Origin of the sequence: Cytobacillus sp. T106, from assembly GCF_040492155.1 — a bacterium.
Classification (GTDB): Bacteria; Bacillota; Bacilli; order Bacillales; family Cytobacillaceae; genus Bacillus_AB; species Bacillus_AB infantis.
Genome location: NZ_JBEUMK010000001.1, coordinates 630,477 through 744,825 on the forward strand (window position 1 = coordinate 630,477; position 114,349 = coordinate 744,825).

The 114,349-nt window shown below is 46.6% G+C and carries 120 protein-coding genes, 1 other RNA gene and 1 riboswitch (2 of these 122 only partly in view); of the genes, 103 read left to right on the forward strand and 18 right to left on the reverse strand.

Going from position 1 to position 114,349, the window contains the following annotated elements; all coding sequences use genetic code 11:
- The 12 genes from ABU165_RS03155 to ABU165_RS03210 all read left to right on the forward strand — a co-directional run.
- Nucleotides 1-558: the 3' portion of a YpbB family protein gene (locus ABU165_RS03155; RefSeq protein ID WP_009794806.1), read on the forward strand. It extends 507 nt beyond the left edge of the window; only the last 558 of its 1,065 coding nucleotides appear in the window; its start codon lies off the left edge, out of view; its stop codon occupies nt 556-558.
- Entirely contained in the window at nt 536-2,035 is a 1,500-nt protein-coding gene (locus ABU165_RS03160) for a RecQ family ATP-dependent DNA helicase (protein ID WP_318059506.1), read from the forward strand. The genes ABU165_RS03155 and ABU165_RS03160 overlap by 23 nt, the downstream gene beginning before the upstream one ends.
- Nucleotides 2,036-2,044: 9 nt before the next feature.
- On the forward strand, nt 2,045-2,671 hold the full coding sequence (locus ABU165_RS03165; protein WP_009794808.1) for a CPBP family intramembrane glutamic endopeptidase: 627 nt from the start codon (nt 2,045-2,047) through the stop codon (nt 2,669-2,671).
- Nucleotides 2,649-3,374, forward strand: coding sequence for a LysM peptidoglycan-binding domain-containing protein (locus tag ABU165_RS03170; RefSeq protein WP_224951445.1), 726 nt, complete (start codon nt 2,649-2,651; stop codon nt 3,372-3,374). Before ABU165_RS03165 ends, ABU165_RS03170 begins: the two co-directional genes overlap by 23 nt.
- A 631-nt stretch (nt 3,375-4,005) precedes the next feature.
- The gene (locus ABU165_RS03175) at nt 4,006-4,464 is read left to right on the forward strand and encodes a YpbF family protein (protein WP_094767139.1); all 459 of its coding nucleotides are present in this window, start codon (nt 4,006-4,008) and stop codon (nt 4,462-4,464) included.
- A gap of 118 nt (nt 4,465-4,582) precedes the next feature.
- Nucleotides 4,583-5,215 carry a CBS domain-containing protein gene (locus ABU165_RS03180; protein WP_022544146.1) on the forward strand — a complete coding sequence of 211 codons (633 nt, stop codon included), beginning with the start codon at nt 4,583-4,585 and terminating at the stop codon, nt 5,213-5,215.
- A gap of 57 nt (nt 5,216-5,272) precedes the next feature.
- On the forward strand, nt 5,273-5,650 hold the full coding sequence (locus ABU165_RS03185) for a hypothetical protein (RefSeq protein ID WP_187445348.1): 378 nt from the start codon (nt 5,273-5,275) through the stop codon (nt 5,648-5,650).
- Nucleotides 5,651-5,677: 27 nt separating this feature from the next.
- Nucleotides 5,678-6,460: a metallophosphoesterase gene (locus ABU165_RS03190; RefSeq protein WP_009794814.1), complete on the forward strand. Its 783-nt coding sequence runs from the start codon at nt 5,678-5,680 to the stop codon at nt 6,458-6,460.
- A 100-nt stretch (nt 6,461-6,560) separates the two neighbouring features.
- Nucleotides 6,561-7,466, forward strand: coding sequence for a MerR family transcriptional regulator (locus ABU165_RS03195; RefSeq protein ID WP_022544144.1), 906 nt, complete (start codon nt 6,561-6,563; stop codon nt 7,464-7,466).
- 137 nt (nt 7,467-7,603) lie between these two features.
- The gene (locus ABU165_RS03200) at nt 7,604-8,191 is read left to right on the forward strand and encodes a genetic competence negative regulator (RefSeq protein ID WP_148949138.1); all 588 of its coding nucleotides are present in this window, start codon (nt 7,604-7,606) and stop codon (nt 8,189-8,191) included.
- A 369-nt stretch (nt 8,192-8,560) separates the two neighbouring features.
- Nucleotides 8,561-9,838: a Glu/Leu/Phe/Val family dehydrogenase gene (locus ABU165_RS03205; protein ID WP_009794817.1), complete on the forward strand. Its 1,278-nt coding sequence runs from the start codon at nt 8,561-8,563 to the stop codon at nt 9,836-9,838.
- Between the two features lie 150 nt (nt 9,839-9,988).
- Entirely contained in the window at nt 9,989-10,960 is a 972-nt protein-coding gene (locus ABU165_RS03210; RefSeq protein ID WP_148949139.1) for a YpdA family putative bacillithiol disulfide reductase, read from the forward strand.
- A 35-nt stretch (nt 10,961-10,995) separates the two neighbouring features.
- On the opposite strand, the gene ABU165_RS03215 is transcribed toward ABU165_RS03210, so the two are convergent.
- Nucleotides 10,996-11,973 (reverse strand): asparaginase, encoded by a 978-nt coding sequence (locus ABU165_RS03215; protein ID WP_035403076.1) that lies wholly within the window; start codon nt 11,971-11,973, stop codon nt 10,996-10,998.
- 171 nt (nt 11,974-12,144) lie between these two features.
- On the opposite strand from ABU165_RS03215, the gene prsW reads away from it, so the two are divergent.
- The 9 genes from prsW (at nt 12,145) to fni (ending at nt 20,173) form a co-directional block, all read left to right on the forward strand.
- Nucleotides 12,145-12,834: a glutamic-type intramembrane protease PrsW gene (gene prsW, locus ABU165_RS03220; protein WP_022544141.1), complete on the forward strand. Its 690-nt coding sequence runs from the start codon at nt 12,145-12,147 to the stop codon at nt 12,832-12,834.
- Nucleotides 12,835-13,074: 240 nt separating this feature from the next.
- Nucleotides 13,075-13,926, forward strand: a complete 852-nt coding sequence (gene sleB / locus ABU165_RS03225; RefSeq protein ID WP_094767141.1) for a spore cortex-lytic enzyme — start codon at nt 13,075-13,077, stop codon at nt 13,924-13,926.
- A 14-nt stretch (nt 13,927-13,940) separates the two neighbouring features.
- Complete coding sequence (gene ypeB, locus ABU165_RS03230) at nt 13,941-15,290, forward strand: germination protein YpeB (protein WP_094767142.1); 1,350 nt, start codon at nt 13,941-13,943, stop codon at nt 15,288-15,290.
- Between the two features lie 183 nt (nt 15,291-15,473).
- Entirely contained in the window at nt 15,474-16,133 is a 660-nt protein-coding gene (locus ABU165_RS03235; protein ID WP_009794823.1) for a flagellar brake protein, read from the forward strand.
- A gap of 62 nt (nt 16,134-16,195) precedes the next feature.
- Complete coding sequence (locus ABU165_RS03240) at nt 16,196-16,375, forward strand: YpfB family protein (RefSeq protein ID WP_022544140.1); 180 nt, start codon at nt 16,196-16,198, stop codon at nt 16,373-16,375.
- Nucleotides 16,376-16,527: 152 nt separating this feature from the next.
- Nucleotides 16,528-17,208, forward strand: a complete 681-nt coding sequence (gene cmk, locus ABU165_RS03245; RefSeq protein ID WP_009794825.1) for a (d)CMP kinase — start codon at nt 16,528-16,530, stop codon at nt 17,206-17,208.
- The gene (locus ABU165_RS03250; RefSeq protein ID WP_009794826.1) at nt 17,205-17,786 is read left to right on the forward strand and encodes a lysophospholipid acyltransferase family protein; all 582 of its coding nucleotides are present in this window, start codon (nt 17,205-17,207) and stop codon (nt 17,784-17,786) included. Before cmk ends, ABU165_RS03250 begins: the two co-directional genes overlap by 4 nt.
- 161 nt (nt 17,787-17,947) lie before the next feature.
- On the forward strand, nt 17,948-19,105 hold the full coding sequence (gene rpsA, locus ABU165_RS03255; protein WP_170939398.1) for a 30S ribosomal protein S1: 1,158 nt from the start codon (nt 17,948-17,950) through the stop codon (nt 19,103-19,105).
- A 12-nt stretch (nt 19,106-19,117) separates the two neighbouring features.
- Complete coding sequence (gene fni, locus ABU165_RS03260) at nt 19,118-20,173, forward strand: type 2 isopentenyl-diphosphate Delta-isomerase (RefSeq protein WP_318059505.1); 1,056 nt, start codon at nt 19,118-19,120, stop codon at nt 20,171-20,173.
- An 840-nt stretch (nt 20,174-21,013) separates the two neighbouring features.
- Here the strand turns inward: fni and ABU165_RS03265 are convergent.
- On the reverse strand, nt 21,014-21,157 hold the full coding sequence (locus ABU165_RS03265; protein ID WP_009794829.1) for a YpzI family protein: 144 nt from the start codon (nt 21,155-21,157) through the stop codon (nt 21,014-21,016).
- A 106-nt stretch (nt 21,158-21,263) separates the two neighbouring features.
- On the opposite strand from ABU165_RS03265, the gene ABU165_RS03270 reads away from it, so the two are divergent.
- The 32 genes from ABU165_RS03270 (at nt 21,264) to ABU165_RS03425 (ending at nt 50,252) form a co-directional block, all read left to right on the forward strand.
- On the forward strand, nt 21,264-21,872 hold the full coding sequence (locus ABU165_RS03270) for a YphA family membrane protein (RefSeq protein WP_009794830.1): 609 nt from the start codon (nt 21,264-21,266) through the stop codon (nt 21,870-21,872).
- Complete coding sequence (locus ABU165_RS03275; protein WP_009794831.1) at nt 21,869-22,759, forward strand: YIEGIA family protein; 891 nt, start codon at nt 21,869-21,871, stop codon at nt 22,757-22,759. The genes ABU165_RS03270 and ABU165_RS03275 overlap by 4 nt, the downstream gene beginning before the upstream one ends.
- Nucleotides 22,749-22,934, forward strand: coding sequence for a capping complex subunit for YIEGIA (locus ABU165_RS03280; protein ID WP_009794832.1), 186 nt, complete (start codon nt 22,749-22,751; stop codon nt 22,932-22,934). The genes ABU165_RS03275 and ABU165_RS03280 overlap by 11 nt, the downstream gene beginning before the upstream one ends.
- Before the next feature lie 189 nt (nt 22,935-23,123).
- Nucleotides 23,124-24,434, forward strand: coding sequence for a ribosome biogenesis GTPase Der (der, locus tag ABU165_RS03285; RefSeq protein ID WP_009794834.1), 1,311 nt, complete (start codon nt 23,124-23,126; stop codon nt 24,432-24,434).
- A 15-nt stretch (nt 24,435-24,449) separates the two neighbouring features.
- A complete protein-coding gene (locus ABU165_RS03290) occupies nt 24,450-25,502 on the forward strand; it encodes an NAD(P)H-dependent glycerol-3-phosphate dehydrogenase (RefSeq protein WP_094767145.1) in 1,053 nt (350 codons plus the stop codon).
- 304 nt (nt 25,503-25,806) lie between these two features.
- The gene (locus ABU165_RS03295) at nt 25,807-26,010 is read left to right on the forward strand and encodes a DUF2768 domain-containing protein (RefSeq protein WP_009794837.1); all 204 of its coding nucleotides are present in this window, start codon (nt 25,807-25,809) and stop codon (nt 26,008-26,010) included.
- 30 nt (nt 26,011-26,040) lie between these two features.
- Nucleotides 26,041-26,754, forward strand: a complete 714-nt coding sequence (locus ABU165_RS03300) for a hypothetical protein (protein WP_094767146.1) — start codon at nt 26,041-26,043, stop codon at nt 26,752-26,754.
- 230 nt (nt 26,755-26,984) lie between these two features.
- Complete coding sequence (spoIVA, locus tag ABU165_RS03305; RefSeq protein WP_009794839.1) at nt 26,985-28,463, forward strand: stage IV sporulation protein A; 1,479 nt, start codon at nt 26,985-26,987, stop codon at nt 28,461-28,463.
- Between the two features lie 1,008 nt (nt 28,464-29,471).
- Nucleotides 29,472-29,744 (forward strand): HU family DNA-binding protein, encoded by a 273-nt coding sequence (locus tag ABU165_RS03310; RefSeq protein WP_009794840.1) that lies wholly within the window; start codon nt 29,472-29,474, stop codon nt 29,742-29,744.
- Between the two features lie 239 nt (nt 29,745-29,983).
- Nucleotides 29,984-30,550, forward strand: a complete 567-nt coding sequence (gene folE / locus ABU165_RS03315) for a GTP cyclohydrolase I FolE (RefSeq protein WP_009794841.1) — start codon at nt 29,984-29,986, stop codon at nt 30,548-30,550.
- A 73-nt stretch (nt 30,551-30,623) separates the two neighbouring features.
- Complete coding sequence (gene mtrB, locus ABU165_RS03320; protein ID WP_022544139.1) at nt 30,624-30,860, forward strand: trp RNA-binding attenuation protein MtrB; 237 nt, start codon at nt 30,624-30,626, stop codon at nt 30,858-30,860.
- A 252-nt stretch (nt 30,861-31,112) separates the two neighbouring features.
- On the forward strand, nt 31,113-31,943 hold the full coding sequence (locus tag ABU165_RS03325; RefSeq protein ID WP_035403033.1) for a heptaprenyl diphosphate synthase component 1: 831 nt from the start codon (nt 31,113-31,115) through the stop codon (nt 31,941-31,943).
- A gap of 5 nt (nt 31,944-31,948) precedes the next feature.
- Nucleotides 31,949-32,653, forward strand: a complete 705-nt coding sequence (locus ABU165_RS03330) for a demethylmenaquinone methyltransferase (RefSeq protein ID WP_094767147.1) — start codon at nt 31,949-31,951, stop codon at nt 32,651-32,653.
- A 128-nt stretch (nt 32,654-32,781) separates the two neighbouring features.
- On the forward strand, nt 32,782-33,744 hold the full coding sequence (hepT, locus tag ABU165_RS03335; RefSeq protein WP_094767148.1) for a heptaprenyl diphosphate synthase component II: 963 nt from the start codon (nt 32,782-32,784) through the stop codon (nt 33,742-33,744).
- A gap of 92 nt (nt 33,745-33,836) precedes the next feature.
- The gene (ndk, locus tag ABU165_RS03340) at nt 33,837-34,283 is read left to right on the forward strand and encodes a nucleoside-diphosphate kinase (protein ID WP_094767149.1); all 447 of its coding nucleotides are present in this window, start codon (nt 33,837-33,839) and stop codon (nt 34,281-34,283) included.
- A 138-nt stretch (nt 34,284-34,421) separates the two neighbouring features.
- On the forward strand, nt 34,422-35,195 hold the full coding sequence (locus ABU165_RS03345) for a CheR family methyltransferase (protein ID WP_009794847.1): 774 nt from the start codon (nt 34,422-34,424) through the stop codon (nt 35,193-35,195).
- Nucleotides 35,196-35,454: 259 nt separating this feature from the next.
- Nucleotides 35,455-36,627, forward strand: a complete 1,173-nt coding sequence (gene aroC, locus ABU165_RS03350; protein WP_009794848.1) for a chorismate synthase — start codon at nt 35,455-35,457, stop codon at nt 36,625-36,627.
- Nucleotides 36,627-37,718 carry a 3-dehydroquinate synthase gene (gene aroB / locus ABU165_RS03355; protein WP_148949142.1) on the forward strand — a complete coding sequence of 364 codons (1,092 nt, stop codon included), beginning with the start codon at nt 36,627-36,629 and terminating at the stop codon, nt 37,716-37,718. The genes aroC and aroB overlap by 1 nt, the downstream gene beginning before the upstream one ends.
- Entirely contained in the window at nt 37,715-38,080 is a 366-nt protein-coding gene (gene aroH, locus ABU165_RS03360) for a chorismate mutase (protein ID WP_009794850.1), read from the forward strand. Before aroB ends, aroH begins: the two co-directional genes overlap by 4 nt.
- Before the next feature lie 102 nt (nt 38,081-38,182).
- Nucleotides 38,183-39,283: a histidinol-phosphate transaminase gene (gene hisC / locus ABU165_RS03365; protein WP_009794851.1), complete on the forward strand. Its 1,101-nt coding sequence runs from the start codon at nt 38,183-38,185 to the stop codon at nt 39,281-39,283.
- Between the two features lie 67 nt (nt 39,284-39,350).
- Complete coding sequence (locus tag ABU165_RS03370) at nt 39,351-40,457, forward strand: prephenate dehydrogenase (RefSeq protein WP_318059504.1); 1,107 nt, start codon at nt 39,351-39,353, stop codon at nt 40,455-40,457.
- 27 nt (nt 40,458-40,484) lie between these two features.
- The gene (gene aroA / locus ABU165_RS03375) at nt 40,485-41,774 is read left to right on the forward strand and encodes a 3-phosphoshikimate 1-carboxyvinyltransferase (RefSeq protein ID WP_101550181.1); all 1,290 of its coding nucleotides are present in this window, start codon (nt 40,485-40,487) and stop codon (nt 41,772-41,774) included.
- 237 nt (nt 41,775-42,011) lie between these two features.
- A complete protein-coding gene (locus ABU165_RS03380; protein ID WP_101550180.1) occupies nt 42,012-42,911 on the forward strand; it encodes a hypothetical protein in 900 nt (299 codons plus the stop codon).
- 125 nt (nt 42,912-43,036) lie between these two features.
- Nucleotides 43,037-44,302, forward strand: a complete 1,266-nt coding sequence (locus ABU165_RS03385) for a tetratricopeptide repeat protein (RefSeq protein ID WP_022544137.1) — start codon at nt 43,037-43,039, stop codon at nt 44,300-44,302.
- 49 nt (nt 44,303-44,351) lie between these two features.
- Entirely contained in the window at nt 44,352-44,900 is a 549-nt protein-coding gene (locus tag ABU165_RS03390; protein ID WP_035401136.1) for a ReoY family proteolytic degradation factor, read from the forward strand.
- A 120-nt stretch (nt 44,901-45,020) separates the two neighbouring features.
- Nucleotides 45,021-45,488 carry a YpiF family protein gene (locus tag ABU165_RS03395; protein ID WP_129611981.1) on the forward strand — a complete coding sequence of 156 codons (468 nt, stop codon included), beginning with the start codon at nt 45,021-45,023 and terminating at the stop codon, nt 45,486-45,488.
- Nucleotides 45,489-45,635: 147 nt separating this feature from the next.
- Nucleotides 45,636-46,142 carry a QcrA and Rieske domain-containing protein gene (locus ABU165_RS03400; protein WP_022544136.1) on the forward strand — a complete coding sequence of 169 codons (507 nt, stop codon included), beginning with the start codon at nt 45,636-45,638 and terminating at the stop codon, nt 46,140-46,142.
- Between the two features lie 3 nt (nt 46,143-46,145).
- The gene (gene qcrB / locus ABU165_RS03405) at nt 46,146-46,820 is read left to right on the forward strand and encodes a menaquinol-cytochrome c reductase cytochrome b subunit (protein ID WP_009791280.1); all 675 of its coding nucleotides are present in this window, start codon (nt 46,146-46,148) and stop codon (nt 46,818-46,820) included.
- A 44-nt stretch (nt 46,821-46,864) separates the two neighbouring features.
- On the forward strand, nt 46,865-47,632 hold the full coding sequence (locus ABU165_RS03410; protein ID WP_009791279.1) for a menaquinol-cytochrome c reductase cytochrome b/c subunit: 768 nt from the start codon (nt 46,865-46,867) through the stop codon (nt 47,630-47,632).
- A 244-nt stretch (nt 47,633-47,876) separates the two neighbouring features.
- Nucleotides 47,877-48,470 carry a lipoprotein heptaprenylglyceryl N-acetyltransferase LhaT gene (gene lhaT, locus ABU165_RS03415; RefSeq protein ID WP_009791278.1) on the forward strand — a complete coding sequence of 198 codons (594 nt, stop codon included), beginning with the start codon at nt 47,877-47,879 and terminating at the stop codon, nt 48,468-48,470.
- 238 nt (nt 48,471-48,708) lie between these two features.
- Nucleotides 48,709-49,512: a sporulation protein YpjB gene (ypjB, locus tag ABU165_RS03420; RefSeq protein ID WP_022544135.1), complete on the forward strand. Its 804-nt coding sequence runs from the start codon at nt 48,709-48,711 to the stop codon at nt 49,510-49,512.
- 62 nt (nt 49,513-49,574) lie between these two features.
- Nucleotides 49,575-50,252, forward strand: coding sequence for a zinc metallopeptidase (locus ABU165_RS03425; protein WP_094767156.1), 678 nt, complete (start codon nt 49,575-49,577; stop codon nt 50,250-50,252).
- A gap of 70 nt (nt 50,253-50,322) precedes the next feature.
- Here the strand turns inward: ABU165_RS03425 and ABU165_RS03430 are convergent, their stop codons facing one another.
- Nucleotides 50,323-51,228, reverse strand: coding sequence for a YitT family protein (locus ABU165_RS03430; protein WP_009791274.1), 906 nt, complete (start codon nt 51,226-51,228; stop codon nt 50,323-50,325).
- 201 nt (nt 51,229-51,429) lie between these two features.
- Between ABU165_RS03430 and ABU165_RS03435 the strand changes: the two genes are divergently transcribed.
- The 18 genes from ABU165_RS03435 (at nt 51,430) to ABU165_RS03520 (ending at nt 67,699) form a co-directional block, all read left to right on the forward strand.
- Nucleotides 51,430-51,765, forward strand: a complete 336-nt coding sequence (locus ABU165_RS03435; protein ID WP_022544132.1) for a nucleotide pyrophosphohydrolase — start codon at nt 51,430-51,432, stop codon at nt 51,763-51,765.
- An 11-nt stretch (nt 51,766-51,776) separates the two neighbouring features.
- Entirely contained in the window at nt 51,777-52,577 is an 801-nt protein-coding gene (dapB, locus tag ABU165_RS03440; RefSeq protein ID WP_101550178.1) for a 4-hydroxy-tetrahydrodipicolinate reductase, read from the forward strand.
- Between the two features lie 14 nt (nt 52,578-52,591).
- Entirely contained in the window at nt 52,592-53,008 is a 417-nt protein-coding gene (gene mgsA / locus ABU165_RS03445) for a methylglyoxal synthase (RefSeq protein WP_022544131.1), read from the forward strand.
- On the forward strand, nt 53,005-53,721 hold the full coding sequence (gene bshB1, locus ABU165_RS03450) for a bacillithiol biosynthesis deacetylase BshB1 (RefSeq protein WP_318059503.1): 717 nt from the start codon (nt 53,005-53,007) through the stop codon (nt 53,719-53,721). The genes mgsA and bshB1 overlap by 4 nt, the downstream gene beginning before the upstream one ends.
- Complete coding sequence (bshA, locus tag ABU165_RS03455) at nt 53,718-54,854, forward strand: N-acetyl-alpha-D-glucosaminyl L-malate synthase BshA (protein WP_009791269.1); 1,137 nt, start codon at nt 53,718-53,720, stop codon at nt 54,852-54,854. The genes bshB1 and bshA overlap by 4 nt, the downstream gene beginning before the upstream one ends.
- A 1-nt stretch (nt 54,855) precedes the next feature.
- Nucleotides 54,856-56,046, forward strand: a complete 1,191-nt coding sequence (locus tag ABU165_RS03460) for a CCA tRNA nucleotidyltransferase (protein WP_311224685.1) — start codon at nt 54,856-54,858, stop codon at nt 56,044-56,046.
- The gene (locus ABU165_RS03465) at nt 56,031-57,014 is read left to right on the forward strand and encodes a biotin--[acetyl-CoA-carboxylase] ligase (protein ID WP_009791267.1); all 984 of its coding nucleotides are present in this window, start codon (nt 56,031-56,033) and stop codon (nt 57,012-57,014) included. Before ABU165_RS03460 ends, ABU165_RS03465 begins: the two co-directional genes overlap by 16 nt.
- Nucleotides 57,015-57,295: 281 nt before the next feature.
- The gene (panB, locus tag ABU165_RS03470) at nt 57,296-58,132 is read left to right on the forward strand and encodes a 3-methyl-2-oxobutanoate hydroxymethyltransferase (RefSeq protein WP_009791265.1); all 837 of its coding nucleotides are present in this window, start codon (nt 57,296-57,298) and stop codon (nt 58,130-58,132) included.
- Complete coding sequence (panC, locus tag ABU165_RS03475) at nt 58,129-58,977, forward strand: pantoate--beta-alanine ligase (RefSeq protein ID WP_224952040.1); 849 nt, start codon at nt 58,129-58,131, stop codon at nt 58,975-58,977. The genes panB and panC overlap by 4 nt, the downstream gene beginning before the upstream one ends.
- Nucleotides 58,978-58,998: 21 nt before the next feature.
- Nucleotides 58,999-59,382 (forward strand): aspartate 1-decarboxylase, encoded by a 384-nt coding sequence (panD, locus tag ABU165_RS03480; RefSeq protein ID WP_009791263.1) that lies wholly within the window; start codon nt 58,999-59,001, stop codon nt 59,380-59,382.
- A gap of 211 nt (nt 59,383-59,593) precedes the next feature.
- The gene (gene dinG / locus ABU165_RS03485) at nt 59,594-62,398 is read left to right on the forward strand and encodes an ATP-dependent DNA helicase DinG (protein WP_318059502.1); all 2,805 of its coding nucleotides are present in this window, start codon (nt 59,594-59,596) and stop codon (nt 62,396-62,398) included.
- Nucleotides 62,399-62,474: 76 nt separating this feature from the next.
- Nucleotides 62,475-63,323: a ComEC/Rec2 family competence protein gene (locus ABU165_RS03490; RefSeq protein ID WP_022544127.1), complete on the forward strand. Its 849-nt coding sequence runs from the start codon at nt 62,475-62,477 to the stop codon at nt 63,321-63,323.
- Nucleotides 63,324-63,566: 243 nt separating this feature from the next.
- Nucleotides 63,567-63,737, forward strand: coding sequence for a YpmA family protein (locus ABU165_RS03495; RefSeq protein ID WP_009791259.1), 171 nt, complete (start codon nt 63,567-63,569; stop codon nt 63,735-63,737).
- A gap of 14 nt (nt 63,738-63,751) precedes the next feature.
- Nucleotides 63,752-64,225: a cell wall elongation regulator TseB-like domain-containing protein gene (locus ABU165_RS03500; protein WP_094767165.1), complete on the forward strand. Its 474-nt coding sequence runs from the start codon at nt 63,752-63,754 to the stop codon at nt 64,223-64,225.
- Nucleotides 64,226-64,256: 31 nt separating this feature from the next.
- Nucleotides 64,257-65,441: a pyridoxal phosphate-dependent aminotransferase gene (locus ABU165_RS03505; protein ID WP_035401134.1), complete on the forward strand. Its 1,185-nt coding sequence runs from the start codon at nt 64,257-64,259 to the stop codon at nt 65,439-65,441.
- A 227-nt stretch (nt 65,442-65,668) separates the two neighbouring features.
- A complete protein-coding gene (locus tag ABU165_RS03510) occupies nt 65,669-66,376 on the forward strand; it encodes a DnaD domain-containing protein (protein WP_318059501.1) in 708 nt (235 codons plus the stop codon).
- 145 nt (nt 66,377-66,521) lie between these two features.
- Nucleotides 66,522-67,169, forward strand: a complete 648-nt coding sequence (nth, locus tag ABU165_RS03515) for an endonuclease III (RefSeq protein ID WP_009791255.1) — start codon at nt 66,522-66,524, stop codon at nt 67,167-67,169.
- Entirely contained in the window at nt 67,169-67,699 is a 531-nt protein-coding gene (locus ABU165_RS03520; RefSeq protein WP_318059500.1) for a YpoC family protein, read from the forward strand. The genes nth and ABU165_RS03520 overlap by 1 nt, the downstream gene beginning before the upstream one ends.
- A 38-nt stretch (nt 67,700-67,737) precedes the next feature.
- Here ABU165_RS03520 and ABU165_RS03525 read toward each other — a convergent pair whose 3' ends face one another.
- Nucleotides 67,738-70,488: a PBP1A family penicillin-binding protein gene (locus ABU165_RS03525; protein ID WP_318059499.1), complete on the reverse strand. Its 2,751-nt coding sequence runs from the start codon at nt 70,486-70,488 to the stop codon at nt 67,738-67,740.
- Between the two features lie 34 nt (nt 70,489-70,522).
- The gene (gene recU, locus ABU165_RS03530) at nt 70,523-71,134 is read right to left on the reverse strand and encodes a Holliday junction resolvase RecU (RefSeq protein ID WP_094767168.1); all 612 of its coding nucleotides are present in this window, start codon (nt 71,132-71,134) and stop codon (nt 70,523-70,525) included.
- 139 nt (nt 71,135-71,273) lie between these two features.
- On the opposite strand from recU, the gene ABU165_RS03535 reads away from it, so the two are divergent.
- From ABU165_RS03535 to ABU165_RS03545, 3 genes are all read left to right on the forward strand, one after another.
- Complete coding sequence (locus ABU165_RS03535; protein WP_318059498.1) at nt 71,274-72,260, forward strand: DUF2515 domain-containing protein; 987 nt, start codon at nt 71,274-71,276, stop codon at nt 72,258-72,260.
- A 708-nt stretch (nt 72,261-72,968) separates the two neighbouring features.
- Entirely contained in the window at nt 72,969-73,232 is a 264-nt protein-coding gene (locus ABU165_RS03540) for an exodeoxyribonuclease VII small subunit (protein ID WP_094767170.1), read from the forward strand.
- A gap of 89 nt (nt 73,233-73,321) precedes the next feature.
- Nucleotides 73,322-73,690: a YppE family protein gene (locus tag ABU165_RS03545; RefSeq protein WP_240683980.1), complete on the forward strand. Its 369-nt coding sequence runs from the start codon at nt 73,322-73,324 to the stop codon at nt 73,688-73,690.
- An 83-nt stretch (nt 73,691-73,773) separates the two neighbouring features.
- Here ABU165_RS03545 and ABU165_RS03550 read toward each other — a convergent pair whose 3' ends face one another.
- A complete protein-coding gene (locus ABU165_RS03550) occupies nt 73,774-73,980 on the reverse strand; it encodes a YppF family protein (protein WP_022544120.1) in 207 nt (68 codons plus the stop codon).
- 190 nt (nt 73,981-74,170) lie between these two features.
- Between ABU165_RS03550 and ABU165_RS03555 the strand changes: the two genes are divergently transcribed.
- The 3 genes from ABU165_RS03555 to ABU165_RS03565 all read left to right on the forward strand — a co-directional run bounded on the left by ABU165_RS03555 (nt 74,171) and on the right by ABU165_RS03565 (nt 78,120).
- Nucleotides 74,171-74,716, forward strand: coding sequence for a YppG family protein (locus ABU165_RS03555; RefSeq protein ID WP_009791245.1), 546 nt, complete (start codon nt 74,171-74,173; stop codon nt 74,714-74,716).
- A 151-nt stretch (nt 74,717-74,867) separates the two neighbouring features.
- On the forward strand, nt 74,868-75,731 hold the full coding sequence (locus tag ABU165_RS03560) for an ABC transporter permease subunit (RefSeq protein ID WP_009791244.1): 864 nt from the start codon (nt 74,868-74,870) through the stop codon (nt 75,729-75,731).
- Complete coding sequence (locus ABU165_RS03565) at nt 75,724-78,120, forward strand: ABC transporter permease subunit (protein ID WP_009791243.1); 2,397 nt, start codon at nt 75,724-75,726, stop codon at nt 78,118-78,120. Before ABU165_RS03560 ends, ABU165_RS03565 begins: the two co-directional genes overlap by 8 nt.
- 115 nt (nt 78,121-78,235) lie before the next feature.
- Here the strand turns inward: ABU165_RS03565 and ABU165_RS03570 are convergent, their stop codons facing one another.
- The 3 genes from ABU165_RS03570 to ABU165_RS03580 form a co-directional block, all read right to left on the reverse strand.
- Nucleotides 78,236-78,715, reverse strand: a complete 480-nt coding sequence (locus ABU165_RS03570; protein WP_224952031.1) for an Hsp20/alpha crystallin family protein — start codon at nt 78,713-78,715, stop codon at nt 78,236-78,238.
- A gap of 88 nt (nt 78,716-78,803) precedes the next feature.
- Nucleotides 78,804-79,721: a peptide ABC transporter permease gene (locus tag ABU165_RS03575; RefSeq protein WP_094767173.1), complete on the reverse strand. Its 918-nt coding sequence runs from the start codon at nt 79,719-79,721 to the stop codon at nt 78,804-78,806.
- The gene (locus ABU165_RS03580) at nt 79,718-80,620 is read right to left on the reverse strand and encodes an ABC transporter permease subunit (protein ID WP_094767174.1); all 903 of its coding nucleotides are present in this window, start codon (nt 80,618-80,620) and stop codon (nt 79,718-79,720) included. Before ABU165_RS03580 ends, ABU165_RS03575 begins: the two co-directional genes overlap by 4 nt.
- Nucleotides 80,621-80,873: 253 nt before the next feature.
- Between ABU165_RS03580 and ABU165_RS03585 the strand changes: the two genes are divergently transcribed.
- The 9 genes from ABU165_RS03585 (at nt 80,874) to ABU165_RS03625 (ending at nt 90,666) form a co-directional block, all read left to right on the forward strand.
- Nucleotides 80,874-83,177 (forward strand): DEAD/DEAH box helicase, encoded by a 2,304-nt coding sequence (locus tag ABU165_RS03585; RefSeq protein ID WP_311224691.1) that lies wholly within the window; start codon nt 80,874-80,876, stop codon nt 83,175-83,177.
- Nucleotides 83,161-84,474: a ribonuclease H-like domain-containing protein gene (locus tag ABU165_RS03590; protein ID WP_009791236.1), complete on the forward strand. Its 1,314-nt coding sequence runs from the start codon at nt 83,161-83,163 to the stop codon at nt 84,472-84,474. The genes ABU165_RS03585 and ABU165_RS03590 overlap by 17 nt, the downstream gene beginning before the upstream one ends.
- 380 nt (nt 84,475-84,854) lie before the next feature.
- Nucleotides 84,855-85,178 (forward strand): CotD family spore coat protein, encoded by a 324-nt coding sequence (locus tag ABU165_RS03595; protein ID WP_022544119.1) that lies wholly within the window; start codon nt 84,855-84,857, stop codon nt 85,176-85,178.
- Nucleotides 85,179-85,287: 109 nt separating this feature from the next.
- The gene (locus ABU165_RS03600) at nt 85,288-85,848 is read left to right on the forward strand and encodes an SLOG family protein (RefSeq protein WP_009791233.1); all 561 of its coding nucleotides are present in this window, start codon (nt 85,288-85,290) and stop codon (nt 85,846-85,848) included.
- A gap of 85 nt (nt 85,849-85,933) precedes the next feature.
- Entirely contained in the window at nt 85,934-86,236 is a 303-nt protein-coding gene (gpsB, locus tag ABU165_RS03605; protein ID WP_009791232.1) for a cell division regulator GpsB, read from the forward strand.
- Nucleotides 86,237-86,317: 81 nt separating this feature from the next.
- Nucleotides 86,318-86,706: RNase P RNA component class B (rnpB, locus tag ABU165_RS03610), an RNA gene on the forward strand.
- A 182-nt stretch (nt 86,707-86,888) separates the two neighbouring features.
- On the forward strand, nt 86,889-88,043 hold the full coding sequence (locus ABU165_RS03615; protein ID WP_101550154.1) for a THUMP domain-containing class I SAM-dependent RNA methyltransferase: 1,155 nt from the start codon (nt 86,889-86,891) through the stop codon (nt 88,041-88,043).
- Nucleotides 88,044-88,125: 82 nt separating this feature from the next.
- Entirely contained in the window at nt 88,126-88,293 is a 168-nt protein-coding gene (locus tag ABU165_RS03620; protein WP_009791228.1) for a hypothetical protein, read from the forward strand.
- Nucleotides 88,294-88,743: 450 nt separating this feature from the next.
- Entirely contained in the window at nt 88,744-90,666 is a 1,923-nt protein-coding gene (locus ABU165_RS03625; protein ID WP_094767178.1) for an ATP-dependent DNA helicase, read from the forward strand.
- 176 nt (nt 90,667-90,842) lie between these two features.
- Here ABU165_RS03625 and ABU165_RS03630 read toward each other — a convergent pair whose 3' ends face one another.
- Nucleotides 90,843-90,968 (reverse strand): hypothetical protein, encoded by a 126-nt coding sequence (locus ABU165_RS03630; protein WP_353762555.1) that lies wholly within the window; start codon nt 90,966-90,968, stop codon nt 90,843-90,845.
- A 105-nt stretch (nt 90,969-91,073) separates the two neighbouring features.
- Here ABU165_RS03630 and ABU165_RS03635 point away from each other — a divergent pair, with 105 nt between their 5' ends.
- Entirely contained in the window at nt 91,074-92,606 is a 1,533-nt protein-coding gene (locus ABU165_RS03635) for a carboxypeptidase M32 (protein ID WP_094767179.1), read from the forward strand.
- A 65-nt stretch (nt 92,607-92,671) separates the two neighbouring features.
- Nucleotides 92,672-93,580 (forward strand): DMT family transporter, encoded by a 909-nt coding sequence (locus tag ABU165_RS03640; protein WP_318059497.1) that lies wholly within the window; start codon nt 92,672-92,674, stop codon nt 93,578-93,580.
- 122 nt (nt 93,581-93,702) lie between these two features.
- Here ABU165_RS03640 and ABU165_RS03645 read toward each other — a convergent pair whose 3' ends face one another.
- The 3 genes from ABU165_RS03645 to ABU165_RS03655 are packed head-to-tail and all read right to left on the reverse strand — an operon-like array spanning nt 93,703 to nt 96,035.
- The gene (locus ABU165_RS03645) at nt 93,703-95,355 is read right to left on the reverse strand and encodes a b(o/a)3-type cytochrome-c oxidase subunit 1 (RefSeq protein ID WP_318059496.1); all 1,653 of its coding nucleotides are present in this window, start codon (nt 95,353-95,355) and stop codon (nt 93,703-93,705) included.
- The gene (locus ABU165_RS03650) at nt 95,352-95,834 is read right to left on the reverse strand and encodes a cytochrome c oxidase subunit II (RefSeq protein ID WP_022544115.1); all 483 of its coding nucleotides are present in this window, start codon (nt 95,832-95,834) and stop codon (nt 95,352-95,354) included. The genes ABU165_RS03645 and ABU165_RS03650 overlap by 4 nt, the downstream gene beginning before the upstream one ends.
- A gap of 51 nt (nt 95,835-95,885) precedes the next feature.
- Nucleotides 95,886-96,035: a hypothetical protein gene (locus ABU165_RS03655; protein ID WP_009791219.1), complete on the reverse strand. Its 150-nt coding sequence runs from the start codon at nt 96,033-96,035 to the stop codon at nt 95,886-95,888.
- A 446-nt stretch (nt 96,036-96,481) separates the two neighbouring features.
- A riboswitch (purine riboswitch) is annotated at nt 96,482-96,583 on the forward strand.
- Between the two features lie 121 nt (nt 96,584-96,704).
- On the opposite strand from ABU165_RS03655, the gene ABU165_RS03660 reads away from it, so the two are divergent.
- From ABU165_RS03660 to ABU165_RS03670, 3 genes are all read left to right on the forward strand, one after another.
- Nucleotides 96,705-97,301: a xanthine phosphoribosyltransferase gene (locus tag ABU165_RS03660; RefSeq protein ID WP_101550145.1), complete on the forward strand. Its 597-nt coding sequence runs from the start codon at nt 96,705-96,707 to the stop codon at nt 97,299-97,301.
- Complete coding sequence (locus ABU165_RS03665; RefSeq protein WP_009791217.1) at nt 97,298-98,605, forward strand: nucleobase:cation symporter-2 family protein; 1,308 nt, start codon at nt 97,298-97,300, stop codon at nt 98,603-98,605. The genes ABU165_RS03660 and ABU165_RS03665 overlap by 4 nt, the downstream gene beginning before the upstream one ends.
- Nucleotides 98,606-98,700: 95 nt before the next feature.
- Complete coding sequence (locus ABU165_RS03670; RefSeq protein ID WP_318059495.1) at nt 98,701-99,153, forward strand: DUF6376 family protein; 453 nt, start codon at nt 98,701-98,703, stop codon at nt 99,151-99,153.
- A gap of 38 nt (nt 99,154-99,191) precedes the next feature.
- Here ABU165_RS03670 and nadR read toward each other — a convergent pair whose 3' ends face one another.
- Together nadR and pnuC are read right to left on the reverse strand one after the other, a co-directional pair.
- Nucleotides 99,192-100,229, reverse strand: a complete 1,038-nt coding sequence (nadR, locus tag ABU165_RS03675) for a multifunctional transcriptional regulator/nicotinamide-nucleotide adenylyltransferase/ribosylnicotinamide kinase NadR (RefSeq protein ID WP_318059494.1) — start codon at nt 100,227-100,229, stop codon at nt 99,192-99,194.
- Nucleotides 100,226-100,921 (reverse strand): nicotinamide riboside transporter PnuC, encoded by a 696-nt coding sequence (gene pnuC, locus ABU165_RS03680; protein WP_101550143.1) that lies wholly within the window; start codon nt 100,919-100,921, stop codon nt 100,226-100,228. Before pnuC ends, nadR begins: the two co-directional genes overlap by 4 nt.
- 174 nt (nt 100,922-101,095) lie before the next feature.
- On the opposite strand from pnuC, the gene ABU165_RS03685 reads away from it, so the two are divergent.
- A complete protein-coding gene (locus ABU165_RS03685) occupies nt 101,096-101,236 on the forward strand; it encodes a hypothetical protein (protein ID WP_009791213.1) in 141 nt (46 codons plus the stop codon).
- Nucleotides 101,237-101,347: 111 nt separating this feature from the next.
- Nucleotides 101,348-102,121, forward strand: coding sequence for an SDR family NAD(P)-dependent oxidoreductase (locus ABU165_RS03690; RefSeq protein WP_318059631.1), 774 nt, complete (start codon nt 101,348-101,350; stop codon nt 102,119-102,121).
- A gap of 77 nt (nt 102,122-102,198) precedes the next feature.
- Here ABU165_RS03690 and ABU165_RS03695 read toward each other — a convergent pair whose 3' ends face one another.
- Nucleotides 102,199-102,648, reverse strand: coding sequence for a chemotaxis protein CheX (locus ABU165_RS03695; protein WP_022544113.1), 450 nt, complete (start codon nt 102,646-102,648; stop codon nt 102,199-102,201).
- A gap of 380 nt (nt 102,649-103,028) precedes the next feature.
- Between ABU165_RS03695 and ABU165_RS03700 the strand changes: the two genes are divergently transcribed.
- The 8 genes from ABU165_RS03700 to ABU165_RS03735 all read left to right on the forward strand — a co-directional run bounded on the left by ABU165_RS03700 (nt 103,029) and on the right by ABU165_RS03735 (nt 112,208).
- On the forward strand, nt 103,029-104,114 hold the full coding sequence (locus ABU165_RS03700; protein ID WP_318059493.1) for a type III polyketide synthase: 1,086 nt from the start codon (nt 103,029-103,031) through the stop codon (nt 104,112-104,114).
- A 1-nt stretch (nt 104,115) separates the two neighbouring features.
- The gene (locus ABU165_RS03705; protein ID WP_009791208.1) at nt 104,116-104,691 is read left to right on the forward strand and encodes an isoprenylcysteine carboxyl methyltransferase family protein; all 576 of its coding nucleotides are present in this window, start codon (nt 104,116-104,118) and stop codon (nt 104,689-104,691) included.
- A 351-nt stretch (nt 104,692-105,042) separates the two neighbouring features.
- The gene (locus ABU165_RS03710) at nt 105,043-108,693 is read left to right on the forward strand and encodes a dynamin family protein (RefSeq protein ID WP_318059492.1); all 3,651 of its coding nucleotides are present in this window, start codon (nt 105,043-105,045) and stop codon (nt 108,691-108,693) included.
- Nucleotides 108,694-108,697: 4 nt separating this feature from the next.
- Nucleotides 108,698-109,447 carry a nucleotidyltransferase domain-containing protein gene (locus ABU165_RS03715; protein ID WP_318059491.1) on the forward strand — a complete coding sequence of 250 codons (750 nt, stop codon included), beginning with the start codon at nt 108,698-108,700 and terminating at the stop codon, nt 109,445-109,447.
- Between the two features lie 6 nt (nt 109,448-109,453).
- On the forward strand, nt 109,454-109,666 hold the full coding sequence (locus tag ABU165_RS03720; RefSeq protein WP_318059490.1) for a hypothetical protein: 213 nt from the start codon (nt 109,454-109,456) through the stop codon (nt 109,664-109,666).
- Nucleotides 109,641-110,480: a sulfurtransferase gene (locus ABU165_RS03725; RefSeq protein WP_318059489.1), complete on the forward strand. Its 840-nt coding sequence runs from the start codon at nt 109,641-109,643 to the stop codon at nt 110,478-110,480. The genes ABU165_RS03720 and ABU165_RS03725 overlap by 26 nt, the downstream gene beginning before the upstream one ends.
- A gap of 91 nt (nt 110,481-110,571) precedes the next feature.
- Nucleotides 110,572-111,180: a hypothetical protein gene (locus tag ABU165_RS03730; RefSeq protein ID WP_009791203.1), complete on the forward strand. Its 609-nt coding sequence runs from the start codon at nt 110,572-110,574 to the stop codon at nt 111,178-111,180.
- A gap of 128 nt (nt 111,181-111,308) precedes the next feature.
- Complete coding sequence (locus ABU165_RS03735) at nt 111,309-112,208, forward strand: 5'-3' exonuclease (protein ID WP_035401106.1); 900 nt, start codon at nt 111,309-111,311, stop codon at nt 112,206-112,208.
- A 53-nt stretch (nt 112,209-112,261) separates the two neighbouring features.
- Here ABU165_RS03735 and sspL read toward each other — a convergent pair whose 3' ends face one another.
- Entirely contained in the window at nt 112,262-112,399 is a 138-nt protein-coding gene (gene sspL, locus ABU165_RS03740) for a small, acid-soluble spore protein L (protein ID WP_022544111.1), read from the reverse strand.
- A 118-nt stretch (nt 112,400-112,517) separates the two neighbouring features.
- On the opposite strand from sspL, the gene ABU165_RS03745 reads away from it, so the two are divergent.
- Both ABU165_RS03745 and ABU165_RS03750 read left to right on the forward strand, forming a co-directional pair.
- Nucleotides 112,518-113,015, forward strand: a complete 498-nt coding sequence (locus ABU165_RS03745; protein ID WP_009791200.1) for a divergent PAP2 family protein — start codon at nt 112,518-112,520, stop codon at nt 113,013-113,015.
- Nucleotides 113,016-113,044: 29 nt separating this feature from the next.
- Entirely contained in the window at nt 113,045-113,314 is a 270-nt protein-coding gene (locus ABU165_RS03750; protein ID WP_101550137.1) for a DUF6123 family protein, read from the forward strand.
- Between the two features lie 146 nt (nt 113,315-113,460).
- Here the strand turns inward: ABU165_RS03750 and ABU165_RS03755 are convergent, their stop codons facing one another.
- Nucleotides 113,461-114,349, reverse strand: partial view of a DMT family transporter gene (locus ABU165_RS03755; RefSeq protein ID WP_311224697.1) — the 3' portion only. The gene runs 35 nt beyond the window's last position; 889 of the gene's 924 nt are visible here — the last part of the coding sequence; the start codon falls outside the window, past its right edge — the gene reads right to left on this strand; it ends in the stop codon at nt 113,461-113,463.

Consider the following 114,349-nt stretch of genomic DNA (forward strand, 5'->3'; position numbering starts at 1 on the left):
CTTTATGGTGAGCTGGAGGCTTTGCTGGAATCATACAGAGAGACCGATCCTTCTATCATTGTCCTAAGGCTTACTGGTGCCGGCCATATTGGCCTGACATCTGAACAGGCAGCTGAGGCTATGAATTTTGACAGCGATTATTACCGGTTCTGCTTCCTGTCCATCCTGCACTATCTGATTGTTCGCATCATGGAAGACCGCAGCAGCTTTCCTGTCCTCCGGTTATTATTTACCGGCGAAGAGTCATCCATTCCGCTGACACAGTCCGCGCAGAAGACGTATATGATGCTGAAGCAGGGTGTTTGCCTGGACAAGATCATTCAGGCAAGGGGACTTAAAAGAAGCACAATAGAAGACCATATTGTAGAGCTGGCTCTGAATGTAGAGGGGTTCAGCATCGATCCCTATGTACAGGCCGAAAAGCAGGAACTTATCAGGAGTGCAGCCATGAATGCCGAGTCACGGCAGCTTAAGCATATCAGGCGGCTGGCAGGCGGTGCGGAGTATTTTGAAATAAGGCTGGTGATGGCCAAGTATGGCGACGGAAATGATGCTTGAAAAAGAGCTCCATAGATATTTCGGCTTCTCATCTTTTAGAAAAGGGCAAAGGGAGGCCATTTCCTCCATCCTGGATGGACGGCATACACTGGCAATGCTTCCGACCGGCACAGGGAAATCCATCTGCTACCAGCTGCCGGGCTACTTGCTTGAGGGCACTGTTCTCATCGTTTCGCCGCTCCTTTCCTTGATGCAGGACCAGGTAGAACAGATGAAGATGAACGGTGAAAAAAGGGTCGTTGCACTCAACTCATTTTTAAGCTTTGAGGAAAAGCGCTGGGCTTTTGACAGCCTTCAGAGCTTTAAATTCATCTTTATTTCTCCTGAAATGCTTAATACAGCTTCTGTGCTCAATATGATCAAGAAGCTGAGGATTGCATTATTTGTAGTAGATGAAGCCCATTGCATTTCACAGTGGGGCTATGATTTCAGGCCGGATTATCTTCGCCTTGGCGAAACTAGAAAACAGCTTGGCAGTCCGCTGACACTGGCACTGACAGCTACCGCGACACCCGAGACAGTAAATGATATCATTTCAAGGCTTGAGGTGGAAAGCTGTGAGCAGGTCATTTCTTCTGTGGACAGGCCCAATATCAGCCTGACTGTCGAGAAGCACAGCGGCTACCAGGCAAAGGCATCAAGGCTGCAGGAACTTGTTCAGCTGTTCAGCGGACCGGGGATTATATATTTTTCCAGCAAGAAAATGGCCGAACAGGCAGCTCTGTCTCTAAAAGAGAAATGCTCAAAAAAGGTGATGGCCTACCATGGCGGGATGGATCAGGAAAGCCGTATCCTGATCCAGCAGCAATTTGTAAACGGCCAGATTGACATTGTTTGTGCCACAAGTGCTTTCGGCATGGGGATCAACAAAAGCGATATCCGTTTTGTTGTCCACTTCCATATGCCTCTCCAGCTGGAGTCCTACCTGCAGGAGATCGGGCGGGCCGGAAGGGATGGCAAAGCAAGCGCCGCCGTCCTTCTTTGGGCGCCGGGTGATGAGCAGCTGCCCCTGCAGCTTGCTGAAGCTGAGCTTCCTTCTGAACACCAGGTTGATTACGTTTTCTCCTTGCTTAAAACGCAGGGGCTTGGCGCTTCAGAGCTGTCAGAGAATGAAAAAGAATTCCGCCTGCCTGCAGGGCTGACCGACATCCAGTGGCGGGTGCTGACCGAGCTTTCTGACAGGCTGCGGGATGAGGGAGCGGACAATCTTCCTGGCAGGATCAATGAGTTTCTCCGCAGAAGGGTCCTTATAAAAAACGGGCAAATTGCGGAAGTGGGCCGCTGGATCCATTCGAAATCATGCCGGAGGGAAAAAATCGCAGAATATTTTCAGGAAGGCAAAAAGCCTGAAAATCTTTCCTGCTGCGATATTTGCGGTCTGGATCTGGAAAAATATTTTGGACAGGCAGAGGAATCTTCCGGACTGGCCAGGGCTGGCTGGAAAGAACTCCTTGCCGGAATGCTAATCAATAAGTGAGCGATCATAATGAAAAAAAAGCATATGGAAATAATCAAGGAATTATCCGATAAAGACCTCTTGTTCCACTTGTATGCAACACAGCTGCTGCTTCTTGCGATATCCGCGATTCTTGGCTTTATATTATTTAATGATTTTTCTTCCTTTTTCGACTTGTTTTTTTGGGAAGATTTAAATATTTTATATATAGGGGCAGGTGCCGGAATTGCGGTTGTTCTGGCAGACCTGCTGTTGATGAAAATCGTTCCTGCTTCTTACTATGATGATGGCGGCCTTAATGAACGGATATTCCGGAACCGGAACCCTTTGCATATTGCTGTCATTGCAGCTATTGTCGCTTTTTGTGAAGAGCTGCTGTTCAGGGGGGTCATTCAGACTCACTTCGGGCTGCTGGTTTCAAGCATTATCTTTGCAGCTGTCCATTATCGCTATTTATTTAATTGGTTCCTGTTTGTCAATATTATCGTATTGAGCTTTTTAATCGGGATCATTTATTTAAAGACAGGCAATCTAGCTGTCACGATCGTAATGCATTTTCTGATTGATTTTTTACTGGGCATCTCCATCAGATATCGGAAGCAGGACAATATAGAGGAAACAGGAAGGGATTTGGATGAACAGAGAGGATCCTTATAGAGACCAGGCCGAACGCCTGCGAAAGAAAATAGACGGCGGTACAGAACAAAAGGACAGAAAGAAAGAAGCGCTCCCCCCGAGGAGCAGCCTTCACCATCAAAAGAAGAAAAAGACTAAATGGAAGCTGAAATATCCGGTCATGAGCCTGCTGGCCATCTTCTTTATTCTGCTGCCCATTGCAATATTCAGCATATATACCTCCATGGACAATGAGCCTGGCGGAGAGGCTGCAGAAGCAAGCAAGACGAGCTACGAGACGGTGGACTTTGGCGAGACAGCCGATGAGCCGGCGGCAGCAGGGGAGCAAACGGCGGAAGAGGAGAAACAAGCTGCAGCTGGCGAAGAGCAGGCAAAAGATTTAAATAAAGATACCGCCCAAGAAGAAAAACAGGATTCAAGCACTTCAGAGCTGGAGAAGAAATCATCTGATGCAGCGGCTGTTGAAACTGGTGCGAAAGAACCGGAAAATACAGCAGATAAAGAAAAAGCTGCCGGTGAGGTCCAGGCCAAGCCCGCACCTGAACAGAAGGAAACCTCTGGAGAGTTCGTTACACACACAGTACAGCCGGGCGAAACGATGTTCAGAATTTCAATGAAATACTTCAAGTCACAGGACGGGATAGAAATCATCAGGCAGGCAAACGGTCTGTCCGGCAATGAAATCCACGTGGGACAAGTATTGAAAATACCGCAAAACCAGTAATGCCGGTACCTTGAAGGGCCGGTTTTTTTGTTGTTTGCAGCGAATTGGAACCTTCTGTGCGGACAAAAGGAGTCAGAGGGTTTTAGTGAAGCGGACTAACACCCTCTGTGCGGGAAAAAGAGAAACAGAGGGTCTTAGTGAAAGGGACTAGTACCCTCTGAACGGGAAAAAGAGAAACAGAGGGTCTTAGTGAAGCGGACTAGTACCCTCTGTAAGGAAAAAAGAGAAACAGAAGGTCTTAGTGAAAGGGACTAGCACCCTCTATGCGGAAAAAAGGGAACCAGAAGGTCTTAGTGAAAGGGACTAGCACCCTCTATGCAGAAAAAAGGGAAACAGAAGGTCTTAGTGAAGCGGACTAGCACCCTCTATGCGGAAAAAAGGGAACCAGAAGGTCTTAGTGAAAGGGACTAGCACCCTCTATGTGGAAAAAAGGGAAACAGAAGGTCTTAGTGATGCGGACTAGCACCCTCTATGCGGGAAAAAGGGGAACAGAGGGTCTTAGTGAAGGAGACTGGCACCCTCAGTTATTTACAATGCGTCTTATGCTTGCCGGGGCTGACCAAGCGCCATCCGCCTTTCGATAGAATATCCCCCCGGACAAACTCATATAATGGCAGGGGAGGGGGATTGTATGGAAACAACAATTCAAATGCTGGATGAGCGGACAGATCAGGCTGCAAGGCAGATGCTGCAGAAGGTAGTAGAGCGGAAACGCAAGTTTGACAAATACAAAGCCAGACATCTTGCAGTCATGTGGGCAGGGGTTTTTGTGTCCTTTTTTTATCTGATTTATTTATATTATACGGTTATGGAACCCTATTCGTATTCGTTTGCTAGCATGTTTTCCGCCTTCGCATCGAACAGCGCCAATCTTTATTTGCTCTTTTTAGCAGGAGGGCTTTACGGGACAATGAATCTTTTTAAGGAGAAAAAGGACAAGGCTGAAAAGGAATATCATGCACTGCGATGCGAAATCGTGGACAGAAGCAAGGATCTCTGGAAAAAGGAAGAGGAATGGAAAAACCGTCATATCGTATTCGAAATGATGAAAAAAAACTATGATATAAATCTTTACCATGAAAATAAATAGCTGGGAAAAGATCAGCATCACAGAATTGCCTTTAATTAAAAATAAGACACCCTAAAATAAAGGAATCTGGCAGAAAACAGGGAATATATATGGATGTCAGTTTTTTGGGGGGATGGCCATGTTTGTCAAAAGCGTTATGATTCCTAAACACTCGTGCTATACGATAGGCTCCGATGAGACGCTGCAAAGTGCTCTTGAGCAGCTTGAAAAGCATCAGATCGACGGCCTGCCGGTGCTGGATGGAGAGAAATATGCCGGCATCATCACGAGGTACGGAATTTATGAAAGCTATTTTAATTCCAATCAGGAAAAAGAGACATATTTAGAAGGGACAAAGGTCAGGGACATTGCGGATCATAGGGAAGTGGTCCTCCGCGGCAATGAGATTTTTGAAAGGCTTCTCCTTGACCTTAAAGACTTCCCGCTGCTTGCGGTTGTGGATGCATCAGGCAAATTCCTCGGCGTAGTGACCCGCTTCGATGTTATGGTCCAGTTTCAATCGGCATTTGGAACCAACCGTCCCGGGGTAAGGATTGCTTTTACATCGGTCGAAACAGAGGGAAGGATTGCCAGGCTTTCCGAAATTGCCAGGCATTTCCATGAACATATCATTTCTCTAGTTACATTCGACGAAACAGATAAGCTGGTCCGCAGGATCGTCATGAAAATAGAAAAGAAAGATAATATTGATAAATTCATCAAGAAACTGGAGGAATCCGGATTCAGGGTGTTGGATATTCATGAAGATTAGATAAGTAAAGCACAAACACTGCCCTCTTTCATACATTGGTGTGGGAGGGATTTTTTTGTGCTTTTCTTTATGATCAGGCTGCTGTCGGGTTTTTTCAGCGGCTTTCTATTTATGATTTGGCTGCCTGTTTCACTTCCGGCTAAGCCTGGTGCCGCACTGGCACAGCTGCTTTTAAGCCCCGGGGAATTCCTGGCAGCTGCATTTGCCTTCAGCATCAGCTTTATGAGTTTTGCCTCATGCCTGAAAGCGGGACTTGAAACCGGAAGGCGGCTGGGTGGCAGGGCAGCGTCAGGGTTTGTGGCCGCAGCCGGCATCACAGCTTTGCTGGTCTGCTTTCTGGGATTATTTTTTATGGGGTTTTGGAAGGCATTCCTGCTTTTCATTTTTTCCTTTTTATATGGTATTATTTCTATAGACTTTTACCGGAAGCGGTAAAAACAGATTGTTACTTTGGGAGCGGGTATGGACATTTATATTTTTGCAATCATCATAATCCTCGTGTTAATTGGAACCTGCCTCCTTGGCTATATGGCAAAAGAAGCCTTTCAGGACAGGGTCATACATAATGAACTGGAGTTTGAAGATTTCCCGGCAGGGTTCGGAAGCGTCACAATTTTCTTCATTTCCGATATCCACCGCCGCAAAGTTTCAGATAAGCTGCTGGAACAGGTCAAAGGGAAAGCAGACTTGGTTATAATAGGCGGAGATCTGGCTGAAAAAGGAGTGCCCTTCTCCTTAGTGAAGGAGAATATTGAAAAACTAAAAACAGTCGGTCCGGCTTACTTTGTCTGGGGCAATAACGACTATGAGCTTGATCATAGGGAGCTGGATGCGCTCCTGCTGGAAAGCGGTGTTAAAATACTGGATAACACAGCTGTTTCTTTCGAAGCAGAAAATGGGGATACCATGATCCTCATGGGTGTGGACGATGTCGGGAAAGGGAGGGACCGGCTGGATCTGGCTCTTCAGGATGCCGGGCCATCAGGCTTCAGGATCCTCGCCTGCCATAATCCTTCCATCATAGGGAAGATTGAGAAAAGACATGAAATCCGGCTGGTATTAAGCGGTCACACCCATGGAGGACAAATACACATTCTAGGTTACAGCCCTTATGAAAAAGGGAAAGTAAAAACAATGGATAGGGCAACTCTGCTCATCAGCAATGGATATGGAACTACTGCGCTTCCTTTGAGGCTCGGTGCCAGGGCGGAAACCCACTTAGTCCGTCTTGGCCGTAAAGGCTGATTTAACAAAGGGTATCCATAGCCTATACAAAGTTTACACACATCCTAAGGGTACCTATAATGGATGTATGGAACTGTACGCTGTAAACGGAGGATAATAAATGGCCAATCAAGAAGGAAAATATAACATCAAAGCTGTCTCTAAGATGCTCGGCATCCAGCCGGGCACCTTAAGAGCCTGGGAAAGGCGCTATCAGATGGTCGCACCTAAGCGGAACGAATCCGGCCATCGCCTTTATACAGAAGAACATGTCAAGACGCTGAGATGGCTGCTCAGTAAAATCGATCAGGGATTTACAATCAGCCAGGCAGTATCCCTGCTGGAAAATAATGTACTTGAATCAGACCCTGAAGCTCCAGCGGATGGAGGGAATCATGCTGAAATCCTGGGGGACAGGCTCCTTGATGCATTGCTTCAATTCGATGAATCCAAAGCACATGATTTGATTAATCAGGCATTCAGTTTATATACGATTGATAAGGTTCTGGTTGATATACTGGGCTCTTTATTGGTCAAGATAGGAGACTTATGGGAAAGAGGCGAGATTACCACTGCCCATGAGCATTTTGCTTCTTCTATCCTGCGGTCAAGGATCGGCATCATCCTCCACTCTTTTCCCCATAATTCAATCCTGCCAAAGGCAGTGGCTGTGTGCGGGCCAAACGAGTGGCATGAATTGGGCTTGCTCATTTTCACGCTGTTCCTGAGGAGGAAGGGATTTGAAGTTGTGTATCTTGGTGCCAGCATTGCCGAAAAAGACATTGATGTGGTCATTGAAACAGTGAACCCCAAATTTCTGTTCTTTTCTTGCACTATGAAGGAGAACCTTCAAGGAACGCTTGAATTAGCTGAGAAACTGTATTCGGAGCATTCAGGACTGAGCATCGGGCTCGGAGGTTTTGCAGTGGAGCGGATGCCGCGGGAAAAGAAAGACAAATATGCCTCCTATATTTTAGGGAATAGTAAAGATGAATGGGAACGCTGGGTAAAGGAACAAATGTCCTGAACAAAATACGAATCGGCCTGATCAGTCAGGTCATGCATCTTCGGCTGAAACCGGCTGAATAAATAGTAAGACGACTCACCATCTTTTATAACCTTCATACACTAAACTAAGAGTTGGTCACGGCAGGGGGCATTGTCATGCGCTTGGAAAGGTTAAACTACAATAAAATCAAGATTTTCCTGACTTTAGATGACTTAACAGAACGGGGCCTGACAAAGGAAGATATTTGGAAGGACTCCCTTAAATGGCATCAGCTTTTTCATGAGATGCTCGAAGAAGCCAGTGATGAATTTGGTGTAGACATTCAGGGTTCTGTCGCGGTGGAGATATTCTCCATGCAGGCCCAGGGCATGGTAATGATTGTGACCATGCAGGAGCAGGAGGATGAAGAAGAAGAAGACTTTCTTCTTTCTGAAGGCTTTATTGACATGCAGGTTGTAATTGATGACAACGAAGATCTCCTTTTTGTTTTTAATGATGTGGAGGATGTCATCCAGCTTTCCACAAGGCTGGCCGGTATGGGATTGAGTGGCGGAAATCTCTATCATATGGAGGATCGCTATTACTTATTGTTCGATGATATCCTGGCAGAAGATGCTGAAAAGCTCGCCAGTATGCTTGCTGAATATGGAAGCACATCCCTTATCACCCGCTGGAGGCTTCTGGAGTATGGCAAGGAAGTCATTGCGGACAGCGCAATTGAAACTCTGAGCCGCTATTTCTGAGAATACAAAGGCTGGAAGATGCTCTTTGTTTGAATGGAACCATTTTCCCGGGAGAATACAATAGAAGAAGACAGGTTGGGATTTTATGATGACAGCCTGTCTTTTTGTGCGTCCATAAACTTTTTTGCTATAGCTTTGAGCCCATTTTTCAGATATCGTAAATATGGCGTTTTTTTTACGCGAATAAGGGAAAAGTGTTAATGTTGAAATAACTGAAAATTCCCATTATATCAGTGTTGACAGCGTTTTCAACAAGTAATCAAAAAATGCCGAAAAGTGCATTTTTCTTCTTGCATAAATCAAACAAAGGTGTATACTATGTCATGAATACGGACAAAATGCAAAGTGATTTTTTTAGGAGGTTTACAAATGGTAGCCGAGAACGGTACTGGAAACACAAATAAAGAAGACAAACATGACGTTTTAAAGTCAACTCAAACTGTTATTCATAAGGCTCTCGAAAAGCTTGGATATCCTGAAGAGGTATATGAACTGCTGAAAGAGCCGATCCGCATGATGACAGTTAAAATACCTGTCAGAATGGATGATGGGTCTGTTAAAGTCTTTACTGGCTACCGGGCACAGCATAATGATGCTGTTGGGCCGACTAAGGGCGGCATCCGCTTCCATCCGGGAGTAACGGAAAAAGAGGTGAAAGCCCTTTCCATTTGGATGAGTCTTAAGTGCGGCATCGTCGATTTGCCTTATGGCGGCGGAAAAGGCGGGATTGTATGTGATCCCAGAGATATGTCCTTCCGTGAGCTGGAAAGGCTCAGCCGAGGCTATGTCCGTGCAATAAGCCAGATTGTGGGTCCTACCAAAGATATTCCGGCTCCAGATGTATTTACCAACTCTCAAATCATGGCTTGGATGATGGACGAATACAGCAGAATAGATGAATTTAACTCTCCTGGCTTTATTACAGGAAAACCGCTTGTACTAGGGGGCTCTCATGGAAGGGAATCAGCAACTGCGAAAGGCGTCACCATCTGCATCAGGGAAGCTGCCAGGAAGAAAGGCATCAACCTGCAGGGAGCGCGCGTCGTTGTACAGGGCTTCGGAAATGCCGGAAGCTTTCTTTCCAAATTCATGCATGATGCCGGTGCGAAGGTTGTGGGCATATCTGATGCCTACGGCGGCCTGCATGATCCCGAGGGGCTTGACATTGACTATCTGCTTGACCGCCGTGACAGTTTTGGGACGGTAACCAAGCTTTTCAATAATACAATTACCAACAAAGAGCTATTGGAACTGGATTGCGATATCCTTGTTCCTGCTGCCATCGAAAATCAAATTACCGAAGAAAATGCCCATAATATCAGGGCAAGCATCGTAGTCGAGGCTGCTAACGGGCCTACTACCCTCGAAGCAACCCAGATACTGACAGAAAGGGGCATCCTGCTCGTGCCGGATGTTCTGGCCTCTGCAGGGGGAGTGACCGTATCTTACTTTGAATGGGTTCAGAATAACCAGGGCTATTACTGGTCTGAAGAAGAAGTGGAAGAAAAACTTGAGAAGATCATGTGCAAATCATTCAATAATATTTACGATACGGCACAGACAAGAAGAGTGGACATGAGGCTTGCTGCATATATGGTTGGCGTCCGCAAAACAGCTGAAGCCTCCAGATTCCGCGGCTGGGTGTAAGAAGAAGCTCATATCATTGAATGTTTCAATAAAATCTCCTATCATAAATTGATGGGAGATTTTTTTTCCGATGTGAAGGATAAATATAAAGGAGTCCCTGCCTGTCAGACGGGGAAAAAAAGAGAATGCTTAAGTAAGGAGCGCTGACATATGAAATCGGAAGATGCGATTATTATAGGAGGAGGCCCCTGCGGACTTGCAGCAGCCATTGCGTTAAAGGAAGCGGGAAAGGAACCCCTTGTGATTGAAAAAGGAAACATTGTTAATGCCATCTATCATTATCCGACCCATCAGACTTTTTTCAGTACGGCTGAAAAACTTGAAATCGGAGGGGTGGCTTTTGTTACAGAAAATTATAAGCCGCAGAGGAACCAGGCCCTTGTGTACTACAGGGAAGTGGCAAAGAGGAAGCAGCTTAATATCCGTGCGTATGAAAAGGTCCTTGGAGTCACGAAGGACCAGGAAGGCTTTGTCGTCCAGACGGATAAAGGACAATATACTGCTCCGTATGTAATTATTGCGACAGGCTATTATGACAACCCGAATTATCTTGATATACCAGGGGAAGACCTTCCCAAGGTTTTTCACTATTTCAAGGAAGCCCACCCTTATTTCAATAAAGATGTAGTGGTGATTGGCGGAAAGAACTCAAGTGTGGATGCAGCCATCGAGCTTAACAAAGCGGGTGCGAGAGTAACAGTTTTGTACAGGGGAAGCCAATACTCCCAAAGCATCAAACCGTGGATTTTGCCGGAATTTGAATCACTTGCACGGTCAGGCCAAGTGAAAATGGAATTTGATGCAGAAGTGAGAGAAATCACCGAGACCCAAGTCATTTATGAAAAAGAGGGCAGGCAGGAAGCGGTAAAAAATGATTTTGTTTTTGCTATGACAGGCTACCATCCTGATCACACCTTCCTTAAAAAGATGGGGATTGTCATTGACCCCGCATCAGGACGGCCGCATTACAGTGAAGAAACGATGGAAACAAATATTGAAGGAATCTTTATAGCGGGCGTGATTGCAGCGGGCAATAATGCAAATGAAATATTCATTGAAAATGGCCGCTTCCATGGCGGGATCATTGCGGAAGCTATAAAGAAGCGTGAATCGGACAGCTGAATATGAAAGGGGCACCGCAACCGGTGCCCCTTTCATTATACTTGGAAAAGCCTTTCAATATGCTCCATTTCATCAGTGAGGGTCAGCGCGATCAGCAGTTTCAGGCGTGCTTTCTGACCGTTCAGGCCGTTTGAAAAAATGACTCCAAGCTCTTTCAGCTGCTTGCCGCCGCCCTCATAGCCATATACATCCTGGGCAATCCCATTGAAGCATCTGGACACAAGGACAACGGGTATATTGGCTTCTATCAGGCTTTGAACCCCAACAGCTGCTGCAGGCGGAAGATTGCCCTGTCCAAGCGCTTCAATGACCACGCCATCCATCTGCAGGTCTTTGATTGCCATCAGCAATGAGGAATCCATTCCGGCATGCGCTTTTACGAGCACGACCTTTTTGGAAACATCGGATATCTGGTAGCTTTCTTTGGTGAGTGGCGAGTGGTGAAAGAGCACCCCCCTCTTAGTGACAATCCCGATCGGTCCATATTGGGGACTTTGGAAAGTTGAGACATTGCTGGTATGGGTTTTAGTGCAATTCTCCGCTGTGTGGATCTCATCATTCAGAACAACCAGTACCCCTTTATTCATAGCCTCGCTGCTTACAGCCACCCTCAGTGAGGCTATCAGATTATACAGGCCGTCCGATCCTATTTCATTGCTTGACCGCATGGCACCGGTAACAATCACAGGGATTGGCGCCTGGAGGGTAAGATCAAGAAAATAAGCTGTCTCCTCGAGTGTATCCGTTCCATGGGTGATGACTGCTCCGTCTATTTTCCCAGTCTGGTAGTGCTTGTCTATTAAATCCCTTAGTACAAGCATTTCTACTGGTGTAATATGCGGTGAAGGCAGATGAAAAGGCTCTTCAACTATGATATCGGCCAGTTCAAACAGCTCATTCGTTTTATCTGTCATAGGATTCTTTTCTGTAGGTACGACGGCACCGGTTGAAGCATCTTCACTCATTGAAATCGTGCCGCCTGTATGGATGATGAGTATTTTTTTCTTTGTCATTTCTATAGCCTCCAGGATGATTTGCAGAAAATGCTGCGGAAGGGAGGAATTCATGGGAATCCTGTACCGCTGCCTTTTCCCCATAAAATAAGCTTGATCTATGATTAATCCATTTTCATTATCATAATATCATGATACGATTAAGAAAACAGATTGAAAAGAGGACAGCTCATGCTGGGAATATTATCTGCCGGAATAGCTCCTGGTCTGGCTTTGCTTAGCTACTTTTATTTAAAGGACGAATACGATTCCGAGCCAGTTTCAATGGTGTTCAGGACTTTTCTTTTTGGTGCCCTGCTGGTGTTCCCGATCATGTTCATCCAGTATGTCCTTGAGACCGAGCAGATTGTCCAATCTGATATTGTCAGTGCATTCTTTTCCGCAAGTATGCTCGAAGAATTTTTCAAATGGTTTATTTTATTCTATACCGTTTATCAGCATATAAGCTTTGATGAACCGTATGATGGCATTGTTTATGGTGCAAGCGTATCCCTTGGCTTTGCCACTGCGGAAAATATCCTGTATCTTATTGCCAATGGGCTGGAATATGCGATTGGCCGTGCCCTGCTGCCGGTTTCTAGCCATGCATTATTCGGTGTCATAATGGGCTACTATATCGGAAAAGGCAAGTTTACGGCTGAATCAAGGAAGAAATGGATCAGCCTCTCACTCTTTTTGCCTTTTATCCTCCATGGAACCTATGACTTTATTCTCGTATCCCAGGAACATTGGAAGTTTATCATGGTTCCCTTCATGATTTTCCTCTGGTGGTATGGCCTCAGAAAGGTCAAGATGGCCAGGGCAATGAGCATGAAACAGATCGAGGAGAGCTTTGATTATCAGAAAACCCTTTACCCCTAGGTGAAGGGTTTTTTTAGTTAAGGAAGCCAAACCTCCCTAAAAGGCAAAGAACGCCTTTCCGGGAAGTTCGGCTTATGCCTGTCGGGGGATGATCAAGGCGCTTGCGCTTTTGTTCCGGGGGCATAAGTATTGCCTTCCATATATTTACTACCGTCAAATTACTCTCATTTGCATAAAAACCCAGCCTCTGAAAAAAATAGGGTTAATGTTAATTAGATTATCATCTGGGGGTTGCTATCCATGAAAAACAAATTATTGGTGATTAAGCTGGCTCTGCTCATTCCGCTTTTTGCAGCCGCACTCCCGCTGCTGGGGCCATCTGAAAAAGCAGATGCTTTTTCAGCTCAGGTCATCCAGCATGGTGCTGTGGGCGATGATGTTATTGAACTTCAGTCAAGGCTTCAGTACCTCGGGTTTTATAACGGTAAAATCGACGGGGTATTTGGATGGGGAACTTACTGGGCGCTGCGTAATTTCCAATACGAATTTGGTCTGCCGATTGATGGGCTGGCAGGCCAGGAAACAAAGGCCAAGCTTGCAAAAGCTTCCAAGTACAACGAACAGTTTGTAAAAGAACAAGTCAACAAAGGCAATAAATTTACCCATTATGGCGGTGTTGACCTGGACAAGCAGAAAAAGCCTTCAGGCGGTGCTGGACAGGGCGGAGGCGGTGGCCAGAGCGCCCCGGCAAAACCTGAAGCCAAACAGCCTTCTGCTGCCAATATCCCATCAGGATTTTCGCAGAATGACATACAGCTGATGGCAAACGCAGTTTATGGAGAAGCAAGGGGAGAGCCTTATACAGGCCAGGTGGCTGTGGCAGCTGTCATCTTGAACCGGGTGCAAAGCGCTACCTTCCCCAACACAGTTTCAGGCGTGATTTTTGAGCCGCGCGCTTTTACGGCTGTGGCAGACGGCCAGATATGGCTGACACCGAATGAAACTGCAAAAGAAGCAGTGATGGACGCTATGAACGGCTGGGATCCAACCGGCGATGCGCTCTATTATTTCAATCCTGATACGGCGACCAGCGGATGGATTTGGACGCGGCCGCAAATCAAAAAGATCGGAAAACATATTTTCTGTGAATAGAGAGGTGGTTTACAGTGATTAGAGGGATACTTATTGCCGTACTCGCCCTTGGAGCTGCGGGTGCCGGCTTTTGGGGATACCAGGAGCACAGGGAAAAGAATGCGATTCTTATTAATGCAGAAAACAGCTATCAAAGGGCCTTTCATGACCTGACATACCAGACCGACCTGCTTCATGACAAAATTGGGACTACATTAGCCATGAATTCCAGGGAATCCCTATCACCGGCGCTTGCGGATGTCTGGAAAATAACATCCACGGCCCATAGTGATGTTGGCCAGCTGCCGCTTACACTTATGCCATTCAATAAGACAGAGGATTTTCTTGCGAAGATCGGGGATTTCAGCTACCGCACAGCAGTCAGGGATCTGGACAAAGAACCTTTGTCAGATAAAGAGTATAAGGCGCTTCAGGGGCTTTATAAAGAATCAGCCGATATCCAGCAGGAGCTCCGCAAAGTCCAGCATATGGTCCTGAAGAATAATCTCAGATGGATGGACGTTGAAATGGCGCTTGCCTCCAATAAACAGCCAATGGACAATACAATCATCGACGGGTTCAAAACCGTGGAAAAGACGGTTGAGAGTTATGGGGAGACCGATTTTGGCCCCGCCATGGTCAATTTGCAGAAAGATGATTCAAATTATAAATATTTAGAGGGAGAGGCTATTTCAAAAAATAAAGCCCGCTCCATTGCTGAGAAATATGCAGGAATGGGGAAAAAGGCGGCTGTAAAAGTAACGGAAAACGGAAAAGGCTCTGACTTCGGCTTCTACAGTGTCTCTGTCCAGGATCCGAAAACCGGCAGGGAAGCCAATATGGATATAACAAAAAAAGGCGGATATCCGATCTGGTTTATCCTAAGCAGAGATGTAAACGACCAGGCTGTCAGTTTGAATGAAGCCGGGAATAAAGCCATTAAATTCCTCAGTGACAATGGATTTAAGGATTTGGACCTGTTTGAAAGTACACAATACGATAATGTCGGAGTATTTACTTTCGTATCCAAACAAGATGATATCAGAGTCTATCCTGATTCGATAAAAGTAAAGGTGGCCCTTGATAACGGGCAAATGATTGGCTTTTCAGCAGAAGATTATCTTAAGTCACACCACATAAGGGAACTGCCTGAAGCGGGCTTAAGCCAGGAAGAGGCAAGGGACAAGATCAATCCTAATCTGAAGATACAGGAAACGAGACTTGCGGTAATCATTAATGACCTTAACCAGGAAGTATTATGCCATGAATTCCTGGGTACAATGGGCGATGACACATATCGGATTTATATCAATGCTGATTCAGGCATTGAAGAAAAAGTGGATAAGCTGCAGAATGCAGAGCCCATTTACGAAGATGTGGTTTAAAAGGAATGTACTGCAGGGCCCGGGGATATTCCCGGGCTTTTTAATATCACAAAAACAGGTCTTTGGAACTATATAAGGTCTTGATTCACCCATGGGTCCCGTGTCATAATTAAATGACAGGATTATCCTTTTGTCTGATTGGAAAGCGTGTATTTAAGAGAGAGCAAGAGAGAGTGGGTCAGCATGATAAAAATTGGAGATTCAATAACACTTGAAACAGTGAATGGACATAAAGAAGAAATATATAGATGCAAGCTGGCCGAAAAGAATGACAATGCCCTTTTCATTGATTACCCGGTCAATGTAAAATCAGGAAAAACAGCCTTCCTGCTTGACGGTACACAGCTTAAAGCTACATTCGTCTCAGATGACGGATCCGTTTTCTTATTTACTACAGAAGTAAAAGGAAGGGTTAAGCAGAATATCCCGTTAATGGTCTTATCCTATCCGGGCCCGAAGCAGCTTATCAAAATCCAGAGGCGGCAGTACGTGAGGATCGAAGCAGCCATCGATGCTGCTGTACAGCCGATTGGCCGCGAATTTTCCCCGTTTAAGGCTGTAACGGAAGACATCAGTGCCGGCGGGGCAAGTCTGCTTGTGGATAAAGACAGCCCGCTCGATGCAGGCATATTTATAAAAGTACTGCTGGTGCTGGCCCTTCAGAATGGGGACTATCATTATCTGAAAGCAGATGCAAAAATTGTGAGAATCATAGAGCATAATGAACTGAAAAATAAGGCATCGATTGAATTTGCAGATCTGGGCCCATCCGGCAGGCAGCTTCTTCTCCGCTTCTGTTTTGACAGGCAGCTTGCCCTTAAGAAAAAAGGCCTGGAAGCTTAACGAATAATTGCCTGCCTGGATGCCAATAATGATAATAAGATTGTCAACAGGCGGGGATGGAAATGAAGATGCTCGAACGGCTGATTGTGAAAGCAGTCATTATCCAGCTGCTCTTTTTGCTCGCAGCCCAGGTACTGCTCCATAAATATGATGTCATGCCTGAGCTGAAGCAGCTTGCCCAGTACGAAGGTGTGGCAAAGAATAGCTTTGAGGAGCTGCTGGAGACTTTCGGCGGAAAATGAGCGGGCATAAGCGGCCTGCTTTTTTTGTATGCTTAAACCCCTTCAGAGGCAGGTCAAAGGACAAAATATTGATAAAAAACCAGCTGATAATATGTTAAAATGGTTCTTGTAAGTTTTAGTGAAACCCAACTGGAAGCGTAACAGGAGGAAATATGATCAAAAAAATCTCAATTGCCATCGATGGCCCTGCAGCAGCAGGAAAAAGCACTGTGGCAAAAATTGCAGCTGAAAAGCTATCATATATTTATATAGACACAGGGGCCATGTACAGGGCACTCACATATAAAGCCATTGAGGCAGGCGCTGACCTGGAAAATGAAGATAAGCTGATGGATATTCTCACAGGCATCCAGATTGACTTGCTTCCAGGTGAACAGGGGCAAATTATCCTTGTGGACGGTGAAAATGTTACTGAAGTGATAAGAACAGCCGCTGTTACCAACTCTGTATCGATTGCTGCGAAGCACCGCAAGGTCCGGGAAGAGATGGTCAGAAGGCAAAAAGCATTCTCGATCGGCGGCGGGGTAGTTATGGACGGCCGTGATATCGGTACCCATGTCCTTCCCCATGCAGAGGTAAAAGTATTCCTGCTTGCATCAGTTGATGAGAGGGCCATGCGGAGACATCAGGAGAATATAAAGAAAGGCTACCCGTCAGATCTTGAACAGCTGAAAACCGATATTGCATACCGGGACAAGCTGGATTCTGAAAGGGAAGTAGCGCCGCTTAAAAAAGCTGATGATGCAGTGGTAATTGACACTACCTCGCTTGCTATTCCGGAAGTTGTAGAGAAGATCATGCTGCTTGCTGAAGAAAGGATCGGATTGACTTGACATTCTATTCTTTTGTAAGATCAGCCGTTTACGGCGCGCTGAAACCGATATACCGTTTTGAGGTGATCGGGAAAGAGAACTTTCCTGCTGAGGGTGGCGTGCTGCTGTGCAGCAACCATATCGACAATCTGGATCCGCCCGTTGTAGGGATTACTGCTCCGAGGCCGGTTCACTTCATGGCCAAGGAAGAACTTTTTAACCTGCCGGTACTAGGGACAATAGTCAGGAATTTGAACGCCTTTCCGGTTAAGAGGGGCATGAGCGACAGGGAAGCTCTAAGGAAAGGGATTGGCCTTTTGAAGGAAGGAAATGTTTTAGGGCTCTTTCCTGAGGGTACAAGAAGTAAAACAGGGGAGTTGGGAAAAGGCCTTGCAGGGGCAGGCTTCTTTGCTTTGAGGGCACCGGCCCATGTAGTACCCTGTGCAATCATTGGCCCATACAAGCCGTTTAAGAGATTGAAGGTAGTGTACGGGAAGCCTCTGGATATGGAAGAAGCACGGAAAAACAGAGCGTCCGCTGACGAAGTGACGGAGATGATCATGCAGGAAATCCGCCAGCTTATTGAGCAGCACAGATAAGTCTTCTTGCTTGACAAATAAAGCTATTTGTAAGAAGTTAGAGGAAAGGCATCTTTTTAGAATATTCTATGTCTTTAATTTAGGACCTTGTTTTCCGCTGTGAAAATATCACATCTACTATAAAAGATTGCAAGCAGTCATTGGATTAAGGAGGATTACATATGTCAGAAGAGATGAATCAATCAGAAGAAATGAATTCAATTGAAGTAAAAAACTTTGAGGTGGGCGACCGCGTAACTGCGAAAGTCACCAAAGTGGAAGAAAAGCAGGTTGTTGTGGATATCCAGGACAGCAAGCTTGACGGGATCATCCCGATCAGCGAGCTCTCAAGCCTTCACATTGAAAAAGCGGAAGATGCTGTGGCTGAAGGTGATGAGCTTGACCTGGAAGTACTCAAAGTGGAGGAAGAGGCACTTATCCTTTCAAAGCGCAAAGTGGATGCAGTAAAGGCATGGGACACACTTGAAGAGAAATTCAACAGCGGCGAAGTTTTTGACGCTGAAATTAAAGATGTGGTCAAAGGCGGCCTGGTAGTGGACCTTGGCGTCCGCGGCTTTGTACCGGCTTCGCTTGTTGAAGCACATTTTGTGGAAGACTTCTCAGATTACAAAGGCAGGACCCTTTCTTTCAAAATCGTGGAGCTGGATAAGGAGAAAAACCGCCTGATCCTTTCACACAGAGCTGTTGTGGAGGAAGAAAAGGGCAGGCAGAAGCAGGATATCCTTGCTAACCTCCAGGCAGACCAGGTTCTGGATGGTACTGTCCAGCGCATCACTGACTTCGGCGCATTTGTCGATATCGGCGGAATTGACGGACTTGTCCATATTTCCCAGCTTTCATACGAGCATGTTGAAAAGCCTTCCGATGTAGTGGAAGAAGGCCAGAAGGTACAGGTAAAAGTGCTGAGCGTAGACAGGGATAATGAGCGCATTTCCCTATCCATCAAGGAAACATTGCCTGGGCCATGGTCTGATATCGCAGAAAAGGCCCCGAAAGGAAGCACTCTTGACGGAGTTGTGAGACGCCTTGTATCTTATGGAGCGTTTGTTGAGGTATTCCCGGGAGTAGAGGGTCTTGTTCACATCTCCCAGATTTCCCACAAGCATATTGGTACGCCGCATGAGGTGCTTGAAGAAGGCCAGCAGGTACAAGTAAAGGTACTGGATGTAAATGAAAACGATCAGCGTCTGTCTCTAAGCATCAAGGATCTTGAAGAAAAAGAAGCTGAGTATGATACAAGTTATGAGATGCCTGAAGAAACAAAAGGCTTCCAGCTTGGTGAAATGATCGGTGATCAGTTAAAGAATCTGAAAAAATAATGGTGATATAATTTGTCAAGATCTAAACGGAAATGGGATCATATAGAATTTGCCCTTTCAACAGGTCAAAAGCGCATTGCCGGATTTGACGATATTGATTTTATTCATCAAAGCTTGCCTGATTCTGCTGTGGATCAAGTAAAAATAGAAACTGAAATTGGCGGACTTAACCTAAGTTCGCCAATTTTAATAAACGCGATGACAGGCGGCGGCGGTGAAAAAACGCTTAAAATCAATCAGGAGCTTGCCATGGCTGCGGCCGAAACAGGCCTCGCCATGGCAGTGGGCTCGCAAATGGCAGCTTTGAAGGATCCTGCCGAACGGGAGTCATACAAAATTGTGCGGCAGGAAAATCCGAAAGGGATTGTGATCGGCAACCTGGGAAGTGAAGCAGATGCCGAACAGGCTAAGAGGGCAATCGAGATGATTGAAGCGAATGCCCTGCAGATACATCTGAATGTGGTCCAGGAACTGACGATGCCAGAAGGAGACCGGGACTTCAGGGATGCCTTGAGAAGGATCGAGTCTATTTGTAAAAACGTCCAGGTGCCTGTGATTGTAAAAGAGGTTGGATTCGGGACCAGCAGAGAAAGTGCTGCAAAGCTTGCAGCTGCCGGTGTTTCAGCGATCGATGTCGGGGGATTTGGCGGCACAAACTTTGCCAGGATTGAGAATGAAAGAAGAGAACGGCTCCTTTCGTTTTTCAATGGCTGGGGGATACCTACTGCCACCTCAATCCTTGAGGTAAAAGCAGAAGAAACGGGAGTCAGTATCATCGGTTCCGGCGGCATCCAGACAGCTTTCGATGCAGCGAAAGCCATTGCCTGCGGCGCAGATGCTGCTGCAATGGCCGGATACCTCCTGAAGATTCTTATGAGCGAAGGTCATGTACAGCTTATTAAGGAAATACATACCCTCCATGAGGAGCTCGCTTTTATTATGGCTGCGCTCGGGGCTGAAACAATAAAGGACCTCCAAAGAGCCCCATTCATCATATCAGGCAAAACCCATCATTGGCTGTCTGAACGGGGGATAAACACAAAGGTTTTTAGTCAGAGGAATATATAGGAATTGGCTCCTGCTTAATTAGCGGGAGTTTTTTTGTATTGCTCATAGGTTAACCGTAGAGGACTACTTTTGTGGAAGAGCGGAGCTGGGACGACTAATGTGGCAAAAAGAAAGAATAGTGGTTCCAGCCACCGAAGCTGGGACCACTATTGTGATGAAAAGAAAGAATAGTGGTTCCAGCCACCGAAGCTAAAACCACTATTGTGGCAAAAAAGAAAGAATAGTGGTTCCAGCCAACAAAGCTGGGACCACTATTCTGATAGAAGCGAAAATAATGGTTCCAGCCATAAAAGAGTGATCTATTAAATTCCCTAGATTGTAGAGGACAAAGGCCCTTTTAAGAAGCTGTCACAGAACGCGACACCCTTAGCCTGCGTTCCTCGTTGGAACAGTCGCTCCGCTTTTCTGTTGTCCATCTCCAGGAGCTAGCCCCTCGAGTCATAAGCCACCCAAGAATTAAAGGCAAAGAACGCCTTTTATTCTGGTGCGTCTTATGCTTGTCGGGTCTGAGCAAGGCGCCCTCCGCTTTTCTATTGTCCAGCTCCAAAGCCCAGCCCCTCTTGTCAAAAGACACTCCTGAATTAATGGCAAAGAGCGCCTTTTATCCAGGAGCGTCTTGTGCTTGAGGCCCACAGGATGCAGGTCATGCAGGCGTTGCCGCAGGACGTGGCGCCCTTAGCCTGCGCTCCTCGTTGGAACAGTCGCCTCCGCTTTTCTATTTGTCCACCTCCGGCTCCTAGGTGCTCGAGTCATAAGCCACTCCTGGATTAAAGGCAAAGAACGCCTTTTATCCAGGAGCGTCTTATGCTTGTCGGGGCTGAGCAAGCGCCCTCCGCTTTTCTAGCTATACTTAGAGTCATTCATGCCCCTGGCTTCTTCCGGGCTTTGAAGCTTGGTCGCCCCTGGATAGTGAAGGGCCTGGTCGCGGTCAGATTCGACTCTTCCGCCTGCTTTTAATTTTTTCTCCTGTCTGTCTTTTCCCATGATTAACACCCCCTGCTATTTAAGATGAAACAAGGACAAAAGTTTATGTAATAAAGATTAAAGTACATAACTATTACCCATAATGGAAATGATAGGTGGTGGTAGTGTGGAAGGCTTTTTCTTTTATATGGGCGCCTGGTGCTGCTGGATTGCAGCGGCATTTTTTATGAAAAGACAGCAGAACGGAAGGACGGCTTTGTCGGCTTGCCTTTTGATTGCCATTATTGTTTCGCCTTATACAATTTCCTTGGGCAGTCTCCATATTTCAGCAGCAGGAGCTTTCATTTTGATTTGCTGCTATGCCGAGGCTGCCCGCATAACAAGGCTTAAAGCAATTTATTTTTTTGTTTCTGTTTTTATGATCATGCTTGCGTATACAAGTTTTCAGCTTTTTGCTCTTTTTGATCCTGTTTGGGTGGTTTTCAAAAAAGAATGGATGCTGGCAGCCATCATGTTTGCTATGTCTGCCGTACTTTTTACCGACTGCAGGAAAAGAATTGCAGCCATGCTGACAGGTGCCATTCAGGGGGATTTCCTCTTTTCAATGGTACTGGAGAAATTGTCCCTGGCCTATGAGGCCTGGTCTTTTTCTTTTCTTGATATGGCAGCTATATCATCATGTGCATTGCTTCTGTGGGACGGATTTGTCAAACTCGCAGCATATTTAGAGCGGCAGGCAGCCAATCTGGAAAAGGAGAAACAAAAGATATTATGAGTGATTATACATACCCGATTGTTTTTGGCCTGATTATTGGAACGGCCACAAGGATGTACATGCTGCGGACGGATTACCGGCAGTACCCGACATATCTGCATGGTAAAATCATACACCTTGCCCTTGGGTTCATTGCTGCGGCTCTCGGGACGGTTGCTGTTCCTTCTATTCTGGAACAGGATTTTACAGCGGTGACTTTTTTGACTCTTGCGGCAAGCCAGTTCCGGGAGGTCAGGAACATGGAAAGAAATACATTGGCAGAACTGGATTCCTATGAATTGGTATCCAGGGGCAAAACCTATATTGAGGGAATTGCCGTTGCTTTTGAAAGCCGGAATTATCTTGTGATATTCACTTCCTTGATCAGCACCCTTTGTTATATTGTGATTAACATCTGGGTCGGCATCATAGCGGCCATACTGTCTGTGCTGATATCAAAGAAGCTCATGGCAGGCGGAAAGCTCAGGGATATTGTGGAAATTGAATATATGGAACCGCGCTTTGATGGGGCTGGCCTTTATGTAGACAATATTTATATCATGAATATCGGGCTGCCTGCAAGGCAGGAGGAAGTGCTGAGATATGGAATGGGATTCATTTTAAAGCCGAAATCTTTTGACGCGCGTTCAACCATCGCCAATCTTGGCCAAAGACAGGCGATCCTCCACGATGTCTCGATCGCGATGGGGGTTTACAGGGATTCCGGGACACCTGCGCTCGTCCCTCTCGCCAAGCGGGATTTGGACGATGGAAGAGTCGGGGTTTTTCTTCTGCCCCAGGAGAAGGACATTGAAAGGGCCATTAAAGTGATCGGCAGTGTGCCGACGCTTGAAAATGCCATAAGGATGCCGTCTGAACGGGAAAGGAAGAGCGGAAATGGTCATTGAGAAATTTATTTTGGCAGTGATTACGACGAACCCAAAGAAGGCACCTTCAGGGGCAGCTGTATTTCATTGTGACGACAAAAAAGAGATGGAGCATGTGGCTGCCAACCTTGAAGCCATTTTAGACGGAATTGCCCACGCTCTGACAGATGAAATGTATGTAATTGTCAAGCATTGATGGTTCTTCCAATGTTTTCGTTGCGGGGAAACTGCCTCTTTGATAAAATGATTAGGTTAGGCCCTTCTGCAAACAGGAAGGGTTTATTTTATACACGGGCCATCCTGAAAATCAGGATGATGTTGAAAGCAATTCATTTGACTCTTTCGAGCGGTGTTTAAAGTATATAAAAGTGAAAGGGTGATGTTCATGGCTAAACCGGTTATCGCCATTGTAGGACGTCCAAACGTCGGAAAATCCACGATTTTCAACAGAATAGTAGGAGAAAGGATCTCCATTGTCGAAGACATACCTGGTGTGACCAGAGATAGAATCTACAGTTCAGCTGAATGGCTGAATCTTGATTTCAATATTATCGATACCGGCGGGATTGATATAGGAGACGAGCCTTTCCTTGAGCAGATCAGGCAGCAGGCTGAAATCGCCATCGAAGAAGCTGATGTGATCCTGTTCTTGACTAATGGACGGGAAGGCGTTACATCAGCTGACGAAGCAGTCGCTAAAATACTGTATAAATCAAAGAAACCTGTCGTGCTTGGGGTCAATAAAATTGACAACCCTGATATGCGCGACCAGATCTATGATTTCTATGCCCTTGGATTTGGTGAGCCAATCCCGATCTCGGGTTCCCATGGGCTGGGGCTTGGGGACCTGCTTGATGAAGCTGCAAAGCATTTTCCTGATACAAAGGACAAGGACTATGGCGATGATGTCATCAAGTTCTCCCTGATTGGGCGCCCTAATGTCGGGAAATCTTCCCTTGTCAATGCGATTCTGGGGGAAGAAAGGGTCATTGTTTCCAATATTGCCGGCACGACACGTGATGCTGTCGATTCGCTGCTTACATACAATGGGGATCAGTATGTGATCATTGATACAGCCGGAATGCGTAAAAAAGGCAAAGTGTACGAAAGCACTGAAAAATACAGCGTCCTGAGAGCATTAAGAGCCATTGAGCGCTCAGATGTCGTCCTTGTTGTCATCGATGCTGATGAAGGCATCCTTGAGCAGGATAAAAAGATTGCGGGCTATGCGCATGAAGCCGGCCGGGCTGTCGTGATTGTCGTCAATAAATGGGATGCTGTCGAGAAGGATGAAAAAACGATGAAGGCGTTTGAAACAAATATCAGGGAGCATTTCCAATTCCTTGACTATGCGCCGATCGTCTTCTTGTCTGCCTTAACAAAGAAACGGATCCATACATTGATTCCGCAGATCAACCAGGCAAGCGAGAACCATAGCATGCGTGTGGAAACGAGTGTCCTGAATGATGTTGTCATGGATGCGGTGGCGATGAATCCAACACCTACCGATAAAGGAAAGCGCCTGCGGATTTACTATACGACTCAAGTGGCTGTCAAGCCGCCTGTCTTTGTGGTATTCGTCAATGATCCTGAACTTATGCATTTCTCCTATGAGCGTTTCCTTGAAAACCGCATAAGAGATGCTTTTGGATTTGAAGGTACTCCAATTAAGATATTTGCAAGGGAAAGAAAATAAAAAGGGTGTGATTGTATGCTGGATCAATCGAGCAAGATAACCGTTGCCGGTGCAGGCAGCTGGGGCACGGCACTCGCCATGGTGCTGGCTGACAATGGCCGCCAGGTCAGGCTCTGGGGGCATAACCCTGTACAGATCAAGGAAATCAATGAACAGCACACCAATCAAAAATATTTGCCTGATATCAAATTGCCTTCAGGCATTCAAGGCTTCAGCTCACTGGAAGAAGCCCTTGATGGTGTTGATACGCTGATTTTGGCGGTGCCGACAAAAGCCATCAGGGAAGTTGCCGGTAAGATTAATGAATTTCAGCGTGTGCCTCTAACTATCGTACATGTCAGCAAAGGGATCGAACCGGATACATTGCTGAGGATATCAGAAATGATCGAGGAAGAATTCACAAGTGAAGCCCTCGGGAGCGTTGTGGTCCTTTCCGGTCCAAGCCATGCAGAGGAAGTGAGCCTCCGCCATCCGACTACAGTCACTGTTTCCTCAAAGAACATTGAGGCGGCAGAGCATGTACAGGATCTTTTTATAAACCATAACTTCAGGGTATACACAAATCCTGATATCATTGGCGTGGAAATCGGCGGAGCGCTGAAGAATATCATAGCCTTGGCGGCAGGGATCACCGATGGCCTCGGCTATGGAGATAATGCCAAAGCGGCCCTTATCACAAGGGGGCTAGCCGAGATTGCCAGGCTTGGCACCAAAATGGGTGCAAGTCCGCTGACTTTCTCGGGATTAACCGGAATCGGCGATCTGATCGTCACTTGTACGAGCGTCCACTCCCGCAACTGGAGGGCAGGAAACCTTCTTGGGAAAGGTCATAGCCTGCAGGAAGTCCTGGATAATATGGGAATGGTTGTTGAAGGCGTCAGAACCACGAAAGCTGCATACCAGCTCGCTGAAAAATACAATGTGAAAATGCCTATTACTGAAGCGCTGTATGAAGTGCTGTTTAATGGAGCCGACCCGAAGGAATCTGTCGACAAGCTGATGGCAAGAGGGAAAACGCATGAAATGGAAGACCTTGCAAATGTACTTGAAGACAGGATTGACAAGTGAATGATATGTTTTGCTGCAAGAGAAGATATTTATTTTAGCCTGAGCATCAAAATTTAGGCATTCGAGGATGCGGGAAAGGAACTTCCTGCATACAATGCAACGAAGCAAACTGGTGATATGAACAGGGTGCATGGGTTATTTAGTCGCATAAGGCCAAAGCAGAGATTGCCCCATCTTTGCTTTGGCTCTTTTTTTGTGAAAGTACATCGAAATATCCATGCTGGCGCCAGCATTTTAAGCGAAATGCTTTTGATTCATTTTCAGCCTGTATGATATAATACATTTCGGAAAAGGGAGTGAGACAATGTCGCCTGCTTTAATGAAGATGTGGGTATCTTTAGCTTCAATGGGGTTCATGTTCATATCAATATTAATGATTTATCTGAGCCGGTATAAATTAAACAATAAACCGCTTAAATTCATATCTGCCCTTGTTGCGTATCTGTTAATGATTGTTTCCGGGTTAATCATTCTGTTTGTCGTTTTGAGCGGACCTACCAATGAATAACAAATTTAAAAACCTGAAGGATTGGAATCTATGAAAAAGAAGCTAGCCATGCTGTCAATGACAGCGGTTTTATCCTTTCTGCTTGCCGGATGCATGTATCCGGAGGACAAGCTTTCGCAGAATCAGACACCATATCAGGATCAGGTCAATTCTGTCCAGAGTGCTGTTGATCAGTTTCAGGAAGACAATGGAGGCATCCTTCCTATAAAGACGAGGGAGGAAGATACACCTATTTACCAGAAATATCCGATAGATTTCAAGAAAATCTCGCCAAAATATATGGCCGAGCCGCCAGGGAACAGCTTTGAATCCGGAGGCATCTTCCAGTACGTAATCATGGATGCGGAAGAAGATCCAAAAGTCAAGCTCTTCGACCTCAGGATGGCTGAGGCGATCAGGGATATCAAAGTACGCATCAAGCTGCAGGGATATCCGCCATATAAAGAGAAAATCGCCGATAATGTCTATACACTCGATTATGCAGCCCTTGGCTTTAAAGAGGAACCGCTGGCAGTGAGTCCGTACACCAGCCGCGATCTCCACTTTGTTGTCTCAGGAAATGGAGACGTTTACGTAGACTATCTGCCGGATCTCTATGAGGCGGTGGAAAATAACAAAGAGCATGGATATAAGGAAGGCGATGATATACGCTCGCTCCTTGGGAAAGATTCCCTCTTTGTCCCTGCCTATTCGCTTCCTTATACAATCAATGCCAAAGGAGAACCAATCTTTTTGGCGAAATAGTCATAACCCTTCTTCTGCAAAATATATTGTAGGAGAAGGGTTTTTCTTTTTTAAAAGCAATTTTCCAGCGTATAGAGAGAGTGTGCTTTTTCAAAGCGGGAGAGTAAGGGGATAAAAATAAAAAAACTGTCATAAAGAAATAGGACAACGTCATAAATATATAATGTCCAAAAATAATTGAATGATAGGATAATATTATCCCACTAACTCAAGATTCAGGAGGGGATCACTTGGAAAAGGTAGATATTTTTAAAGATATTGCCGAAAGAACAGGCGGCGATATTTATTTCGGAGTAGTTGGTGCCGTCCGCACTGGTAAATCCACGTTTATCAAAAAGTTCATGGAGCTGGTGGTGCTTCCGAATATGAGCAATGAGGCAGACCGGGCGCGCACACAGGACGAACTCCCGCAAAGTGCGGCAGGAAAAACCATCATGACGACAGAGCCCAAATTCGTCCCTAATCAGGCAGCTGCCGTCCAGGTGGCAGAGGGGCTGGATGTCAACATCAGGCTCGTCGACTGTGTCGGCTATACAGTGCCTGGAGCCAAAGGCTATGAAGATGAAAATGGTCCAAGAATGATTACTACACCTTGGTATGAAGAACCGATCCCCTTCCATGAAGCAGCGGAGATCGGGACAAGAAAAGTCATCCAGGAGCATTCAACGATTGGTGTTGTCATCACAACAGACGGTACAATCGGGGAAATACCGCGCACGAATTATCTCGAGGCTGAGGAAAGAGTCATTGAGGAGCTGAAAGAGGTCGGCAAGCCTTTCATTATGGTCGTCAACAGCGTCCAGCCTCACCACCCGAACACTGAAGCGCTGAGAGTCCAGCTGTCTGAGAAGTATGACATTCCAGTGCTGGCCATGAGCGTGGAAAGCATGAGGGAAACAGACGTATTGAGCGTAATGCGTGAAGCATTGTACGAATTCCCGGTACTCGAAGTAAATGTCAACCTGCCAAGCTGGGTGATGGTCCTGCGGGAGAATCACTGGCTCCGCGAGAGCTACCAGGAAGCTGTGAAGGAAACCGTCAAGGATATCAAACGGCTGAGAGATGTAGACCGTGTTGTCCACCTTTTCAGCGACTATGAATTCATAGACAGGGCAGGCCTCGCCGGAATAGAAATGGGCCAGGGGGTTGCAGAGATCGACCTCTTTGCCCCGGATGACCTATATGATGAGATTTTGAAAGAAATTGTGGGGGTTGAAATCCGCGGCAAGGATCATCTTCTTGAACTGATGCAGGACTTTGCCCATGCGAAAGCTGAGTATGACCAGATTTCGGATGCGCTGAAAATGGTGAAGCAGACCGGCTACGGCATAGCAGCACCGTCGCTTGCTGATATGAGCCTTGATGAGCCGGAAATCATCCGTCAGGGAGCACGTTTCGGGGTACGCCTCAAAGCGGTGGCGCCTTCCATCCATATGATCAAGGTGGATGTCGAATCCGAGTTTGCCCCGATCATAGGCACTGAGAAGCAAAGCGAGGAGCTTGTCCGCTATCTGATGCAGGATTTTGAAGACGATCCTCTATCCATCTGGAATTCTGATATATTTGGCCGCTCCCTCAGCTCCATCGTAAGAGAAGGAATTCAGGCAAAGCTTTCTCTCATGCCTGAAAACGCCAGATACAAGCTGAAGGAAACGCTGGAAAGAATCATCAATGAAGGATCCGGCGGCCTGATTGCCATCATCCTATAATGAAAATCTGAAGGGCAGCGGAAGCTGCCCTTTTTAGCGCTTCTTTTTTAGCGTGGTATACTGGGGACCGTTTTGGAACTTTATCAAGGGCTCTTACCGTAAAGATTGTTGCTTTTAATGATTATAAAGAATGATTTACATTTTTCGGTATCGCGTGAAGAAAGGTTTTTTGGGCTAACAGGGCAGGAGTGGTTTTAAAAAACAGGAAGTCTTATTCTTATTTGAGTGACCAGCAAGCCTTAAAATAAGGGGAATTTCCGGTTAAGCTGCTGAATATGGTCTGGGTGATTGTAAATAAGCGGAAAATTTCCGGTTATGTGGAGCGAAAATGCCCATTTTCCTGTTTTTTGAGTCGATAGACGGAATTTCTCCGTCTATTTGAGCTGTTTTTAGAGTTTTTTCAAACTTAGGGGGAAATTCTCCGCTTATTTTTCAGCATGTCGCTATGGCAAGCACTAGCAGCATTTGCCTCCTGAAGGTGTAATTTATCACCTCTTACAAGGAAGGCAAAATAGCAACAATCTATGAGAAAAGAGCCTTATCAATTGGCTGTGTTAAACATTGCTGTTAATCTGTACTCAGTCGTATGAAACTTAGCTTGATTCCTTAGAGCAGTGCTGAATGCCAGACTGAAAGCTTCCGTTATCAACAAGGAGCCCTAGGTAAGCCAATTGATAAAATAGGATATATGTTTTGAAAAATAGTGATTTGGGTAACAAAAAAGGGTGTCTTATTACAAGTTTGTTTCAAATAAGAAAAGATTACCATTAATTAATGAATATTTCTTGATATGCCCAGATGATTATGATAATCTTTTAACAGAATTACCGTCGTGGCCGCGAAAACCCTTATATATTAAGGTTTTTTAGCAAAAAAGATTGAAATCTTCATGCCGTTCATTTAATATAAGGTATGCCAATCATCACGACGTATAGAATTCCGTAAATTTGTTTACAAATGATGATAAGATCCTTATCAGGGCAAGATTTTTGGGAGGAGGTGAAAGGCATGAACAAGACAGAACTAATTAACGCAGTTGCTGAAGCTGGCGAGCTTTCTAAAAAGGACGCTACTAAAGCAGTTGACGCTGTATTTGATACTATTCTTAACGCACTTAAAAATGGTGATAAAGTACAATTGATCGGTTTCGGAAACTTTGAAGTCCGCGAGCGCGCTGCACGTAAGGGCCGCAACCCGCAGACTGGTGATGAAATCGAAATCGCTGCAAGCAAAGTTCCTGCTTTTAAACCAGGTAAAGCGCTTAAAGACGCTGTTAAATAAGTACATACCGTGCTTTAAGCTTATGCTTGAGCAAAAGGCCGCGAAATTCTTCGCGGCCTTTTATTTTTGCTTGGGAATATATAAATGGTAAGTTGCAGGCCATGAGCAATTCTTGATCATCATCCAGCAGCTGCACCGAGGTCACAAGCCTCACACCTTGTATTTTGCCTGTTTGGAAATGGATGTGCTAATATGTAGGGGTAAAGGCACTAGAGAGATATGGTTTAGGAGGATGAATCATGGCAAATGTCAACCGCGCCCAAATCGAAGAAGCGGTGCGTTCTATATTAGAAGCAATCGGAGAAGACCCTAACCGCGAAGGCCTGCTCGATACACCAAAGCGTGTGGCCAAGATGTATGAAGAGGTTTTTATGGGGATCGGACAGGATCCTGAAGAATACTTTGAAACTATTTTTGGAGAAGAGCATGAGGAGCTTGTTCTTGTAAAGGACATCCCATTCTACAGTATGTGTGAGCATCATCTGGTACCTTTCTTTGGGAAGGCTCATGTTGCCTATATCCCCAGGAATGGAAGGGTGACCGGGCTCAGCAAGCTTGCAAGGGCCGTCGAGGCCGTGGCAAAAAGACCGCAGCTGCAGGAGCGGATTACCTCAACTGTAGCGAATGCTATCATGAAAAAATTGGAGCCCCACGGTGTAATGGTCATCGTAGAGGCGGAGCATATGTGCATGACGATGAGAGGCGTTAAAAAGCCTGGTTCCAAAACTGTCACTTCTGCTGTAAGAGGTGTTTTGGCAGAGGATGCCAGGGCCAGGGCTGAAGTCCTTTCATTAATTAAAGATTAATCTGTCCCGGAGGCTGAAAGTACTGCTTTTAGCCTTTTATCTTGGCCGATTGCGGCTTGAAGGAGTGAAGGATATGGAAACAAGAAATAATCCGGCAGGAGACTATGTGGTAATTAAAGCAAAAGAAGACGGCGTGAATGTAATCGGGCTGACCAGAGGCTCAGACACGCGCTTTCACCATTCTGAAAAACTTGATAAAGGGGAAGTCATGATCGCTCAATTCACCGAGCATACTTCCGCAATAAAAATCAGGGGCAATGCTTCCATCATGACATGCTATGGAGAAGTGGAAAGCGAAGCGAAAAAATAGGGGCAGAGCATCCGAAATTTCCAGAGTGCTCTTTAAGCCTGGCATTTTTGCTTCTGGCGGAACATAAGTTTCAATATAATCTGCCACGGCAACCCCTTTTATGATATAATTGTCTCTGTTTCATTGTGGACAATATTAAAATGGCCCCTAATGGCGAATGCTATATGGGTAGCGCCCAGACCAGCACCGCTTTATATAAAACGAATGCACGAGCATCATAGGAAATACATAAATGACCTTCGGGGAACAAGGGTGATCAGATTGCAGGATATTAAAATAAATATGGAATATGTCCGGAAGCAGATTGAGGGAAAGGTTCTCCACCCCTACCTGCTTAAATATATTGATGAGCCGGTTATCGATCAGGATAAGCTGCTCCTTCTTGTCTCCATGCTCAATGAAGCTGAATTGACTCAGAAGCAGAAGAATGACTACTCAGTGACAGCCATGCTTATACAAGTCGCCCTTGATACCCATGAACAGGTCAGCAATACACAAATTGCCGGCGAAATGCAAAAAAACAGGCAGCTTACGGTCCTCGCCGGCATTTACTACAGCAGCTTATATTATAAGATTCTCTCGGAATCAAAGGATATTGGAATGATCCGGCTGCTGTCGGACGGCATCAAAGAAGTGAACGAGCATAAAATCTCTGTATACCAGCATGAAACGGAAAATGTCGAAGGACTGATGGAAAGCGTCAGGCTGATAGAGTCCTCACTGTTCTCAAAAATTGCAGAATGCTTTAACAAACCGGCATGGACCGAACTGTCATCCCACCTTCTGCTGATGAAGAGACTCATGGAAGAAAGGGGACGCTATCTGGATCAGGGGACATCGTTTCTGTTTGAACGACTTAAACGCCTCGTATTCCCTAAAAAGGAACAAGAGCTTGCCGACCTGTCTGCTGAGCAGAAAAGATATCTTCTTCTGATAGCCAACCGCTATATCGATCATTCTAAAGATATGATTGACAAAGGCATGAAAGCTGTCCCTTTCCTTAATAGCCTGCTGGAGGAGCGGATCCATTCCATTCTTGACCAGCATCAACCCATGACAAAATCAATTGCAGAAGAAGGGTGACCCTTATGGAACAACAATCCAAAGCAGAGCGCGTACACGGCGTATTCGAGAAAATATACGGAAACTATGACCAGATGAATTCTGTCATCAGCTTCCAGCAGCATAAGCGATGGCGCAGGGATACCATGAAAAAGATGAATGTCCAAAAAGGGCAGAAAGCACTGGATCTATGCTGCGGGACTGCAGACTGGACCATTGCGCTTGCAGAAGCTGTCGGTACTGAAGGTGAAGTCAAAGGGCTGGATTTCAGTAAAAATATGCTGAAGATCGGCGAGGAAAAGGTGAAAAGCAGGAATTTGTCCCAGGTGGAGCTCATTCACGGCAATGCGATGGAGCTGCCGTTTGAAGACAATTCTTTTGATTATGTCACCATTGGCTTTGGCCTGAGGAATGTCCCGGATTATATGCAGGTCCTGAAGGAAATGAACCGGGTCCTTAAGCCGGGCGGGATGGCAGTATGCCTGGAAACCTCCCAACCGACCATGTTCGGCTACAAGCAGCTCTATTATGCTTATTTCCGCTACATCATGCCGCTGTTTGGAAGGGTGTTTGCGAAAAGCTATAAGGAATATTCCTGGCTTCAGGAGTCGGCAAGAGATTTTCCAGGCATGAAGGAGCTTGCTGCGATGTTTGAGAGCGCTGGCTTCAGTAATGTATCCTTCAAGCCGTACAGCGGTGGAGTTGCTGCTGTCCATACAGGCTTGAAGTAAGTTCTGCATCTGTTTGCAGCCGGAGAAAGATGGGGCTTTCCGAGACTGGCAGGCCCCGAGAAAATAAGTACTTGTTGCTCGTCGATTTAACAGGCTTGCAAACATGATTAAAGCTGGGTGGATACAAGATGAAATTAAAGATGATGTATTCATTTTTAGATTCTGACATTAATATTATTGAACAGTCATTAGAGGAGACCGTGCAGGCAGAGTCTCCTTTATTGCGAAATGCATCCATGCATTTGCTGCAGGCAGGAGGAAAAAGAATCCGTCCTGTTTTTGTTTTGCTGTCTGCAAAATTCGGTTCCTATGATATCAGCGAGATAAAAAAAGTGGCTGTAGCACTGGAACTCATCCATATGGCTTCCCTGGTGCATGATGATGTAATTGATGATGCAGAGCTGCGCAGGGGCAAACCCACCATCAAAGCGAAATGGGACAACCGGACGGCTATGTATACAGGCGATTATATTTTTGCCAAGTCCCTCGAAGTGATGACGGAAATAGAGCGGCCGGAAGCCCATGAAATCCTGGCAAAGACCATTGTGGAGGTTTGTGTGGGGGAAATTGAGCAGATCAAGGACAAATACCGATTTGACCAGAACCTCAGGGACTACCTCTTGAGGATCAAAAGAAAGACGGCACTGCTGATTGCGGCAAGCTGCCAGCTTGGGGCGGTTGCTGCCGGAGTAGATGAAAGCATCCACAAGAAGCTGTACAAATTCGGCTACTATGTTGGGATGTCCTTTCAGATTACCGATGATATCCTTGATTTCACGGGAACGGAGAAGGAACTTGGAAAGCCTGCAGGGGGAGACCTGCTCCAGGGGAATATTACGCTGCCTGTCCTATTTGCCATGGAGGACGAAGACATTCGCCGGGAAATCGTTAAAGTGAATGAAACGATGGATAGCAAAGAAATTGAAAAAGTGATCTCCCTGATTAAAAATTCCGGCGCAATTGAGCGTTCGTTTACTGTCAGCAACCAATATTTGTCCAAGGCGCTTGCAGTCCTTGATACCCTTCCGCAAAACAGGGCCAAAAAATCGCTCCGGGATATTGCTAAATTTATTGGCAAGAGAAAGTTTTAAGCGGTTGCAGAATTGTCGAAAAAATGATACTATTCTCCATGGATGTCTCTATTATAGAGCTGTTCATACATAAGATTTTAGGAGTGGAGACAATGGAGAAAACATTTTTAATGGTCAAGCCTGACGGCGTCCAGCGCAACCTTGTCGGTGAAATTGTCAGCCGTTTTGAGAAAAAAGGCTTTCAGCTTGCCGGCGGTAAATTGATGGTTATTTCAAAGGAACTGGCTGAGCAGCATTACGGAGAGCATAAAGAGCGCCCATTCTTTGGTGAACTTGTTGATTTCATTACTTCCGGACCGGTATTTGCAATGGTTTGGGAAGGTGAAAATGTTATTGCGACAGCCCGCCAGATGATGGGATCCACAAATCCTAAGGATGCTGCCCCAGGGACAATCCGCGGAGATTTTGCCGTAACTGTAGGCAAGAATATCATTCACGGCTCAGACTCTCCTGAGAGTGCAGAACGTGAAATCGGCCTTTTCTTCAACGAATCCGAGCTTGCCGGCTATTCCAAACTGATTAATGACTGGGTTAACTAATCCATTAAAGACACTTGCCTGCAAGTGTCTTTTTTTGTAACCGCATACACATTTTTTGGCGAAATATAGAAAAAAAACACTCTCCTTTCTCTTTTTTCAGCTATACTAGTTTTAAATAAGCAATAAGGGAGAACAGAAATGCCGGGGGAATATCAGGAGTTCATCAGACAGATTAAAACAAAGACAGGAATCGATCTTTCACTTTATAAAGAGGCGCAGATGAAAAGGCGCCTTATCTCTCTTTATGAAAAAAAAGGGTACCATTCTTTTTCGGATTTCTACCAGGGGTTAAGCAGGAATAAAGAATTGCTGGATGAGTTCCTTGATCGCATGACCATTAATGTATCTGAGTTTTACCGAAATGCGAAACGGTGGGACATACTTGAAACTCAGCTGCTGCCTGCTATGTCTGCCAGAGGAGGCAGGCTGAAGGTATGGAGCGCAGCCTGCTCCACAGGAGAGGAGCCTTATACGATTGCCATGATTCTGGCAAAATTCTTGCCTCTCTCTCAAATCCAGGTGCTTGCTACAGATATTGACGAAAAAGTGCTGGCAAGAGCGCAGGCAGGCATATACCAGGAGAGATCTCTGAATGAGATGCCTCTTGAGATGAAAAAGAAGTACTTTACACAAGAAGGAAGCCTTTACAAAATATCAGACGAGATAAAAAAGACTGTTGTCTTTAAAAAACAGAATCTGCTGTCTGATCCTTTCGGAGGTCCGTATGATTTAATCGTATGTCGGAATGTCCTTATTTATTTTACAGAAGAAGCAAAGGATGGGCTTTACCACAAGTTCAGCGGAGCCTTGAAGCCCGGAGGGCTGTTCTTTGTAGGCAGTACAGAGCAGATCTTCAATCCCGGCCTGTATGGGCTGGCAACGGAGGACACGTTTTTTTACAGGAAAAAATAGAGGGAAGTAAAAACTGTGAAGAGGTCTTCATGGTTTTTTTCTATTATAAGAAGGATTGCTTATTGCACTTGTTTTTGTAGTGCCGCTGGAGGCATGCTAAAATGGCATCATCGGCAAACAGGAGGGGAACTTGCCGGGAGAGGCTGAATGAGTTTTTTTCGCCAGCTGTCTGAAAAATTCTTAATTTTTGCTATGCTAATGATAGTGTGTGTGATATATTGGTACATAATCCTTTAATGAGTTGAAGGGGGAAAGAGTTTTGAGATACTTAACAGCAGGTGAATCACACGGTCCTCAGCTGACCGTTATTATTGAAGGGCTGCCGGCAGGAATGCCGCTGCTCGAAGAAGATATTAATGCCGAACTGGCCAGAAGGCAGAAAGGCCATGGCCGCGGAAGGCGGATGCAGATTGAAAAGGATACCGTGCAAATTGCCGGCGGAATCCGCCATGGCTACACTTTAGGTTCACCGGTCGCACTTGAAGTAGAGAATAACGACTGGAAGCACTGGACAAAAGTTATGGGCCAGGAGCCGGTTTCTCCTGAAGAAGAAAGCGAAATAAAGAGGAAAATCTCACGGCCGCGCCCAGGGCATGCAGATTTGAACGGTGCCATCAAGTACGGGCACCGCGACATGCGCAATGTATTGGAGCGTTCATCTGCCAGGGAAACGACAGTCAGGGTGGCAGCCGGAGCTGCAGCTAAGAAGCTGCTCAGTCTGCTGGGAATTGAAGTCGCCTCACATGTAGTTGAAATCGGCGGGATCCAATCTGCCGCTGCTTCGTATGAAAGCCTGGCCGAAGTAAAGGAAAGGACGGAAAACTCTCCGGTCCGCTGCCTTGATCCGGAAGCAGAGCCAAGGATGATGCAGGCCATTGACGATGCAAAGGCCAATGGCGATTCAATCGGCGGGATTGTCGAAGTAATTGTTGAAGGTATGCCTGCAGGCGTTGGATCATATGTCCATTATGACAGGAAGCTGGATGCAAAGCTGGCTGCTGCCATTGTTAGCATCAATGCATTCAAAGGAGTCGAATTCGGACTGGGGTTTGAGGCTGCTCGCAAGCCTGGAAGCGAGGTCCATGACGAGATTGCCTGGAATAGTGAAGATGGCTATACCAGGAAAACTAATCGCCTTGGAGGATTTGAAGGCGGTATGACTACAGGGATGCCGATTGTAGTAAGAGGTGTTATGAAGCCGATTCCTACCCTGTATAAGCCGCTGCAGAGTGTAGACATCGAAACGAAAGAGCCATTCACTGCAAGCATTGAGCGGTCTGACAGCTGCGCTGTCCCTGCTGCTGCCGTTGTTGCAGAAAATGTCGTTGCCTGGGAACTGGCCTCCGCTATATGCGGCCAGTTTTATGCAGACAGAATGGATGCTCTGATTGATAGTGTAAATGCACAGCGGAAATATGCGAGGGAATTTTAATGGAGACCATCACCATTAAAACCCCTTCAAAAGAATATCCGGTCCTGATCGGCGCCGGTGCTGTGAGAGAACTGGGCGGCTTGCTTAGAGAGAAGCTTCCCGGCCTGACCAGCCTGCTGATTATAACGGATGAGACAGTAGCATCCCTGCATCTTGACAGGGTGAAAGAAGCCCTTGCTGAATTTAATCCTTCTATACATATTGTTCCAAGCGGGGAAAAAGCAAAAACGTTTGACGTTTATTATGCAGCTTTGACTTTTGCTCTTGAAAAGAAACTTGATAGGAAATCGGCTGTCATCGCCCTGGGGGGAGGAGCAGTGGGAGATCTCGCCGGCTTTGCTGCCGCCACCTTCATGAGGGGCATCCCGTTCATCCAGGTTCCGACAACCATACTTGCGCATGACAGCGCAGTGGGAGGCAAGGTAGGCATCAACCATCCTGAAGGCAAAAATATGATTGGTGCATTCCATCAGCCTGAAGCTGTTGTTTATGACCTGGATTTTTTAAAGTCGCTGCCCGATAGGGAGATAAGGTCAGGGTTTGGTGAAGCAGTCAAGCACGCACTCATTAAGGACCATTCTTTTTACAGCTGGCTGCTGGATAATGTCCACTCGCTTAAGGACATGAAAGATGAGGAATGGCTGTTCATTCTTTCGAAAGGCATACAGGTTAAAAATGCTTTTGTTTCCGAGGATGAAAAGGAAGCAGGGGTCAGGGCCTTCTTGAATTTTGGCCACACACTCGGACATGCAATTGAAGCGGAATCCGGATATGGAAAAATGACACACGGCGAAGCGGTGGTCATCGGGATGCTGTATGCCCTGGAACTAAGCATCGAAAAATGCGGACTCGATTTCGATACCGGGCAATTCCGGGACTGGCTGATGGGCCTGGGCTATTCCATTTCATTGCCGGAGGGCCTTCATCCTGCAGAACTTCTGTCCAGGATGAAGAAGGATAAAAAGGCAATCGGGCAAGCAGTGAACTTTGTTCTTCTTGATAGTATCGGCCATCCGGTTCTCTCAGAAATCCCTGACGGGGAGCTTAAGGAAGCGCTGGAGATGTTTGCCGTAAAGGGGGCTGAAAAATGATCAGAGGTGTCAGGGGAGCAATTACAGTGCAATCGAACACAGAAAAAGAGATTGCAGCAGCAGCAGAACTCCTGTTAAAGAAAATGATAGATGAAAACAGCATAGCCCCGGAAGAGGTTGCTTCTGTATTCATCTCCGCGACTGATGATATTGACCAGGGTTTCCCTGCCAAAGCCATGCGGACGCTTGATGGCTGGAAGCATGTACCTGTAATGTGCATGCGTGAAATGTCGGTACAGGACGCTCTGCCGCTTTGCATCCGGGTTATGATCCATTTAAATACAGAAAAGAGCCAGCAGGAGATCAGCCATGTTTATCTTGGGGGAGCGGTTGTCCTCAGGCCTGATTTGGAAAAGAAATGATTCTGCCTCTCACCAGACAGGCGCGCTTATGATAAAATAAAAGCAGTTCTTTATTACTTTAATTAGGTAGCGGAAAGAAGAGTTGGAGGGGCGGTTTATATTATGAAGTGGAAAAAACAATTGCTGGATTTAACACCATACCAGCCAGGCAAATCTATTGAAGACGTAAAAAAACAATATGGGCTTGAAAAGATTGTGAAGCTTGCATCAAATGAGAATCCTTTCGGATGCTCGGAAGAAGCAGCAAAAGCCCTTCAAAAAAGCTCGGGCATTTTTGCAAAATATCCAGATGGATATGCCGGCGAACTGAGAAGCATATTGGCTTCCCATCTTGGAACTGAACCAGGACAGCTTATATTCGGCAATGGTTCGGATGAAGTGATCCAGATCATCTCGCGCGCCCTGCTGGGGCCTGGAAGGAATACAATCATGGCTGCACCGACATTCCCCCAGTATAAGCACAATGCAGTGATTGAAGGTGCTGAAGTGAAGGAGATTCCCCTGCTTGACGGTGCCCATGATCTGGAGGGGATGCTTGAAGCCATTGATGAAAATACATCTGTTGTATGGCTCTGCAGCCCGAATAATCCGACTGGGATCTATATAAATGAGAGCAAGCTTGTTTCATTCCTGGAAAAGGTGCCGGAAGACATACTTGTGGTACTCGACGAGGCCTATTGCGAGTATGCAGTTGCTGATGATTACTACCATGCAGTGAGCCTGCTGGAGAAGTTCAGCAATCTGATTGTGCTCAGGACCTTCTCAAAAATCTACGGTCTTGCCAGCCTCAGGATCGGGTATGGCATCGCCGGGGAGGACGTAGTCAGGGCGCTGGAGCCTGCGAGGGAGCCGTTCAATGTGAATACTTTTGCACAGATGGCTGCTGCGGAAGCGGTTAAGGATCAGAAATATGTGGAAGAATGCCGGAACAGGAACAGAGAAGGGCTGGAACAGTTCTACTCATTCTGCGACCAGGCAGGCCTTAGTTATTATCCGTCCCAGGGCAATTTCATCCTGATTGATTTTAAGCGCGATGCTAATGAAGTTTTTCAATATCTGCTGGAAAAAGGCTATATCGTACGGTCTGGCGCAGGTCTTGGCTGCCCGCAGTCCATAAGGGTCACGATTGGCTCAAAAGAGCAGAATGAAGAAATTATGGAACTGATCGGCCAATTTTTGGAGGAAACAGCAGCGGCCCTATAAGGACCAGCATCCACGTGGGTCAGTCCGGATAAGCAAAAGAGCAGCATGGCAAAGGCGGTGATTTTTTATGGAAGGCCGCGTATTCATTATCGGCCTCGGGCTGATAGGCGGTTCACTGGCTCTCGGCATAAAGCGGCAGCATAAAGAAGCATCCATAGCAGGTTTTGATATTAATGCGGAGCAATGCAGGCTCGCAAGGATGCTGGGAGTGATTGATGAGGCTGAGGATAGCATTGAAGAAGGAGCGGCAAAGGCTGATTTAATCCTGCTGGCCGCGCCTGTGAAGGTAACTGCCGATATACTTGCCAGACTGGGCAGGATGCAGCTGAAACAAGGGGTCATTATTTCTGATGCAGGAAGTACAAAGGCAGAGGTCGTCAAAAGTGCTGCAGGCCTTAAAGAAAAGGGAATCATATTCATCGGAGGCCATCCTATGGCAGGCTCCCATAAAAGCGGTGTGATCGCAGCGAAGGAAATTTTATTCGAGAACGCATTCTATCTGGTTACTCCAGAGCCACATGTTAAGGAAAAGGACATTATGGCGCTAAAAGAATGGCTTGCAGGGACAAAAGCAAAATTCATCCAGGTGTCACCGGAAGAGCATGATTATCTGACAGGCATCATCAGCCATTTCCCCCATATCATAGCGGCCTCGCTCGTTCACCAGGCTGAAAAGGAAAGCCGCTCCCATGAGCTGGTCCCCCGGCTTGCTGCAGGGGGATTCCGTGATATTACAAGAATCGCCTCAAGCAGCCCCGAAATGTGGAGAGATATCCTTCTTGCTAACAAGGAAGTACTCCTGAAGCTTCTGGGAAGCTGGCAGGCGGAAATGGAGCGGGTGGCAGTGATGCTGGCAAATCAAAGTTCAGAGGATATCCAGCAGTATTTTGCGGGCGCCAAGCAATTCAGGGATGACCTGCCCCAGAAGCAGAAGGGTGCCATTCCTGCGTTCTATGATTTATTCGTTGATGTTCCCGACTATCCCGGGGTCATTTCTGAAATCACCGGCTATCTGGCCAAAGCGGAGATCAGCATAACCAATATCAGAATCCTTGAGACAAGGGAAGAAATATACGGGGTGCTTGTGATCAGTTTTCAGACGGAAGAGGACAGGGACCGGGCGGCAGCATGCATTCATCATTATACCGCCTATGAAACCTCAGCCGGGCCATAATATGCTATCGAAGAAAGGTGATGAAGAATGGAATCAGTTATTTTGAAAACAAATACAGGCAGCCTCAGGGGCGAGATTGATATTCCTGGTGATAAATCTGTTTCCCACCGTTCCATCATGTTTGGAGCTATTGCAGAAGGCAGGACGGAAGTAACCAACTTCCTGATGGGGGAAGATTGCTTAAGCACTGTATCCTGCTTCCGCAAGCTTGGTGTTTCGATCACAAACGAGGGAGACAAAATGATCATCGATGGAAGGGGCTTTGAAGGGCTGAATGAGCCTAATGAAGTCCTGGATGTCGGGAACTCCGGCACTACAATAAGGCTTTTGCTGGGCATTCTTGCAGGTCTCCCGTTCCATGCCGTTTTGGCGGGCGACGAGTCAATTGCCAAGAGGCCGATGACACGTGTTTCTGTTCCCTTATCAGAAATGGGTGCACAAATAAGAGGAAGAAAAGGCGGGGAATTTACCCCTCTTTCCATACAGGGAGGCGAGGTTAAGGGCATCAGGTATGAGTTGCCGGTTGCCAGCGCCCAGGTGAAATCTTCCCTCTTGTTTGCCGGTCTTCAGGCAAGCGGGGAAACCGTCCTTATTGAACCTGCAAAGACGCGCGATCATACTGAGAGGATGATCCGCCAATTCGGCGGAGAGATTGTGTCAGAGGGGACAAAAGTCCGTTTGCAGGGCGGGCAGAAGCTGAAAGCGGCAAAGGTTCATGTTCCCGGGGATATTTCTTCTGCAGCCTTTTTCCTGTCTGCTGGCGCAATCATTCCCGGCAGTGAAATAGTCCTCCGAAATGTCGGCTTGAATCCGACAAGGACAGGCATCCTGGAAGTTCTTCAGCGTATGGGAGCTGACATGACCATTCTTCCGTACAATAATGAGAGTGCAGAACCTGCAGGAGATATCACCATACGATTCTCGCAATTAAAGGGAACCGTCATTGAAGGAGATATCATTCCAAGACTGATCGACGAAATTCCGATTATTGCGCTTCTGGCAACCCAGGCGGAAGGGGAAACGGTCATTAAAGATGCTGAAGAATTGAAAGTCAAGGAAACCAATCGCATAGATACAGTCGTCAACGAGCTGAAAAAGCTTGGAGCGGATATTGAAGCAACAGCTGACGGGATGGTCATCAATGGACGGACTCCGCTGAAAGGCGGGAATGTTTCAAGCCATGGCGACCACAGGATCGGCATGATGCTCGCCATCGGGGCTGCCATCTGCACCGGGGAAGTATCTCTCTCTGGCGCTGAAGCCATTTCAGTTTCCTATCCGGCATTTTTTGAGCATCTGGAGTCACTGATCGGCTAAGGGGAGGAAGTTTCATACATGTGGGGTTCGGGATGGCCGGGCCCTTTTTTTGTGAATAACTCCTTGCTTTTGATGTATTCCACAACCATTTCTGCTCCGTTTCGCTGACTGAGTTTTTCCACAGTCCAGCTCAACAGAACATTCTTCTCAATAAACCATCTCTGGCTTAAAAACTTTCAAACATAAATCTAAGATTATTTCATAGCTTGTCATAAGACCATTTAAAAGGGTGGTATTATGGCATATATTATTGAGAATGCCAATATTCTCAAGCAGCAGACATTTCAGAAGGCTTCACTGCTGGTGGAAAAAGGGAAAATAACTGGCATCCGGGACTCTTTCCCCCGCTATTCGTTCATGAAAATGAATGCAGAAGATTATATTATGGCGCCTGCTCAGGTCATGTATGATCCTGCACCTCCGCTGGACAGACCCTTTTCAGAGCAGAAAAGCTATTTTATTAACGAAATGCTTATGAAAGGGATGACTTCTTTTTTAACTTTTGCAGAAGTGCAGCAGGAATCCCGGCTGTTTTCCCGAATAAAAACCGTAAAGTCAAGTTTGATCAGCTCTCCGGCCGATTATGTGATTGCTGTCAAAGTTCCTGCCAGGCTCTTGTCACCTTCTTTCATCAGGAAATGCCGGACAGAAAAAATACCGGCCGTCTTTGTGGAAGCTGGAAGCAAAGAAGAGCTGTCGGCGGTTCCCTGGGGATGGATAAGGGAAGCTGTTTTTCCATACAATTGCCCGCTTGTGCCTATTTTCAAAACAGCGGATGAAAAAGAAAAGAAAGCGCTTCAGCATTTTTGGAAGCAGCTGATGCTAAAAGAAAAACTGGCACACATCGGGGAAGAACTGCAGGAAAGAGAGCCGGTCGCCAGAGAGCACCTGGCCATGATGGGCATCTGGCCCCATAAAGGAGACATCAGGCAAGGAGGGGAAGCAAGCTATAATTTATATGTTAAGGATGGCGGAGACAGAAACATTGAAGAATCGGAGCTCTTTCATTATTATAGTCATAGACTTGCCATAACGGCCCACAAAGGAACGATCATCAGGGCAGGCGGATATTTCAGATTCTGTCCGGGCTATGGAGAGCGTGTTATAATAAAGATTCCGGCTTTTTTTACAGTATAACGGACTGGGTCAGCCTGTCAGCCGGGCTGCAGGATTATGATAACAAGCGGGATCGGCCGCGATTTGAACCCAGCCCGTTTTTAAATGATATCTGCAACCATCTTTAGTCATGAAAGGATATAACAATGGACAAAGTTAATAAAATCATATCGCTATTAGAAAATGGACAGCATGAAGAAGCACTGAGGGACTATGCACAGATCCTGGATAAGGGTTCACATGAGGAGAGATTTGTGCTGGCGGAGGAATTGTTCCAGCTGGGATTGCTTGAGGAATCCAAGGCTTTGATTGAAAGGCTGCTGGAATCTTACCCGGATGAAGGCGAACTGCTTGTCCTCCTGGCTGAGCTTCATATTGATCTGGCCAATGAAGAGGAAGCGATGCTGGTTCTCGAGAGGATTTCAGAGAAGGATCCAAGCTATCCGCAGGCACTGCTCCTTTTAGCGGATCTGTACCAGATGGAAGGCTTGTATGAGGTGAGCGAGCAGAAGCTTTTAAAAGCTAAGTCCATTCTGGACGAAGAGGTCATCATTGATTTTGCCCTTGGTGAATTATATTTGGAGCAAGGGAAATTTATAGAAGCAATCAAGTCTTATGAAAAGGTTCTTGAAACGAGCCAGGAAATCGCCGGAACAAATGTGAATCAGAGGATGGCCGAGGCACTCAGTGCCGGCGGGGCATTTGAGGAAGCGATCCCATTCTATGAAAAGGCACTCGAAGCCCGTCTTGAGATCAATACCCTTTTCAGCTACGCATTCACTGCCCTTCAGGCTGGGATCAACAGGACTGCTATTGAAAAGTTCAAAGAAGTGAAGGAGCTTGATCCTGAATACCATTCCCTGTATCTGCATCTCGCACGCGCCTATGAGCGTGAAGAAGAGCTCGAAAACAGCTTTGAGGCTGTCCAGGAAGGAATCAAGCATGATGAGTTCAATAAGGATCTGTTTTTCTATGGCGGAAGGCTTGCTTTAAAGCTTGCACGCGAAAACGAGGCAGAGGACATGCTGCGTATGGCACTCGTGCTGGACCCTGAGTTCACCGAGGCGGCTTTGACACTGAACAAGCTTTTCATCAAGCAGGAACGGTACCGTGATGTCCTTGACATTGTGGATACGATGGAAGCGCAGGAGGAAGAAGAGCCCCAATTCCTTTGGGATGCGGCTTCTGCCCTTCAGGAGCTAGAAGAATATTCCCTGGCATTAAACAAATACCAGCAAGCATATACTTATTTCAAAGAACAGTCAGACTTTCTGTCAGACTATGGATATTTTCTGATGGAGGAAGGAAAATGGGCAGAGGCTGCCGAAATTTTTAAGAAACTGCTTGGGCAGGATCCGAGCAACGAAGAATATCTCGATATCGTCCAGAGGCTTAGCGGCGATCTGATGTAAGAAAAGGCACTAACAAAAATTCAGTTGCAAGCAGAGGAGGGAACAAATGGTGGCGACCCCTGTATCTGTCAGCGAGAAAAAAGATTTTATCCGCTGGTTCTTAAACCATTATCAATTGAAACGGCGCGAATGCGTTTGGATTTTAAATTATTTGATGAGCCATGACCAGCTTATGGAACGGGTGCATTTTGTGGAGCAAGCACAATATTGCCCAAGAGGCCTCGTGATGTCAACTCATTGCGTTGATGAAGTTCCTTTCCGTTTTTACAAAGAGAATGTCATGACAACTGATGCCGAGAAATCATTCCATGATATAAGGCTGAACAGGGAAGAAGATATCTTCATCCAGCTTAATTTCCATGCCTCCAATAAGGCCCATCAGTATGCAGCCGTCCTGGAGGAAAATCCGTTCATGCCGAAGACCCTTCAGGTAAGCGAGAAGGACCGGCTGATCGCAGAACGCTTCCTTTCCGAAAGCCTGGCTAAATTCCAGAGGGAAAAATTGATGCAGATGATTGATGAATCACTGGATAAAGGCGATAAAGAAACATTTAAGCAGCTCACTGAAAAGCTGAAAATGATTATGGTGAAAGCATAAATAGAATAGCTGGACTGGTGAAGGGGCATCCGGGCGGATGCCCCTTCAGCATTGCTTTCGGCAGCAGCAGGAAGTTATGGTAAAATAATGAGGCAAGCTATACGATTTGGAGTGGTGATAATGAAGTGGATTCCGCAGGATATTGAAATGTATTTAAAATCAAAAGAATATGTCGACACAGCTGTCATCCCCCTTTTGCCCGTCACATTCACAGGAGATATGAAGCAGGCTGCCTCAATGGCTGAATTTGTCACATTGCTTTCTTATCAGATGGAAAGGCAGTTCAAAGGAAGGCTTTTGATGCTGCCGGGCTTTTCCTACCTTAAATCTGACACAGCCCATGATGGGCATCTCGAAGAGCTGAAGAAATGGGAGTCCGCTATCCTGGAAAGCGGCTTCAGGCATGTGTTCTATCTGACCTCGGACAGCGGGTGGAAAATGGCTGAAGGGGAGCTTGGGGGATCATTGCTCTGGCTGCCATCCCTGCCGTTGGAGCATATGGACGAAACGTACAGAAACTCTGTTTTGGAGGACCAGGTCAAGCAGCTGCTGAATTTATTTGTACAAAAATGGCAGGCTGGTGAATAATTCCTGAAAAACCGCTTTGAACAGCCGGTTTGCCTACAGATTTTATTGACCTTGCCTAAAGATTGATATATCATTGTTATGTCCTAGTTTTATATTGTGTTGAATTTTGTCCGTTGGACTTGATTTCATGATAGAGGGGGGAAATGTATGAGCAAACATCGTGTTTCAAGACGTCAATTCCTGAACTATACACTTACTGGTGTAGGCGGTTTCATGGCGGCCGGCATGCTGATGCCGATGGTCCGTTTTGCCGTGGATCCTATACTGAAAGCCAGCGAGGGAGGAGACTTCATTCCGACACCGCAAAAAGTAAGCGAAATCACTGCTGAACCTACTCGGGTCGACTTTAAATTCGAACAGCAGGATGCCTGGTATACTTCAGAGGTATCGAACACCGCGTGGGTTTATAAGGATGAAAACGGGGAGATCGTTGCCTTATCTCCTATCTGTAAGCATTTAGGCTGCGTTGTTGACTGGAACAAAGACAAGGCGAATCCAGACCACTTCTACTGCCCATGCCATGGCGGGCTTTATACGAAGGATGGAACAAACGTGCCTGGAACACCTCCTGCTGCACCGCTGGATGTGTATCCTACAAAAGAAAAAGATGGTTTCCTATTATTAGGAAAAGCAGAACCGCGAAAGGGGGCGTAATAAGTGTTAAACAAAATTTATGACTGGGTCGACGAGCGTTTGGATATTACGCCTTTGTGGCGGGATATTGCAGACCATGAAGTACCTGAGCATGTAAACCCTGCCCATCACTTTTCGGCTTTCGTTTACTGCTTTGGCGGATTGACCTTCTTCATCACAGTGATCCAGATTTTATCCGGTATGTTCCTTACAATGTACTATGTGCCGGATATTAAGAATGCCTGGGAATCTGTCTATTATCTGCAAAATCAGGTTGCTTTCGGGCAGATTGTCCGCGGTATGCACCACTGGGGTGCGAGCCTGGTCATCGTAATGATGTTCCTACATACGTTACGTGTTTTCTTCCAAGGGGCCTACAAGAAGCCTCGCGAGCTGAACTGGGTTGTCGGAGTGCTTATTTTCTTCGTTATGCTGGCGCTCGGCCTGACAGGCTATCTTCTTCCTTGGGATATGAAAGCGTTATTTGCAACAAAAGTTACCATTCAAATTGTTGAATCAACACCGTTGATCGGTCAGCAGCTGAAAGCGCTGATGGCTGGAAGCACTGACATAGTCGGAGCCCAGACGATCACACGATTCTTTGCGATCCATGTATTCTTCCTGCCTGGAGCTCTCCTTGGACTGATGGGTGCCCACTTCCTGATGATCCGTAAGCAGGGTATTTCTGGACCGTTGTAAAATTCAACTTCACTACTGCTAACTGAAAAGGAGGGGAATGCTCAATGCATCGTGGAAAAGGTATGAAGTTTGTAGGCGACTCCCGTGTCCCTGTAAACCGTAAACCGAATATTCCGAAAGACTACTCGGAGTACCCTGGCAAAACGGAAGCATTCTGGCCCAACTTCCTATTGAAGGAATGGATGGTCGGCGCCGTTTTCCTGATCGGATATCTATGTTTGACCATCGCTCACCCGTCTCCGCTTGAAAAAATAGCAGATCCGAGCGATACAGCATATATTCCGCTTCCAGACTGGTATTTCTTGTTCTTATACCAACTATTAAAGTACACATATGCTTCAGGCCCATATAACGTCATCGGGGCGTTTATCATTCCCGGACTGGCTTTCGGAGCGCTGATGCTTGCTCCATTCATCGACCGCGGCCCTGAAAGGCGCCCATCTAAGCGCCCTCTCGCAACTGGTTTCATGCTGCTTGCGATTGCCGGCATCTTCTATCTAACTTGGGAATCTGTAGCCAACCACGACTGGGAAGCTGCAGAGCAGCAAGGTAAAATCGTGGCTGAAGCGGAGATTGATAAAGAAGCAGAAGGCTATAAAATTTATGAAGCGCAAGGCTGCATCAGCTGCCACGGCGGTGAATTGGCAGGAGGAGCTGGTGCTCCGGCCCTGATCGATACAGGACTTTCTCCTGAAGAAGTGGCGAAAATCGCTAAAGAAGGTCAAGGTGCCATGCCTGCCGGAATCTTTAAAGGAACTGACGAAGAGCTTCAAAAGCTTTCTGAATTCATTTCAAGCATTGAAAGTAAATAAAAGAAGAGAAGCCGGCGAATTGCCGGCTTCTTTTTTTGTGCAATATAACCAGTAATTTAGATAATAATAGCCTTTTTCCGTTAACCTGCAGTTTAGGGGGTATGCATCTTCCTGAACACTTTTCCTCGGGTATTAACCAAGGGCAATCTCCAAGCCAGCTCCAGCATATTATAGCGGAAAGTTCCCCCTTTAATTTCCTCTATGATAAAATATAGCCATAATGATAGAGAGAAGAGGGTATGGTATGAAGTGGATTTATCCTATTTTGGGGAACCGCTCGGTATTATGGCTGCTGCTTGTGGTCAATATTGCCGGAACGGTGTATGGGTATTACTGGTACGGGTGGCAGCTGAAGGATACGCCCCCGCACTTTCTGGCGTTTGTTCCTGATAGTCCGACGGCCAGCCTGTTTTTTTGTTTTGTCCTTGCTGCCTTCCTGATGCGGAGGAACTGGCCCCTTTTAGAGGCTCTGGCGGCCGTGACGCTTTTTAAATACGGTGTCTGGGCAGTCGTTATGAATCTGCTTGTTTATAAAGTGACAGGCGAACTTGATCCTATTGCGTTGATGCTGATCGGATCCCACGCTGCTATGGCAGTCCAGGGGATCTTATATTCACCCTTTTACCGGATCAAGTGGATTCATTTGCTCATTGCTGCTGTATGGACACTCCATAATGATGTAATCGATTATGTATTCTTCATGCTGCCGCGCTATCCTGTGCTGAACTTATATACACCGGAGATAGGCTATTTTACTTTTTGGCTGAGTATATTCTCCCTTTTCCTTGTGTACTGGTTCTCTATCAGGCCCGGCCGCACAAAGCTGGCGATTGAGTAGGCTTCCATATTGGAAGCCTTTTTTTCTTGGCAGTATCTCATGCTGATTTTTGGATCAGGGGGGGACTTAGTTTTATACTCCTTTCGGCTTGGATGAATATCCGGCTGAAATGAGCCCAAAACCAACATTGATGTTAATACAGCTTATCTCTAAAATTGATCCCAGCCGAGCGAACTTTTGGTCTAACCTTGTCCAACCTCTCATACATTTTTAATAGTAATTGCAGGGGGGGACAATATTGAAAGCAAAAATTGCTGTATCCATGTTTTTGATCTATCTTTTAATGCCTTTTTCCATATATGCATATGCAGAGCAGCCTTCCTCTTCGATGGACAAACTTGATCTGCTCTCTGATGAAGCTCTTCAGATGGTCAAAATACAAAAATATGAAGAGGCAAAAAAGATTCTGGATTATTTTTCGGATCAGTTTCTTTCGGGGGATGTACAGGCAAGGCCGTTCAATATGGATGAGCTGAGAATCGTTTCCAATGCGCATGATGAAGCAGTGGAAGCAGCGGCCAGCATCGATATGAACCATAAAGAGCGGATGAACAGGGTAACAAGATTCAGGCTGGTTATTGATGCAATCACCTCCAGCAGGCAGCCTTTGTGGACGGAAATGGAGGATCCGATCATGGATGTGTTCGGGGGGATGAAGGAGGCTGCCCATGCAGGCGACAGTGAGGCTTTCCATTCAAGCCTGAATTCCTTTTTGACCTTATACAGCGTCATTTACCCTGCCCTTAAAGTGGACCTCAAGGCAGACAGGCTTCAGCAGCTGGATACCAGGGTCAATTTCATAGACCATTACAGGCCTCAGGTGGTGAGCCAGACCTCGAGCCAGCAGGAATTGGATGCCCTCGAGGCAGATTTATCCTCGCTTTTTGATGAAATGACTGACGATGAGGCCGATCCTTCGCTTTGGTGGGTCATTATTTCTACAGGAAGCATCATCATCCTTACATTATCTTATGTCGGCTGGAGAAAATATAAGGGAGATCAGGACAAAGAGAAGAGCAGAAAAAGAGAGCTGAAAAATTGACACCATTCACCAGAAAAAATACAATAGATTAAATTACAGCAAAGATGAATGGGAGGAATAACATGGATTTCCTGATATACTTTGCGATCATCATCCTCGTGCCGATCTGGGCGCAATTTAAGGTGAAAGGCACCTATAACAAATATTCCAGGGTACCAGCCTCTTCACATATGAGAGGTGCCGAGGTTGCCAGAAGGATCCTGGATTCCAACGGATTGTACAATGTCAATGTTGAGGAAACGAGGGGGCATCTGACAGACCATTATGATCCCCGTTCAAAAACGGTAAGGCTGTCCTCGCAGAATTTCCATGGCCATTCCGTCGCTGCAGCAGCAATAGCTGCCCATGAGGTCGGCCATGCCATGCAGGATCAGCAGGATTATGCATTCCTCCGGGTCCGACATTCGCTGGTGCCGATCGCGAGCATTGGTTCTAATTTTTCCTGGGTGTTGATCATGGTAGGGATTTTTGCTGAGCTGAGCGGCCTTCTCCTTTTGGGAATCATTTTCATGGCCGTGGCCGTCCTCTTCCAGGTGGTTACCCTCCCGGTCGAGTTCAATGCTTCAAACAGAGCAATGGATCAGGTCGTCTCACTTGGTGTTATCCGCAATGATGAGGAAAGGGAAACGAAGAAAGTCCTTAACGCTGCTGCCCTGACCTATGTAGCTGCCGCAGCTGTTGCGGTTCTGGAGCTATTGCGCCTGATCATGATCTTCACAGGCATGCAGAGGCAGGATTAAGAAATGAAGAAACCAGCCATTTGGGCTGGTTTTCTTTATTTCTTATAGTGAACAAGCGCCATTTGCATTTCTAGTGCTCAATCGGCTTCTTATTTTCATCCAGGGTGAATCCTTCGCCGAGCACATCGTGAACGACACTGACTGTGACAAAGGCATGCGGATCGACGGAGGTGATGACGCTTTTAAGCCGCACGATTTCATTTTTGCCGACTACGCAGTAAAGGACTTCCCGATCCTGTTTGGTGAAGGAGCCGTGCCCTTTCAGCACCGTCACCCCGCGGTCCATTTCCTTCAGAATCCTGCCGGCGATGGCTTCGTTCTGGTCGGAAATGATCATCGCACCTCTTGCGGCGTAGGCGCCTTCCTGCATAAAATCGATCACCCGGGCACCTACGAACACGGCAACAAGGGTGTACATGGCTTCCTGGTAGGTCAGATAGAAAATGAGCGATAATGTAATGACACAGGCATCGAAAAGGAACATTGTTTTTCCCATGCTCCAGCCGATATATTTATGGGCCAGCCTCGCTATGATATCGACTCCGCCGGTTGTTCCGCCGAAACGGAAAATGATGCCGAGGCCAATGCCGATGAAAACACCTGCAAAAAGAGCTGCAAGAGTAAGGTCTTCCTTCAGCGGCATGTCAATCTGATAGCGCTGAAAAATCCACAGGAACAGGGAAACACTGAAGGTGCCGATCATGGTGTAATAAAAGGAATTCCTGCCGAGCAATTTCCAGCCTATAAAGAATAATGGTATATTTAACAATAAGTTCGTATAGGAGGGATCCCATTTAAATAGGAAAAAAAGGAGCAGGGTGATGCCGGTGAAACCGCCTTCGGCCAAGTTATTCTGCATATTGAAATGAACAATTCCAAAAGAAAAGATTGCTGAACCGAGCAGGATGAACAATATATTCTTGAATTTTAATCCGTTTTGCACGTTTTTTCCCTCTTTTCCTGTTTTTATCACCATAAGATTATATAAAATAAAAGATGACAGAGCAATAATGAGCCGGACAGAATAGCAGCTGCCGGGCGGTTAAAAATATTTGTAAAAAGCTGTTCCGTTAGGCTAACATGATATAGAAAAAGCATCTATTCTCTATAAGATAAGCCTAATTTGCTGCTTTATGCAAAAGGCTCAGGAAGGCGGAAGTTGAGGTGGCTAATCGAGATGGAATCCAATCATAAAACGATGAAAGACCTCCAGGCTGAGGTTGATCAATACATAAGCCAATTTAAAGAAGGATATTTCAGCCCTCTTGCCATGCTGGCACGGATGACGGAAGAGCTGGGTGAACTGTCCAGGGAAGTAAATCACCATTACGGGGAAAAGCCAAAGAAATCGACCGAAGAAGAGAATACCATTGAAAATGAGCTGGGGGATATGCTTTTTGTGCTTATCTGCTTTGCCAACTCACTGAATATTGACTTGCAGGAAGCCCATGACAGGGTAATGGATAAATTTAATACGCGGGATAAAGACCGCTGGACAAGAATTGAAGAGTAGGAGAGATTCTGATGGATAAGATAAAGATTGTTATTGCGGGGCCGCGCGGTCGAATGGGCAGGGAAGCGGTTCAGCTTGTGCTGAATACCGGCCATTTTGCCCTTCAGGCGGTTGTAGACCATAAATTCGAAGGGAAAATGCTCAGCGACCTTGATGGATTTACAGGGGCAGATGTGCCGATATATACAGACCTGGCCAATTGTCTGGAGCAGACAGAAGCTGATGTTCTGATCGATCTTACGACACCGGAGGCAGGCATGCATCATGCACGGACTGCCCTTTCATATGGAGTAAGGCCGGTAGTCGGGACAACCGGCTTTAGCAAAGAGGACCTGAAAGAGCTGGAAGTAACATGCCGGGAAAAAGAATTGGGATGCATCATCGCCCCAAACTTCGCCCTTGGTGCTGTCCTTATGATGAAGTTTTCACAGATGGCAGCCCGCTATTTCAGTGATGTGGAGATCATCGAGCTGCATCATGACCAGAAGCTTGATGCTCCGTCAGGCACAGCTGTGAAAACAGCAGAAATGATGGCTGAAGCAAGAGAAGCCAAAGAGCAGGGGCATCCAGACGAAAAAGAAACTCTGGCAGGGGCCAGGGGTGCTGACTACGAAGGGATGCGCATCCATTCAGTCCGCCTTCCCGGCCTGATTGCCCATCAGCAGGTGATGTTCGGCTCAGATGGCCAGACTCTGTCAATCCGGCATGACTCTTATAACCGGGCCTCATTCATGTCCGGTGTGAAGCTGGCTGTAGAGACAGTAATGAAAGCAGACCTGTTTGTCTACGGACTTGAAAATATTATGGAATAAAGGGAGGGGAAATGATGAACATCGCTTTGATAGCCCACGATAAAAAGAAAGACGACATCATCCGCTTTGCAACAGCCTATAAAGATATTCTGGCGGGACACTCCCTTTTTGCGACAGGGACGACCGGCTCAAGGATCATGGAATCAACAGGCCTTACAATCACCCGCTTTCAATCAGGACCGCTCGGCGGGGACCAGGAAATCGGGGCACTGATTGCCAATAAGAAAATGGACCTCGTCTTCTTTTTCAGGGATCCGCTGACTGTGCAGCCGCATGAGCCGGATGTATCCGCTTTGGTCCGCCTGTGCGATGTATATTCAATTCCGCTGGCCACCAATATGGGCACTGCTGAGCTGCTTGTAAAGGGCCTGGAAAGAGGCGACCTCGACTGGAGGAAAATAGTGAAGAGCGAAGACGGTGAGGTTCTATGATAGGAGAAAAATTGGATATCCTGGCCTTTGGCGCCCATTCCGATGATGTTGAAATCGGGATGGGAGGTACGCTTGCCAAGTATGCAGCTGAAGGAAAAAAGATTGGCATCTGCGACCTTACTGGTGCGGAGCTTTCCTCCAACGGAACTGTAGAAACAAGGAAAAAAGAGGCAGAGAGGGCAGCAGGTATCCTGGGTGTTTCAGTCAGGGAAAACCTTGGACTGCCTGACCGGGGGCTGCTACTGAATGAACAGGCTATTACCGCTGTCGCGAGGATGATCAGGACATACAGGCCATCAGTCATCTTTGCGCCATATTTTGAAGACAGGCATCCGGATCACGGCAACTGTGCAAAAATTGTAGAAGAAGCCGCATTTTCAGCAGGCATCCGCAGGGCGGACCCTGAAAGCGGATTAGCCCCGCACAAAGTAAACGGGCTTCATTTCTATATGATCAACGGCTTCCATCAGCCTGATTTTATCATTGATGTGTCAGATTATATGGACAAAAAGCTTGCGGGCCTGAGGGCGTATGAGAGCCAGTTTGTCAGGACGGAGGATTCAGCAGACACTCCGCTTGTAAATGGCTATATCGAAAATGTAGAAGCAAGGGAAATGCTTTATGGGAGAGAAGCGGGAGTCAAATACGCTGAAGGCTTCATGTCTAAAAAGCCGGTACTAATACATAAAGATTTATTGGGTGGAGAAGCATGACAAGAAAACTAAAAATCGGGATCACCTGTTATCCGACAGTCGGTGGATCAGGGGTCGTCGCTACAGAGCTTGGAAAGCTCCTCGCCGAAAGAGGGCACGAAATACATTTTATTTCTTCCAGCCTCCCTTTCAGGCTGAATCGGATGTATCATAATATATTTTATCACCAGGTGGAAGTGAGCCAGTATTCTGTTTTCCAGTATCCGCCTTATGATATTGCCCTCGCCAGCAAAATGGCTGAGGTGATTAACAGAGAAAAGCTTGATCTCATGCATGTACACTATGCTGTTCCCCATGCCGTATGTGCAATCCTTGCCAAGCAGATGAGCGGGCGCGATGTGAAGATTGCCACTACCCTTCATGGAACAGATATCACCGTCCTTGGTTATGAGCCGTCATTGAAAGACAGCATCCGCTTTGGAATCGAGAAGTCTGACAGGGTGACAGCTGTTTCCAAATCTCTTATATCACAAACAAATGAATTGATACACCCTGAAAAAGAAATTCAGGCGGTCTATAATTTCATAGACCATAGAGTATATCAGAAAACTGGCTCTGATCATCTGAAAAAAGAATATGGGATCACCGAGGATGAAAAAACGGTCATCCATGTTTCCAATTTCCGTGCGGTCAAAAGGGTGCAGGATGTTGTAAAGGTGTTTGCCAGGATAGAGTCGGAGATGCCTGCAAAGCTTCTCCTCGTCGGCGACGGCCCGGAAATGTCCAATGTATGCAAGCTGGTCAAAGAGCTCGGGCTGAAGGAGAAGGTACTGTTTCTGGGGAAGCAGGATAAAGTGGAAGAGCTTTATTCCATCAGCGACCTGATGCTCCTCCTTTCTGAAAAAGAAAGCTTCGGCCTGGTTGCGCTTGAGGCCATGGCGTGCGGTGTTCCCTGCATAGGGACCAATATCGGCGGGATCCCGGAAGTGATTTCTGACGGCGAGACAGGATATATCTGCAAGCTTGGGGATATAGGGAGCATGGCGGAAAAAGCGGCAGGCCTGCTGGCTGATGCTGATAAGCACACAAGCTTCTCACATCGTGCAGTACAGACTGCGAGAGAAAAGTTCAGCGCCGAACAAATAGTCAGCGAGTATGAGAGGCTTTATTTTGATATGTTAAATGAGGGATAATATGAATCCGGTTTTTTTAAAAGCGGCACCTGTATTGGAAAAGATCGAAACTGCCGGGTATGAGGCTTACTTTGTAGGCGGATCTGTCAGGGATTATCTGCTCGGCAAGGATATTTCCGACGTGGACATAGCCACTTCGGCCACTCCGATGGAAATCAAAGGCATTTTTCCCAGAACAGCGGATGTCGGTATAGAGCATGGTACGGTCATAGTTCTTTATGATGGGGATAGCTATGAAGTCACCACTTTCCGGTCTGAGTCGGATTATGAAGATTTCCGCAGGCCGTCTAAAGTGGACTTTATCCGTTCCCTCGATGAGGATCTTAAACGCAGGGACTTCAGAATGAACAGCATGGCGATGTCAAAGGACGGCCGCATCATTGATCCTTTCGGGGGACAGGAGGATATCCGCAGCAAAAGGATTGCCACCGTTGGAAATCCGCTGGAGCGATTTTACGAAGATGCTTTAAGGATGATGAGAGCCGTGCGTTTTGCCAGCCAGCTTTCATTCCAAATAGATGGAGAGACTTATGAGGCGCTGGTTTCTGAAGCTTATCTTCTTGAGAAGATTGCGGTTGAAAGAAAGCTGGCAGAATTTGAAAAGCTGCTTGCGGGCGAAAATAGCTTTATGGCGCTGAAAATCATGGCAGACACTGGCCTCTCACAGCATCTCCCAGGCCTGGCAGGGAAAAAGCAGGAGTTGATATCATTTGCCGGAAGGCTGGGCAGCGGGCTTTTATCCGAGGAACGATGGGCTCTGCTGTCAGCAGGTCTTGGCCATGACTTTAAGACCGCGGAATCCTTTTTGAGAAGCTGGAAAATGCCTGTCAAAAAGATTAGGCAAATTGGCAAAATCCTTTATTGGCTTCAATACCGCTCAGTACAGAACTGGACACTTGAATCGGTTTATAAGGCGGGGGCAGAGGCTGCCCGGAATGCAGAGAGAGTTCTGGCGGCCACCGGGGATGACAGTGCGGATGAGGAAGTTCCTGTCCGTTTATATGCTTCACTTCCGATACGGAGTACAAAGGAGCTGGATGTTACCGGGAATGACTTGATCCAATGGTTCAATAAGCCGGGCGGACCCTGGGTGAAGGAATTGCTGGGCCAGGTTGAAAACAGCATTATCTCCGGTCATCTGGCAAATAAAAAAGAGGAAATAAGGGGGTGGCTGAAGTGCAATCAGAGCTGAGGAAAAAATTGCTTGCCGCCTTTACGGAGAGCAATGGGGAATATTTGTCCGGCCAATATCTGGCAGACCTGATCGGCTGCTCCAGGACGGCCGTCTGGAAGCATATCGAAGAGTTGAGGCGCGATGGATTTGAGCTTGAAGCCGTAAGAAGGAAAGGCTACCGGATTGTGAAGACAACAGAGAAGGTGACTGCCGATGAAATCCGCCTTGGTCTGAAAACCAGCTTGCTCGGTACCGAAATCCATTATGAAGAAAGTGTGGATTCGACACAGAAAATCGCCCACAGGCTCGCCTATGATGACGCACCCGAGGGCACGATCGTAGTGGCGGAAGAACAGCTTAACGGCAGGGGAAGGATGGACAGGAAATGGCATTCCCCGAAATATACAGGAATATGGATGAGTGTCATCCTCCGGCCGGAAATCCCGCTCCCGCGAGCTCCGCAGCTGACTCTACTTGCAGCAGTTGCCGTCGTCCAGTCCATTGAGGAATGCACGGCCCTTTCCCCGCAGATCAAATGGCCCAATGATATTCTCATTGGAGGCAAGAAGGTCACTGGCATCCTGACAGAATTGCAGGCGGAAGCCGACCGCATTTTTTCGATCATTATCGGGATCGGCATCAATGTGAACCAGCAGCTTGAGGATTATCCGGAGGAGCTGAGGGGCACAGCCACTTCCCTGGCGATAGAAAAGGGCGGGAACCTCTCGAGGGCAGAGCTGGTCAGGGTTGTCCTGCAGAAATTGGAGAATTTGTACAAGCTTTATATGGAAAAAGGCTTCTACCCGATCCGCCTCCTTTGGGAAAGCTATGCTGTCAGCATTGGGAAGCAGATCACTGCCAGGACGATATCAGGCAGCATCAGCGGGAAAGCACTGGGCATCACCGAGGAAGGCGTGCTGAGAATAGAAGATGAGGCAGGAGAGATACACCATGTCTACTCTGCTGATATTGAACTGGACTCATGATTTTATTAGCCAATATTTTTTATTTTTGATATAATTCAACTGGGCAGTATCATAATGAACTGCACCTTTCTATCTTTTTATATTGAATAGTTTCTGCCTAGATCCAGCATATGGACCGGGACAGAGGGATGAAACGAATAATGAAGCCAAGACGCGACGGGATCCTTCTGCATTTTTTGAAGGATCCTTTTTATATCCGGCTTTTTGTTCACTTGTTTTGTCTCCTCTGAGTCTTAAGGCAGGTCTTTTCAGGCCTGTACTTGCGAATGGGAGGAAGAAGGATGAAGCAAACTACAGATTTTTCAAAGATGAAGGAAAAGAATGAAAAAATCGCGATGCTGACTGCCTATGATTATCCGGCAGCCAGGCAGGCAGAAAAAGCCGGAATCGATATGATCCTTGTCGGAGATTCGCTTGGCATGACCGTATTGGGATATGAATCGACCATCCCGGTGACGATGGAAGATATGATTCACCATGGGAAAGCGGTAAAAAGAGGGGCGGCCAATACTTTTATTGTCATTGATATGCCCTTTATGAGCTATCATCTCCCTGAACGTGATACCCTCCTGAATGCAGCCAGGCTGATTCAGGAAACAGGAGCGATGGCAGTGAAGCTTGAAGGCGGGGAAGAGGTCGCTGACAAGATAAGAAGCATAACGAAAGCAGGCATCCCTGTATGCGCCCACCTTGGCCTTACTCCCCAGTCAGTGGGGGTTCTTGGAGGGTATAAAGTCCAGGGGAAAGATGCTGAAGCAGCCAGGAAGCTGATCTGCGAGGCTAAAAGGTGTGAAGAGGCGGGTGCTTTTGCGCTTGTGCTAGAATGTGTGCCAAAACAGCTTGCTGAAGATATCTCCTCTATCCTGACGATTCCAGTCATCGGAATCGGGGCGGGAGCAGGGACTGATGGGCAGGTCCTTGTCTATCATGATCTGCTGTCGTACGGGACAGAAAGAATTGCGAAGTTCGTCAAACGGTATGCAAACATGGATGAAGAAGCGGAAAAGGGCCTGAAAGCCTATATCACTGAAGTGAAGGCAGGAATCTTCCCGGCCGGAGAGCACAGCTATACGATGAAAGAGGAAGAGCTGGCAGGACTTTATGGAGGAAAATCATGAAGATCATTACATCACCAGGAGAAATGCAGCAGCTCATGCTGGATGAAAAAAAGGCAGGCCGTACAATCGGGTTTGTGCCTACTATGGGATATCTGCATGAAGGGCATCTCTCCCTTCTGAAGCGGGCGGGAGAAGAAAATGATGTAATGGTTCTGAGCATCTTTGTGAATCCGCTTCAATTTGGCCCGGCAGAGGATCTGGATTCTTATCCACGGGACTTTGAGCGGGATTCCCGTCTAGCAGAAGCCGAAGGGGCCGATTACCTTTTCAGCCCTGCACCTGAAGACATGTACCCTGGCGGAGTCCCTTCTGTTTCAGTCATTGTAAACCGAAAGACCGATGTATTATGCGGCAAATCCAGGCCAGGCCATTTTGCTGGTGTAGCAACGGTTGTCTCTAAATTATTTCATATCGTTTCCCCGGATAAAGCTTATTTCGGCAAAAAAGATGCACAGCAGCTGGCAGTGATAGAGAGCCTTGCACATGATCTGAATTTCCCTGTCAAGATAATAGGGGGAGAAACGGTAAGGGAGCCGGACGGCCTTGCAAAAAGCTCCCGGAATGTCAGGCTGCTTCCGGAAGAGCGGAAGGAAGCACCGGTTTTATACGAGAGCCTCTCAGAAGCAGCACGATTGATTGCGGAAGGAACAAAGGACACAGAGCAGCTTAAAGCGCTCATACGCGGCAGGATAAAAGCAGAGAGCTCGGGGAGCATTGATTATGCTGAGATTCTTTCCTGGCCGGAATTAAAAGAAACAGATAGAGCTGAAGGCACAATCATCATCGCTCTTGCCGTTAAATTCAAACATGCACGCCTGATAGATAATATAATCATTGCAGTCTAACAACTGATCGGAGGAAAAGACATGTTCCGCACCATGATGAATGGAAAGATCCACCGCGCAAAGGTGACAGAAGCTAATCTTAATTATGTGGGCAGCATTACAATTGATAAAGACCTGCTGGATGCGGCCGGAATGGCTGATAATGAGAAAGTCCAGATTGTCAATAACAATAACGGTGCAAGATTCGAAACATATATCATCCCGGGAGAACGGGGAAGCGGCGTAGTCTGCCTGAACGGGGCGGCTGCAAGGCTTGTCCAAGTCGGCGATACAGTCATCATCATATCTTATGCCCTTGTCCCTGAGGAAAAAGTAGATTCCCATAAACCTAAGGTAGTCATTATGGGAGAAGGCAATAGCATAACCGGTCTGCTCCATGCTGAGCCGGCTTCAACCATACTTTAAGAATGATCATTTCACTATAAAGAAAAAGGGCTGCATTGCAAAACGGCAATGCAGCCCTTTTTGAAGGCGGCATTTTCCTGTCCCTGGGATAGAATCCTGAATAAACCCCGTGCTGATGGGAAGAAAAATAATGATGGGGAAGGCTGTTTGCCTTTTTTATTTTCCGCTTTTGTGATACCGTTTGAATGACTGAATGTTTGAGGTGTAACCGATGAGTAATAAATATGTAGTAGTTGACTTGGAAACTACAGGTAATAGCGCCAAAAAGGGCGATAAAATCATTCAATTCGCTGCGGTAGTCATGGAAGGCGGAAAGATCATCGATCAATATTCCAGCCTGCTCAATCCCGGGAAGGAGATTCCGGCCTTCATCGAGGAGCTGACCGGGCTTAATGACAGCATGGTCTCTGATGCTCCTGTATTTGCAGAAATAGCACCTAAAGTGATGGAGCTATTGGAGGATGCCTATTTTGTGGCGCATAATGTTCTGTTCGACCTCTCCTTTCTGCAGGAAGAGCTTCTGGATGCAGGCTTCCCGGGCTTTTATGGGCCGGTCATCGATACGGTTGAGCTGGCACGGACGGTGCTCCCCTGTTCTGACAGCTATAAATTGTCAGACCTGTCTGCAAAAGAAGGGATCGTGCATGACAGGCCTCACCAGGCGGACAGCGATGCCTATGCCACTGCAAAACTGCTGCACATCTTCCTGGAACGCCTTGAGGAATTGCCTCTGACAACGATCAAACAGCTTCTGAAGCTTTCAGGAGGGCTGAAAAGCGACCTTGATCTCATTTTGGAGGATATCCTCCTTAAAAAGCAAGGGACGGCGGAGAGACTTCCTGAAGGGATAGAAATACATAACGGAATCGCCATTAAGGCAGGCGGGGTTCTGGAAGCAGCATCAAGCCGCCTGCCGGCTCCTGTTTATCCCGCAGGAAGCCGGGAAAAAGAGGATATGCTTAAGAAGGCATTTCCGGATTATGAACTGCGCCCCGGCCAGCTTGCCATGATGGATGCTGTCTATCAATCCTTTTTAAATAACGAGCATACACTGGTCGAAGCAGGCACCGGCACAGGGAAAACCCTTGGCTATCTGCTTCCGGCAATCATTTTTGCCAGGCAGGAAGGAGCCAGGGTGCTGATCAGCACTTATACTGTCCAGCTTCAGGAGCAGCTGCTTTCAAAAGACCTGCCCCTGCTTGAAAAACTTCTGGGCTTCCCTGCCAATGCTGTGCTCTTAAAAGGCAGAAAGCATTATTTAAGCCTTGCCCGATTTGAGCAGTCATTGAATGAAGCGGATGATAATTACGATACTACACTTACAAAAATGCAAATACTGGTCTGGCTGACTGAAACAGCTACAGGCGATGTGGACGAACTGAACCTTTCCAGCGGCGGTGCTGTTTTCTGGAATAAGATACAAAACGGGGACAGCAAATTCATCAGCGAATCAGGCTGGAAATCAAGGGATTTCTATAACAGAGCAAGGAAGAGCGCAGAAAATGCAGATCTGATCATTACCAATCATGCTATGCTTTTGAACAGTCTTACAGGCGAAAATCAGATCTTCCCTTCATATGATTATGCAGTCATAGATGAAGGGCATCAGTTCAGCAAGGCCGCCGGAAAGCATTTTGGCTTCTCAATCGATTATTTATCTCTCCGTCTCCTGCTTGGAAAAATCGGGCTCTATGATCAAAAGCAGCTCCTCTATAAGCTCGAGCGGCTGCTTGAAGGCAGGGCCGCTATGGACGGTGCTGCTCATCCTTTTGAGCTTAACAGGCTGGTTGCTGATCTTCAGTATGAGATGGATGAGTTTTTTAAGCTGGTAGGGATTTATGGAAAGAGGAAATTAAAAGCAAGGAAATATGCATCCAGCAAAATAAGCTTCAGGCTAACAGATATAACCCCGCGGGATTTCAAAGCGGTGGAGGCTTCTGCAGAGCGCTTTTCTTTCTTGGTTCTGGACCTTATCTCAGCGCTGGAGGACAGGCTTCAGCTGCTTGTGCCTTTAACCGGCGAACTGGCACCGGGTGATCAGGCGCTGCTGGAGGAGATCTCAGCCTGCATCGGCGAACTGAGGGATGTACGTGAAAGCATCAGGAAAACCATATTTGCCGGGCAAACAGCCTGTGCTGTCTGGGTTGAGCTGGACGGCAGAGCAATGCAGAACGCCACGACTGTTTACTCTCAGCCGATTACTGTCGCAGGAAATCTGAGGGACGGCTTCTTCAATCAGAAGAAAAGTGCTGTTATTACATCTGCAACTCTTTCTGTCGGCCAGTCTTTCGATTATATTATGGATGAACTGGGCCTTGACCGGTTCAGCTGCCAGACAGAACTGATAGAGTCCCCATTCGACTATGCTTCACAAGTCAGGCTTGCCGTACCATCGGATTTGCCTGAAATCAATTCCGTTCCTCAGGACGAATATGTTTCGGCGATCACAGAGCATATCATCTCTCTGGCTGAAGCGGCGAAGGGGAGGATGCTGATTCTGTTCACCTCACATGATATGCTCCGCAGGACCTATGAGCTCGTGAAGGAAAGCGGCTTTCTCGAGGAATATGTCCTAATAGCCCAGGGAATCACGTCTGGAAGCAGGACAAGGCTTACAAGGAACTTTCAGCGGTTTGACAAGAGCATTCTTTTTGGGACAAGCAGCTTTTGGGAAGGTGTGGACATTCCCGGTGAAGATCTTTCCTGCCTGGTGATGGTCAGGCTGCCGTTCTCTCCTCCGGATGAGCCTTTGGGGGAAGCAAGGAAGGAAGCGATTCAGAGCAGGGGAGGCCGGCCTTTCTCCGAGCACGCACTCCCCGAAGCGGTCCTTCGCTTCAAACAGGGAGTCGGGAGGCTGATCAGAACAAAGAATGACCGCGGAATAATTATTGTATTCGACCGGAGGATCGTCACAGCGTCATATGGCAGGGCATTCCTTGATTCCATCCCAAGCATACCAGTTAAGGTAAGCCCCCTGGACGCTATTGTTGACCTTGTGGAAGATTGGCTGCAATAAGGTAAAATATGCCGGGATAAGAGGATAAAAATTTTCGGATGACACACTCTAAAGGATAGCATTGGAGGAATTCTGGATGAATATGCTATTCGCCTTTCTTATGTTGTTCACAAGCTGGTACTATGTCCCGGTTGAATCTCCATCCCTGCCCGCAGAAGTAAAAAGCATTGATTTAAAGCTAAAACGGAATGAGCTGGCAATCACGTTTTTTTCCCTGCAGGAAGGAGAATCTGCCTTAATTCAGCATCCGGATGGGGAGAATATTCTTATTAATACAGGCGGTGAAGGCTCTGGAGAAGAGCTGTCAAGGCTGCTTGGACTATATAATGTGGAACAAATATCGACTATTATCATGACAGAAGAAGATGTGAACTCCATGGTGAACGCCGGAAGCATCATAAGGGAATTCGGTGTTAAGCAGCTCGTTGCAGGCCAGGGGCTGGCCCGGAAAAGGATGGAAGAGCTTGAAGAGTTCGATGAGGTGAATATCCATATATGGAGCGCGGGCACAAAGCAGCAGCTTTTCCATAATTTGAAGGCAGAGGTCCTGTTCGAAAATGAAAACCCGAAAGAAGGTATGGACCTTGAGCTTACACTTATGAAGCATAAGGTGCTGCTGCTCAATTCCAGCAGCCTCGATGCAGAAAAGGCCCTTCTCAAAAAAAATCTTTCGGATGTAAATATAGTGAAAATGCCAGGCTTCGGGGAGGGCAATTCGGTCTCAGGGCAGCTGATTAAACATCTTGATCCTCAGATCGCCGTCATCTTCCAGTCAAGGAAAGTAAAGCCTGATGAAGATCTTTTTAAAATGCTGCATGAAGCATGGATCGATGTTTATTATACCGGGGTCCATGGAACGGTCACAATAAAGTTCACTGATTTGAATTATGAGGTGATCACAATTTCCCCGGGTGAGGCAGGATAGCCTGTATGTCATATAGGACGCGCAGGCACACAGGAATATACAAAAAAGCTGCGCATGATTGCGCAGCTAAAAGACGTTGTGGACTAGAAGAAAATTTTTGGTGAATCATGCATCTTTGGTTAACGGATGATAACATCACCTGTTATAATATTGGCAAAGACCTGTTATATGGATAGTATAAGCTGTCCGGGCTGTATTATCAGCTGCAATATTTGTCAAAGGTCCGGAGAGAGGAGCAGAACAATGGAAAGCAAAATAGAAGTGCTGTCGACTGTAAAAATCACCAACAGCCCCGATTTGTATAAAATCGTCGATTCATTGAATAGAACATTAAAGGAGAAAGATTTAATGTTCGGCCTGGCACTTGACCAGGAAGATCAAAATAAAGCGGTATTCACCATTTATCGTACATAAAGCAGAGTGATAATATGAAAAAATGGATCATCATCAGCATCATTGCGGCAGCCATTCTGATCGGGATAGCTGCTAAAGTGTATATTGCTTCAACAGAACCGGTCAAAGCAGCTTCAGAAAAAGCGTTTGAGAGGGCAAAAGAAGAGACTGCACTCGAGAGAATGGACAGTTTTACCCTTTATCACGGACAGGAAACCTTCTACGTCCTGCAGGGACAGGATAAAGCAGGAACAGAACTCATTGTCTGGGTTCCTGAGAAAAAAGGGAAGCCGGTTGTCAAAAATGCAAAAGACGGCATATCTAAACAAGAAGCGATTGATATAGTTAAAAGGGAAAAGCAGCCAAAAGAGATCATTTCTGCAAAGCTGGGGATGGAAAAGGGCTTTCCTCTCTGGGAAGTGTATTACCGCTCTAATGGCGGTCTGATCAATTATTATTATATTCATTTCGAAACTGGGGAAATGCTCAAGCGGATTGAAAATTTATGATGAGGATGAAATGGAGGCGCAAGCTATGAAAATAAAGCTAGCAGGCAGGGTGGAGGCGCTGACGCCTTCTTCCACGCTGGCGATAACAGCTAAAGCAAAGGAACTGAAAGCACAGGGCCGCGATGTAATTGGGCTGGGGGCAGGAGAGCCGGACTTCAACACGCCGCAGCATATCATAGATGCTGCATTGGCTTCAATGAATGAGGGGAACACGAAATATACTCCATCTGCAGGTCTTCCTGCGCTGAGAGCCGAAATAGCTGCAAAGCTTAAAAAAGACCAGGGGCTTGACTACAAAATCAATGAAACCTTTGTCGGAAGCGGAGCAAAGCATGTGCTGTACACCCTGTTCCAGGTGCTTCTTGATGAAGGAGATGAGGTCATCATCCCTACGCCGTACTGGGTCAGCTATCCTGAGCAGGTAAAGCTGGCTGGCGGGATCCCTGTTTATGCAGAAGGCTCTGAGGAAAATGGGTTTAAAATCACTCCGCAGCAGCTGAAGGATGCGGCTACAGAGAAAACCAAAGCAGTCATCATCAACTCTCCAAGCAACCCGACCGGAATGCTTTATACGGAGGAAGAGCTGAAGGCGCTTGGGGAAGTGTGCCTTGAGAAAGGCATCCTGATCGTATCGGATGAAATATACGAGAAACTTGTATACAGCAATAACCGCCATGTGTCCATAGCACAGCTGTCACCTGAATTAAAAGAGCAGACCATCATCGTGAATGGTGTTTCTAAATCGCATTCGATGACAGGCTGGAGAATCGGCTATGCAGCTGGCGGCAGCAGGATCATCAAGGCAATGACCGATCTGGCTAGCCACAGCACTTCAAATCCGGCCACTGCTTCCCAGTACGGCGCCATTGCCGCTTATGCCGGCACACAGGATCCGGTCGAGGAAATGAGGCAGGCATTTGAAGGCAGGCTGGAAGAGATTTACGGAAAGCTTGTGTCTATACCGGGATTCACCTGCATTAAGCCGCAGGGCGCATTTTATTTATTCCCGAATGCCAGGCAGGCAGCCGAAATGACGGGCTATAAAGATGTAGATGCATTCGCCGAAGCGCTTCTTGAGGAAGCCCTGGTAGCGGTCATTCCCGGTTCTGGATTCGGTGCTCCGGACAATATCCGCCTTTCCTACGCAACTTCGCTTGAATCTTTGGAAGAGGCTGTTGAACGTATACGCAGGTTTGTGGCAGAAAAGGCCCAGTGATCTAAATGGCATAACAGCAGGCGAGACGTTTTCGCGCCTCATGAATGGCCAATGCTCTTTTCCGCTTACAGCATAAAAGGGAAATAAAGAGATCCGCTTACGCGGATTTTTTTATTCATATGCACTCATGCCCTGTGCTGTTTCAGACCTAATTTCTGGCAGCGTTGCCTGTTATTCTCCTTACTGGCCCTGAATGTTCATGATATACTTTAAAGGAGGTGTCCAGGATGAAAGACAATATTATCAAGTGGCTCCAGGAAGGGAGCCTGTCCATACCAGGTGCCCTCTTGGCCCGCTATCATAAAATGAATATAACTGAACAGGAACTCGTCCTGCTTTTGCATATATCGTCCTTTATTGAAAAAGGCAGAGACTTTCCTACCCCGAATGAAATTTCGTCCCGAATGACGATTTCTGATACAGCATGCACCGATATGATCCGGAAACTGATCCAGAAAGGATTTATTGAAATTCTTGACGGCTTTTCGGATGAGGGAATACGCTTTGAAAAGTATTCGCTTGAACCCCTTTGGGAAAGGGTGGTTGACCAATTCCTCCTCGAAGACAAACAAAAGGATCTTAAATCCCATCAGCAGGAAGAGATGGATCTGTATACATGCTTTGAAAAAGAATTCGGAAGGCCGCTTTCGCCTTTTGAATGTGAAACGCTGGCAATGTGGATGGATGATGACCACCATGACCCTGCCATCATTAAAGCGGCATTGCGGGAGGCAGTTATATCCGGTAAGCTTAATTTCCGTTATATCGACCGTATTTTATTCGAATGGAAGAAAAATGGGATTAAGACAATTGAACAGGCGAAGAGCTTTGGACGCAAATTCCGTCAAAACCAGCCGCAGTCTTCAAGGCAAAAAACGGATGAACGTCCTGTTCAGCAAAAATCAATTCCTTTTTACAACTGGCTTGAGCAATAATGTTAATGGCGGGGGACTTCTCCCGCCCTTTTTGTATGATTTCCTGAATGCTCCCTCCAGGTGCTTGAAGAGCGTTTGGAAGGACAGGATATAGAGAAAAGGTTAAGATAATGAAAACATATTTAAATACAGAGTGGTGATACAAATGCTGAATAAAACACAAATCAGGCATTGCCTGGATGTTATGGGCGAAATGTTCCCTGATGCCCATTGCGAGCTTCATCATGAAAACCCTTTTGAACTTGTTATTGCAGTGGCCCTTTCTGCTCAATGTACAGATGCGCTGGTCAACAAGGTTACCAAAAACCTGTTTCAAAAATATAAAACGCCAGAGGATTATTTAGCTGTTTCCCTTGATGAGCTGCAAAACGACATCAGGTCGATCGGCCTGTTCAGGAACAAAGCAAAGAACATCCACAAGCTCTGCAGGCTCCTTATCGACGAGTATAATGGGATTGTCCCGCATGACAGGGACGAATTGACAAAGCTGCCCGGGGTAGGAAGGAAAACGGCAAATGTCGTCGTTTCTGTGGCTTACGATGTGCCTGCAATCGCTGTAGATACCCATGTGGAAAGGGTCAGCAAACGCCTCGGGTTCTGCAGGTGGAAGGATTCTGTTCTTGAAGTAGAGAAAACACTGATGAAAAAGGTGCCTGAAGAAGAATGGTCAGTTACGCACCATCGGATGATCTTTTTTGGCCGATATCACTGCAAGGCGCAAAACCCCCAGTGCGAAATCTGCCCGCTCCTTGACCTTTGCAGGGAAGGCCGGAAAAGGATGAAGAGGAAATAATGGCGGATAGCGAAAAAATCATGCTGCAGGTGTCTCCTGAAGTCTACGATCCATTTCTGGTGGGAGAGGAGGAAGCCTGGGAGCCAGCTTGGGCAGATGAGTTTCAGGCAGATGCGATCTTCATCTATGAGATTGCTTTTTATAATGGGATTGAAGCGCTCAGGCCATGGGAGAAGGCGGAAGAGTTCTTTCCCGCAAGGATTGAACAGTGGGAGGAGGTAAAATCCTCCATTGCTGCTTTGCATGGGAAACGGGAGAGGTTGGGATTGGCGGAATTGATGAGGTCTGCTATAGGCATCTTCGTTCAAATGCTGTTCTGGACCAACGGACAGCCGGCCAGGCTGGATACTCCTAAAGAGTTTATGCTATTGAATGTTAAGCCAGCTAACTTAAATGAACGGCTGGATTTTGTTTTGTCCAGTCCGCTTCTTTATCATTCGTTCATTCAATTATGTGAGCTGCAGGCTGAACTAGAAAAGCAGCGCCAAAAGAAAGCAAGCATAGAAAAAGCGTTTAAGCATAAAGCTTAAACGCTTTTTACATTTAGACTTTTGAAAGATGCGCCGGATTAATTGCTTCCGTCAGACCCGGTTCCGCTGCCTGATCCGGATCCGCTCCCGGAGCCAGAACCTCCAGATCCTGTGCCGGACCCTCCAGAACCGGAGCCGGTTCCGCTGCCTGATCCGGACTGTCCTCCATTCTGGCCGGTTTGCCCGGACTCACCGCCGGAGCCGGATTCACCCTCAGAACCGCTGTCGTCACCTTCTCCGTCATCTTCTTCATTTCCTCCGTTGCCATTTCCGTTGCCGTTGCCGTTGCCATTGCCATTGCCATTGCCGTTGCCGTTGCCGTTGCCAGGATTCTGATTGTCTTCCTCATTTTCCTCATCATTCTGGTTAGCATCGTCATCCTGACTGCCGTCTTCCCCATCTTCAGTTTCTTCCTGTCCATCATCCTCAGGAGCTCCCGGGATGGTGACAGAAACAGAAGCAGGATCGCTGCGCATATCATCTCTAAATGCTGTAACGCTGAAAGTGTATGTGCTTCCAGGGGAAGGAGCAGTGAACCTTAAGCCTTTTTCAGCCGTTACCGTAGGCTGCTGGCCGCTGCCGTCAACCGAAGCATTCACCTCGAATTGCACGCCTTCTTCTGAACCATATTCCCAGCCAACCACGACTTCATTGGCTTCTGGATCAAATACTGCAGATAAGCCTTGCGGCGCATCAAGTTTGTCGTATTTCTTTGAAACCTGTGTAGGAGCTTCTCCTTTAACTGCATATTCAGTAAGGATCTGGTCGCTTGGCGTATAGGCGCTTGCGAGCTTTGAAGTGCCTTTTTCAATCTTTACGACTTCTACGCTTTTCGGCATTTTGAAGTCAGGTGTTTCTTTGCCTTCAGACACATGGGCAATCAGGTTTTTAAATAGATTTTGAGCTATTTTCTGGTCTCTACCGTTTGAAGGAAGATAATTCTTCCTGTCTTTATAGCCAGTCCATACGGCCGCTGTATAATTCGTTGTATATCCGGCAAACCAGGCATCTGGAACCGCCCCGTCAGGAACATTGTACTTGGATAATTCTTCATTGCTATAATTGGTTGTTCCTGTCTTCCCGGCGATCGGCAGGCCTTGCACATTAGCCTGCTGGCCGGTGCCATAAGAATCCTTTACAACGCTCTTGAGCATATCTGTGATCATAAAGGCTGTATAGTCCTTCATGACAACCTTGGATTCCGGAGCCAAATCGAGCTTTGTGCCGTCTCTAAGCTCTACGCTTTTGACTGTATGAGGAGTATTGTATATGCCGTTGTTTCCAAAGGCACTGTAGGCTCCGGCCATCTGCATGGAAGAAACCCCTTTTCCAAGCCCTCCTATGGCATAAGATTCGAAAATTTCGTCCAGAGGTATGCCGAGATCGACTGCAAAATCCTTAGCCCGATCAAGTCCTACTTCCTGAAGAGCCATGACCGCAGGGACATTCCGTGAACGGGCGAGTGCTTCTCTCATGCTCATCGGCCCCATATGCCTGCCGTCCCAGTTGTTGAATTTGGTGCCGTCGGAATACGTATAAGGTTTATCATCCAGAGTATAGTAAGTGCCCCATTTTAAATGTTCAATAGCGGGACCATAGTCGAGCACAGGTTTAATGGTAGAACCTGGCTGGCGCTTTTGGTCAGTGGCATAGTTGAAGCCAAACTCTACTTCAGGATTTCGGTTTCCGCCAAGGGCCCGGATTTCCCCTGTCTTTGTATCCAGGAGTGTTATGCCTGCCTGGAATTCTTCATTTGGAAATTCTACAATTTCATTGCCGTTAAGCATTGTTTCCACATATTCCTGTGCATCTTTGTCCAGTGTTGTGTATATTTTGAGTCCGTCTGTAAAGACATTAATCGTTCCATATTTTTCGTTGATTTCAGCAATGGCCTGCCCGATGAAGGAATCATAAGGTATGTCTCCATTGATTTTTCGATTCTCTTCGGCGACCAGGGAGGATGTGACCGGAATCTTCTTGGCCGCTTCCATTTGTTCTTTTGTGATGTATCCATGCTTATTCATCAGCGTCAGTACAATATTCCGCCTTTTTTCCGCCTTGTCAGGGTGGTTGAAGGGATTGTAATTGTTCGGGCTTTGCGGCAGTCCTGCAAGCAGTGCTGCTTCGTGAAGCTCCAGATCCTTCAGCGGCTTGCCGAAGTATGTTTCTGAAGCAGTCGCGAACCCGTAAGAGTATTGCGACATATTCACTTTGTTCATATAAAGCTCTAATATTTCATGCTTTGTATATTTACGTTCCAGCTGGATGGCCAGCCATGCTTCCTGAGCTTTACGGGAAAGCTTTTTATCAAACTCGAGGAAATAGTTTTTGGCTACCTGCTGGGTGATGGTGCTCGCTCCTTCTGCACCAAAGCCTTCTGTGATGTTGGCAAGGACTGCACCGCCGAGGCGGATCGGATCAATGCCATGATGTTTATAAAAGCGGGAGTCTTCTGTTGCAATGACTGCTTCCTCAACGATCTTTGGTATGTCCTCATACTCGACATAATCCCTGTTTTCGGAACCGATGGTTGCAATCTGCTCCCCGTTCATATCATAAATTTCAGATGCGATAGCGGATTTCAGCTTCTCTTCATCAAGCTTTGGCGTATCTTTGACCATGTATGCAAATGCACCGGCTCCGATGATGATGCCGGCAAGCCCGAGTGCGATCAGCACCAGAAATATCTTTTTGAAGATACCGCCTTTTTTCTTTTTGGGAGTTTTTTTCTTGGTGCCGGCAGACTGCTGCTTCCGGCGTTCCTCCCTTGAGTTGTAGTTTTCTGCCATATATATATTCATCCTTTCTTACATCTGCATAAAATCATGTAAGATTATAAAGATAATCTATTACTTTAATATAGTCAATCCTGGGCTGGAAGCCAAGCTGGATCCTATGGCCATTTTCTTCTATTTCCGTTTTCGCAATGGATTTGCGCCCGCCATTCTCCATCCTCTCCCAAAAAGGGAAAAGGGAGCAGGCTTCTAAAAGGAAGATTTCTTCGCTCTCTGAGAAACGGAGCAGCACAAAGCAGATCCCCCCCTGGGCAACTATCCTGCGCATATGGGATATCTGGTGGGCATGGAAGTTCTTAAGAGGAAAAGAAGTGCTATTCTTCGTTTCCTTTGCTTCAAAATCAATATATCTTCCTTTATAAAGGCCATTATAATCTGTGGTTGAGGCTTGCTTGAAATAGGCCTCCTTAATAACCGCAGCACTTCTTTTAGGATAGTCAACATTCACAATCTGGACTGGCGTGGGCTTTTTATGGATTACAGCCAGCCCCCTTTCCAGGTAAAAAGCATTTGTTTCATTTATATCATCCTCTAGTGTCATCCCCCTGTTGGAATATGTCCATTTTTTCTCCTTTTTCACAGGCGCAGCAGCCGCCTTTTGCGGCAAATACTTTCGTCCGTTTGGGTAGTGGAAATTCAATTGCATTCACCTGCCTGTTTTCATTGTGCCGCTATGCCGGCAATCGCTCACTACTCATCATACCAAAAGTGCCGGCTGGAATGTTGAATAAAAAGCACCAAAAAGTGAACGATAACAACAGTGAGCAAGGAGGTTTGCTTTGAGAAAAACAGCCAATTTCACATTTGACAGCTCCGAACGGATGCTCGCAGAGGAAATCCGTTCGATTGCGGATCATTATAACAAAGATAATATCAGCAGAACCCATGCATATTTCGACTATTATCAATCCCACCCGGACATCCACTGGGCTTTCCTGGCGAGTATGGTTTCCAGAAATGCAGGCTGGAATATGTGCGATTTGGAAGAGGCGTCATTGTCCTGCCTCCTTGGACCGGAAATCAGGGAGCGGCTTTTCCTTACATATGAGCGTGCCAATTGGCTCATTTTCTCAGATGCCTTTCCACAGCTGCTTCTCTATGAATATTCGACGAAAAAAAACTCGCCAATGTTTCATCTCCTGCCATTCTTTCATGTGTCTTCATTTATGGAAAAAGAATGGAACCGCTATTGGCAGGAGGGGGACCGGGAAAGATTAATGATTGCCCTGATAATAAATGAACAAAACCTGATCCAGCGCCCTGTGATTGAACATCCGGTGTATAAAAGGAGGGTGTTCCATTCACTGTTTTTTTCCATCCAGGACTGGATGCATTTCAGCTCGGTCCTGTTTCCAACCTGCAGCGGCCAGCTTTATGGAGCAAGTGTAAAGAAGTTCAGGAAAACGGACGAAAGAATCATGCTTGGAAAAAGGCTTGCAGGGATTCTGTTCTCACCCGCTCATTTTCCGGAGTTCCTGAATTTTGCAGGAAAAGTGCCTCACACGGGATCAAGGTTGGATTACGAACAATTCCTCAATGGCGGGACAAAGCGGGCTTTGCAAACCTTAAAAGATACTTACCCCGTTATCAGCCATCACATACATGAAAAGCATGATTGGTCAAAGGAGAGAGGAGTCAGCCCTGAGTGGTTTGCAGAAGAAGGGGAGACAGAAGAGCCTGTCCTGATGACAGAATGGTTCCTGCATAAGCAGAGGCAGCTGGAACGGGCAGCGGGATTAAAGAAGTTTATTTGTTTTAAAAGGTAAACGCAGTCCGGCATTGCGGATCAGCTGGAGCGGGATATAGTTCACCAGCTGGCGCTGCTTTTTAAAGAAAAACCGAAAAACAGCGGTTCTAGAACATGAGGCTGGAACCACTATTCCGCTATAAACGAAAAATAGTGGTTCTAGAACCCCACACTGGAACCACTATTCCGGCAAAACCGAAAAATAACGGTTCTAGAACACCAGCCGGAACCGCAATGCTGACAAGTTCAAAATATAATAACCCAGGTCCAAATTACAGACTCCAATCTTCCTCTATCCTATTGAATGAAGTTCCTGGATTAAGGAACCTTGGTTTTACTAAAACCAATTCATAATCTGCTCAGCCATCAATACAAAAAAAAGCAAGGGATCCCCCTTGCTTTCATCAGGTGGAAGGTCTGTCCGGGCCTTCCAGCTTTTTGCTGCCGAATCCAGTTTTCGTTTCTTCCTGCTTTTTTGGCTGAACCTTATTTTGTTTTTCCTTGTTTGCCATCTTTCAACACCTCCATCCTTTAGTGTGTTCAATCACCAATATTTCATCCATTCAAGATGTGTCGAAACGCTCTTTGTTCCATTGAAAAATATAACTATCTTTGGCGAATCGCTTCTAGTTTTGTCAGGGGTGAAGGGAAGTGAAAAGAGAAGGCGAATACAGTGAATAGCAAAAAGCCGTACAGTCGGAGATATATGAAAAAGGGAGGTTATATGATGAAACACACTTCACAGAAAGAAGAATTGCTCCATATGCTGAATGAGATATATGACCAGCTGGAAGAATTGGATGCAGCACTTGAGACAAGCCTTTCAAAATTCAGGGGAGAAATGGCGGAGGAACATCAGCAAAAGATGATATATTGCGAATCAAGGCTGGCCAATGCTGAAAATCGGCTTCAGGAAATCGGGAAAAAGGACGGCAGGGACCGAAAGATGACAGGCGGTAATGACAGCATTAAGCTTGAATTGGGCTATTAGGTTGTCTAAAATAAAGAATGATCTTTAGTAGCTGGATACCCACGCTACTTTTATTTTTTTGGACAAATATCCAACTGGAGATGAAATATATGGACGAGGTAAAACATTTAGACAGGCTGACTAGAGAGCTGCTGGAATGCACGGAGGAAGCGGCAGGCCATTACCGCCAGGCGCGGGAAAGGGGAACCAAGCCTGATTTCTATGCGGAAGTAAAGCCTTTTGCCGATCATAGCAAACAGCTGCTGGACGAGTGGGCCTATCAGGCTGCCGGCTGGATCGCGGAAAACAGGCCCAAGAACCTGCATGAAAATCAGATCAGTTCGGCAGCGGAGCATATAGAACTGATTACTGTCCAATGCTTCTTCCCGGAAACAAGCCGGACCCGTTTCATTAATTACTATAACTCCACCAAATATGTCCTCAATGTCCTCCTTGGCCATTTAGACGAAAAAAAATAAAGCCTGCAGGACAATTGTCCGCAGGCTAAGCTTTTTTTTTGATTAAAGTTATGCGGCCCGTGTCCCGCTATACCCTCCGGGGATCAATTCTGCAGATTTGCTGCTGCGGTGAAGGAACAGTCAGCTACGGCTCCCTGTGCTTCAAGCTCACGAATAAGGTTGCGGTATTCATTAATGGTGATCTCATTGTGGATATAGGCTTTCTTGGCGAAATCCAATAATTCATTGACGCTCTCGGGGCTATAATCTTTCAGCTGCAAAAATTTCAGTCTCAGTTCGTGAATGTTCATTAATGTTCCTCCTCCGCCTTTTCCCATATCGTATCATGAAACAAAAAAGTTTCTCCGTTTTTAAAAAATTGAAACTTCCGACAAAATTCATCATAAGCAGACAAAACCGGATAATCTTACCTGCAATGCACAAATTGGGCAGATGCATCATAATTTAAAGTAGCGATCAGTATTAGGAGGATGTCTGCCCATGTTTCAAAAAAACAGAAGATTTCCGGCACGAGTGCAGCAGCCAGGGGGCAGCGGCATATACGGCCGGCACAGATACTATTCCGCATTTCCAATGCAAGGAAGCCCCCAGGCCCAATATCAGCCCCAGGCTTTTGCCGGCAGTCAATCAGCATACTTCATTCCTTTCCAGCAGGCACATAATCCGCCGCCCTATTTCCAGGGCTATCAGCATCAAATGCAGCCGCCCATTCAGCCTCAAGTCCAGCCGCAGGCCCAGCAGCCTGTAAGCCAGGGGCTTTTTCAAAATCCGCTGCAGCAGGAGGAAGCATATCAGCAGCCGCAAAGCCAGCAGCCCCATAATCCTTACCCTTATATGAATCCATACCCCAAGCAGTCTTTCATGGCAAAGCAGCCTTCGGGAGTCCAGTCGATCATGAATTCCTTTAAAGGCCAGGATGGATCCCTTGATTTCAACAAAATGATGAATACAGCCGGCCAAATGATGAGCGCAGTTAATCAGGTCTCATCTATGGTCAAAGGGCTGGGAGGCATATTCAAAGTATAAAGAACAGCTGAGGGAGGCTGTTCTTTTCTATGTGGCTTTCACCAATATAAAACCGAAAATTTCGGAATTCATGGAATATTATTGACAAAATTGTGAAGGGATTGGAAAATGGAAACATTGACTGTAGGTCATATAAAAAGGGGTGGTCAATATGCTTAGGCAAATACAGCAGCTTATCATCGTGGTATTGCTTATCCTGCTCATTGCCTCACTGCCGTTAATGGTAACCGCAGATCCGGAAACACAATCGCTGAGCTTTGATCCGGGTGCGCTGCCGCAGGTATACGGCGAATTTTTCACACAAATAGCAGACGGGGATTTAGGTACATATCAGCAGGGGACGAGGACACGGTCCATCGGGGAGGATATCGGGCGGTTCTTTATCACAAGCCTGAAAATCATGGAAGCGGGGATCCTGGCAGCGGTCGTGCTCAGCCTGGTTTTCGGTGTCTTTATCAGCAGGTTCCGGGCAGCCAGGGGATTCAATTATATCCTTAACATTCTGGCATCCATTCCGGATTTCATCATTATTGTTGCCAGCATGATCCTTGCCGTGAAATTTTATAAAATGACGGGGATCAGGATCATTTCCCTGAGGCCGGATTCCGGTGCGCTGAACACGTGGTTTCCGACAGTGCTTGTGGCGATAGCCCCCACATTGTATCTGTTTAAGCTGGTGGCAGTGAAATACTATCAGCTGAGCGGCGAAGATTATATCAGGACCGCGGTGGCTAAAGGGATGCGGCTGGATTATATCAATCTTCAGCATGTTTTTAAAAACATCGAGCCTTTTATCCTGGCGGAAATGACAAAGGTGATTTCGCTTGGGATAGGAAATTTATTTATCGTTGAATACATAATGAACGTTTCAGGAATCACGAAATTCATTTTCCAGGCTAATGGATTCCAGCCCATTGCGATCGGCTTGTTCGCAATGCTTTTGATGTCGCTGATCGTTTATCTTTCTATCAGATTATTATTTTACTTATTTAAGCGGGTGCTGATCCATGAATAAGCTGCTCAGAGTGAATTACTCATTATATATTGGCGTATTTCTAGTCAGTGTTCTGCTTTTCTTTGCTGTTTTCGGGCCGTATTTGGCGCCCCATCAATTATCTGAAGCGCTGGAGACACAGTATCGGGATGGAAAGGTGCTCGCACCGCCGATCCAGCCGTTTGAATCTGGCGAATATCCATTGGGGACTGACAGATGGGGCTATGATATTGCATCCATGATTCTAAATGGCCTGAAATACACAGTTTTCATCGCGATTGCCGTAACTTTTATCAAGATGGTGCTGGGTACCATTATCGGTTTGTATGTGGGGACCTGGAAGCGGACACCGGGATGGCTGCTGGCGTTTGAAAATGCGTGGAGCTTTGTCCCGCTGTTTCTGATCGTTTACTTTTTCTTCAGAGGAATCAACACGCTGTCATTCATTCCGACATGGAAGCTTATCATGCTGTTCATCCTGATCACTTCCCTTGTCAGCATTCCAAGCATTGTCTCATCTGTCCGGCAGAAAACGGCAGAGCTGAACAAATCTGTATACATTGAAGCTGCCAGGGCATTGGGGGCAGGGAGGCACAGGCTGATCTGGAAACATATTTTCCCTCAGCTCAAAGAAACATTTCTTGTCATGTTCATTCTTGAGATTGTCTATGTGATCACGATCATGGGGCAGCTTGGCCTGCTGGAGATCTTTGTCGGCGGTACAAGGGTCACCTATGATCCGCTCCTGTTTCACTCCATAACGAAAGAGCTGGCAGGGCTGGTCGGCCAGGCAAGGGGAAATATTTATGGGAACCTTCATATTTTAATGGTGCCCCTTGCAGTCTTATTGATCACGACCATTTCATTCAGCCTTCTGGCCAATGGCATGAAAAACCGATTCCAGTCCAATTACCAGAGAACACCTTGGATCAAAACCGGACAGGAGCCAAAGCTGAAGCCAGTAAGGAAAAATTATATAGCCCAAAAAGGAAGGAAGCTGCTGTCGCCTGAACCGATGGCGCTTATAATCCTTTTGATCCTCTTTATCAGTGCCGGCACTTATGTGTATGCCACAAAGGATCAGGATATAGGGGTGAAAAACTTCAGCCAGGCTGAATATGACCTGAGCCTTAAGATGAACAAGCAAGGAGAATTCTCATCGACAGCCAATATTGAAGTGAAGAATGAGTCAGAGGATGAATGGGATAAGCTGGTGTTCTATTTTATACCGAATGTATTCAAGGAAGGCCATTCGTTTCAAAGCGTGGAAGGCTACGCCTCCGTCACTCTGAATCACATCAAGGTGGACGGGAAGGAAGCGGATTATGAACTGAAGGATGATACCTTAAGCGTCTTCCTTTCAGAAAAAATGGATAAAGGCGATAAAGGCAAAGTTGAGATAAACTATGAGTTCACCCTTCCTGAAAAAGGAAATCGTTTCTCAAAAGTGGATAAAAATTATTACCTTGCCCAATGGTACCCGATGCTGGCAACCTTCCGTGAGCATAAATGGAATAAGGAGAAGTATTCCGAAGGGCTGGAAACCTACCATACCGATTTTTCAGATTACAAGGTTTCCTATGATATACCAAAAGGCTACACGATTGCCTCAACAGCAGATGAAGACCCGCCAGCCTCTGAAACCAGGGGAACTTTGAAGGCTGAAAAGGTCAGGGACTTTTTCATCAGTATCCTTAAAGATACAAAGGTATATGAAGCAGAAGCAAAAGAGGGGGTTAAGGTAAGGCTCTTTACGGAGGATGATCATAACAAAGATCCTGAACAGTCGCTTGATCTTGCCAAAAAGGCTCTTTCCTTCTACCAGGATAAAATAGGGGAATATCCTCATGAAACGCTTGATGTCGTCCTGGATGAAGGTCAGTTTATGGAATATCCCGGCATCGTTACGATCAATCCGTATATTGAGGATTCGTATTTCTACCAGGTTTCCATCGTTCATGAGATCGCCCATCAGTACTTCTACGGAACCGTTTCTAATGATCCTTATTATGAAGCATGGGTGGATGAGGGGATTACCGAGTTTGCAACCAGCATGTATTTCTATGCGGGAAAAGGCGAGGGGGAAATTAAGGCTTTTTCTCTTCCTCTTAACCGGATGAAGAGCATAGAAGAAGAATCAGTTAAACGACAGCATTCAAATGTGCCGCTGGATGAAGTGTCGCATAACGGATATGTGTATGGCCAGCCGGCAGTGAAGCTGCTCGAATTAGTCAATAACCGTTTCATGGTCAAAGGCAATGACCCGCGTATTGTGGGGATGGAGTTCCTCTCAGCGTACTACGAAAAGTTTAAATTCAAAGAAGTGGATTCGAAAATGTTTGCGGATTTTGCCGCAGACTACTTTCTTGTCCCGAAAGGCTATTTTACCGACTGGCTGACGCTTGAATAATATTCTGCCGTCTGGAATGCCGCATGTAAAAAGCTCCCTTGCTGCAATTGCAAGGGAGCTTTTCGGCCTGTAAAGAGGAACTTTGGCTGCCTTTGGCAGGTGAGCTCAATAGGCATTAATTATTTTCATCAATGATGATTTTCTTGCCTGACTGCTTAGGTATCCGGATGATCAGCAGGCCGTCCTGGTAAGAAGCCCTGACCTTTTTTTCATTGATAGTCTGCGGAAGCGGGATGGTCCTGGATGATTGCTGCATCGTCTGCTTCCGGCTGAAGGTCCTGTGTTTATCATCTTCCTGGAGTAAGGTTTCCGCGTGGCTGACTGAAATGGTAATATAATTATCCAGTACATCAATATGGATCTGCTCCCTTTTTATCCCCGGCAGCTCTGCTGTAATATGATGCTCTTTATCGGTTTCAGATACCCGGACAGAAAAGGCACTCTGCGGAAACGGAGTTTTAAAGAAATCATCAATGCTCTGCAAGAACCCTTTGACGGGTTTTTCCTGAAAGAATGTGTTCATCGATTTCATGATATCGCTGAATGGCTCATTTTTCTCTTTCTTTTTTGGGCCATCAGGCAGCTGTGAAGACATCCATGCATCTCCTCCCAAAACAGAATCTTGGGATATATTATGCAATCAGCGCCCGATTGGTCCCTTTGAGAAAGACTCACCCTCTTACTTATAGATACCTGATTTTCCGCGCAAAAATATTTTTGATCCCCTGGGAAAGGAGATTGAAGGTGAATATAGAAAAAGTCATGAACAAGGCTGCAAAGAATGGAATCCAGATCGGGCCCCGGATGTCGATAAACGCATCTTTTAGAAGCATCGGCCAGGAGATGGATGTGTTGACAAATTCCCATAGCCCTGTTGGCGTCTGGACAAACTGCTGGGAAATGAAGATGCCGACAAAGCCTAGCTGTCCCAGGAGGAACATTACTTTTCCCAGATCTGAGATCATATAGACCAGGATTTTCCCATACAGAAAAGGCATATAATATCGTTTGAACATGGCAAAGGGAGTGGTTCCCGCTGCTATTCCCCCTGTAATGAACTCTTTTGATGATACTTCATCGAATTCCAATTTGATCATGTCGGCAGCCCTGGCTGCTTCAGAAAGGGCAACCACAAGGATCAGCCAGAAAGGCCGGTCTTTTGCAAACAATAAAGGCGGCAGATTAACGACCAGTATGACAATGATGATGGTCGGGATATAAGATAGGAAGCCATTCAGCCATTTCAGGACAGAATCGGCCGCCAGCACCTTTTTATGCGCCAGGAAAGCAAAGGGAATCGCCAATGCATATCTGAGGGCTGTAATGACAATCACAAGGAGAAGCGTTTCCTTGGCGCCAAGCACAATGATGCTCAGCAGATCCCTGCCCGATTTGTCCGTTCCGAGCGGGAAGTCTTCATTTGGCCCGTATGGCGGGATGACAGGCTTGCGGTTCTCATCCATAATATAAGTGATTGTGGACAGCTCCCGGTCTATAAAAGGGAGGAAAGGGCCGATGAAAGCAATAAATGCCAGGATCCCGAGACAAACCAGGCTTATAATAAATACACTATATTTTTTCCACTGAAATTTTCTGTTCATATCAGTTCACTTCCCCCTGCCCTTTTTGGCATAAAGAGATATTTAGCTGATTGAGAGGCCAGTATGGTTAAAAACATCAGCACCAGGAATGGAAGCATCAGCGCAAAAGAAGAAACATCATTATAATTCAGGATGCTTTTAAGCAGATTGTTTCCTGCTCCCTCGTAGCCGGATAACTTCTCCACGATCGGCAGGCTCGATAAGATATACAGCATAATGAACTGCGCCTGATTGAGAAGTGTCCCGGCACAGTTAAAAAGGATATGCAGATAAATCTTTTTCTTTCCCAGCCCTTTTGAGTAGGCTGTCCGGATGTAATCTTCCCCGCTTTCCTTGTCCATCGCAGCAGCGGTAAAATTGACCATATGAATGAAAGGGAAAAGTGTCAGTGAGATCATTGGGAGAAGAAAACTGTACCAATGCTCATGGCCGTATAGTGTAATCTGCGGAAATCCCCATTGAATCAGCTTGATCAATATATACTGCAGGCTCATATACAGAAAAAAATCCGGAACCGATGAAAACAGCCAGGACAAGGCTTCCTGAATTTTACCCCGCATACGGAGGCGCATCGAAAACTTTGCAATTCCTGCCAGTATTCCAGCTGCCATGCTGATAAAGAAAGCAGGAAGAATGATTCCGAGGCTTCTTTTCATATAAAGGATGGTTTCTTCGGACACCTTCCTTCCAGTCCGGCTCTCGCCAAATCCGTTTTCCTTCTGGATAAATTGAAAGAAGGATTGAATCTTATTTTTGTAGGCTTCTGCACTGAAAGGATAATCCATTTCAATGTGAAATGCGGAAGGCTGATGGATGACCGGTTCTCTTGGCAGCAGCAGAATCAATAGAAAGCTCGCCAGCACAAGGAGAAAAATGAACAGTTTTTTAAGTAACAGCATAAAACGATTGACCCCCATTCTTCTATATATCTGTTAAAATAGGTTAACCGCGGCCAAAGAGCCGCTTTCAAAAAAAATATATCTGAATTGTCGCAAATTTTATACCTTCAGTCAATTTACTTTTGGAAAAATCTGATAATCTTAAATTCGGGCTGTTTGGTTCCATTCCAGATAAATCCAACAGGAAAACAAAAGAAAATCCTTTTTGAACGAACGTTTATTCGGTAGAATGGGTGTATGAGGTGAACGGAAAATGAAGCTCAGGAAAAATCTCCAGGAGATATTAAAAGATTTAAAGATGACCGAAGAGTTCAAGGATAATATTGTCCATTGGCATACAATTGAAGAAAAAGAAGCAAAAACAGAGGATCTGCCGGAGGATATACATCCATCCTTGAGAAATGCTTTGGAAAAGCGGGGCATCAGCCGTCTTTATACACACCAGAGGTCTGCCTATGCGGCTGCTTCTGAAGGAAAAAGCCTTGTGGCTGTTACTCCAACTGCATCTGGAAAAACACTATGCTACAATCTTCCCGTCCTCCAGACGGCCATCAGCGATCCGAAGGCGAGGGCGTTGTATATATTCCCTACCAAAGCACTGGCCCAGGACCAGAAGAGTGAAATAAATGAATTGATCCAGGAAGCGGAGCTCCCTGTCAACAGCTACACGTATGATGGCGACACTCCGGCTAATATAAGGGAAAAAGTTAGGAAGGCAGGCCATGTTGTCATAACGAACCCTGATATGCTGCATTCGGCGATCCTTCCCCATCATACCAAATGGGTTTCTCTTTTTGAAAATCTCAAATATGTTGTCATTGACGAGGTTCATATTTACAGAGGCGTCTTCGGCAGCCATGTGGCAAACGTGATCCGCCGCCTCAGGCGCATCTGCCGTTTCTACGGGAGCGACCCGCTCTTCATCTGCACATCGGCAACCATTGCCAATCCGCTTGAGCTTGCTGAAAACCTGACGGAAAAGAAAATGGAGCTGATAGACAATAACGGGGCGCCAAGCGGAAGGAAGCACTTCTTGTTCTATAACCCGCCGATTGTCAATATACCGATGAATATTCGGCGAAGTGCCACGCTTGAAGCAAGGAAGCTGGCCGGGAGGCTTTTGAAAAACCGCATCCAGACTATTGTATTTGCCAGGAGCCGTGTCAGAGTCGAAATCCTGCTCACCTACCTCCAGGAGCTGGTCAAGCATCAGCTGGGGCCGAAAGCCATCAGAGGCTACCGGGGAGGCTATCTGCCGACAGAGAGAAGGGCGATTGAAAAGGGTTTGCGTGCGGGTGAAATCTACGGGGTCGTCAGTACAAATGCATTGGAGCTTGGCGTGGATATCGGCCAGCTTCAGGTATGCATCATGACGGGTTATCCGGGATCAATCGCAAGCTCGTGGCAGCAGGCGGGACGGGCAGGGCGGAGGCATGGCGAGTCTCTCGTCATCCTTGTTGCCAGCTCCAGCCCCCTGGACCAGTACGTCATTCAGAACCCGGACTATTTTTTCAATAAAAGCCCGGAAACGGCCAGGATCAATCCTGACAACCTCATCATTTTAATCGACCATATGAAGTGTGCCGCCTATGAGCTGCCATTTAAGTATGGGGAGAAATTCGGTACTGCCGATACGGAGGAACTTCTTGAATATCTGACAGAAGAAAGGGTGCTTTACCAAAACGGCGATAAATGGCATTGGATGAACGATTCTTTTCCTGCCCACAATATCAGCCTCCGGTCTGCATCACAGGAAAATGTCATCATCATTGACCAGTCCGACATTGCAAACGTGAAGGTGATAGGTGAAATGGACCGTTTCTCTGCGATGACGCTCCTGCATGATGAAGCCATTTACCTCCATCAGGGCACCCAGTTCCAGGTTGAGTATTTGGATTGGGATGAAAAGAAAGCGTATGTGAGGGAGGTTGATGTGGATTATTTCACAGATGCCAATCTTGCCGTTGAGCTGAAAGTGCTTGAAGAAGATAAAAACAGGTCACGCGGTGAAATGGAAATCGGATATGGCGATGTGAGCGTGCTGGCCATGGCAACGATATTCAAGAAGATCAAGTTTGAAACACATGAAAACATCGGTTCCGGGCCGATCCACCTGCCGCAGGAAGAGCTGCATACAAACTCGGCGTGGATATCCATCGGCAAGGAGCAGATCCAATTTGATGAAGACCGGATTGAAGAAGGATTGATCGGAACCGCACATGCACTCAAGCATATTGCCCCGCTGTTTGTCATGTGCGATCCGCAGGATATTTTCGTTGTACCGCAGGTAAAGGCTGCGCATAATGAGAAGCCGACCATCTTCTTTTATGACCGCTACCCGGGAGGCATAGGTCTGAGCGAAAAGCTCTATGATGGGATTGAAACGGTCATACAGAAGGCTGAAGGCATGGTAGCAGGCTGCTCCTGCGAGAACGGCTGTCCATCGTGCATTGGCACTGATTCAGCTATGAATACGGCCAAAAGCGATGTCTTGAAGCTTTTGGCATTATTCAGAAAAACGGCTATGGAGGGGGAGCGGTATGAGCCTCAAAAATAAGCTGAACCGATTAAAGCCTCATCTCTCAAAAGAACAGGGGAGTGAACCGGCTAAGCCTGTCAGGGCAGAAGAAGCTACTCAGGAATTTATGCTTCATGACCTATGGAAGGAAAACGGGGTTTTTCCATTCCATTTTGAGGACAGCTTCTGCCTCGTCAGGGAAAAGGAATATCCGCTAGACTGGAAGCATGGTAATTACCGGTTCTCTGATTTTGCGGCTGCAGTGAATGCCTGGAACAGCGGGGATGTATCCCATCCGCTTTCCTCTGCCGGGCATCAGCCTGATGAGCTGTTCTTCTTTGATACAGAAACAACGGGTCTTGGCGGCGGCACCGGAAACACGATTTTCCTGCTGGGGCATGCCAGTGTGACGCGTGATGGTGTGAAGCTCAAACAGCATATCCTTCCCCATCCCGGTGCAGAGGTGCCGCTTTATAAGAGCTTCCTGGACAGCGTGGATTATACAACCATGGTCACCTATAATGGCAAAGCTTTTGACTGGCCGCAGGTGAAGACAAGGCATACCCTTATCAGGGAACAGGTGCCCAAGCTTCCGCCTTTCGGGCATTTCGATCTTTACCACGCATCCCGAAGGATCTGGAAGCACAGGCTTGAGAGGCTGAAGCTTTCCATCGTCGAGAAGGAAGTGCTTGGCGTTGAGCGGAAAGATGATATACCAGGCTTCCTTGCACCGATGATCTATTTTGATTACGTGCAGACAAAGAACCCCGAAGGCATGCTCGGAATCCTGAAGCATAATGAAATCGATATCCTGTCGCTCATAACGCTGTACACACATCTTTCCTATCAGCTCCTTGGGCTGGACGGCAGCCGGACCGCTGCGGAAACCTATGAAGTAGGGCGGTGGTTTTCTTCTCTCGGCAACACTTCTTCTGCAAAAGCAGCCTTTGTGCAGGCAGCACAGACAGAGAATGAAGAGTCAGTGAAGGCCAGGAATGCACTCGCCTTTGAACACAAGAAACTGAAGGACTGGGAACAAGCGGCAGCCCTGTGGCAGGAATGCGCCGATTCGGAGGCAGATCCGAAAATTACGGCTGAATCCTCCATTGAACTGGCAAAATATTTTGAGCATCGCAGCAAAGACCTTGCGCGCGCAGTCCATTATGCTGAAAAAGCGAGAAAGGCGCTGGAAGCCGTTCCTGCACCAGGTACCTCAGATAAGCTCAAACCGGAAACAGATAAGAGGATCCGGAGACTCTATGCTAAGCTGGAAAAAGAACAGTCCCGGAATGATACCGCTTCTGCCGGTATAAAAAGCGCAGCATCAGGAAAATAACACCCTGGCTGCGTTTTTTTGTACCCAGAAAATCCGCTTTGCCCGCTGTAACAAAACTTTAATATTTCTATGTGTAAAAACCATTATTTATTAGTTGTCTGTACCTCATTGAAGCTGTAAAATTGAATGTTGTATGCTACATACAGTGAATAAAAAGAGTGAGGCTGGTTTGGATGTATAAAGCGATATTGTTCCTGTTTTTTGTTGTCATCTGTCTGACAGTCATTATTTTTTCCAGCATGAAGGACAGTTTTTATGTTATGCTGTAGCGAAAAAAACCCGGCAAATGCATAAAATTAGGTGTTTTCCTTAGTACAAGATTCCCCCTTTCATCATAACTTGTTAGTGTAAATATAACAGAATGAAAGGAGATCTTAATTATGCATTGCGGACCAAGACCGAATATTTGCCCGGCAGTTGTCCATCCGACAAAATGCTGTGTAAATCATACTTTCCAGAATAATGTGGTGCCTCATATCCATCCTACACACACTACGACAGTCAACCACATTAATTTTCAGCATCAGCATTACTTCCCACAAACACAATCAGTTGTAAATGAAGTGACAAACCAGCAGTTTGTCGCAGGCCCTGGACCGGCCCCTGGATTTGGAGGACCTGGCTTCGGCGGCCCTGGAGCAGGCGGCTTCGGCGGACCTGGGTTCGGAGGCCCAGGCTTTGGCGGCCCTGGCTTCGGAAGATAATAACCTGCCATATTAAGGTGCATTACCAAGGCAGGGGCCTGTATACAGGCCCCTGCTCAATTTTTTCCATAAATCGCATATTATTTTTACATAGAAAGGAGCAGCCCAAATGAAAACAGCGGTTGTCTCAGGCTATAAACCCCACGAGTTGGGAATTTTCAAACGAAATGACCCTGCAGCAGCTTTCATAAGGGCTGCTATCAGGAAGAGCCTGCTCGGTATGCTTGACGAAGGGCTTGAATGGGTGATCATCAGCGGGCAGCCGGGCGCAGAGTTATGGGCTGCTGAGGAGGTCTTTCAGCTGCAGCTCGATGAATATCCTGATCTTAAGCTGGCCGTCATCACACCTTTCCTTGACCAGGAGCAGAACTGGAGCGATTCCAATAAAGAGTGGTATGAATCTGTGATTTCCCAGGCCGATTTTGTAGATTCAGTAACAAGGAAGCCTTACGAAAAGCCCTGGCAGTTCAGGCTGAAGAATCAATTCCTTATCGAAAAAAGCGATGTGCTTCTTCTTGTCTACGATACGGAAAAGGAAGGAACGCCAAAATTCATTTATGAAACAGCTAAAAGCTATCAGGAAAAGAATCCTTATGAAATCAGGATGATTTCCTTTTATGATCTTCAGCTGATTGTTGAAGAAGAGCAGCTGAAGAACCAGGAATTTTAATTTAGTTCCAAAGATAAATTGACAAAAGTACATATTTTTGAAAAAATATATTAAGATTATTCAGCGATAGACTGAGGTGAATGTGATGCTATCCGATAAAGTTAAGTTAACAGCAAAAGACATTTTGGAAAAAGAATTCAAGGCAGGGATGCGGGGGTACAAGCCTGAAGATGTTGATAAGTTCCTGGATCTGATCATCAAGGATTATGAAACCTTCCACCAGGAAATTGAAGATCTGCAGCAGGAAAACCTGCGCCTGAAGAAACAGCTTGATGAAGCCTCTAGAAGGCCTGCAAGCACCCAGACTGCCGGAACAACGAACTTTGATATCTTAAAGCGCCTTTCCAACCTGGAAAAGCATGTGTTTGGCAGCAAACTTTATGAATAACAGCTTTTAACTGATTTTCCTTTTTAAAACCATTGCTATTGGAAGCCAGATTGCATATAATATCATTTGTAGTCATTAATAACGTTCGGGTAATCGCTGCGGCAGCTTGCTGCTGCAGAGGAAAGTCCATGCTCGCACGGACTGAGATGTCCGTAGTGTTCGTGCCTGGCGAAGTCATAAGCCAGGGCAGCCGGGCGATTGCGCGGCTGACGGCAGGGAAAATGCCTAAGTCCTTCGGGATATGGCATGAATACCTTGAAAGTGCCACAGTGACGGAGCCTTTCCAGAAATGGGAAGGGTGGAACGAGGTAAACCCCGCGAGCGAGAAACCCAAATAATGGTAGGGGCACTTTCTCTGAGGAAATGAACAAGGAGAAGGACAGATTTTATATCTGTAGATAGATGATTGCCGCCTTAGTACGAGACTCAGGTCGATTGCAGTACAAAGGAACAAAACATGGCTTACAGAACGTTATTAGTGAGATGATTTTTGAAATGGTAAAGCTCTCCTTTTGCAGGAGGGCTTTTTTAATACATACCAAAACCCTCATGGGGAACACTTGCACGCGGAAACTTCTTCAGGCTATCATGGATGAAGCGGACCGCTGGCCGGCAATAATGAAGGGAAGATCTACTGGAAAGGATGTCTTACATGGGAAAATACCAAATCATCGCAACAGCGGCAATGGGGCTTGAAGCGCTCGTTGCAAAGGAAGTGCGGGCACTTGGCTATGAATGCCAGGTGGAAAACGGAAGAGTTGAATACACAGGGGATGAGACAGCTATAGCGAGAAGCAATTTATGGCTGAGAACGGCAGACCGGATCAAAATCAAAATCGGCGAATTTAAAGCTTATACTTTCGATGAGCTGTTTGAAAAAACAAAAAGCCTTCCATGGGAACAGTATATTGCAGAAGATGCTGAGTTCCCGGTAATCGGCAAGTCTGTCAAATCAAAGCTGTTCAGTGTTTCCGACTGCCAGGCAATCGTCAAAAAGGCGATTGTCGAGAAGCTGAGGACAAAGTATAAAAAAACAGGCTGGTTTGATGAAACGGGTCCATTATGCCGCATTGAAATCTCTATGCTGAAAGATACAGCAACCCTGACTCTGGATGCCAGCGGAAGCGGCCTTCATAAACGGGGATACCGGGCAGGACAGGGAGAAGCTCCGCTGAAGGAAACCCTGGCTGCTGCGCTCGTCCAGCTGACGAACTGGACACCGGACAAGCCATTTGCAGATCCTTTCTGCGGATCAGGGACCATCCCGATCGAGGCGGCCTTGATCGGGCAGAATATTGCCCCGGGCTTTAACCGGGAATTTACCTCTGAGAAGTGGGGCTGGATGCCGGAAAAGGTATGGGATGAAGCCAGAAATGAAGCTGAGGATTTGGCAGACTATGATCAGCCATTAGATATCACTGGATCTGATATTGATCACAGGATGGTGAAAATTGCCCAGGAAAATGCATTTGAAGCAGGCCTGGGGGACATGATCCAATTCAAGCAGATGCAGGTGAGGGACTTTACCTCCAATAAAGAATATGGTGTGATTGTCGGCAACCCTCCATATGGCGAGAGGCTTGGGGAAAAAGGGGCTGTACAGAAAATGTACCGTGAAATGGGAGAAGCGCTCTCAGGGCTGGATACATGGTCGATTTATATGCTTACTTCCGATGAGGACTTTGAACAGCATTTCGGGCGCCAGGCAACCAAGAAAAGGAAGCTGTTCAACGGTTTCATCCGAACAGACCTCTACCAATACTGGGGCAAGCGTCCGCCAAGAGAAAACAGGCAGAAAGAGGAATAAAGGGTTCTCTTATTGAATAAACTAGCAATACTCTATCGGTTTTGGATTAGATGGGCTAGTTTTATTTACAGGAGGAGAGCCAATGGATTACAGGACTCTTGATTTCAATAGAATTTCTCAGGCGCTTGACTACTCGATGGAAATGCTGGTAAAAGAAACGCCTGCCGATCAGGTGCTGGATGAACTGAAAAGTGCCCAGCATGAGCTCCGGCAGGCCCTGTCCTTTTCCCTTTCCGGCAGGCAGCAGTAAATCCTGCCCGGTGTCCGGCAATAACCAGGCACAAGGCTGGCCTCCTCGAAGGGAGCGCCGGTTTTTTGCCGTTCAAGATGATAAATGTACAGCCTGTACTGACGAATTCCTGATTCATCCCATAGTGCTCCCGGCCCCTTGAGCTTGACTAGTTGAAAAAATAGTATAAAATGATTCTTGGCCTCCTGGTTTGGAGTTCGAAGATGCTGCATATGGCAGCTTGTATATAAAAAGTGAAGGGCCGTGCTTCCATGGCCATAAATAATATTGAAAATCACCGCCTCTGACAGGCGGTTATACTTTTTTATGCTGAGAAATCGCAGGAACTCCTGCATGTACAGGAGTTTTTCCTTTATAGGCGGACGAGGCACACAGGCCGATGTCCGGTCCCCCGCCATTTTCCAAAGATACAGGAAGCCCCCGGGACGCTTCTGGATATAGGAGGATTACATGCAAAACCAATTGCCCTTTGCAGTAGCAAAAACAGAATCATTTTTTGAAAAGCTTGGCGACTGGATCGGGGATGTTTTCTATGACCTGCTCCCTGAAGCCGGTTTTGAATTAAGAGACGAACAAATCTATATGGCTTTCCAGCTGGAAAATGCCTTCAAGGAGAAAAAGACAATCTTTGCTGAAGCTGGTGTCGGAACAGGAAAAACGCTTGTCTATCTCCTGTATTCCATCTGCTACGCGAGATATACGAATAAGCCGGCCATCATCGCCTGTGCCGATGAAACTCTCATCGAGCAGCTTGTTAAAAAAGAAGGTGATATTGCGAAGCTGGAAAAGGCGCTTGGATTGAATATTGATGTACGCCTGGCTAAGTCAAGGGATCAATATCTTTGCTTGAACAAGCTGGACAAGGCTGTAGCGGAACAGGACTATGAGGCATATGGAAACATTTATGACCAGCTTCCGTCCTTTACCCACAGCGGAGGATCTCTGCAGAATTTCGAAAGATACGGAGACAGGAAAGATTATCCTGAGCTGACAGACAGCGAATGGACCGGTGTATCATGGGATTCCCTTCAGGATTGCTTTACATGTGAGAAAAGGCACCGGTGCGGCCAGACACTTCACAGGGATTATTACCGGAACAGCCAGGACCTGATCATCTGCTCGCATGACTTCTATATGGAGCATATCTGGACAAAAGAATCCCGCAAAAGGGAAGGCCAGCTGCCCCTGCTGCCTGAATCCTGCACGGTTGTATTCGATGAAGGGCATCTGCTTGAGTATGCCAGCCAGAAAGCCTTGACATACAGGCTGACCGAGCAGATTCTTGAATCGCTCCTTACCCGCCTGATGGCAAATGACGTAAGGGAAAAAACTTTGAATCTGATTGAAGACACCATCGTCCAGAATGAGACCTTCTTCCATGCCCTTTCAGCTGCTGCCGGCAGCCGGACGGACTCTGAGAAACAGCAGATTGCCAAAGGGCCGGCTGTTCTGAAAGAAGGAAAGCTCCTGCTTGAAATGATCGGCTCGCTGGAAGAGGAGCTTGTCTTTGAAAGCGAAATGTATGTTATAAATGAATATGACCTCAAGGTTGTTGAAGAATATCTTGAGCAAATATCATTCTCGCTCTCCCTTTTCATGAAAGATAAGGGAGGAATCAATTGGTTTGAAGAACATAATGGTGAACGGACCCTTGTCATCATGCCTAGAATGGTAGAGGAAATCATGAGGGATGAGGTGTTTTCCCAAAAGAAGCCATTTATCTTTTCTTCCGCCACATTATCGGAAAAAGGCTCCTTTGATTATATGGCCACGAGCCTTGGCATCGACGACTATTTATCATTCACTGTAGCATCACCTTTCAGCTATGAAGAGAAAATGGCCATTCATATGCCTGAATACAGTGAAGAGGATATCACCGGCAAAATGGAATATACTCTGGAACAGCTTAAGAAATCTGGAGGCAGAGGCCTTGTGCTCTTTACAGATCAGAGAGAACTGAACCTTTTTAGGGACTATGCACAGGGCAAGACGGAATTCCCTGTCTATTTTGAAGGAGAGGCTGAAATCAGTACGCTCGTCTCAAAATTCCAGAACGAAGAAGAAGCGGTCCTTTGCTCTACAAATCTTTGGGAGGGCTTAGATATACCTGGCAGATCACTCGAAAATGTAATCATTTTCTCACTCCCGTTCCCTCCGCATGATCCGGTGTTTGATGCCAAGCGTGAAAGCGCGGAAGATTCGTTCCGGGAAATCGACATGCCATACATGCTCCTCAGGCTCCGCCAGGGAATCGGCAGGCTTATCAGGAGCCATGAGGACAGAGGAACAGTACACATCCTGACCAGCAGAGAAGAAGATGTTTCTGTGCTTGAGTCTGTTGAAGCTGTGCTGCCTGTTACACCTGTTAAATAAGGTTTTGATGCCCCCCCTCTTGGCAGAGGGAGGGGCTTTTTGCATCCATTGAAGGGGACCGACAGGGAGAATAAATTTTACTTTGGTCCTCATTCGCTGCAGGTTTGTATTCCCGTTTTTCAAGCAGGGATCAGCATGCAAACTAACGGCACAACCATAAAGAGAGATCTATTCCTTCAGCCTTCTTCACTGCATTCAAAGCAGATCGTTTTCTTGTCATCCGTTATGATTCCGTTGAAAAATCCGTCCAGGCAATAAATCGTTTTCCCGCATTGTACGCAGGTTCCGGCAGGTTCCCTCATCATTCTTCCTCCTGTTTTTAGGTGATTTGCAGTTCTATTCTAGCGTTTTATTCAGAAAAATGTGATAAAATATATGTTGCAAATGATTTTTAGGGGGATGCCAGCATGAACGAAGCATTGAAAAAAACTGAAAAAGACTTTCTTGATTTTGTTAAAAAGATGGGCGCTTATAATGAGGCTCTGTCATTAATATACTGGGATCTCCGTACGGGCGCTCCCAAGCAGGGGGTAGACCAGCGCACTGAAGTAATTGGCATGCTTTCTTCAGAAGTGTTCAAGATGTCCACTTCCGAGGAAATGGCTGCATACATAGCAAAGCTTTCAGGAGAAGAAGCGGCTGCATCACTTGATGCAATTACTGTGAAGGTTCTTGAAGAAAGCAAGAAAGAATATGACCGGAATAAGAAGATTCCGGCTGAGGAGTATAAGGAATACGTTATCCTGCAGTCAAAGGCTGAAAGTGTATGGGAAGAGGCTAAAGACAAATCGGATTTCACGCTTTTCCAGCCGTATCTGGAAAAGCTTGTGGAAGCCAATAAGCGCTTTATCCAGTATTGGGGCTATGAAGGCAATAAATACAACACACTCCTGGATTTGTATGAGCCGGGTGTGACAGTCGATGTGCTGGATGAAGTCTTTGGCGAGCTCAGAAGCAAAATCGTGCCTCTCGTCAAGAGCATATCCGAATCAGATTCAAAGCCGGATACCAGCTTTTTGTATGAAAATTTCCCAAAGGAGAAGCAGCGTGATTTCAGCTTGGAAATCCTGAAGCAGATGGGCTATAACTTTGATGCAGGAAGACTTGATGAAACGGTACATCCATTTGCGACCGGCTTGAATCCAGGGGATGTCAGGGTGACAACGAAATATGATGAGAAGGACTTCCGCACTGCTGTATTCGGTACAATCCATGAAGGCGGCCATGCGCTGTATGAACAGAATATTTCCAAAGACCTTATAGGCACTCCGCTGTGCACAGGGACATCAATGGGAATCCATGAATCACAGTCTCTCTTTTATGAGAATTTTGTAGGGCGCAGTGAGTCATTCTGGAAGAAAAATTACGGACTGCTCAAGCAGTACGCTGATGGCCAGTTTGATGGGGTGGAGCTGGAAGATTTCTATCGTGCCATCAATGAGTCAAAACCGTCGCTGATCAGGATTGAAGCAGACGAACTGACCTATCCGCTTCATGTTATTGTCCGCTATGAAATCGAAAAAGGACTGTTCAATGATGAAATTGAAGTGAAGGACCTTCCGGAAATCTGGAACAGCAAATACGAAGAATACCTGGGAGTGCGACCATCCAATGATGCAGAAGGAGTTCTTCAGGATGTCCATTGGGCCGGGGGCAGCTTTGGGTATTTCCCTTCCTATGCACTCGGATATATGTACGCGGCACAGCTAAAGCAGGCGCTGCTGAAGGATCTTCCTGATTACGACCAGCTTCTGGAAAAGGGGGATCTTGCGCCAGTCAAGGAATGGTTCACGAAAAATGTCCATCAGTACGGCAAGCTGAAGAAGCCGCTTGAGATTCTTGAAGATGTTACTGGCGAAGGGCTGAATGCCAGCTGCCTGTCAGAGTATCTTTATGAGAAATACGGGAAGGTTTACCGATTAAAAGAGTCCTCCCGTTAATTTGAAAAAATAAAGAAAGGGAAAAAGAGCGGGGTGCAGCCGCTCTTTTTCTGCAGGGTGAGGCAATGAAGAAGCTGATGCCGTATTTTGCAATCTCTGCCGGTGCATCTTTATGGGGCCTGATTGCCTATTTTATCAGGGGCTTGTCCGGGTTCGGCTTTTCCTCAATGGAAATCGTCGGGATCCGGGCAGTAACTGCAGCTGCGGCTTTGCTGCTGATAGGGCTTTTTCTGGGCCCGGACCGGCTGGCTTTAAAAAGGACTTCTGATATTGGCCTGTTTGCCGGCACCGGAATTTGCAGCATTGTATTTTTTAATTGGTGCTATTTTACGAGCATTAATTTGATGGATATTTCGATTGCAGTCATACTGCTGTATACTTCTCCCGCATTTGTCGCAGTGTTGTCCTATATTTTCCTGAAAGAGAAAATAACCGGGCGGAAAATCATTGCCGTTTGCGGGACTGTTGCCGGCTGCATCCTGATTGCAGGGGTGGGGGGCGGTTCCGGTTTGAGTGTGATTGGGGTGGTAACTGGACTGGGAGCAGGTCTTGGCTATGCGCTTTACAGCATATTTGGGAAGTTTGCGCTCCAAAAGTATGAGCCGTTTACTGTCACGCTGTATACCTTCGTGACTGCCTCTGCTGTTCTGCTGCCTGTTACCAGGATATGGGAAAAAGCTTCTCTGTTTTTACAGCCGGAGGTTCTGTTCCTGGGCCTTGGCCTAGGCCTGCTGCCGACCGTCCTGGCCTATTTTCTTTACACCTGGGGTTTAGAAAAGACAGAAAGCAGCAAAGCAGCGGTCATTGCTACAATTGAGCCTGTCGTAGCCATCTTTATGGGTGTTGCTTTATATTCAGAATCACTGGGTTACATGCAGCTGTCCGGCTCTATCATAATCCTTCTGTGCGTCATCCTCGTGAACCTCCCGGAAAGAAAGGGGAGAACACCCCTTGAGACAGGGAATAGTGCATAAAGAAACACTCCAGCAGCTGCTGGAGTGTTTTCTTTCAGTCTGGAAAATTATTTTGGCTTGTCTTAAGCTGGCCCGCAGGACGCGGCGTTTTTTGCCTGCGTTCCTTACTCCTGGCAAGATGATTACCATAGTTTATACCCTTTAGATCCCGGCGGTGCGTTTTGGATCAGGTCGATGAACGGGATGGTGTAGGCAAACAGGATGAGGGCAGCGGTGATGCCGAGCCAGAGCTTCCAGTTTTCAAAGACAAGCGGCGTTTTTTCGGCATTTTCCGCTGTTTCGCCTACCGGGAATTCTTCAGAGCCTTTAGGGGCCATGAATGCGAGATTTACAAAGATATACAGCATCAGGATGATAGCAAGGAACAGGATGGATCCTCCAATTGCCTGTGCGACCTGATAGGGAATCCATTCAGCTGCCTGTGCGGCTCCGCCGTACTCAGAAAAAGAAGAGCGGCGGGGGGCGCCCAATAATCCTGCAGCATGCATGGCCCCGGACATGAATGTCATGCCGATTGCCCAAAGCACTCCTTGTGTAATGGCGAGGCGGTTCATCGCTTTCGTAAGGACTCTGCCAGTCAAATGCGGCACCAGCCAGTAAGAAATGCCGAAGAATGTCAGGACCACAGCAGTTGCAACGGTCAAATGGAAGTGGCCGGTTACCCAGATTGTGTTGTGGACTACCTGGTTCATCTGGTGTGATGCGTTAACAATGCCCCCTGCACCTGCAGGGATGAAGGCAACCATTCCGATGAATGGAACTGTAAAGCGGGCATCCCCCCATGGCAGTTTTTTGAGCCAGCCGAATAAGCCTGTTGCCCCTTTGGATCTTCCAAATCCCTCAAATGTAGCAAACAGTGAAAAGGCAGTCATTAAAGAAGGGATAACAACCAGGAATGTCAGGATTACCTGCAGGAATTTCCATGCCGCGTCGATACCCGGCTCCATCAGCTGATGGTGGAATCCGACCGGTATGGAAAATAGCAGAAATAGAATGAATGACATCCGGGCCAGTGAATCAGAAAAAATTTTTGCGCCAATTACTTTCGGAATGACAACATACCAGCCCATATAAGCAGGAAGGAGCCAAAAATAGACGAGCGGATGTCCGAAATACCAGAAGAGTGTCCGGCTGACTCCGACATTGACGGTCTCGACCAGGCCAAGCGACCATGGCAGCAGCTGTATCAGCACCGTTGCGGCCACTCCAATGGCAGCGACGATCCACATGATGGTATTTACCAGGCTCATGAATGTAAGCAGGGGACTCGGCTGCCTGGGATTATTCCTGCGCCACTCTGCATACTTCATGATAATCGCAGCGCCATCAAACCAGCTGCCGACTACTACGAAAGTCAGTCCAAGATAATAAATGGCATGTGCCTGCAACGGGGCATAAAAGGTATACAAAACGCTTGCTTCATTCAGCAGTATCATGACGGCTGCCATCATGGTTCCGGCTGTCATGAGCCAAAAACCGATCCAGCCCATCGTCCGCTGCTTTTTCGTCAAGGTCCCGGCTGTTTTGCTGACTGCTGCAAGCTGGAAGCCCATAATGAAGAACGTTGTCAGTACCAGTCCCAATACGACTCCATGGACAGTGAGAATCTGATAATAGCCGATTCCAGCCGGCAGCTGGAACTTGCCGGAGCGGACGAGCACCTGCAGTAAGCCGGCAAGACCGCCGATTGCGAGCGCTGTGAAGGCTACATAGAAATGAGCCATGGCTAGCTTCCCGTCCTGTCTGTCAACCTTTTTATTCTGATTTTGCTTCATGATGCTTCAACCACCTTTATTTTTGACGTCATCATATGATGTCCTGCACCGCAGTACTCATTGCACAAGATAAGATACTCTCCAGCTTTATCAAAAGTTGCTGTATGCTCACTGATATATCCGGGCTCCAGCATCATATTGATATTCGAGCCGGCGACCTCAAAGCCGTGGATAACGTCCTTTGTCGTTGCCATGATCTTCACCTTTGCCCCAAGAGGTATTTCAATTTCGCCAGGATTATAGGAAAAGGCGGAGGCAACGAATACCAGCTCATAATCCCAATCCTTTCCCTCCACTTTTTTTAGGCCGGGCTCATTGAAAGGCGCCGTCTGGTCCACCTTCTCCGGATTGATGGTTGCAAGGCAGCTCGGGGGCTGGTTGCCAAGATAGAATGCGCTGATGCCAAGAACCGTCAAGAAAACGATCAGTGAGCCGATTCCGAACCCGAGCCAGGCTTTTTCAAATTTATGCATATGCATAGCTTTCTTCTCCCTTCAGGCATTTCAATCATAATGGATAGCATGTGATGATTAAAATCGATCTGTAAATAAAAAATAGACGCCTGCCCATACTCCGATTAAAAATAAACCCAGAATAAACACAGAGGCCAAGGTTCCCTTTAAAGATGAAGCATCCTCGATCTTTGTTTTATTTTTCCTGCCAAGTTCCGTGTTTGCCATGGCATTTTTCTCCTTTCAATATGGATGAACAAATAATGATTACATGTTCATCATACAAGGAATTTCTCCGGATTCTACCAGTCTTCACCTGTTTCACAAAGTGTTCATTCATTCTGTTGGCACTATGCCAATAGTGTAAAATTGCTGCAGCTGGCCGGAAGGACCGGGATTTTTATATAAAAATGTGAAATTTATGTGAAAAGGAGAAATACTCAATGCGTCATTAAGTAAATATGCTAAGGCTGAGAAATGGAATGACTCTCCCCGGGGGATTATATTCATTATTTTAGGATTATTCAGAAATGGACTGTATAAGTGCTTTTCAATAGCCAAAAAGCACCATATTATCACTAAAAGCGAACAATGCAAGTAAAATAAAAACAAATAATTCGACTTTTTCTCTTATTAAACTATTGAAATATCTTGCTGGGGTGTTATAATGAAACATAATTTCATAACGATACACTCATATAATCGCGGGAATATGGCCTGCAAGTTTCTACCGGACTGCCGTTAACAGTCTGACTATGGGTGAGCAATGGGAGGCATTGGGATCTTTTGCTGTTGCCCCTGCCTTATAAAAGCCTGAAGGGATTGCTTCACTCATTTTTTTGCAGTGAGTGATTTCCTTCAGGCTTTTTTATTTTTCTATTCATAGGGAGGATAATGATGAAACTACTAGAAGAAACAATCAAAAGAGAAGGACGGGTGCTGTCTGACAGTGTCCTTAAGGTAGACTCGTTTCTCAACCATCAGATCGACCCTTTCCTGATGAAGGAAATAGGCAAAGAGTTTGCAGCACGTTTTGCAGGGGAGGCTATTACGAAGATTCTTACGCTGGAATCGTCAGGGATTGCTCCATCTGTCATGGCTGGGATCGAGCTTGGGGTGCCCGTGCTGTTCGCGAGAAAAAGAAAATCATTGACTCTCTCAGAAGGGCTGCTTTCCGCCAGTGTCTATTCTTTCACAAAGCAGGAGTCCAACGAGATTTCAGCATCTTCCAAATATCTTGGCGCTGATGACAGGGTCCTTATCATTGACGACTTCCTGGCCAATGGCCAGGCTGCTTTGGGGCTCATCGAACTTGCCGGACAGGCCGGGGCTTCAGTTGCGGGCGTTGGAATCGTTATTGAAAAGTCCTTCCAGGAAGGACGCAGCCTGCTGGAAGAGAAAGCTGTCAAAGTGGTTTCCCTTGCACGGATCCAGTCGCTTGGGAATGGAAGCATCACATTCTTGGAAAATAGCAGGGAGGCATCAACACGATGAAAAACTCACCATTTAAAATAGCTTCATTGGGAATCCAGCATGTTTTAGCCATGTATGCAGGTGCTGTCATTGTACCCCTTATAGTGGGGGGGGCCCTGGGGTTGTCAGGAGAAGAGCTGACATATCTTGTTTCCATTGATATTTTAATGTGCGGAGTGGCGACGATCCTCCAGGTATGGCGCAATCAATTCTTCGGCATCGGCCTTCCGGTTGTGCTTGGCTGTACGTTTACCGCAGTCAGCCCGATGATTGCGATTGGCGGGCAATATGGCATTACAGCTATTTATGGATCTATTTTGGTTTCGGGCCTTTTTGTTATACTGGTAGGAAAATATTTCGGAAATCTTGTGCGTTTCTTCCCTCCGGTTGTAACAGGCTCGGTTGTTACCATCATTGGTATCACACTTATCCCGGTTGCCATGAATAATATGGCTGGCGGCGAAGGCAGTGCCGATTATGGTTCGCTTTCCAATCTGGCCCTTGCATTTGGAACTTTATTCTTCATCATTATTTTGTATCGCTTGTTTACCGGATTTATCCGCTCTGTTTCAATCCTGCTAGGACTATTTGCTGGAACAGCCGCTGCATTCCTGATGGGGAAATCAGATTTCTCGGCAGTGGGTGAGGCTTCATGGTTCCATATGGTCCAGCCTTTCTATTTCGGGATGCCGACATTTGAACCGGCAGCAATCCTGACAATGATCATTATCGCGATGGTCAGCCTGGTTGAATCAACAGGCGTTTATTTCGCCCTGGGGGATATTTGCGGCAAGAAGCTGGATAAGAAAGACCTGGCAAACGGCTACAGGGCAGAAGGGCTTGCGATTGTCCTTGGCGGGCTGTTCAATGCATTTCCATATACAACGTATTCTCAGAATGTCGGCCTTCTCCAGCTGTCAGGTGTGAAAACCAAGAATGTCATTTACACAGCGGGCGTATTCCTTGTCCTCCTTGGCCTGGTTCCAAAAATCGGCGCCATGACTACAGTCATTCCATCAGCTGTATTGGGCGGCGCAATGATTGCCATGTTTGGGATGGTCATCGCCTATGGAATCAAAATGCTCAGCCAGGTGGACTTTTCTTCACAGGAAAATCTGCTGATCATCGCCTGCTCTGTCGGAATGGGGCTTGGAGTCACAGCAGTTCCAGGCCTGTTCGCTGAAATGCCTGAGAGCATCAGGATCCTGACAGATAACGGCATTGTAGCGGGAAGTTTGACGGCTATTGCACTCAATCTTGTATTCAATGTAAAAACCTCCAAAGCAAAGACCGCGGCCTCTAAGCTTGAAGAGAAGGCAGCATAATAATAGCCAGCCATCCCGCTTTTAATGGGGATGGTTTTTTTGTGAAACATATTCTCGTGATAAACGTATTGAATAACATGAAACTTAAAGGAGGAATGAGAGTATTGAAGATAATCTTCCGGCTGTTCATGTTTGCAGTGACAGCCCTTTCCCTTGCAGGATGCTCTTTTCTGGAAGAGGCTGCCGGCACTGCAGAGTATGCCAATAAAGCTGCAGAGCATATTGAAAAGCTGAATGCATTTGCCGAGGATGCCCCGGGGATGATTGAAGTAGCTGCCGGGGATTCAGAAATCCGGCACCAGCTTGAGGAAAGGCTGGTCAATCTAAAACAGGATATTGAGAACTTTATTCAGCTTCAGGATATACCTGCTCCCGCTGAGGCCGTTCATGAGGAGCTGGCTGCCAAAAATGAAGTGCTGCTGGAAGAAATCAATCTGGCTTTAGATGGCGGCAATCTGGCCCTTGATCAATTGGAAAACTCAGAAATGATTAAAACAATAAATGATGCATCTGCCCTGCTGAACCGGATTGAAGGGCTGATGAATTAACTGATAAAAGGGCATCGCCATGATGCCCTTTTAACTTGTCATTTTCCTTCCAGCAGCTCATCCGTAAATTTAATGCTCTTTTCCAGCCTCTCCCGGTAGCTGCCGTTGATTATTTTATAGCACACATGATGTTCATCAAGAAGAGATTTCAGAAGGAGATGATTCTTCCAGCGCAAATCCTGATGCCCGAAGCTTCTTGTTCCGTCATCGACCCAATCTACATCCGGCTCCAATAAAAGCCATAAATCATACTCCTGCAGTCTGGCCATTTCATCGAGCACAGGCTGTCTTTTATTCAGATAGGCGTGAGAGAAAAACTGGGTGGTGATTGCCTCAGTATCAACAAAAAGGATTTTGTCTGCCAGCTTCAGCTGCTTCCATTCCTCCAGCTTATGGGCATATGCAATATGGGGGTAGTCTTCCGGTACTGTTATTCCCTCGCATCCTCCAAGTTCTTCATAAAAGGTCCGGCCATACTCCTTCACAAAAGAAGTATTATAAATCTGGGCCATATTGGCTGTCAGCGTGGATTTTCCGCAGCTTTCAGTCCCGGCAATCACCACTTTTTTGACGAAATGCGGCCGGACACATTTAGGCACCATATCCCAATGCTTCAGCACGCCATCTTTCCTGAACATCGTACCTGATACCGGATACCTTTTTCTCTCCGGATCTATGAGGATATGCTCAGCTTCCGGGTAAAGACGGGAAAAAATCGGTCCGTAATCCGGCTCTGAGCTGAACACAAAATCGATCGGACTGCCGATTTTTGCACGGATCTTTTTTGCGCCATTTTCCCAATCGGAGAAAGAGCCGGTCTGTTCATCATAAATTTCATGGACATGTACATGCGGCAGCTCCCTGGTCAGCTGTTTCCACCAGCGGAACCGCAGTGTAAAGCTGACATGCTCTGCACAGCCGCCTTCAAAAAGCTTTCTTTCATAGTCGCTGTCGTGTGAGATGATGACATGAAGCTCGTCAGCTGTTGCAGCTGCCGCCGTCATGCTGTATACATGGCCAAGATGGGGGAAAGGCAGGAACTTTCCCCCGTACATACCAATTGTTTTTTTCTTCAAACCGCTGCAGCTCCCTGCTTTTTATAAAGTTTCGTCCAATTTATATACCCATAAATGCTGTTAAACAAGAATGCCGTCCACATGACGAGCATAGATATATCATTGCCCCCTGTTGAAATCAGAGCATTAAACCAGAGGATGACCGACAGGACATTGACAAGGATCCATAGAAGCCACTGCTCGGCGAATCTTCTCAGCATCAATATCTGTGCTGTTACGGAAAGGACATTTGTGGCAGAGTCAATATAAACAGATCTCCCCCCCAGATAGTCAAGGAGGAGGGCATATAGAAAAATGGACACCAGCACAGTAATTCCGAGAAGGGACCATCCCTTGGAATCAAGCGTCTTAACCTTCACATCTTCCCCTTTTATGCTGTCCTTTGTCATATTCTTTCTCCAGAGATAAATGCCGATAAACTGAATGGGAAAATAGAACAGGCCATTGAGCATGGCTTCCCCATACAGCCCGTAGGTATAGGAAATATAAGCATATGTCCCTGTCTGGATAATGCCGAAATAATAGTTTGCGATTTTTCCCTTTGCTACGAGGACAACACAAAGCATCCCGGCCAAAGAAGAAATAAGGCCAAGAAGGGAATCCTGCCAGGCAATAAACAAATACACATTAATAAGTGTAAAAACAAGAAGCCAGCTTATTTCAAATATCGTCCAATCGCGGAATATTTTCATGGTTTCCTCCTATGAAAGCAGATGCGGCCATACAGCCTAAAACTTATTATAGGTGATTATTTTCTGAAAAGGGAATAAATTTCCTGTTTTTTTACCATGGAAGCTTAGCAGAGGAACATTTTGTTTTTTAATAAATAAAATATAATTGCAGCAATACAGAATGAGGGTGAAGAAGTGGAAAAGTTCTATTGCGAGCATTGCAGGCTCCTTTACAATGAAGAGGGAAGCTGTAAAGTATGCGGTTCTGCTGCAGGCAAGAAAATTATCATAAACGTCCAGGCACAGGAGCTTTCATCTGATAAATCCAAGGAATAGGCTGGAAGGGCGCCGGCAGCGTGCCCTTTTTCCTGCATGAGGCAGAGAGTTAGGTGTCCTGGCATGCTGTATGTTAAAATTTATATGAATTTTCTAAAAAGGGTGATGGATATGTATTTGCCTGATTTCAGGGTAGAAGGGAAAAAGGCATTAGTGACCGGTGCGGGGCGGGGAATAGGACGGGCCCTTGCAATTGGGCTGGCAGAAGCGGGTGCAGATGTAGCCCTGATGGCAAGAACGAAGGCCGATCTGGAGGAAACCGCCGCAGAAGTGAGGAAGACTGGCAGGGAGGCCATTGTCATCCAGGCTGATGCAGCCAAAAGGGAAGATGTACATAATGCAGTCAGAACCGCTGCAGAACATTGGGGAAGACTGGATATTGCCGTCAATAATGCAGGCATGAATATCCGTTCAAAAGCGCTTGATGTAACAGATGAAGAATGGCAGACAATCATGGATACTAATCTCAAATCCGCATTCATGGTCTCCCAGGAGGCCGGAAGGGTTATGAAGGACAGCGGGACACCGGGCAGGATCATTACGATTGCCTCAGTTGCCGGACATGTTGCTTTAAGGACGGGAGTTGTGTATGCAGCAACAAAAGCCGCATTAATCCAGATGACTAAAGTACTTGCCATGGAATGGGGCCCTTACAACATCAACGTCAATGCAATAGGTCCGTGGTATTTTAAAACGCCGCTTACAGAAAAGCTCCTTGCAGATCCGGAATATCTGCAGGAAATATTGGATGTGACGCCGCTGAACCGGGTCGGCGAGCTGGAGGAGCTGGTTGGTCCGACAGTATTCCTGGCGAGTGCTGCCGGCAGCTATGTGACCGGCCAGACACTATTTGTTGACGGCGGCATGACGATTAAAGGATTTTAGACAGAATAGTCAAATCCCCCGGCGATGTGCCGGGGGATGTCTATTCCTTTTATCCAGCTGATAGGCGTCCGCTGCGGCTATTCAAGCATCAGGACGACCATCAGCTCACCTGCGCCTGAAAGCTTTACAGGCAGGCTGTAGGCCTTCTCAAACCCATAGACCTTCGTCTCGCCTACAAGGACCGTAGGGGGAGTGATATCAATCTGAAGGCCCTGCCCTGATAAGTTAATAGATAGATTGCCGGCAATCATATTTCCGAGTTCACCCGCGAAAGATTCCAGCATTTCACCTTCCAGCAGCATTCCAAACATAGCTTCGCCGATTTTGCTGAAAGCCTGCTCTTCTCCATCTATAATGACTCTGCCCCGCAAATCGCCCGTCATTCCAATCAGCACACCAATGCTATGCTGTGTAAAGGGCTGTGAAAATTGCGCCGGCTCCTCAACTGAAGATTCAAAAGGAAAAACACTTTTAATTGATTCAATAGTCCCGCTAATGATATCTTCAACATTTTTTGTCAATGACATGAATGATCCCTCCAGCAACCAGCTAACATTAATATTAACATAATTTCCCGCTGCTGGTAGTAAGTTTTTTGCAAAAACGTATCTTATTATTTCCCAAAGGCTGCGGGTCAAAAGTCTCTGGGCTGAAAGTATCGCTTCGGGTGGATATTAATTGGAAAAGATTAAATAATGAATGCCCCAGTAAAACAATATATAATAAAAGAGCACAGCAACTCCTTCAAAACGTGAAGCTTCCTCCAGGCGGGGAAGCTTTTTTTTGTCCGCGCTCCCGCTGTTCCTGCTGCATCCCGAAAGCCGTGCCAGATGAGAAACTGTGTATAATACTTCTTTGTTTGGAAAAATTAACAAGGAATTGTTTATAGAGCGAGGAGCGTATAAAAATGCCAGCTATCATCTCGGCTGCCGAAGCCATTCCTGCCCACAGGCTGGAGCAGGGACAAGTAATGGAGTTTGCAAGGGACTTGTTTTCGGAGTCCTTCAAGGATGTTGAAAGGCTTTTAAAAGCCTTCCATAATGGCCAGATACATAAGAGGCATTTTGCCAAAGGAATGGACTGGTACAGGAGAGAACATTCTTTTGAAGAAAAAAATCAGGCTTTTATTGAGTGTGCGGTAGAGCTTGGGGCAGAAGCCATCCGGAATTGCCTCCATGACAGACAGTTCCTGGGACGAAAAATAGATTATTCGGAGATTGATGCCATATTCATGGTGACAAGCACCGGAATTTCCACTCCAAGCCTGGACGCAAGAATCATGAACGTCCTGCCTTTTTCACAGCATACAAAAAGGATCCCTTTATGGGGGCTCGGCTGTGCCGGAGGAGCGTCAGGGTTATCAAGGGCTTATGAGTACTGCCTTGCTTATCCAAAGGCGAAAGTGATTGTCCTGGCAGTCGAGCTTTGCAGCCTGACCTTCCAGAAAAATGATCGGAGCAAAAGCAATCTGATCGGCACTTCTTTATTTGCAGACGGTGCTGCATGTGTCTTAATGGCCGGTGATCAAGCGGAATTGGTTAATATGGAGCGTTCTCACGCCATTCCAAGGATAATTGGCACAGCTTCGACAACCATGCCTGATTCCCTTGACGTAATGGGGTGGGATGTGAGGAACGAGGGTCTCTATGTAGTGTTTTCCAAGGATATTCCCTCCATTATTGAAAACTGGCTCAAGCCCAATGTAGAAAGCTTTCTGAAAAGGATGGACACCAGACTGGACGAAATAGATCATTTTGTTGCTCATCCCGGCGGGAAAAAGGTGCTGGATGCCTATGTCACCAGCCTGCAGTTTTCTCCCCATATGACAGATATATCCCTTCAGGTGCTGAAGGAGTTCGGCAATATGTCTTCAGCTACAATCTTGTATGTACTGAGAAGATTCATGGAAAAAGGGAAGGCAGGCGAGCTTGGGATTGCGGCAGCACTGGGGCCGGGCTTCAGCTCTGAACTGCTATTGCTGAGGTGGGAATGATATGGATTGGTTCACTGTTTTTATTTTGATCATCATGCTCCAAAGGGTCGGGGAACTGGCAGTAGCCAGAAGCAATGAAAAATGGATGAAAAGCCGGGGAGCCCTTGAGTTTGGCAAGGGGCACTACAGTATAATGGTCATGATTCATGCTTCTTTCTTTCTTTTTTACAGTTTTGAGGTTTCGTGGGGGAGCAGGACCCTTTCGTCCTTGTGGCCAGCAATTTTGACAGTGATCATAATCACTCAGGCTGGCCGGCTCTGGGCGCTGCTTTCCCTGGGGAAGTACTGGAATACAAAAATCCTGGTTATACCCCATGCCAATGTGGTCATGAGAGGGCCTTACCGGTTCATCCGGCATCCGAACTATGTAATTGTAACCTTGGAATTCCTCGCTTTTCCTCTGATGTTCCAGGCGTATTGGACATTGGCCGTATTTTCAATTCTTAATCTAGCCATCCTCTCAGTCAGGATACCTGCGGAAGAACAGGCTCTCAGCGGCCTGACTGAATACCGGCAAAAATTGCGGCGTAACCGTTTTCTTCCTGGAAGAAAACGAATTTCTGAAGAAAGCAGTTGAAAATGATTATCATTGATGATAAACTTCTAAATGAGGCTGAATATTATTCTCAATTGAAAAAATAATTCAACCAAGGACGGTGTTACATATGGTATCTGTTTTTATTATTGGTGTGATCGCTGTATACTCGTTTGTCATGAAGCACGTCTTAAGCCATGTTGCTAAGCCGCAGACAGTGAAATAAAATATTCCAGGCCCTTTCCCTTTAAGGAAAGGGTTTTTTGTTTATTTTTTTTAGCTTATAAGAGCTCCTTCCGCACGGCCTGGCAGCTGCATAGTTATAAATATATGAAAAGAGCGAATTATCGTTTAAAATGATAGTAAATTCATAAAAGCAAGGAGAAGTATCGGATGTCATTCACATTGCCTGAACAGCGGACAGCAGAGAAGCTCAACAAAGCCGCTGCCTTTCATGATTATTTAGCAGAACAGAAAGATGCCCAAACAGCAGAAAAGGCGGGCCAGCTTGCCAGAAAAATCAGCCGGGATGAGTTTACTATTGCTTTTTGCGGCCATTTCTCAGCCGGAAAATCAAGCATGATCAATAAAATCATCGGTGAAGACCTCTTGCCGTCGAGCCCGATCCCTACCAGCGCCAATTTAGTGAAAATTAAAGCGGGGGAGGATTATGCCAAGGTCTATTTTAAAGAAGGTAATCCCCGCCTCTATCCTGCTCCATATGATTATGAGCGTGTAAAGCAGTATTGCCGGAATGGCGGCCAGATCCACTCGATCGAAATCAGCAAGCCGGGAACAATCCTCCCGGAGAATATCGCAGTCATGGATACACCGGGAATCGATTCGGCAGATGATGCCCACAGAATTTCAACAGAATCTGCCCTTCACCTTTCCGACCTCATTTTTTACGTGATGGATTATAATCATGTCCAGTCAGAGCTTAATTTTCTGTTTACAAAAGAGCTTGCTGCTGCAGGAAAAGAGATTTATCTGATCATCAATCAGATTGATAAGCACCGTGAAGAAGAAATAAGCATGGCAGAGTTCAAAGCCAGTGTGAGAGAGTCATTTTCTTCCTGGGGGGTTCAGCCTGAACATATTTTCTATACCTCACTAAAGCAAGAGGAACATCCTCATAATGAGTTCGGAAAGCTGCGCCAATTCATCCATGAAAAGATGGCTTTAAGCAGGGAATTGCTTCCCCGGGCAGCAGAGGAAGCTATAAAAAGGCTCGCTGATGAGCATATCCGATTCCTGGAGGCGCTCGATGAGTCAGAAGAACAGCGTTTGAACGGAATATTGGAAGGGCTTCCGGTACAGCGGAGAGAGACTCTAGAAAAGGACGCTGCTGCTTTGGCGGATAAGCTCAATAAGAGAAAGACAGAAAGGGATTCTTTCCAGGAACACCTTGGAAAGGAGCTGGAAAAGGTCTTAAAGAATGCTTACCTGATGCCTTACCAGACAAGGGAGCTTGCAGAAAAGTATCTCGAATCCCGTCAGCCGGGATTTAAAGTCGGCCTGTTTTTCTCACGCCAGAAAACCGGGGAGGAATCAGCCCGCCGCCTTGATGCCTTTTATCAGGATCTTCATGATCGGGTAAGGTCGGAGCTGGTCTGGCATATAAAGGAAGTGTTTTCAAGAACGATAAAAGAAAAAGAGCTGCTGGATCCGGAACTGCTGGAAGCGGTGCAAAGTTTCTCCATCCCGTTTACAGCACAAATGATCGAACAGACTGTGAAAAGCGGAGCCATGCTGACAGGTGAATATGTGCTTAACTATACAGAGGATGTTGCCTCCGCGGTCAAAAAAACGGCTAAGGATCATTTCGAACAAATCAAAAACATCATGATCCAAAAAGCAGCAGAAAATTCTTCCGAAGCAATTGAAAAATCAGAAGCGGAATACAGGGAAGTCAAAGGTCTTGCAGAGGCGTGGATCAGCCTGAATGAAATGAAAGAAAAACAGCTGGCTGCAAAAATGAGGCTGGAGCAGGTAATCCATGAAGACTATCCTTCTGATCAGCTCAGTGCCAGCGCAATCGAGCTGACAGCAGACACAGAAACAGCCGAAGTTGCGCCGGATGAAGAAGAAGACTTTTTGGATAAGGTGAACGATAAAGCTGAGATGGAAGAAGAAGAGATTCAATTTGCCGGGCGAAGCGCAGATCCGGATGACATAATCAAAAAGCTATTATTTACAGCTGAGAAATTGAAGGGCGTTCCCGGCTTTTCCAAGACGGCTGCCGAATTGGCCAGAAAAGCAGCGCGGCTGAAGGACAAGGACTATACGGTTGCATTATTCGGAGCCTTCAGTGCCGGCAAGTCATCGTTCGCAAATGCGCTGATTGGCGAAAGGCTGCTGCCGGTTTCGCCAAATCCGACTACAGCAGCAATCAACAAGATCAGGCCTGTCGATCATGATCATGCCCATGGCACAAGCCTGGTGCATTTTAAAACAGCCGAGGTCCTTTACGGAGATGTCAATCGTTCCCTTAAGGCTTTCAATGAACAGGCAACAGATCTTGAAGATGCCCTGCGAAAAATAGGAAAGCTGAGTGAAGCAGGGGATCTGAACAGCAGTGAAAAAACCCATCTGGCTTTCCTGAATGCCTTTTCGAAAGGTTATCCGGATTACCGTGCCAAGCTGGGAGATACGATGACAGTGAGTCTGGCAGAATTCGGGGCCTTTGTGGCAGATGAAGAGAAATCCTGTCTGGTGGAGCTGATTGAGGTGTTTTATGACTGCCCATTGACGAGGCAGGGCATCACCCTTGTCGACACTCCTGGAGCCGATTCCATCAATGCCCGCCATACAGGTGTTGCATTCGATTATATAAAAAATTCAGATGCCATCCTTTTTGTCACCTATTATAATCATGCATTTTCAAGGGCTGACAGGGAATTCCTCATCCAGCTTGGAAGGGTGAAGGAGTCTTTTGAACTCGACAAAATGTTCTTTGCCGTCAATGCAGTAGATCTCGCCTCAAGTGAGGAGGAGATGGAGTCTGTGCTCCGCTATGTGGAAGATCAGCTGACTCAGTACGGCATTCGCCGGCCGCATCTGAATCCGGTCTCAAGTCTGCTTGGACTTCAGGAGAAGCTGGGAGAGGCAGCCGGCAAATCTTATTTGGCAGAGTTCGAGGAACGGTTTTATTCGTTCATTTCCAGCGAGCTCTCTGCCATTGCCGTAAACTCGGCTGAAAATGAATGGGAACGAGCCATCGGTCAGCTCAGGAGTTTTATCCGCTCTTCCCGGGAAGATGAGTCGGCAAAGCAGATGAAACGCGAGAAGATAGCAGGGGAGAAGGCTGGAGTCCGGGATATTCTTGAAAAAGGCTCTTCCCTGGTGCTGAAGAAAAGACTTGAGCAGGAAGCGGATGAGCTCATCTTTTACATTAAGCAGCGGGTATTTTTCAGGTTTGGCGATTTTATCAAAGAAGCCTTTAATCCTTCTGTCCTGAAAGATGATGGAAGGAATATGAAGAAAGCGCTCCAGGATGCCCTGGCAGACTTCCTCAGCTCTTTCGGATTTGATTTTGCCCAGGAGATGAGGGCGACCTCGCTGAGACTTGAGGTATTTGCCGGCAAGCTGGCAAAGGAAGCCCAGGCCTCCCTGGTATCTTCCATCAGCAAAATCAGCGGAGACATTACTTTTACAGAATTTGAAGTCTCCAGCCATCCAGGGCTTGATTTCACATTTGCTTTTTCGGACCTGGAGCCCGGACTGTTCAAAAAGGCTTTAAGCTATTTTAAAAGCCCTAAGACATTCTTTGAACAGAATGGCAGAAAACAGCTGGGCGAGGAACTGCACAAAGTGCTGGATGGACCGGCTGACAATTATCTGGCTTCCGAGAGCAGCAGGCTGAAAGACTATTATGCACGCATTCTGGAAGAAGAATACCGAAAGCTGACTGCCGAAATGGCAGATCAGGCAGCAGAATACTATGAAGGGATTTCCGCAGCGCTGAGTGATGAAATTCCTCTTGATAAATTGATTGAACTGGAACGCTCACTCGTCCAGTTCACATCTGGCAGTAAAGGGTGATCACGTGAAGGAATGGCTTCAGGATCTGGAAAAGAAGCATAACATCACCATATATTATGCATGTGAAGCAGGAAGCCGCGCCTGGGGAACGGCTTCCGAACAATCGGATTACGATGTTCGTTTTATTTACAAATACAATGAGGTACGCAGCTATTTAGCGTTAAAGCCTGAACAGCAGACAATTGTCCATGCCTCGCCGGCAGACTCGGCAGGCTGGGATTTGTTCAAGGCTTTCAGCCTGCTGGAAAAATCGAATCCGAGCCTTTATGAATGGGCGTATTCGCCAATCGTCTATATTGACAGGCAGGATTTTGCCAGCCGTCTCCGGAACTTCATCAGTGAAGAATATTCTTCTTTTAAGCTTGCAAAGCATTATCAGGGACTGATGGTTCGGAACTTAAAAGAAATCTCGGGCAAGGAATTGACGCCAAGGAGGCAGAAACAGCTGATCCACGCTGCAAGATCCGGCCTGCTGGCAGGAATGCTGTCAAAAGAAATGAAAGCTGTGCCTTGGTCCGATCTCTTTGCCTGTGCTCCTGAAGGACAGGACTTTGCCCAAATACTGCCATACTATCATATCCTTGGAGAATCAAAGGCGAGTGGCAGACTGATAAAGGAAAGTGAAAGAGCAGAATTGGAAGTCCTTTTATACCGGCAGACAAACCAGCTGGACATTCCGGCGGGGGAGGCTGGCAAAAGGGAAAATACCAGGGGGAAGCTGAACCAATGGCTTTGGGAACTTCTCGATATTTAGGGGGGAATGATGGGGAAATCATTTCATGCTTGTGCTACCTGCATCCATTTCCAGGCAGAAAGGGCCGGGGGAAAAATGGTGTACCGGTGCAGGCGGCTCGGCTTTGACACATTGCCATATTACCAGTTCAATTGCTGGGATCCAAAGGAAAATGTCAGGAAACTGATGGAGAAAAGGGAAGGGGGAAAAGAAAATGAAATGGGTGAAAGAACTGAATGAGGTGATAGAAGGGCTCGGCAGCGAAGACGTCAGGTTTTGTGATTGCCGGTTCAGTCTGGGGGAGCCGGAAAAAGGGGAAAAGGCCTATCTTGAAGAACATATCCCGGGCGCTGTTTATTTTCATTTGGAAAAGGACCTTTCCGGACAAGTGTCAAAGCATGGCGGAAGGCACCCCCTCCCGGATATGGATGATTTCAAGGGAAAACTTGAACAGGCGGGAGTCTCCAATCATTCAACTGTCATTGCTTATGACGGCGGAGAAGGGGCGTTTGCTGCAAGATTATGGTGGCTGCTCAAATATGCCGGCCACGAAAACGTCTATGTCCTGAATGGCGGCTTCAAAGAATGGAAGAAGGAAGGACAGCCTGTGACAAAAGAAATTCCCCACATTGTGAGGAGTGAATATGCCTTAAGCCTAAATGCTGAGATACTGGCTGATACAGAAGAGGCAACAAAGGTTTCCGAGGCTGAAAGCAAGAAAACCTTAATAGATTCACGGGAGGCAAAACGCTATCTGGGAATAGAGGAGCCTATTGATAAAAAAGCTGGCCATATTCCCGGAGCAGTCAATTATCCATGGACAGACGGATTCGCTAGCGGAAAATACAGGAATGCGGAAGAACAAAGGAAAAGATTCAGCAGCATCAGCCCGGAAGATCCTGTCATTGTTTATTGCGGTTCAGGCGTCACGGCCGCCCCGAATTTCATTGCTTTAAAGGAAGCAGGCTATGAAAATGTAAAGCTGTATGTCGGCAGCTTCAGCGACTGGATTTCCTATCCGGAGAATCCAGTAGCTCAGGCAGCTGGCAAATAAAAAGAAAATCCCTCAAAGAGGGATTTTTTTACTTTTTCTTCTATTGTATAATTGAGAAGGTTCTGAAATTTTAATAGGGGGATCTTTTTTCATGAGCACAGGCTATACCATTACAAAAAAGAGAAAAACGGAAAAGAGCCAAATCTTTGTTTCATGTGCGATCATCTTGATTTTGTCGTCATGTTTTGTGCCGATTTTCATTCTGATACCACTGCAGGAGATCCTGTTTTCACCATCAGGCGAATGGTTCTTTGAACCCTTAAGGGCTGCTTATGGCGTTTTCATTGCCGGCCTGCTGCTGCTGGCAGCCATATGCATAACTGCAGCTGTACTGCTCAGCAAGCAGAGAATGACAGCAGGATTGAAAGGGTTATTGGCAGGCAGTGCTGTTATTGGTGTGCTGCTCATCCTGCTTAGTACAGACGGGTATCATTATGCAGACCAGAAGGGCATTACAATCGATCCTATTTTTTCGCTGAAGGAAAAAACATACACATGGGATGAAGTGGCAGCTGCGGAGCAGACAGCCAAACTATCAGGAGGAATAGCAACTGATGACAAATTCATTGTGACCTTTAAGGATGGAAAGAAATATTCCATGGTGCTGAATAACAATGTAGTCAAAGCAAGGGTTGCCATGCAGTATGTACTCAAAGAAAAGGGAATAGAAGTCATTAAAAAAGACCCGCAGGCAGAGTGATGGACCTGTAAACAGAAAGGCCTTTACAAGGCCTTTTTCCCGTTAAAGGAACCTAAATCTTTACAGGGAAGCCGTGTCTTCATCCATGTTATAATAGTGAAATATGAAGAGAAAAGGGGCTGTACATGATGAATGAAAATAAACCTTCCCTGCTGCTTGTTGATGGCATGGCACTGTTATTCAGGGCGTTCTTTGCAACTGCTGTCACCGGCCAGTTTATGATCAATTCAAAAGGGGTTCCGACTAATGCGATTCAGGGATTTCTGAAGCATTTTTTCACAGCCGTATCATCCTTTAAGCCAACACATGTGGCTGTTTGCTGGGATATGGGCAGCAAAACCTTCAGGACTGAAATGTTCAGCGGCTATAAAGCAAACCGCTCAGAAGCGCCAATCGAATTGCTTCCTCAGTTTGATCTGGTCAAAGAAGCTGTAGAAGCTATGGATATTCCCAATATCGGGCTGGCCGGGTTTGAAGCTGATGACTGCATCGGCACGATTGCGAGAAACCTTCAGCCGGAGGCCAGGGTTTCTATCCTGACGGGCGACCAGGATATTCTGCAGCTCCTTGACAAAGATATTTCGGTCATCCTGCTTAAAAAAGGGTTTGGCAATTATCTTGTCCATACAGCAGATACCTTTTATGAAGAAAAAGGGATTACGCCAAGGCAGATGATCGACCTCAAAGCTTTTATGGGAGATCCAAGCGATAACTATCCTGGGGTAAAAGGAATCGGCGAAAAAACAGCATTAAAGCTTTTGCAGCAGTTCGAACATGTGGATGGCGTTATCGAGAATCTGGACAAGCTCACAAAAGCGCAAAAAGCTAAAATTGAAGAGGGGCTTGAAATGCTCCATCTAAGCAGGCAGCTGGCAGAGATTAAATGCGATGTTCCAGTCCAATGTGTCCTGGATGATGCTGTTTATAAAATCAATCAGCAAAAGGCGATGGAAAAGTTCAGTGAACTGGAATTAAGGGGGCTGTACAGGCATCTCGAAAAGCTTGAGGAAAGCAAGAGCCTTGCCTGAGTTCTGCAGATATAAGATTGGAGGAGCTGCCACAGCTGCAGCTCCTTTTGCTGTTATTTCGTATTTTTCTTTTTTGCAGCATTCTCAAGCTTGCTTTTTGGCTCTTCAGCAAACTCGGCATCCTGTCCGTAGCCTTGGGGATTGACGCCAGGGGCTTTTTTCCCCCTGTTGGCATGGCCGTTTTTACTCACGCGCATTCACCTCCGGAAAAGTGATGCAGCTGCTGATTATTGCACCTGCAGCTTTAGTATTTGCCAAACGAATATTTAAACCCCCTCATCTTCACAATATAAAATGAGGTGATGGCCATTGAATAAAGGAGTCATTGTAGCGCTGCTAAGCATCATCATTGCCCAGGGCATGAAAATACCTCTCCACTTTTTAAAGAAAAGGGAATGGAAGCCGGGTTTGTTTTTCCAGACAGGCGGGATGCCGAGCTCCCATTCAGCAGGCGTGTCCTCCCTGACTACATTTATAGCCCTGAAACGCGGGCTGCCGACAATTGATTTTGCTCTGTCTCTTGTATTCGGCCTTATTGTCATGTATGATGCGCAGGGAATTAGGAGGCAAACGGGCGAGCTGACCTTGAAGGTTAACTCTATGGAAGAGCTGATGGACAAAGTCCACAAAGATGAAGCAGTGGAATTCAGTGAAGAAAAACCGAAAAAGCTTAAAGAAATGCTCGGGCATCAGCCACAGGAAGTGCTTGGTGGCGCCCTGCTTGGAATCCTTACCGGTTCGGCAGGCTATCTGCTCTCAAAAAAAGATAGAAAATTGTCGAAATTTAAGGTAAAATTTAGAAGATAGGATGACAAGATTCAGGGAGCTGCAGCATATTGAAAACCGTTGAAGAGTATTTGACTCACCTTGAAAGCAAAGGCTTTCAATTCCGTGAAGACGCAAAAGGATTTGTATACTTTGGCAAGCAATATACGAATGCATCGGATGAACTGGCAAATGCCGCTATCGAAATAACACTAAAAGCACAAAAAGCCTTTGACGGGAGCTTTTATGTATCCCTGCTGGAAATGCTGATCGCCAATGGGATCACTACCCGCAAAGAAGCGCTCCATTTCATCAAACAAAAAGAGCTTTTGGCTATATAAGCCAGAGGGGAGGCCCGTGCCTCTCCTCTTTTTTATCCTGCAGTTTGAATTGGTGCAGCTGAAAAAGAAATATAGGCCCTGGCAAGTGCCAGGGCCTTATCGTCTCTTTACACAGCATTCAGCCGTGCTTTCTGCTGTTTTCTATATTAAGCGGATTTTTGCTCGCGCGCCACTTCCCTTTTTTCCTTCCTTGAAGGCAGCTCTGCATAGACCATTCCCGCAAAAATCAGCCCGCATCCAGCAAGGGCCGAAATCGTAAGGCGGTCCCCTGCCCAGAGATAGCCGGCTGCCGCTGCAAAGACAGGCTCCATTGCAAAGATAAGCGCCACTCTTGTGGGAGTGGTGAATTTCTGGAAAGCAGTCTGCGCCAAAAAGGCGAGAGCGGTAGCAAATATGGAAGTCACCAGCAAAGCCGTAACAACATTTCCTTCGAGGAGAATATCAGGATTCAGGGCTGACTGCCAATCCTCGAATAAAAGAGCAGAAACACTTGCAAGACCTGACACAGTCAATATTTGAACAACCGTCAAAAGCAGGGCCGGATGGTGTTTGCTGAATTTGCCGGTGAAAATGATATGAAGGGCAAATCCTGCAGCACAGACAAATGTCAGCATATCCCCTTTGTTCAGGGAAGATGCATCTGTCATGGCGAGCAGATAGAGGCCGGCCGCAGCAGCAGCCACTCCGATGACGCTGTTGGCGCCTGGCTTAATTTTCAGCAGAGCAAAGGCCAATAAAGGGACCATTACGACACTTAAGCCCGTAATAAAGCCTGCTTTTGAAGAAGTTGTATAAAGAAGGCCGGCTGTCTGGAAGGCATATCCTGCAAACAGCCAAAGGCCTATGAAGATGCCTGAGGATACCAGCTTCCAATTGAGGCGGGCCAGCTGTTCCCGTTTAAAAATAAAGAGCCAGATGGCAAGGAGCATTCCGGCGATAAAAAAACGCACCGCATTGAAAGTGAATGGCTCCAGAAAAGAAATGGCATTCTGGACCAGCACAAAGGTCGCACCCCACACGAGTGCTACCAGAAGA

Excerpts from the sequence above, each read along its gene's own strand:
- ABU165_RS03160 (WP_318059506.1), top strand. The coding sequence starts at position 536 with ATGGCGACGGAAATGATGCTTGAAAAAGAGCTCCATAGATATTTCGGC.
- ABU165_RS03165 (WP_009794808.1), top strand. The coding sequence starts at position 2,045 with ATGAAAAAAAAGCATATGGAAATAATCAAGGAATTATCCGATAAAGAC.
- ABU165_RS03170 (WP_224951445.1), top strand. The coding sequence starts at position 2,649 with ATGAACAGAGAGGATCCTTATAGAGACCAGGCCGAACGCCTGCGAAAG.
- ABU165_RS03175 (WP_094767139.1), top strand. The coding sequence starts at position 4,006 with ATGGAAACAACAATTCAAATGCTGGATGAGCGGACAGATCAGGCTGCA.
- ABU165_RS03180 (WP_022544146.1), top strand. The coding sequence starts at position 4,583 with ATGTTTGTCAAAAGCGTTATGATTCCTAAACACTCGTGCTATACGATA.
- ABU165_RS03190 (WP_009794814.1), top strand. The coding sequence starts at position 5,678 with ATGGACATTTATATTTTTGCAATCATCATAATCCTCGTGTTAATTGGA.
- ABU165_RS03195 (WP_022544144.1), top strand. The coding sequence starts at position 6,561 with ATGGCCAATCAAGAAGGAAAATATAACATCAAAGCTGTCTCTAAGATG.
- ABU165_RS03200 (WP_148949138.1), top strand. The coding sequence starts at position 7,604 with ATGCGCTTGGAAAGGTTAAACTACAATAAAATCAAGATTTTCCTGACT.
- ABU165_RS03205 (WP_009794817.1), top strand. The coding sequence starts at position 8,561 with ATGGTAGCCGAGAACGGTACTGGAAACACAAATAAAGAAGACAAACAT.
- ABU165_RS03210 (WP_148949139.1), top strand. The coding sequence starts at position 9,989 with ATGAAATCGGAAGATGCGATTATTATAGGAGGAGGCCCCTGCGGACTT.
- ABU165_RS03215 (WP_035403076.1), bottom strand. The coding sequence starts at position 11,973 with ATGACAAAGAAAAAAATACTCATCATCCATACAGGCGGCACGATTTCA.
- prsW (WP_022544141.1), top strand. The coding sequence starts at position 12,145 with ATGCTGGGAATATTATCTGCCGGAATAGCTCCTGGTCTGGCTTTGCTT.
- sleB (WP_094767141.1), top strand. The coding sequence starts at position 13,075 with ATGAAAAACAAATTATTGGTGATTAAGCTGGCTCTGCTCATTCCGCTT.
- ABU165_RS03235 (WP_009794823.1), top strand. The coding sequence starts at position 15,474 with ATGATAAAAATTGGAGATTCAATAACACTTGAAACAGTGAATGGACAT.
- ABU165_RS03240 (WP_022544140.1), top strand. The coding sequence starts at position 16,196 with ATGAAGATGCTCGAACGGCTGATTGTGAAAGCAGTCATTATCCAGCTG.
- cmk (WP_009794825.1), top strand. The coding sequence starts at position 16,528 with ATGATCAAAAAAATCTCAATTGCCATCGATGGCCCTGCAGCAGCAGGA.
- rpsA (WP_170939398.1), top strand. The coding sequence starts at position 17,948 with ATGTCAGAAGAGATGAATCAATCAGAAGAAATGAATTCAATTGAAGTA.
- ABU165_RS03265 (WP_009794829.1), bottom strand. The coding sequence starts at position 21,157 with ATGGGAAAAGACAGACAGGAGAAAAAATTAAAAGCAGGCGGAAGAGTC.
- ABU165_RS03275 (WP_009794831.1), top strand. The coding sequence starts at position 21,869 with ATGAGTGATTATACATACCCGATTGTTTTTGGCCTGATTATTGGAACG.
- ABU165_RS03280 (WP_009794832.1), top strand. The coding sequence starts at position 22,749 with ATGGTCATTGAGAAATTTATTTTGGCAGTGATTACGACGAACCCAAAG.
- der (WP_009794834.1), top strand. The coding sequence starts at position 23,124 with ATGGCTAAACCGGTTATCGCCATTGTAGGACGTCCAAACGTCGGAAAA.
- ABU165_RS03290 (WP_094767145.1), top strand. The coding sequence starts at position 24,450 with ATGCTGGATCAATCGAGCAAGATAACCGTTGCCGGTGCAGGCAGCTGG.
- ABU165_RS03295 (WP_009794837.1), top strand. The coding sequence starts at position 25,807 with ATGTCGCCTGCTTTAATGAAGATGTGGGTATCTTTAGCTTCAATGGGG.
- ABU165_RS03300 (WP_094767146.1), top strand. The coding sequence starts at position 26,041 with ATGAAAAAGAAGCTAGCCATGCTGTCAATGACAGCGGTTTTATCCTTT.
- ABU165_RS03310 (WP_009794840.1), top strand. The coding sequence starts at position 29,472 with ATGAACAAGACAGAACTAATTAACGCAGTTGCTGAAGCTGGCGAGCTT.
- folE (WP_009794841.1), top strand. The coding sequence starts at position 29,984 with ATGGCAAATGTCAACCGCGCCCAAATCGAAGAAGCGGTGCGTTCTATA.
- mtrB (WP_022544139.1), top strand. The coding sequence starts at position 30,624 with ATGGAAACAAGAAATAATCCGGCAGGAGACTATGTGGTAATTAAAGCA.
- ABU165_RS03330 (WP_094767147.1), top strand. The coding sequence starts at position 31,949 with ATGGAACAACAATCCAAAGCAGAGCGCGTACACGGCGTATTCGAGAAA.
- hepT (WP_094767148.1), top strand. The coding sequence starts at position 32,782 with ATGAAATTAAAGATGATGTATTCATTTTTAGATTCTGACATTAATATT.
- ndk (WP_094767149.1), top strand. The coding sequence starts at position 33,837 with ATGGAGAAAACATTTTTAATGGTCAAGCCTGACGGCGTCCAGCGCAAC.
- ABU165_RS03345 (WP_009794847.1), top strand. The coding sequence starts at position 34,422 with ATGCCGGGGGAATATCAGGAGTTCATCAGACAGATTAAAACAAAGACA.
- aroB (WP_148949142.1), top strand. The coding sequence starts at position 36,627 with ATGGAGACCATCACCATTAAAACCCCTTCAAAAGAATATCCGGTCCTG.
- aroH (WP_009794850.1), top strand. The coding sequence starts at position 37,715 with ATGATCAGAGGTGTCAGGGGAGCAATTACAGTGCAATCGAACACAGAA.
- hisC (WP_009794851.1), top strand. The coding sequence starts at position 38,183 with ATGAAGTGGAAAAAACAATTGCTGGATTTAACACCATACCAGCCAGGC.
- ABU165_RS03370 (WP_318059504.1), top strand. The coding sequence starts at position 39,351 with ATGGAAGGCCGCGTATTCATTATCGGCCTCGGGCTGATAGGCGGTTCA.
- aroA (WP_101550181.1), top strand. The coding sequence starts at position 40,485 with ATGGAATCAGTTATTTTGAAAACAAATACAGGCAGCCTCAGGGGCGAG.
- ABU165_RS03380 (WP_101550180.1), top strand. The coding sequence starts at position 42,012 with ATGGCATATATTATTGAGAATGCCAATATTCTCAAGCAGCAGACATTT.
- ABU165_RS03385 (WP_022544137.1), top strand. The coding sequence starts at position 43,037 with ATGGACAAAGTTAATAAAATCATATCGCTATTAGAAAATGGACAGCAT.
- ABU165_RS03395 (WP_129611981.1), top strand. The coding sequence starts at position 45,021 with ATGAAGTGGATTCCGCAGGATATTGAAATGTATTTAAAATCAAAAGAA.
- ABU165_RS03400 (WP_022544136.1), top strand. The coding sequence starts at position 45,636 with ATGAGCAAACATCGTGTTTCAAGACGTCAATTCCTGAACTATACACTT.
- ABU165_RS03410 (WP_009791279.1), top strand. The coding sequence starts at position 46,865 with ATGCATCGTGGAAAAGGTATGAAGTTTGTAGGCGACTCCCGTGTCCCT.
- lhaT (WP_009791278.1), top strand. The coding sequence starts at position 47,877 with ATGAAGTGGATTTATCCTATTTTGGGGAACCGCTCGGTATTATGGCTG.
- ABU165_RS03425 (WP_094767156.1), top strand. The coding sequence starts at position 49,575 with ATGGATTTCCTGATATACTTTGCGATCATCATCCTCGTGCCGATCTGG.
- ABU165_RS03430 (WP_009791274.1), bottom strand. The coding sequence starts at position 51,228 with ATGGTGATAAAAACAGGAAAAGAGGGAAAAAACGTGCAAAACGGATTA.
- ABU165_RS03435 (WP_022544132.1), top strand. The coding sequence starts at position 51,430 with ATGGAATCCAATCATAAAACGATGAAAGACCTCCAGGCTGAGGTTGAT.
- dapB (WP_101550178.1), top strand. The coding sequence starts at position 51,777 with ATGGATAAGATAAAGATTGTTATTGCGGGGCCGCGCGGTCGAATGGGC.
- mgsA (WP_022544131.1), top strand. The coding sequence starts at position 52,592 with ATGAACATCGCTTTGATAGCCCACGATAAAAAGAAAGACGACATCATC.
- bshB1 (WP_318059503.1), top strand. The coding sequence starts at position 53,005 with ATGATAGGAGAAAAATTGGATATCCTGGCCTTTGGCGCCCATTCCGAT.
- bshA (WP_009791269.1), top strand. The coding sequence starts at position 53,718 with ATGACAAGAAAACTAAAAATCGGGATCACCTGTTATCCGACAGTCGGT.
- ABU165_RS03460 (WP_311224685.1), top strand. The coding sequence starts at position 54,856 with ATGAATCCGGTTTTTTTAAAAGCGGCACCTGTATTGGAAAAGATCGAA.
- panB (WP_009791265.1), top strand. The coding sequence starts at position 57,296 with ATGAAGCAAACTACAGATTTTTCAAAGATGAAGGAAAAGAATGAAAAA.
- panC (WP_224952040.1), top strand. The coding sequence starts at position 58,129 with ATGAAGATCATTACATCACCAGGAGAAATGCAGCAGCTCATGCTGGAT.
- panD (WP_009791263.1), top strand. The coding sequence starts at position 58,999 with ATGTTCCGCACCATGATGAATGGAAAGATCCACCGCGCAAAGGTGACA.
- dinG (WP_318059502.1), top strand. The coding sequence starts at position 59,594 with ATGAGTAATAAATATGTAGTAGTTGACTTGGAAACTACAGGTAATAGC.
- ABU165_RS03490 (WP_022544127.1), top strand. The coding sequence starts at position 62,475 with ATGAATATGCTATTCGCCTTTCTTATGTTGTTCACAAGCTGGTACTAT.
- ABU165_RS03495 (WP_009791259.1), top strand. The coding sequence starts at position 63,567 with ATGGAAAGCAAAATAGAAGTGCTGTCGACTGTAAAAATCACCAACAGC.
- ABU165_RS03500 (WP_094767165.1), top strand. The coding sequence starts at position 63,752 with ATGAAAAAATGGATCATCATCAGCATCATTGCGGCAGCCATTCTGATC.
- ABU165_RS03510 (WP_318059501.1), top strand. The coding sequence starts at position 65,669 with ATGAAAGACAATATTATCAAGTGGCTCCAGGAAGGGAGCCTGTCCATA.
- nth (WP_009791255.1), top strand. The coding sequence starts at position 66,522 with ATGCTGAATAAAACACAAATCAGGCATTGCCTGGATGTTATGGGCGAA.
- ABU165_RS03520 (WP_318059500.1), top strand. The coding sequence starts at position 67,169 with ATGGCGGATAGCGAAAAAATCATGCTGCAGGTGTCTCCTGAAGTCTAC.
- ABU165_RS03525 (WP_318059499.1), bottom strand. The coding sequence starts at position 70,488 with ATGGCAGAAAACTACAACTCAAGGGAGGAACGCCGGAAGCAGCAGTCT.
- ABU165_RS03540 (WP_094767170.1), top strand. The coding sequence starts at position 72,969 with ATGAAACACACTTCACAGAAAGAAGAATTGCTCCATATGCTGAATGAG.
- ABU165_RS03545 (WP_240683980.1), top strand. The coding sequence starts at position 73,322 with ATGGACGAGGTAAAACATTTAGACAGGCTGACTAGAGAGCTGCTGGAA.
- ABU165_RS03550 (WP_022544120.1), bottom strand. The coding sequence starts at position 73,980 with ATGAACATTCACGAACTGAGACTGAAATTTTTGCAGCTGAAAGATTAT.
- ABU165_RS03555 (WP_009791245.1), top strand. The coding sequence starts at position 74,171 with ATGTTTCAAAAAAACAGAAGATTTCCGGCACGAGTGCAGCAGCCAGGG.
- ABU165_RS03560 (WP_009791244.1), top strand. The coding sequence starts at position 74,868 with ATGCTTAGGCAAATACAGCAGCTTATCATCGTGGTATTGCTTATCCTG.
- ABU165_RS03565 (WP_009791243.1), top strand. The coding sequence starts at position 75,724 with ATGAATAAGCTGCTCAGAGTGAATTACTCATTATATATTGGCGTATTT.
- ABU165_RS03570 (WP_224952031.1), bottom strand. The coding sequence starts at position 78,715 with ATGTCTTCACAGCTGCCTGATGGCCCAAAAAAGAAAGAGAAAAATGAG.
- ABU165_RS03575 (WP_094767173.1), bottom strand. The coding sequence starts at position 79,721 with ATGAACAGAAAATTTCAGTGGAAAAAATATAGTGTATTTATTATAAGC.
- ABU165_RS03580 (WP_094767174.1), bottom strand. The coding sequence starts at position 80,620 with ATGCTGTTACTTAAAAAACTGTTCATTTTTCTCCTTGTGCTGGCGAGC.
- ABU165_RS03585 (WP_311224691.1), top strand. The coding sequence starts at position 80,874 with ATGAAGCTCAGGAAAAATCTCCAGGAGATATTAAAAGATTTAAAGATG.
- ABU165_RS03590 (WP_009791236.1), top strand. The coding sequence starts at position 83,161 with ATGAGCCTCAAAAATAAGCTGAACCGATTAAAGCCTCATCTCTCAAAA.
- ABU165_RS03595 (WP_022544119.1), top strand. The coding sequence starts at position 84,855 with ATGCATTGCGGACCAAGACCGAATATTTGCCCGGCAGTTGTCCATCCG.
- ABU165_RS03600 (WP_009791233.1), top strand. The coding sequence starts at position 85,288 with ATGAAAACAGCGGTTGTCTCAGGCTATAAACCCCACGAGTTGGGAATT.
- gpsB (WP_009791232.1), top strand. The coding sequence starts at position 85,934 with ATGCTATCCGATAAAGTTAAGTTAACAGCAAAAGACATTTTGGAAAAA.
- ABU165_RS03615 (WP_101550154.1), top strand. The coding sequence starts at position 86,889 with ATGGGAAAATACCAAATCATCGCAACAGCGGCAATGGGGCTTGAAGCG.
- ABU165_RS03620 (WP_009791228.1), top strand. The coding sequence starts at position 88,126 with ATGGATTACAGGACTCTTGATTTCAATAGAATTTCTCAGGCGCTTGAC.
- ABU165_RS03625 (WP_094767178.1), top strand. The coding sequence starts at position 88,744 with ATGCAAAACCAATTGCCCTTTGCAGTAGCAAAAACAGAATCATTTTTT.
- ABU165_RS03630 (WP_353762555.1), bottom strand. The coding sequence starts at position 90,968 with ATGAGGGAACCTGCCGGAACCTGCGTACAATGCGGGAAAACGATTTAT.
- ABU165_RS03635 (WP_094767179.1), top strand. The coding sequence starts at position 91,074 with ATGAACGAAGCATTGAAAAAAACTGAAAAAGACTTTCTTGATTTTGTT.
- ABU165_RS03640 (WP_318059497.1), top strand. The coding sequence starts at position 92,672 with ATGAAGAAGCTGATGCCGTATTTTGCAATCTCTGCCGGTGCATCTTTA.
- ABU165_RS03645 (WP_318059496.1), bottom strand. The coding sequence starts at position 95,355 with ATGAAGCAAAATCAGAATAAAAAGGTTGACAGACAGGACGGGAAGCTA.
- ABU165_RS03650 (WP_022544115.1), bottom strand. The coding sequence starts at position 95,834 with ATGCATATGCATAAATTTGAAAAAGCCTGGCTCGGGTTCGGAATCGGC.
- ABU165_RS03655 (WP_009791219.1), bottom strand. The coding sequence starts at position 96,035 with ATGGCAAACACGGAACTTGGCAGGAAAAATAAAACAAAGATCGAGGAT.
- ABU165_RS03660 (WP_101550145.1), top strand. The coding sequence starts at position 96,705 with ATGAAACTACTAGAAGAAACAATCAAAAGAGAAGGACGGGTGCTGTCT.
- ABU165_RS03665 (WP_009791217.1), top strand. The coding sequence starts at position 97,298 with ATGAAAAACTCACCATTTAAAATAGCTTCATTGGGAATCCAGCATGTT.
- ABU165_RS03670 (WP_318059495.1), top strand. The coding sequence starts at position 98,701 with ATGAGAGTATTGAAGATAATCTTCCGGCTGTTCATGTTTGCAGTGACA.
- pnuC (WP_101550143.1), bottom strand. The coding sequence starts at position 100,921 with ATGAAAATATTCCGCGATTGGACGATATTTGAAATAAGCTGGCTTCTT.
- ABU165_RS03690 (WP_318059631.1), top strand. The coding sequence starts at position 101,348 with ATGTATTTGCCTGATTTCAGGGTAGAAGGGAAAAAGGCATTAGTGACC.
- ABU165_RS03695 (WP_022544113.1), bottom strand. The coding sequence starts at position 102,648 with ATGTCATTGACAAAAAATGTTGAAGATATCATTAGCGGGACTATTGAA.
- ABU165_RS03700 (WP_318059493.1), top strand. The coding sequence starts at position 103,029 with ATGCCAGCTATCATCTCGGCTGCCGAAGCCATTCCTGCCCACAGGCTG.
- ABU165_RS03705 (WP_009791208.1), top strand. The coding sequence starts at position 104,116 with ATGGATTGGTTCACTGTTTTTATTTTGATCATCATGCTCCAAAGGGTC.
- ABU165_RS03710 (WP_318059492.1), top strand. The coding sequence starts at position 105,043 with ATGTCATTCACATTGCCTGAACAGCGGACAGCAGAGAAGCTCAACAAA.
- ABU165_RS03720 (WP_318059490.1), top strand. The coding sequence starts at position 109,454 with ATGATGGGGAAATCATTTCATGCTTGTGCTACCTGCATCCATTTCCAG.
- ABU165_RS03725 (WP_318059489.1), top strand. The coding sequence starts at position 109,641 with ATGAAATGGGTGAAAGAACTGAATGAGGTGATAGAAGGGCTCGGCAGC.
- ABU165_RS03730 (WP_009791203.1), top strand. The coding sequence starts at position 110,572 with ATGAGCACAGGCTATACCATTACAAAAAAGAGAAAAACGGAAAAGAGC.
- ABU165_RS03735 (WP_035401106.1), top strand. The coding sequence starts at position 111,309 with ATGAATGAAAATAAACCTTCCCTGCTGCTTGTTGATGGCATGGCACTG.